Annotated in this window: 96 protein-coding genes, 1 tRNA gene and 2 pseudogenes (2 of these 99 only partly in view); 52 read left to right on the top strand and 47 right to left on the bottom strand. The window is 72.9% G+C overall.

Annotated features, from left to right (window positions below; all coding sequences use genetic code 11):
• Both QF032_RS14875 and QF032_RS14870 read right to left on the bottom strand, forming a co-directional pair.
• On the bottom strand, positions 1-702 hold the beginning of the coding sequence (locus QF032_RS14875; RefSeq protein ID WP_307056199.1) for an acetyl/propionyl/methylcrotonyl-CoA carboxylase subunit alpha. The gene continues 1,251 nt to the left of window position 1, outside the view; the window shows 702 of its 1,953 coding nt (coding positions 1-702); its start codon is at positions 700-702; the stop codon falls past the left edge of the window.
• Positions 703-714: 12 nt separating this feature from the next.
• Positions 715-2,331 (bottom strand): carboxyl transferase domain-containing protein, encoded by a 1,617-nt coding sequence (locus tag QF032_RS14870; protein ID WP_307043162.1) that lies wholly within the window; start codon positions 2,329-2,331, stop codon positions 715-717.
• Between the two features lie 97 nt (positions 2,332-2,428).
• On the opposite strand from QF032_RS14870, the gene QF032_RS14865 reads away from it, so the two are divergent.
• The 3 genes from QF032_RS14865 (at position 2,429) to tesB (ending at position 5,314) form a co-directional block, all read left to right on the top strand.
• Positions 2,429-3,046, top strand: a complete 618-nt coding sequence (locus tag QF032_RS14865) for an SACE_7040 family transcriptional regulator (protein WP_307043158.1) — start codon at positions 2,429-2,431, stop codon at positions 3,044-3,046.
• Positions 3,047-3,224: 178 nt separating this feature from the next.
• Positions 3,225-4,382, top strand: a complete 1,158-nt coding sequence (locus QF032_RS14860; protein ID WP_307056198.1) for an acyl-CoA dehydrogenase family protein — start codon at positions 3,225-3,227, stop codon at positions 4,380-4,382.
• A 59-nt stretch (positions 4,383-4,441) separates the two neighbouring features.
• Positions 4,442-5,314 (top strand): acyl-CoA thioesterase II, encoded by an 873-nt coding sequence (gene tesB / locus QF032_RS14855; protein ID WP_307043156.1) that lies wholly within the window; start codon positions 4,442-4,444, stop codon positions 5,312-5,314.
• Between the two features lie 40 nt (positions 5,315-5,354).
• Here the strand turns inward: tesB and QF032_RS14850 are convergent, their stop codons facing one another.
• Positions 5,355-6,140 (bottom strand): phosphatase, encoded by a 786-nt coding sequence (locus QF032_RS14850; protein ID WP_057574841.1) that lies wholly within the window; start codon positions 6,138-6,140, stop codon positions 5,355-5,357.
• A 116-nt stretch (positions 6,141-6,256) separates the two neighbouring features.
• Positions 6,257-7,819: a PucR family transcriptional regulator gene (locus QF032_RS14845; RefSeq protein ID WP_307056197.1), complete on the bottom strand. Its 1,563-nt coding sequence runs from the start codon at positions 7,817-7,819 to the stop codon at positions 6,257-6,259.
• A gap of 162 nt (positions 7,820-7,981) precedes the next feature.
• On the opposite strand from QF032_RS14845, the gene speB reads away from it, so the two are divergent.
• The 3 genes from speB to QF032_RS14830 are packed head-to-tail and all read left to right on the top strand — an operon-like array spanning position 7,982 to position 11,382.
• Positions 7,982-8,962 (top strand): agmatinase, encoded by a 981-nt coding sequence (speB, locus tag QF032_RS14840; protein WP_307043152.1) that lies wholly within the window; start codon positions 7,982-7,984, stop codon positions 8,960-8,962.
• On the top strand, positions 8,959-10,659 hold the full coding sequence (locus QF032_RS14835) for a thiamine pyrophosphate-binding protein (protein ID WP_307043150.1): 1,701 nt from the start codon (positions 8,959-8,961) through the stop codon (positions 10,657-10,659). Before speB ends, QF032_RS14835 begins: the two co-directional genes overlap by 4 nt.
• Positions 10,660-10,671: 12 nt before the next feature.
• The gene (locus QF032_RS14830; RefSeq protein WP_307056196.1) at positions 10,672-11,382 is read left to right on the top strand and encodes a DinB family protein; all 711 of its coding nucleotides are present in this window, start codon (positions 10,672-10,674) and stop codon (positions 11,380-11,382) included.
• A 54-nt stretch (positions 11,383-11,436) separates the two neighbouring features.
• Here the strand turns inward: QF032_RS14830 and QF032_RS14825 are convergent, their stop codons facing one another.
• A complete protein-coding gene (locus QF032_RS14825; RefSeq protein ID WP_306952173.1) occupies positions 11,437-12,243 on the bottom strand; it encodes an endonuclease I family protein in 807 nt (268 codons plus the stop codon).
• Between the two features lie 195 nt (positions 12,244-12,438).
• Positions 12,439-14,766, bottom strand: coding sequence for a glycosyltransferase family 39 protein (locus QF032_RS14820; protein WP_307056195.1), 2,328 nt, complete (start codon positions 14,764-14,766; stop codon positions 12,439-12,441).
• Between the two features lie 212 nt (positions 14,767-14,978).
• Between QF032_RS14820 and QF032_RS14815 the strand changes: the two genes are divergently transcribed.
• The 4 genes from QF032_RS14815 to QF032_RS14800 all read left to right on the top strand — a co-directional run bounded on the left by QF032_RS14815 (position 14,979) and on the right by QF032_RS14800 (position 21,936).
• Positions 14,979-15,833, top strand: coding sequence for a serine hydrolase (locus QF032_RS14815; RefSeq protein ID WP_307056194.1), 855 nt, complete (start codon positions 14,979-14,981; stop codon positions 15,831-15,833).
• Positions 15,834-16,066: 233 nt separating this feature from the next.
• On the top strand, positions 16,067-19,786 hold the full coding sequence (locus QF032_RS14810) for an ABC transporter ATP-binding protein (protein ID WP_307056193.1): 3,720 nt from the start codon (positions 16,067-16,069) through the stop codon (positions 19,784-19,786).
• A gap of 115 nt (positions 19,787-19,901) precedes the next feature.
• Positions 19,902-20,360, top strand: a complete 459-nt coding sequence (locus QF032_RS14805) for a hypothetical protein (protein WP_373430341.1) — start codon at positions 19,902-19,904, stop codon at positions 20,358-20,360.
• Between the two features lie 160 nt (positions 20,361-20,520).
• On the top strand, positions 20,521-21,936 hold the full coding sequence (locus QF032_RS14800) for a S28 family serine protease (protein WP_307043142.1): 1,416 nt from the start codon (positions 20,521-20,523) through the stop codon (positions 21,934-21,936).
• Positions 21,937-22,044: 108 nt separating this feature from the next.
• Here the strand turns inward: QF032_RS14800 and QF032_RS14795 are convergent, their stop codons facing one another.
• Positions 22,045-23,829, bottom strand: a complete 1,785-nt coding sequence (locus QF032_RS14795; protein WP_307056192.1) for a glycoside hydrolase family 3 protein — start codon at positions 23,827-23,829, stop codon at positions 22,045-22,047.
• Between the two features lie 271 nt (positions 23,830-24,100).
• Here QF032_RS14795 and aroA point away from each other — a divergent pair, with 271 nt between their 5' ends.
• Complete coding sequence (gene aroA / locus QF032_RS14790) at positions 24,101-25,372, top strand: 3-phosphoshikimate 1-carboxyvinyltransferase (RefSeq protein WP_307056191.1); 1,272 nt, start codon at positions 24,101-24,103, stop codon at positions 25,370-25,372.
• Positions 25,369-26,001 (top strand): GNAT family N-acetyltransferase, encoded by a 633-nt coding sequence (locus tag QF032_RS14785; RefSeq protein WP_307043136.1) that lies wholly within the window; start codon positions 25,369-25,371, stop codon positions 25,999-26,001. The genes aroA and QF032_RS14785 overlap by 4 nt, the downstream gene beginning before the upstream one ends.
• Before the next feature lie 120 nt (positions 26,002-26,121).
• Here QF032_RS14785 and QF032_RS14780 read toward each other — a convergent pair whose 3' ends face one another.
• Both QF032_RS14780 and QF032_RS14775 read right to left on the bottom strand, forming a co-directional pair.
• Entirely contained in the window at positions 26,122-26,922 is an 801-nt protein-coding gene (locus tag QF032_RS14780) for a sugar phosphate isomerase/epimerase family protein (RefSeq protein ID WP_306952182.1), read from the bottom strand.
• A gap of 297 nt (positions 26,923-27,219) precedes the next feature.
• Positions 27,220-28,260: pseudogene (locus tag QF032_RS14775) on the bottom strand (LacI family DNA-binding transcriptional regulator); the annotation flags it as partial.
• Between the two features lie 300 nt (positions 28,261-28,560).
• On the opposite strand from QF032_RS14775, the gene QF032_RS14770 reads away from it, so the two are divergent.
• From QF032_RS14770 to QF032_RS14755, 4 genes are all read left to right on the top strand, one after another.
• Positions 28,561-29,718, top strand: a complete 1,158-nt coding sequence (locus QF032_RS14770) for a Gfo/Idh/MocA family protein (RefSeq protein ID WP_306952183.1) — start codon at positions 28,561-28,563, stop codon at positions 29,716-29,718.
• Positions 29,715-30,869 (top strand): dihydrodipicolinate synthase family protein, encoded by a 1,155-nt coding sequence (locus tag QF032_RS14765; RefSeq protein WP_307043134.1) that lies wholly within the window; start codon positions 29,715-29,717, stop codon positions 30,867-30,869. The genes QF032_RS14770 and QF032_RS14765 overlap by 4 nt, the downstream gene beginning before the upstream one ends.
• On the top strand, positions 30,866-31,705 hold the full coding sequence (locus QF032_RS14760) for a sugar phosphate isomerase/epimerase family protein (RefSeq protein ID WP_307043132.1): 840 nt from the start codon (positions 30,866-30,868) through the stop codon (positions 31,703-31,705). Before QF032_RS14765 ends, QF032_RS14760 begins: the two co-directional genes overlap by 4 nt.
• A gap of 391 nt (positions 31,706-32,096) precedes the next feature.
• Complete coding sequence (locus QF032_RS14755) at positions 32,097-32,396, top strand: hypothetical protein (RefSeq protein ID WP_307043130.1); 300 nt, start codon at positions 32,097-32,099, stop codon at positions 32,394-32,396.
• A 43-nt stretch (positions 32,397-32,439) separates the two neighbouring features.
• On the opposite strand, the gene QF032_RS14750 is transcribed toward QF032_RS14755, so the two are convergent.
• Positions 32,440-32,706 carry a hypothetical protein gene (locus QF032_RS14750; RefSeq protein ID WP_307056190.1) on the bottom strand — a complete coding sequence of 89 codons (267 nt, stop codon included), beginning with the start codon at positions 32,704-32,706 and terminating at the stop codon, positions 32,440-32,442.
• Positions 32,703-32,864: a hypothetical protein gene (locus tag QF032_RS14745; RefSeq protein ID WP_307043126.1), complete on the bottom strand. Its 162-nt coding sequence runs from the start codon at positions 32,862-32,864 to the stop codon at positions 32,703-32,705. Before QF032_RS14745 ends, QF032_RS14750 begins: the two co-directional genes overlap by 4 nt.
• A 297-nt stretch (positions 32,865-33,161) precedes the next feature.
• On the opposite strand from QF032_RS14745, the gene QF032_RS14740 reads away from it, so the two are divergent.
• Complete coding sequence (locus tag QF032_RS14740; RefSeq protein ID WP_307056189.1) at positions 33,162-33,443, top strand: GntR family transcriptional regulator; 282 nt, start codon at positions 33,162-33,164, stop codon at positions 33,441-33,443.
• A 425-nt stretch (positions 33,444-33,868) separates the two neighbouring features.
• Here the strand turns inward: QF032_RS14740 and rbsD are convergent, their stop codons facing one another.
• The 5 genes from rbsD to QF032_RS14715 form a co-directional block, all read right to left on the bottom strand.
• Complete coding sequence (gene rbsD / locus QF032_RS14735; RefSeq protein WP_307056188.1) at positions 33,869-34,258, bottom strand: D-ribose pyranase; 390 nt, start codon at positions 34,256-34,258, stop codon at positions 33,869-33,871.
• Positions 34,255-35,181 carry a ribokinase gene (locus QF032_RS14730; protein WP_307056187.1) on the bottom strand — a complete coding sequence of 309 codons (927 nt, stop codon included), beginning with the start codon at positions 35,179-35,181 and terminating at the stop codon, positions 34,255-34,257. Before QF032_RS14730 ends, rbsD begins: the two co-directional genes overlap by 4 nt.
• A 74-nt stretch (positions 35,182-35,255) precedes the next feature.
• The gene (locus QF032_RS14725) at positions 35,256-37,211 is read right to left on the bottom strand and encodes an ABC transporter permease/substrate-binding protein (RefSeq protein WP_307056186.1); all 1,956 of its coding nucleotides are present in this window, start codon (positions 37,209-37,211) and stop codon (positions 35,256-35,258) included.
• On the bottom strand, positions 37,201-38,796 hold the full coding sequence (locus QF032_RS14720) for a sugar ABC transporter ATP-binding protein (RefSeq protein WP_307056185.1): 1,596 nt from the start codon (positions 38,794-38,796) through the stop codon (positions 37,201-37,203). Before QF032_RS14720 ends, QF032_RS14725 begins: the two co-directional genes overlap by 11 nt.
• The gene (locus tag QF032_RS14715) at positions 38,793-39,899 is read right to left on the bottom strand and encodes a LacI family DNA-binding transcriptional regulator (protein WP_307056184.1); all 1,107 of its coding nucleotides are present in this window, start codon (positions 39,897-39,899) and stop codon (positions 38,793-38,795) included. The genes QF032_RS14720 and QF032_RS14715 overlap by 4 nt, the downstream gene beginning before the upstream one ends.
• A 298-nt stretch (positions 39,900-40,197) precedes the next feature.
• Between QF032_RS14715 and QF032_RS14710 the strand changes: the two genes are divergently transcribed.
• The 3 genes and pseudogenes from QF032_RS14710 (at position 40,198) to QF032_RS14700 (ending at position 44,424) form a co-directional block, all read left to right on the top strand.
• A complete protein-coding gene (locus QF032_RS14710; protein ID WP_306952197.1) occupies positions 40,198-40,524 on the top strand; it encodes a hypothetical protein in 327 nt (108 codons plus the stop codon).
• Positions 40,525-40,622: 98 nt separating this feature from the next.
• Positions 40,623-42,885: pseudogene (gene recD2, locus QF032_RS14705) on the top strand (SF1B family DNA helicase RecD2).
• Between the two features lie 240 nt (positions 42,886-43,125).
• Positions 43,126-44,424, top strand: a complete 1,299-nt coding sequence (locus tag QF032_RS14700; RefSeq protein WP_307043109.1) for a citrate synthase — start codon at positions 43,126-43,128, stop codon at positions 44,422-44,424.
• 994 nt (positions 44,425-45,418) lie between these two features.
• Here the strand turns inward: QF032_RS14700 and QF032_RS14695 are convergent.
• Together QF032_RS14695 and QF032_RS14690 are read right to left on the bottom strand one after the other, a co-directional pair.
• The gene (locus tag QF032_RS14695) at positions 45,419-47,668 is read right to left on the bottom strand and encodes a heavy metal translocating P-type ATPase (protein ID WP_307056183.1); all 2,250 of its coding nucleotides are present in this window, start codon (positions 47,666-47,668) and stop codon (positions 45,419-45,421) included.
• Positions 47,669-47,780: 112 nt separating this feature from the next.
• Positions 47,781-48,020 carry a heavy-metal-associated domain-containing protein gene (locus QF032_RS14690; RefSeq protein ID WP_306952200.1) on the bottom strand — a complete coding sequence of 80 codons (240 nt, stop codon included), beginning with the start codon at positions 48,018-48,020 and terminating at the stop codon, positions 47,781-47,783.
• Positions 48,021-48,255: 235 nt separating this feature from the next.
• Here QF032_RS14690 and QF032_RS14685 point away from each other — a divergent pair, with 235 nt between their 5' ends.
• The gene (locus tag QF032_RS14685) at positions 48,256-49,299 is read left to right on the top strand and encodes a zinc-dependent alcohol dehydrogenase family protein (RefSeq protein WP_306952201.1); all 1,044 of its coding nucleotides are present in this window, start codon (positions 48,256-48,258) and stop codon (positions 49,297-49,299) included.
• Between the two features lie 141 nt (positions 49,300-49,440).
• Here the strand turns inward: QF032_RS14685 and QF032_RS14680 are convergent, their stop codons facing one another.
• From QF032_RS14680 to QF032_RS14670, 3 genes are all read right to left on the bottom strand, one after another.
• Positions 49,441-49,641 carry a helix-turn-helix transcriptional regulator gene (locus QF032_RS14680; protein WP_307056182.1) on the bottom strand — a complete coding sequence of 67 codons (201 nt, stop codon included), beginning with the start codon at positions 49,639-49,641 and terminating at the stop codon, positions 49,441-49,443.
• Between the two features lie 581 nt (positions 49,642-50,222).
• A complete protein-coding gene (locus tag QF032_RS14675) occupies positions 50,223-51,056 on the bottom strand; it encodes a helix-turn-helix domain-containing protein (RefSeq protein ID WP_307060256.1) in 834 nt (277 codons plus the stop codon).
• 274 nt (positions 51,057-51,330) lie between these two features.
• Positions 51,331-52,248 carry a sugar phosphate isomerase/epimerase family protein gene (locus QF032_RS14670; RefSeq protein WP_307043105.1) on the bottom strand — a complete coding sequence of 306 codons (918 nt, stop codon included), beginning with the start codon at positions 52,246-52,248 and terminating at the stop codon, positions 51,331-51,333.
• Positions 52,249-52,422: 174 nt separating this feature from the next.
• On the opposite strand from QF032_RS14670, the gene iolC reads away from it, so the two are divergent.
• The 5 genes from iolC to mmsA are packed head-to-tail and all read left to right on the top strand — an operon-like array spanning position 52,423 to position 58,504.
• Positions 52,423-53,373, top strand: a complete 951-nt coding sequence (iolC, locus tag QF032_RS14665) for a 5-dehydro-2-deoxygluconokinase (RefSeq protein WP_306952204.1) — start codon at positions 52,423-52,425, stop codon at positions 53,371-53,373.
• Positions 53,370-54,254 (top strand): Cgl0159 family (beta/alpha)8-fold protein, encoded by an 885-nt coding sequence (locus QF032_RS14660; protein ID WP_306952205.1) that lies wholly within the window; start codon positions 53,370-53,372, stop codon positions 54,252-54,254. The genes iolC and QF032_RS14660 overlap by 4 nt, the downstream gene beginning before the upstream one ends.
• A gap of 7 nt (positions 54,255-54,261) precedes the next feature.
• Positions 54,262-55,083 carry a 5-deoxy-glucuronate isomerase gene (gene iolB, locus QF032_RS14655; protein WP_306952206.1) on the top strand — a complete coding sequence of 274 codons (822 nt, stop codon included), beginning with the start codon at positions 54,262-54,264 and terminating at the stop codon, positions 55,081-55,083.
• Complete coding sequence (gene iolD / locus QF032_RS14650; RefSeq protein ID WP_307043103.1) at positions 55,080-56,987, top strand: 3D-(3,5/4)-trihydroxycyclohexane-1,2-dione acylhydrolase (decyclizing); 1,908 nt, start codon at positions 55,080-55,082, stop codon at positions 56,985-56,987. Before iolB ends, iolD begins: the two co-directional genes overlap by 4 nt.
• Before the next feature lie 14 nt (positions 56,988-57,001).
• Positions 57,002-58,504 (top strand): CoA-acylating methylmalonate-semialdehyde dehydrogenase, encoded by a 1,503-nt coding sequence (mmsA, locus tag QF032_RS14645; RefSeq protein ID WP_306952208.1) that lies wholly within the window; start codon positions 57,002-57,004, stop codon positions 58,502-58,504.
• 146 nt (positions 58,505-58,650) lie between these two features.
• Here the strand turns inward: mmsA and QF032_RS14640 are convergent, their stop codons facing one another.
• Positions 58,651-59,505, bottom strand: coding sequence for a hypothetical protein (locus QF032_RS14640; protein WP_307056181.1), 855 nt, complete (start codon positions 59,503-59,505; stop codon positions 58,651-58,653).
• Positions 59,506-59,836: 331 nt separating this feature from the next.
• Here QF032_RS14640 and QF032_RS14635 point away from each other — a divergent pair, with 331 nt between their 5' ends.
• The 3 genes from QF032_RS14635 (at position 59,837) to QF032_RS14625 (ending at position 64,998) form a co-directional block, all read left to right on the top strand.
• Positions 59,837-62,479 carry an alpha/beta fold hydrolase gene (locus tag QF032_RS14635; protein WP_307056180.1) on the top strand — a complete coding sequence of 881 codons (2,643 nt, stop codon included), beginning with the start codon at positions 59,837-59,839 and terminating at the stop codon, positions 62,477-62,479.
• Complete coding sequence (locus QF032_RS14630) at positions 62,476-63,330, top strand: ABC transporter permease (RefSeq protein ID WP_306952211.1); 855 nt, start codon at positions 62,476-62,478, stop codon at positions 63,328-63,330. Before QF032_RS14635 ends, QF032_RS14630 begins: the two co-directional genes overlap by 4 nt.
• 150 nt (positions 63,331-63,480) lie before the next feature.
• Positions 63,481-64,998: a vWA domain-containing protein gene (locus tag QF032_RS14625; RefSeq protein WP_307056179.1), complete on the top strand. Its 1,518-nt coding sequence runs from the start codon at positions 63,481-63,483 to the stop codon at positions 64,996-64,998.
• 108 nt (positions 64,999-65,106) lie between these two features.
• Here the strand turns inward: QF032_RS14625 and QF032_RS14620 are convergent, their stop codons facing one another.
• From QF032_RS14620 to QF032_RS14610, 3 genes are all read right to left on the bottom strand, one after another.
• Positions 65,107-65,514 carry a rodlin gene (locus QF032_RS14620; RefSeq protein WP_307043095.1) on the bottom strand — a complete coding sequence of 136 codons (408 nt, stop codon included), beginning with the start codon at positions 65,512-65,514 and terminating at the stop codon, positions 65,107-65,109.
• A gap of 140 nt (positions 65,515-65,654) precedes the next feature.
• A complete protein-coding gene (locus tag QF032_RS14615; RefSeq protein ID WP_307043093.1) occupies positions 65,655-66,683 on the bottom strand; it encodes an LCP family protein in 1,029 nt (342 codons plus the stop codon).
• 105 nt (positions 66,684-66,788) lie between these two features.
• On the bottom strand, positions 66,789-67,196 hold the full coding sequence (locus QF032_RS14610; protein ID WP_307043091.1) for a rodlin: 408 nt from the start codon (positions 67,194-67,196) through the stop codon (positions 66,789-66,791).
• A 514-nt stretch (positions 67,197-67,710) separates the two neighbouring features.
• Here QF032_RS14610 and QF032_RS14605 point away from each other — a divergent pair.
• Both QF032_RS14605 and QF032_RS14600 read left to right on the top strand, forming a co-directional pair.
• Positions 67,711-67,938, top strand: coding sequence for a chaplin (locus QF032_RS14605; protein ID WP_054240076.1), 228 nt, complete (start codon positions 67,711-67,713; stop codon positions 67,936-67,938).
• 131 nt (positions 67,939-68,069) lie between these two features.
• Positions 68,070-69,314 (top strand): chaplin family protein, encoded by a 1,245-nt coding sequence (locus QF032_RS14600; protein ID WP_307060254.1) that lies wholly within the window; start codon positions 68,070-68,072, stop codon positions 69,312-69,314.
• Between the two features lie 113 nt (positions 69,315-69,427).
• Here QF032_RS14600 and QF032_RS14595 read toward each other — a convergent pair whose 3' ends face one another.
• Together QF032_RS14595 and QF032_RS14590 are read right to left on the bottom strand one after the other, a co-directional pair.
• A complete protein-coding gene (locus QF032_RS14595; RefSeq protein WP_307043086.1) occupies positions 69,428-70,672 on the bottom strand; it encodes an FAD-dependent oxidoreductase in 1,245 nt (414 codons plus the stop codon).
• Positions 70,672-72,021 (bottom strand): carboxylate--amine ligase, encoded by a 1,350-nt coding sequence (locus QF032_RS14590; protein WP_307043084.1) that lies wholly within the window; start codon positions 72,019-72,021, stop codon positions 70,672-70,674. The genes QF032_RS14595 and QF032_RS14590 overlap by 1 nt, the downstream gene beginning before the upstream one ends.
• A 161-nt stretch (positions 72,022-72,182) precedes the next feature.
• On the opposite strand from QF032_RS14590, the gene QF032_RS14585 reads away from it, so the two are divergent.
• Positions 72,183-73,655 carry a glycoside hydrolase family 26 protein gene (locus tag QF032_RS14585; protein ID WP_307056178.1) on the top strand — a complete coding sequence of 491 codons (1,473 nt, stop codon included), beginning with the start codon at positions 72,183-72,185 and terminating at the stop codon, positions 73,653-73,655.
• A gap of 28 nt (positions 73,656-73,683) precedes the next feature.
• On the opposite strand, the gene QF032_RS14580 is transcribed toward QF032_RS14585, so the two are convergent.
• Genes QF032_RS14580 through QF032_RS14540 form a run of 9 tightly spaced genes read right to left on the bottom strand, consistent with a single transcriptional unit; the run spans position 73,684 to position 84,081 of the window.
• The gene (locus QF032_RS14580; RefSeq protein ID WP_307056177.1) at positions 73,684-74,799 is read right to left on the bottom strand and encodes a GNAT family N-acetyltransferase; all 1,116 of its coding nucleotides are present in this window, start codon (positions 74,797-74,799) and stop codon (positions 73,684-73,686) included.
• Positions 74,796-75,440, bottom strand: a complete 645-nt coding sequence (locus QF032_RS14575) for a lipopolysaccharide biosynthesis protein (protein ID WP_307056176.1) — start codon at positions 75,438-75,440, stop codon at positions 74,796-74,798. The genes QF032_RS14580 and QF032_RS14575 overlap by 4 nt, the downstream gene beginning before the upstream one ends.
• Positions 75,437-76,603, bottom strand: a complete 1,167-nt coding sequence (locus QF032_RS14570; RefSeq protein ID WP_307043076.1) for a glycosyltransferase — start codon at positions 76,601-76,603, stop codon at positions 75,437-75,439. Before QF032_RS14570 ends, QF032_RS14575 begins: the two co-directional genes overlap by 4 nt.
• A complete protein-coding gene (locus tag QF032_RS14565; RefSeq protein WP_307043074.1) occupies positions 76,600-77,340 on the bottom strand; it encodes a polysaccharide deacetylase family protein in 741 nt (246 codons plus the stop codon). Before QF032_RS14565 ends, QF032_RS14570 begins: the two co-directional genes overlap by 4 nt.
• A complete protein-coding gene (murJ, locus tag QF032_RS14560; RefSeq protein WP_307056175.1) occupies positions 77,327-79,012 on the bottom strand; it encodes a murein biosynthesis integral membrane protein MurJ in 1,686 nt (561 codons plus the stop codon). The genes QF032_RS14565 and murJ overlap by 14 nt, the downstream gene beginning before the upstream one ends.
• Positions 79,009-80,331: an O-antigen ligase family protein gene (locus tag QF032_RS14555; RefSeq protein WP_307056174.1), complete on the bottom strand. Its 1,323-nt coding sequence runs from the start codon at positions 80,329-80,331 to the stop codon at positions 79,009-79,011. Before QF032_RS14555 ends, murJ begins: the two co-directional genes overlap by 4 nt.
• A 7-nt stretch (positions 80,332-80,338) precedes the next feature.
• On the bottom strand, positions 80,339-81,754 hold the full coding sequence (locus QF032_RS14550) for an exopolysaccharide biosynthesis polyprenyl glycosylphosphotransferase (protein ID WP_307043067.1): 1,416 nt from the start codon (positions 81,752-81,754) through the stop codon (positions 80,339-80,341).
• Positions 81,751-82,926 (bottom strand): glycosyltransferase, encoded by a 1,176-nt coding sequence (locus tag QF032_RS14545; protein ID WP_307056173.1) that lies wholly within the window; start codon positions 82,924-82,926, stop codon positions 81,751-81,753. Before QF032_RS14545 ends, QF032_RS14550 begins: the two co-directional genes overlap by 4 nt.
• Positions 82,927-82,977: 51 nt before the next feature.
• Entirely contained in the window at positions 82,978-84,081 is a 1,104-nt protein-coding gene (locus QF032_RS14540; protein ID WP_307056172.1) for a DUF3344 domain-containing protein, read from the bottom strand.
• Between the two features lie 240 nt (positions 84,082-84,321).
• On the opposite strand from QF032_RS14540, the gene QF032_RS14535 reads away from it, so the two are divergent.
• The 8 genes from QF032_RS14535 (at position 84,322) to QF032_RS14500 (ending at position 89,661) form a co-directional block, all read left to right on the top strand.
• Positions 84,322-84,561, top strand: a complete 240-nt coding sequence (locus tag QF032_RS14535) for a chaplin (protein WP_307056171.1) — start codon at positions 84,322-84,324, stop codon at positions 84,559-84,561.
• Positions 84,562-84,828: 267 nt separating this feature from the next.
• Entirely contained in the window at positions 84,829-85,683 is an 855-nt protein-coding gene (locus QF032_RS14530; RefSeq protein WP_307056170.1) for a hypothetical protein, read from the top strand.
• Positions 85,684-85,876: 193 nt separating this feature from the next.
• Positions 85,877-86,164 carry a hypothetical protein gene (locus QF032_RS14525; RefSeq protein ID WP_307043057.1) on the top strand — a complete coding sequence of 96 codons (288 nt, stop codon included), beginning with the start codon at positions 85,877-85,879 and terminating at the stop codon, positions 86,162-86,164.
• 170 nt (positions 86,165-86,334) lie between these two features.
• Complete coding sequence (locus tag QF032_RS14520) at positions 86,335-86,835, top strand: DUF5949 family protein (protein WP_307043055.1); 501 nt, start codon at positions 86,335-86,337, stop codon at positions 86,833-86,835.
• Positions 86,835-87,431: a vitamin K epoxide reductase family protein gene (locus QF032_RS14515; RefSeq protein ID WP_307056169.1), complete on the top strand. Its 597-nt coding sequence runs from the start codon at positions 86,835-86,837 to the stop codon at positions 87,429-87,431. Before QF032_RS14520 ends, QF032_RS14515 begins: the two co-directional genes overlap by 1 nt.
• Positions 87,432-87,554: 123 nt before the next feature.
• Positions 87,555-88,076: a hypothetical protein gene (locus QF032_RS14510; protein ID WP_307043050.1), complete on the top strand. Its 522-nt coding sequence runs from the start codon at positions 87,555-87,557 to the stop codon at positions 88,074-88,076.
• 246 nt (positions 88,077-88,322) lie between these two features.
• Positions 88,323-88,811 carry a tyrosinase family oxidase copper chaperone gene (locus QF032_RS14505; protein ID WP_307043048.1) on the top strand — a complete coding sequence of 163 codons (489 nt, stop codon included), beginning with the start codon at positions 88,323-88,325 and terminating at the stop codon, positions 88,809-88,811.
• A complete protein-coding gene (locus QF032_RS14500) occupies positions 88,795-89,661 on the top strand; it encodes a tyrosinase family protein (RefSeq protein ID WP_307056168.1) in 867 nt (288 codons plus the stop codon). The genes QF032_RS14505 and QF032_RS14500 overlap by 17 nt, the downstream gene beginning before the upstream one ends.
• Positions 89,662-89,815: 154 nt before the next feature.
• Here the strand turns inward: QF032_RS14500 and QF032_RS14495 are convergent, their stop codons facing one another.
• The 4 genes from QF032_RS14495 to QF032_RS14480 all read right to left on the bottom strand — a co-directional run bounded on the left by QF032_RS14495 (position 89,816) and on the right by QF032_RS14480 (position 93,491).
• Complete coding sequence (locus tag QF032_RS14495; protein WP_307043045.1) at positions 89,816-90,139, bottom strand: chaplin; 324 nt, start codon at positions 90,137-90,139, stop codon at positions 89,816-89,818.
• Positions 90,140-90,286: 147 nt separating this feature from the next.
• The gene (locus QF032_RS14490; protein WP_307056167.1) at positions 90,287-90,562 is read right to left on the bottom strand and encodes an acyl carrier protein; all 276 of its coding nucleotides are present in this window, start codon (positions 90,560-90,562) and stop codon (positions 90,287-90,289) included.
• Positions 90,559-91,653 (bottom strand): HAD-IIIC family phosphatase, encoded by a 1,095-nt coding sequence (locus QF032_RS14485; protein ID WP_307056166.1) that lies wholly within the window; start codon positions 91,651-91,653, stop codon positions 90,559-90,561. The genes QF032_RS14490 and QF032_RS14485 overlap by 4 nt, the downstream gene beginning before the upstream one ends.
• Positions 91,650-93,491: a GNAT family N-acetyltransferase gene (locus QF032_RS14480; RefSeq protein WP_307056165.1), complete on the bottom strand. Its 1,842-nt coding sequence runs from the start codon at positions 93,489-93,491 to the stop codon at positions 91,650-91,652. The genes QF032_RS14485 and QF032_RS14480 overlap by 4 nt, the downstream gene beginning before the upstream one ends.
• A gap of 463 nt (positions 93,492-93,954) precedes the next feature.
• Here QF032_RS14480 and QF032_RS14475 point away from each other — a divergent pair, with 463 nt between their 5' ends.
• Together QF032_RS14475 and QF032_RS14470 are read left to right on the top strand one after the other, a co-directional pair.
• Entirely contained in the window at positions 93,955-94,335 is a 381-nt protein-coding gene (locus tag QF032_RS14475) for an S-adenosylmethionine decarboxylase family protein (RefSeq protein WP_079662176.1), read from the top strand.
• 29 nt (positions 94,336-94,364) lie between these two features.
• Positions 94,365-95,144, top strand: a complete 780-nt coding sequence (locus tag QF032_RS14470) for a 4'-phosphopantetheinyl transferase family protein (protein WP_307056164.1) — start codon at positions 94,365-94,367, stop codon at positions 95,142-95,144.
• Positions 95,145-95,400: 256 nt separating this feature from the next.
• Here the strand turns inward: QF032_RS14470 and QF032_RS14465 are convergent.
• A tRNA-Arg gene (locus tag QF032_RS14465) sits at positions 95,401-95,473 on the bottom strand.
• Positions 95,474-95,793: 320 nt separating this feature from the next.
• On the opposite strand from QF032_RS14465, the gene QF032_RS14460 reads away from it, so the two are divergent.
• The 4 genes from QF032_RS14460 (at position 95,794) to QF032_RS14445 (ending at position 102,297) form a co-directional block, all read left to right on the top strand.
• Entirely contained in the window at positions 95,794-97,401 is a 1,608-nt protein-coding gene (locus tag QF032_RS14460) for a dynamin family protein (RefSeq protein WP_307043034.1), read from the top strand.
• Positions 97,402-97,593: 192 nt separating this feature from the next.
• A complete protein-coding gene (locus QF032_RS14455) occupies positions 97,594-99,684 on the top strand; it encodes a YfjP family GTPase (protein ID WP_307056163.1) in 2,091 nt (696 codons plus the stop codon).
• A gap of 426 nt (positions 99,685-100,110) precedes the next feature.
• The gene (locus QF032_RS14450) at positions 100,111-100,593 is read left to right on the top strand and encodes a single-stranded DNA-binding protein (RefSeq protein WP_307043029.1); all 483 of its coding nucleotides are present in this window, start codon (positions 100,111-100,113) and stop codon (positions 100,591-100,593) included.
• 285 nt (positions 100,594-100,878) lie between these two features.
• Positions 100,879-102,297 carry a thioester domain-containing protein gene (locus tag QF032_RS14445; RefSeq protein WP_307043026.1) on the top strand — a complete coding sequence of 473 codons (1,419 nt, stop codon included), beginning with the start codon at positions 100,879-100,881 and terminating at the stop codon, positions 102,295-102,297.
• Here QF032_RS14445 and QF032_RS14440 read toward each other — a convergent pair.
• On the bottom strand, positions 102,239-102,967 hold the full coding sequence (locus QF032_RS14440) for a class I SAM-dependent methyltransferase (RefSeq protein WP_307056162.1): 729 nt from the start codon (positions 102,965-102,967) through the stop codon (positions 102,239-102,241). The two genes, QF032_RS14445 and QF032_RS14440, sit on opposite strands and share 59 nt — an antisense overlap.
• A 203-nt stretch (positions 102,968-103,170) precedes the next feature.
• Between QF032_RS14440 and QF032_RS14435 the strand changes: the two genes are divergently transcribed.
• From QF032_RS14435 to QF032_RS14420, 4 genes are all read left to right on the top strand, one after another.
• Complete coding sequence (locus QF032_RS14435; protein WP_057574844.1) at positions 103,171-103,392, top strand: hypothetical protein; 222 nt, start codon at positions 103,171-103,173, stop codon at positions 103,390-103,392.
• 247 nt (positions 103,393-103,639) lie between these two features.
• Positions 103,640-105,304: an energy-dependent translational throttle protein EttA gene (ettA, locus tag QF032_RS14430; protein WP_307043023.1), complete on the top strand. Its 1,665-nt coding sequence runs from the start codon at positions 103,640-103,642 to the stop codon at positions 105,302-105,304.
• Between the two features lie 6 nt (positions 105,305-105,310).
• Positions 105,311-105,724 carry an acyl-CoA thioesterase gene (locus QF032_RS14425; protein ID WP_266717795.1) on the top strand — a complete coding sequence of 138 codons (414 nt, stop codon included), beginning with the start codon at positions 105,311-105,313 and terminating at the stop codon, positions 105,722-105,724.
• Positions 105,721-106,404: a hypothetical protein gene (locus QF032_RS14420; protein ID WP_307043020.1), complete on the top strand. Its 684-nt coding sequence runs from the start codon at positions 105,721-105,723 to the stop codon at positions 106,402-106,404. The genes QF032_RS14425 and QF032_RS14420 overlap by 4 nt, the downstream gene beginning before the upstream one ends.
• A 108-nt stretch (positions 106,405-106,512) precedes the next feature.
• Here the strand turns inward: QF032_RS14420 and QF032_RS14415 are convergent, their stop codons facing one another.
• Positions 106,513-106,926, bottom strand: coding sequence for a globin (locus QF032_RS14415; RefSeq protein WP_307043018.1), 414 nt, complete (start codon positions 106,924-106,926; stop codon positions 106,513-106,515).
• Positions 106,927-107,013: 87 nt separating this feature from the next.
• Here QF032_RS14415 and QF032_RS14410 point away from each other — a divergent pair, with 87 nt between their 5' ends.
• Positions 107,014-108,048 carry a methyltransferase domain-containing protein gene (locus QF032_RS14410; protein WP_307056161.1) on the top strand — a complete coding sequence of 345 codons (1,035 nt, stop codon included), beginning with the start codon at positions 107,014-107,016 and terminating at the stop codon, positions 108,046-108,048.
• Positions 108,049-108,066: 18 nt separating this feature from the next.
• Here the strand turns inward: QF032_RS14410 and QF032_RS14405 are convergent, their stop codons facing one another.
• The 4 genes from QF032_RS14405 to QF032_RS14390 form a co-directional block, all read right to left on the bottom strand.
• Positions 108,067-109,833, bottom strand: coding sequence for an FHA domain-containing protein (locus tag QF032_RS14405; RefSeq protein WP_307056160.1), 1,767 nt, complete (start codon positions 109,831-109,833; stop codon positions 108,067-108,069).
• 66 nt (positions 109,834-109,899) lie between these two features.
• On the bottom strand, positions 109,900-111,246 hold the full coding sequence (locus QF032_RS14400; RefSeq protein ID WP_307056159.1) for a vWA domain-containing protein: 1,347 nt from the start codon (positions 111,244-111,246) through the stop codon (positions 109,900-109,902).
• Between the two features lie 180 nt (positions 111,247-111,426).
• On the bottom strand, positions 111,427-112,764 hold the full coding sequence (locus QF032_RS14395; RefSeq protein WP_373430340.1) for a PP2C family serine/threonine-protein phosphatase: 1,338 nt from the start codon (positions 112,762-112,764) through the stop codon (positions 111,427-111,429).
• On the bottom strand, positions 112,765-115,074 hold the full coding sequence (locus tag QF032_RS14390; protein ID WP_444875849.1) for a tetratricopeptide repeat protein: 2,310 nt from the start codon (positions 115,072-115,074) through the stop codon (positions 112,765-112,767).
• A 10-nt stretch (positions 115,075-115,084) separates the two neighbouring features.
• On the opposite strand from QF032_RS14390, the gene QF032_RS40890 reads away from it, so the two are divergent.
• On the top strand, positions 115,085-115,343 hold the 5' portion of the coding sequence (locus tag QF032_RS40890; RefSeq protein WP_444875848.1) for a hypothetical protein. Its footprint extends 101 nt past the window's final position; the window shows 259 of its 360 coding nt (coding positions 1-259); its start codon is at positions 115,085-115,087; the stop codon falls past the right edge of the window.

Genomic DNA, 115,343 nt, shown 5'->3' with positions numbered 1-115,343 from the left:
CCGGCGCTGGAGCGAGCACTCGCGCTCGCCGAGGTGCACCACGTTGCCGTGGCCGTCGGCCAGGACCTGGATCTCGATGTGCCGGGGGCGGTCGATCCACCGCTCGACGAGGAGCGTGTCGTCGCCGAAGGAGGCACGGGCCTCGCGGCGGGCGGCCGCGATCTCCTCGGCCAGCGCCGCGGTGTCGCGCACCAGCCGCATGCCCTTGCCGCCGCCGCCCGCGCTCGGCTTCAGCAGCACGGGCACGCCGATCTCGTGGGCGGCGGCGACGAGCTGGTCGTCCGTCAGACCGCTGCCGCTCGATCCCGGCACCACCGGGACCCCGGCCTCCCGCACGGTGGCCTTGGCCCGGATCTTGTCGCCCATCAGGGCGATGGCCTCGGCGGGCGGCCCGATGAAGACCAGCCCGGCGTCGGCGCAGGCACGCGCGAAGCCCGCGTTCTCGGCCAGGAAGCCGTATCCCGGGTGGACGGCCTGGGCGCCGGTCCGGGCGGCCGCCTCCAGCAGCCGCTCGACCGACAGATAGCTGATCGCGGCGGGCGGCGGGCCGATCCGTACCGCCGTGTCCGCCTCCCGGACGTGCCGGGCGTCCGCGTCGGCGTCGGAGAAGACCGCCACCGAGCGCACGCCCATGGCGCGCAGCGTGCGGATGACGCGGACGGCGATCTCGCCCCGGTTGGCCACGAGCACTGTGTCAAACATGAAGTCCCCTCCTCACATCCGGAAGACGCCGAACCGGGGCTCGCCCAGCGGCGCGTTGGCGCAGGCCGTCAGGGCCAGGCCCAGCACCTGCCGGGTCTCCTGCGGTTCGATGACCCCGTCGTCCCACAGCCGGGCGGTCGCGTAGTAGGCGTTGCCCTGCCGCTCGTACTGCGCGCGGATGGGGTCCTTGAACGCCTCTTCGTCCTCGGCGGGCCACTCCTGGCCGCCGGCCTCCAGCTGGTCGCGCTTGACGGTCGCGAGGACGGAGGCGGCCTGCTCGCCGCCCATGACGGAGATCTTGGCGTTGGGCCACATCCACAGGAAGCGGGGCGAGTAGGCCCGGCCGCACATGGAGTAGTTGCCCGCGCCGTACGACCCGCCGACGACGACCGTCAGCTTCGGCACACGCGTGCACGCCACCGCCGTCACCATCTTCGCGCCGTGCTTGGCGATGCCCCCGGCCTCGTAGTCCTTGCCGACCATGAAGCCGGAGATGTTCTGCAGGAACACCAGCGGGATCCCGCGCTGGTCGCACAGCTCGATGAAGTGGGCGCCCTTCTGGGCGGACTCCGAGAACAGGATGCCGTTGTTGGCGACGATCCCGACCGGGTGGCCGTGGATCCGGGCGAAGCCGGTGACCAGGGTCTGCCCGAACTCGGACTTGAACTCCGCGAAGCGCGAGCCGTCGACCACGCGCGCGATGACCTCGCGTACGTCGTAGGGGGTGCGGGAGTCGACCGGCACGGCGCCGGTCAGCCCGTAGGGGTCGACCTTTGGTTCCACGGCCGGCCGCACCTGCCAGGGCAGCGGGCCGCGCGCGGGGAGCGTGGCGACGATGTTCCGCACGATCCGCAGCGCGTGCGCGTCGTCCTCGGCGAGATGGTCGGTCACACCGGAGACCCGGGAGTGCACCTCGCCGCCGCCCAGTTCCTCCGCGGTGACGACCTCGCCGGTGGCGGCCTTCACCAGCGGCGGCCCGCCCAGGAAGATCGTGCCCTGGCCGCGGACGATGACCGCCTCGTCGCTCATGGCGGGCACGTACGCACCGCCGGCCGTGCACGACCCGAGGACCGCCGCGATCTGCGGGATGCCGGCCCCCGACATCCGGGCCTGGTTGTAGAAGATCCGCCCGAAGTGCTCGCGGTCGGGGAACACCTCGTCCTGCATCGGCAGGAACGCCCCGCCGGAGTCGACCAGGTACAGGCAGGGCAGGCGGTTCTCCAGCGCCACCTCCTGGGCGCGCAGGTGCTTCTTCACCGTCATCGGGTAGTAGGTGCCGCCCTTGACGGTGGCGTCGTTGGCCACGATCACGCACTCGCGCCCGCTCACCCGCCCGATCCCCGCGATGACGCCGGCGGCCGGCGCCTGCCCGTCGTACATGCCGTCGGCGGCGAGGGGGGCGAGCTCGAGGAAGGGCGACCCCGGGTCCAGGAGGGTGTCGACCCGGTCCCGGGGCAGCAGCTTGCCGCGCGCGGTGTGCCGTGCCCGCGCCTTCTCACCGCCCCCCAGCCGGGCCGCGGCCAGCTTGCCGCGCAGCTCCTCGGCGAGTGCGCGGTGCGCCTCCTCGTTGGCCCGCCAGGCCTCCGACGCGGGGTCGCCCGCGCTCGTCAGCTCCGGTGCCTCTTCCATTCTCGCGGTCCCCTCACGCCAGTGATCGACTGTTAATGAGCGTTAACCATTTCCTCCAGGTTAACGACCGCTAACCTCCCTGTCTAGAATTGCTCCCATGGCCACCAGAACCGACGCCCCCACCCGGCGCGAGCAGATCCTCAGGGAGGCCGCGCGGCTGTTCGCCGAGCGCGGCTTCCACGGCGTCGGGGTCGACGAGATAGGCGCCGCGGTCGGCATCAGCGGCCCCGGCCTGTACCGGCACTTCCCCGGCAAGGACGCGATGCTCGCGGAACTGCTCGTGGGCATCAGCGGGCAACTGCTGACCGGCGCCAGACGCCGCCTGGCCGAGGCCGACACCGACCGGGCGGGGATGGACGACGATCGGGCGGAGGCTGTCCTCGACTCGCTCATCGAGGGGCACATCGACTTCGCGATCGACGACCGCCCCCTGATCACCCTGCACGACCGGGAGCTGGACCGCCTGCGCGACAGCGACCGCAAGCTGGTCCGCCAGCTCCAGCGGCAGTACGTCGAGCTGTGGGTGGAGGCGCTGCGCGCGCTGTACCCGGACCTCGCCGAGCCCGCGGCCCGCGCCGCCGTCCACTCGGTCTTCGGCCTGCTGAACTCCACCCCGCACCTCGGCCGCCCGGCCTCCCTCCCCGGCCGCGCGGCCACGGCCGAGCTGCTGCACCGCATGGCCCGCGGCGCGTTCGCGGCGGCGGCGGCGGAGTGACGAGCGTTACGGGCGTCGGGCCTCGAAGGGTCTGGACGCCTCTCTCTACCCGCCGGTACGGTTGGTCCTGAGCGAGCGCTTAGCCACAAGGGGCCGCAACCATCGCTTGAGGAACCCCCACGGCGAGCAACCACATCCGCGAGAGCGGCGCCGGCTTAGGCGCAGAGAGGGGCCGGCGGTGCGCCGTACGGTGTTCAACGAGGACCACGAGGCGTTCCGGGAGACCCTCCGGGCCTTCATCGAGGCCGAGGTCGTCCCGGTCTACGACGAGTGGTTCGCGGCCGGCCAGGCGCCGCGCGACTTCTACTACAAGCTCGCCGAGCTGGGCGTCTTCGGCATCCGCGTGGACGAGGAGTACGGCGGCGCCGGCATCGACTCGTACAAGTTCGAGGCCGTCCTGTACGAGGAGACGGCCCGCGCGGGCATCACGTTCGGCGGCTCCGGTGTGCACGTGCTGCTCGGTCTGCCGTACATCAAGCTGCTCGCCACCGACGAGCAGAAGAAGCGGTACCTGCCGAAGTTCGTCTCCGGCGAGGAGATGTGGGCGATCGCGATGACCGAGCCGGGCACCGGCTCCGACCTCGCGGGCATGAAGACCACCGCCAAGCTGAGCGAGGACGGCACGCACTACGTCCTCAACGGCTCCAAGACCTTCATCACCGGCGGCGTCCACGCCGACCAGATGATCGTCTGCGCCCGGACCGACGCGCCCCGCGCCGACGACCGCCGGCACGGCATATCCCTCCTCGTGGTGGACACCAAGTCCGAGGGCTACTCGGTCGGCCGCAAGCTGGACAAGCTGGGCCTGAAGACCTCCGACACCGCCGAGCTGGCGTTCGTCGACGTCAAGGTGCCCGTCGAGAACCTCCTCGGCGAGGAGAACAAGGGCTTCTCCTACCTCGGCCACAACCTGGCCTCCGAGCGCTGGGGCATCGCCTACGGCGCGTACGCGCAGGCCAAGGCCGCCGTCCGGTTCGCCAAGCAGTACGTGCAGGAGCGCACCGTCTTCGGCAAGCCGGTCGCGCACTTCCAGAACACCAAGTTCGAGCTGGCCGCCTGCCAGGCCGAGGTGGACGCGGCCGAGGCCGTCGCCGACCGCGCCACGGAGGCGCTGGACGCCGGCGAGCTGACGCCGGCCGAGGCCGCCAGCGCCAAGCTGTTCTGCACCGAGGTCGCCCACCGGGTGATCGACCGCTGCCTCCAGCTGCACGGCGGCTACGGCTTCATGAACGAGTACCCGATCGCCCGCCTGTACGCGGACAACCGCGTCAACCGCATCTACGGCGGCACCAGCGAGATCATGAAGTCGATCATCGCCAAGGACATGGGCCAGTAAGGTCCCGGTCCCTCCCCGCCACCGGTCCGGCACCTACTGCCCGGTACACACTGGACGCCATGAGCCACGCACTGCAGGATCTCCTCGATCTGCTCGACCTGGAGCAGATCGAGGAGAACATCTTCCGCGGCCGGTCCCGGTCCGCCGTCGTCCCGCGCGTGTTCGGCGGACAGGTGGCGGCCCAGGCGCTGGTCGCCGCCGGGCGGACGGTCCCGCGGGACCGTCCCGCGCACTCCCTCCACGCGTACTTCCTGCGTGCGGGGGACCCCGGCGCGCCCATCGTCTACGACGTCGAGCGCATCCGTGACGGCCGTTCCTTCACCACCCGCCGGGTCGTCGCCGTCCAGCACGGCCGGCCGATCTTCTCCTTGTCGGCGTCCTTCCAGGCGTACGAGGAGGGCCTCGACCACCAGGCGCCGATGCCGGCCTCGCCGGACCCGGTGACGCTGCCCACCTCCGAGGAGCGGCTGCGCGGGTACGACCACCTCGACCCGGCGGTCGTCGAGCGGTTCCTGGAGGCCCGCGAGGCGATCGACCTGCGCTATGTCGACGAGCCGCCGTACGGGAAGTTCGGCGAGCCCCGCGAACCGCACTCCCAGGTGTGGTTCCGCACCAACGGCAAGCTGGCCGACGACCCTCTGCTGCACGTCGTCCTCGCCACCTACGTCTCCGACATGACCCTGCTCGACTCGGTGCTGCTCGCGCACGGGCGCGGCGGCTGGGCCGTGGGAGACGTGGTGGGGGCGTCTCTGGACCACGCGATGTGGTTCCACCGCCCGTTCCGCGCCGACGAGTGGCTCCTGTACGACCAGGAGTCGCCCTCGGCGCAAGGTGGTCGCGGCCTCGGCCAGGCCCGCATCTACACGCAGGACGGCCGGCTCGCGGTGTCGGTGATCCAGGAGGGCGTGGTCCGCGTCCCCCGGGCGGACTGAGCTTCCTGTCCTGGACCCCCGTCCGTAACCTCCGTCCGTCCTACAGGCCCGCCTCCGCGAGCAGGTAGGCGACCATCGGGTCGTAGTGGCGCGGGCTGACGACGTGGTCGTCCAGGGGGACGGCCACCTGGACGACGCCCTCGGCCTCGCCGATGAACAGCGCCGGGTCGTTGCAGTCGGCGTAGCCGACGGAGTCCACGCCGTGCCGGCCGGCGTAGCCCGCCCAGCCGTGGTCGGCGACGACCAGGTCGGGCAGCGGGCGCCCCGCGCGCTCCAGCGCCGTCAGGACGGCCTTCATCGGCTCGCCCGAATGGGTGTGCCACAGGGTCGCCCCGTGCTCGAGCACCGCCACGTCGGCCACCTGCCAGACGTACCCCTCGTCGGTCTGCAGCCCCGGGGGGATGACCACGATCTCGCAGCCCGCCGCGCGCAGGGCGGCGGCGGTCGCGCGGTGCACGTCCAGCAGGCCGCCCGGGTGGCCGGTGGCGAACAGCACCCGCTGCCGGCCCTCGGCCGCCTTGCGCAGCCGGGCCGCCATCCGGTTCAGGCCGTCGACCGTCAGCTCGGGGTCGATGGTGTCCTGGCCGTAGCGGTACTCGGGATCGTCGTTGACGCCCACCCGCTCCGCCATCACCGCCAGCACGTCCTGCTCGTCGGTCCAGCGGTCGCCGAGTTCCAGGCCCAGCCAGAAGTTGCGCACGCCGTTGGCGAGTTGGCGGTAGTGCGAGAGGTTGTTCTCGCGCGGGGTGGCGACGTCCCCGGCGATACGGGTTCTGACGAGGTGGTCGACGAGTTCGACGCGGCTGGGCGTCGCGGATATCGGCATGGCTCCATTGTGGGGCAGCGGGCTGTGGGCGTCCTGGCTGTTCCGGGCGCTGGGACACGCGTCACGCCCCCGGTGCGGGCCTCTGGTCGGCCCTGGTCGCTCCTGGTCGCTCCTGGTCAGTCCTGTTTCAGCGCGAACCACAGCTCCATCCGGACGTCGGGATCGTCCAGGTCGGCGTCGAGCAGTGCCGCGCAGCGGGCGATCCGCTGCCGCACGGTGTTGCGGTGCACGGCCAGCGCGACGGCCGTCCGGTCCCAACTGCCGTGCAGGGAGAGCCAGGCGCGCAGCGTCTCGACGAGGGCGGCTCTCCCGGCGACCGGGGCGAGGAGCGTGCGCGCGTGGTCCCGGGCCTCGTCCGCGGGTACCAGGTCCAGCAGGCCGGCCCCCGGGCCGTGGCGCACCAGGGCCGTGCGGGTGGCCAGGGCGCGGGCCAGCGCGCGGGCCGCCTGCGCGTCGGCGGCCGGCCAGCCGGCCGGGTCGGCGTCCGCGCTGACGCCGAGGACCCAGCCCGGCTGCGGCCGCGGCGGCCGGCCGGCCGGTACGAGGACCCGTACGACGTCCGCGCCGAGATCGACCAGCGGGGAGCCGAGTCCGGCGCCGAGCGCGGAGGCCGCCACCGGGTCGGGCGTCCGTTCGCCGTGCGGCCGCCCGTGCACCACGAGCCACCGCTCCCCGCCCAGCAGGGGCGCCACCTCCTCGGGCGCCCCGCCCAGCAGCAGCCGCACGAGTGCCGACGAGCGCGCCGCGCCCGACCCGCTCTGCTGCTCGCCGGTGAGCAGGGAGAGCAGCACGGCGGCGACGGAGGCGATGGTGTGGTCGCCGGGGCTGCGCCGGGCAGCGGCCACGCCCAGCACGAAGCCCCGTCCGGCGCCGAGCGCGTACGCGGAGAGGTGGACTCCGGCCGCGGTGGTGTCGCCGGCGGTGGCGGGAGGGGTCGCCGAGGACGCGGCAGGGGCCGCGGTGGCGGCGGCGCGGGAGAGGAGCAGGCGGGCGAGTGCGGCGAGCGGGCCGTCCGCCTCGGACGGACTGCCCGCCCCGGCGATCTCCGCGCCCTCCGGGCCGTACAGCACCGCGCGGCCGCCGATCCGCCGGGCGAGCTGCCGCAGCACGGACGGGACCGGGTCCGGGCGGGACGCGGCGGCCGCGAGGCTCTGCTGGGCCTCGGTCACCCGGCGCAGTTCGGCCGTGCGGGCGCGTTCGATCAGCTGCCAGACGGCACGGGCGACGGCCGCGAAGGTCGTCTGCGGGGGCACCTCCAGGAGCGGCAGCCCGTGCGCCTCGCACGCGGCGACCAGTGCCGGCGGCACCGTGTCGTGCACCGGCGCGACGCCGAAGCCCAGGGCCGCGCCGCCCGCCGCCACGACCCGCGAGACGTAGTCGTCGACGTGCGTCCCCACCGCGGCCGCCTCCCGGCTCGCCGTCCCCGGGTCTGCCGTTTCAGATCCTGGTGTCGGCGGCCCGGCCGTCCCCGGGATGTGCACCCCGGCCGTCAGCAACAGGTCGCCGCCCAGCAGGTACGGGTACGGGTCGGCCATCTCCGAGGAGTGCGCCCCGTGCAGGACCGTGCCGGCGTCGGCCGGCCCGGCGATCTGCCGCAGGCCGAGATCCTCGCGGGCCAGCAGGGCGGCGAGGGGCACGGGCGGTGTGGGCGGTACGGCCGGCGGACCCGATGACATCATGTGCGTTTCCTCCACTCCAGGGCCCGTCGATGGAGGAAACGTACACTTCGCAGCCGCCGTCCGGCTGCCTAGGGTCGACGGGAGACCCCCGGTCCGACCCCCGTAGGGTCGGACGAGAAGCAGTGCATACGCGGCGAAGCGTGAGAAAGAAGGCATACGACCATGGACGGCAACGAGACGCCCCGCGGCCCCGTCGACTCCTCCCGCATCCCGCGCTACGCCGGGCCCGCGACCTTCGCCCGGCTGCCCCGCCTCGACGAGGTCGGCCGCGCCGACGTCGCCGTCGTGGGCGTGCCGTTCGACTCGGGCGTCTCCTACCGGCCCGGCGCCCGCTTCGGCGGCAACGCGATCCGTGAGGCGTCCCGGCTGCTGCGGCCGTACAACCCGGCGCAGGACGCCTCCCCGTTCGCCCTCGCCCAGGTCGCGGACGGCGGCGACATCGCGGTGAACCCGTTCGACATCCACGAGGCCGTGGAGACGATCGAGGCGGCCGCCGACGACCTGCTGGGCACCGGCGCCCGCCTGATGACCCTGGGCGGCGACCACACCATCGCGCTCCCGCTGCTGCGCTCGGTCGCGAAGAAGCACGGTCCCGTGGCCCTGCTCCACTTCGACGCCCACCTCGACACCTGGGACACCTACTTCGGCGCGGAGTACACGCACGGCACGCCGTTCCGCCGGGCCGTGGAGGAGGGCGTCCTCGACACCGAGGCGCTGTCCCACGTCGGCACCCGCGGCCCCCTGTACGGCAAGCAGGACCTCACCGACGACGAGAAGATGGGCTTCGGCATCGTCACGTCGGCGGACGTCTACCGGCGCGGCGCCGACGAGATCGCCGACCAGCTGCGGCAGCGCATCGGCGACCGCCCGCTCTACATCTCCATCGACATCGACTGCCTCGACCCGGCGCACGCGCCCGGCACCGGCACCCCGGAGGCGGGCGGCATGACCTCCCGCGAGCTCCTGGAGATCCTGCGCGGCCTGGCCTCCTGCCACCTGGTCTCGGCGGACGTCGTCGAGGTGGCCCCCGCGTACGATCACGCGGAGATCACGTCGGTGGCCGCGTCCCACACGGCGTACGAACTGACCACGATCATGTCCCGCCAGATCGCCGAGGCCCGCAAGGAGAACGAGGGCAAGTGACCCACGACCACGACCTGGTGCTCCGCCCGACCGCCGCGCAGACGGAGGCCGCACTGAACCCTCCCCCCGGCCGCACCGGCGGAGACCTGGTCGTGGAGACCCTGGCCGGGCTCGGCGCGACGACGGTGTTCGGCCTGCCCGGCCAGCACGCGCTCGCCGTCTTCGACGCCCTGCGCCGCTCCTCGCTGCGTTACGTCGGGCTGCGGATGGAGAACAACGCGGGGTTCGCGGCGGACGCGTACGGCCGGATCACCGGGGAGGCGGCCCCGCTGCTGCTGTCGACGGGCCCGGGCGCGCTCACCTCCCTCGCCGCGCTCCACGAGGCCGCGGCGGCCTCCGCCCCGGTCCTGGCGATCAGCAGCCAGGTCCCGACGGCCGGACTGGGCGGCGGCCGGCGCGGCTATCTGCACGAACTCCCGGACCAGGCGGCCTCGTTCAGGGGCGTCGTGAAGTCCGTCCACCAGGCCCGCACGGCGTCGCAGATCCCGTCGGCGATCGAGGCGGCCTGGAAGTCCGCGCTGACGGTCCCGCACGGCCCGGTGTGGGTGGAGATCCCGCAGGACGTGCTGCTGGCACCGACGTCGATCCCGGTCGTGACGGGCGGCGACGCGTTCCCCGACGAACTGCCGCCACGCCCCGAACTGACCGCCCTGGCCGCCGACCTGCTGTCGCGTGCCGAGCGCCCGGCGATCATCGCCGGCGGCGGAGTGGTGCGGGCGGACGCGTCGGGCAAACTCCGACAGCTCGCGGAGCGGCTCGACGCGCCGGTCGTCACCACCCCGGGCGGCAAGGGCGCCTTCCCCTGGACCCACCCCCTCTCCCTCCAGTCATGGCTGGAGGACCGCCACACCACGGACTTCCTGGAGGACGCGGACGTCCTGCTGGTGGTCGGCTCTGGTCTCGGCGAACTGTCGTCGAACTACCACACGTTCAAGCCCCGGGGCCGCGTCGTCCAGATCGAGGCCGACCTCGGCAAACTGGAGTCCAACCACCCGGCGCTGGGCATCCACGCGGACGCCCGCCTCGCGTTGCAGGCGCTCCTGGAGACGGTGCAGACCCGGCAGGACGAGACCGCGCCCGACCGGGTACGGGACCTGCTCGCGAAGGTCGCCGACCGCATCGCCGCCCAGGACCTCACCCTGGAGCAGGAGGTGCTGGCGTCGGTGCGCAGGGCGCTGCCGTCCGACTCCCCGTCCTTCTGGGACATGACGATCCTCGCCTACTGGGCCTGGTCGGCGTTCGACGCCAAGGGCCCCAACCGCCTGCACTCCGCGCAGGGCGCCGGCGGTCTCGGCTATGCCTTCCCCGCGGCGCTGGGCGCGGCGGTGGCCGACCCGACCCGGCCGGTGCTCGCGGTGTCGGGTGACGGCGGCGCCCTGTACTCGGCCGCCGAGCTGGCCACGGCCCGCCAGCACGACCTGAACGTCACCTGGCTGATCGTCGACGACGGCGGCTACGGCATCCTGCGCGAGTACATGACGGACTCCTTCGGCGCGGCTGCCGGCACCGAGCTGACCCGCCCGGACTACGTGGCACTGGCAAAGTCCTTCGGCGTCCCAGGCGTGCGGACGTCCCCGGACACCCTGGCGGCCGACCTGGCGAAGGCCCTGTCCGACCCCGGCCCGTCGGTGGTCGTGCTCCCGACGGTGCTGCGCATGTTCGCGCCGACGCACACTGGGACCGGCGACGGCCGTTGATACCGTCCCGGCATGTCTGAAACACCCGGATCACCCGGTCCCGGCATCCGCCCCGGTCCCGGCATCCGCCCCGGCGCCCAGCCCGGCCCTGTCACCGCTGACGACGTGCGGGACGCGGTCCGCGCGGCGGCGGCCGTGCTGCGCGGGGCGCGGGAGGCCGACTGGGACGTCAGGGCCGGTTCCCTGGAGTGGAGTTGCTGGGAGACCGTCGAGCACCTCGCCGACGATCTCTTCGCCTATGCCGCCCAACTGGGGCCCGAGCAGCCGCCGTCGGACCGGGACGTGCCCTTCGTCTGGAGCCCGCAAAGGCCCGGCGGACCGGCCAACGTCGTCTTCGCCGACCGCGCCGCCGGAGCCGCCGGACTAGTGCAGGTGCTGGAGGCGAGCGGCGCTCTGCTGACGGCCATGGTGCGCACCGCCGCGCCGGACGTCAGGTCGCACCATGTCTTCGGCGCCTCCGACCCCGAGGGCTTCGCCGCCATGGGCGTCGTCGAGACGCTGGTGCACCTGCACGACGTCGCCGAGGGGCTCGGGGTGCGGTGGGAGCCGGACGCCGGGCTGTGCGAACGGGTGCTGGCGCGGCTCTTCCCGGACGCCCCGACCGACACCGGCCCGTGGCCCACCCTGCTGTGGGCGACCGGCCGGGGTGAGGTACCCGGGCGCGCGCGTCTCACCCGGTGGCGCTGGCACGGGGAGCCCCGCGAGGACGCCGAAAGGGACTGAACCTCCCTGGTCGTCAAGGGAGGTTCAGCCCCTCCGCGCGTTCGTCCCGCGGTCCTACCAGATCGCCTCGACCCACTCCGGGTGGTCGATGAACGGGTTGCGGTTGTGCTGGTAGGTGTCGTAGATGGTCTGGTTGCGCTTCTCCTCGAAGGCGCTCGGCGGGTCCTCGTCGTTCCACTGCTTGAGCACGGAGAGCTTGCCGATGTACGGGTTGCTGCCGTTGTTGACCTTCTCGTTGGGCTCCAGGTCGGCGAAGCCGTCGCCGCCGTCGTAGCGGACCGCCATGTAGAGGATCATGCGGGCCACATCGCCCTTGTCGGCGTCACGCGGCTCGAAGGAGTCGGAGTCGGTGAGGCTGCCTCCGCCGCCCGAGACGGTGCTGCCGCCGTTGTCGAAGTCCTTGTTGCCGCGGATGCTGTTGACCGTCACGTCCGCCGGACGCAGGTGGTGCAGGTCCGTGCCGGGACCGGTCACCTCGCCGAAGTCGCCGTGCGACTTGGCCCAGACGTGCTCGCGGTTCCAGTCCCCGACGTCGCCCCCGTTGAGGGACTTGCTGCGTGAGACGCCGCTGTACAGCAGGATCACGTTGCTGCTGTTGTTCGGGTCCTGGTCGGTGACCTTCAGGGCGTTCCAGACCGCGGAGTACGAGATCTTCGAGACGTTGGCGCTGATGATCGTGTGCAGGGAGGATTTCAGGCTCGTGCCCGTCTTGCCGACCGCGTTCTTGTAGTACGTCGAGTCGTAGGCCGTCGTGGTCGCCGCGGCGGGGGACGCGGTGAGCGTGGGGGCGGTGATGCCGACCAGGACGGCAGTGGTGGCAAGCGCCACCGACTTCCATCGGCGTATGCGTGTCGCCAGCATGTGGGGTGTCCGATCTACGCGGGTTGATTGAAGGCGGCAATCGGGAGAGTGACATGCACATGCGGCCATGGCAATGAATCTGACATGTCTTTCAGATGACGAGAACCGGCAAACTGCCCTTTGTCTACGCGAGTTGACGTGCGCAAACGGCCTCCGACGGGAGAGTCGGAGGCCGTTGGGGATGTGCCCGTCAGCTCAGCCCACGTCGGAGGCGTCCAGCCGGTAGACGGTGGAGGTGGTGGACGTGGTGGACGTGGTGGAGGTGCCGGCCTCGGAACCGGCCTCGGAGGGCGACGTCGCGCCGTACTCGCTCGCCTGCACCGCCGTGCCGTTCTTCTGCACCCACGCGGTGATCTCGGCCAGCAGGCTGTTGTTGCCGCCGCCGGGGCCGCCACCGCCGCCGAGCTGGATGTAGTGCAGCTCGCCCTTCTTCACCAGTTCCTTGAGCCGGGGCAGGGTCATCGCGTTGTCGGAGCCGGTGAAGCCGAACATCGAGATGACGGGCTTGCCGGTGCGCAGGATCAGTTGACCCGCGCTCTGCGAGTTGGACACCGCGATCAGCCAGGTGGCGCCGTCCCGGTGCTTCTCCAGGTACGAGACCAGCCCGCTGTCGGCGCCGCCCGTGCCACCTCCTCCGCCCATGCCTGCGCCCATGCCGCCGGGCGCACCGCCCGCCGTGCCGCCCGGTGCCGTGCCGTTCGCGCCGCCCTGTGAGCCGCCGGGGGACTCCCCTTCGGTGCCGCCCTGTCGGCCGTCCTGCCGGCCCGGTGCGCCGCTCGCGTCGCCGCCCTGCGGGAGTTCGCCGGTGCCGCCGCCCGGCGTCATCTGGCCGTTGCCGCCGCCGGGTGCCTCGCCGCCGGCCTGGCCGCCCTGCTGTGTGCCGCCCGGCAGTTGGCCGCCCGGCCCCCCGCCGTCGCCGCCGCCGAAGCCGCCCCGGCCGCCGCCGGGACCGCCCATGCCGCCGCCGGTGGAGGGGCCCGCGGTCGGGTTGGTGCCGCCCATCATGCCGCCGGAGGCGCCGAAGGCGGGCGAGGCGGCGTACGCCGTCGGACCCGCGAGGGCCGCCACGAGCGCCGCCACGACGGACACCCCCAGCAGCCGGAGCCTCGTGCCCGAGTTCGCGGACCGCAGGACGAACAGGCCCACGAGCGCGAGGACCATGACCACGCCCACCGCCGGCCAGAGCCAGGTGTTCCAGCCGGTGGCCCGCCGCAGCAGCACGATCGCCCAGACGCCGGTGATCGCGAGCCCCGAGGGCAGCACCCACGACCAGCGCGCGTCGCCGCCGCGGAAGGCGCGCCACAGCAGGACGCCGCCGCCCCCGCACAGCGCCGCGATGCCCGGGGCCAGCGCGGTCGTGTAGTACGGGTGCATGGTGCCCTCGGCCATGGCGAAGGTCAGGTAGTGCAGCACGAGCCAGCCGCCCCACATCACCAGCGCGGCACGGGTCGCGTCGGTGCGCGGGGCCCGGCCGCACCGCACCAGGCCGCCGACGAGCGCGACGCCCGCGAAGGGGATCAGCCAGGAGATCTGGCCGCCGAGGACGTCGTTGAACATCCGGCCGATGCCCGCGGTCCCGGCGAAGGTGCCGCCCCCGCCCCCGCCGCCCCCGCCGTTGCCCTCGCCGCCGAGGACCCGGCCGAGGCCGTTGTAGCCCATGATCAGGTCCCAGGCGCTGCCGTCGGTCGAACCGCCGATGTACGGGCGGTCGTCGGCCGGCACGAGCGAGACGGCCGTCGCCCACCAGAAGCTCGAGACGGCCAGTGCCACGGCGGCCAGCGTCAGGTTGACGGCCTTCCTGCGCCATCCGAGCCTCGACGCGTACAGGTACACGGCGAAGACGGCGGGCAGGGCGATGTAGCCCTGGAGCATCTTGGTGTTGAAGGCGAGGCCGAAGCAGACCGCGGAGCCGATGAGCGGCAGCAGCCTGTCGTCGCGCACGGCGCGCAGGGCGAGCGCGGCGCCCGCCACCATCAGCAGGACGAGGATCGTGTCGGGGTTGTTGTCGCGGTTGATGGCGACGGTGATGGGCGTCAGCGCGAGCACCAGCGCCGCGACGGCCGCCGCGACATGCCCGAACGCCCGCTTCACCGAGGAGTGCAGGATCCAGATCGTGCCCAGCGCCGCCGCGATCTCCGGGGCCGTCATCTGCCAGGTGCCGAAGCCGAGGACCCGGCAGGACAGGCCCATGACCATGAGGGCGAACGGCGGTTTGTCGACGGTGAGGAAGTTCCCGGCGTCGAGCGAGCCGAAGAACCACGCCTTCCAGCTCTGCGTGCCGCTGTAGACGGCGGCGCTGTAGAAGCTGTTGAGGCTGTCGCCGGACAGGTTCCAGCCGTAGAGCACCCCCGCCAGGACCAGGATCGCGATCAGCGCGGGCAGCGACCAGCGGGGCGCCTTCTCCGGCGGGGGCGCCGGCGGAACCGTTCCGGAGGCGGCCGGCGGCGACCGGTCCGGGGACGCGGCGGGGGACCCGGCGGGAGTCACGGTCGGGTGGGGCAGGGGATCGGTGGCAGATGTCACCACTGCACGATGCGCACGGCCGATGAGCGAGGGCTGTGCTCCACCTGGGGACCAGCTGTGGCCGGCTGAGAAACCGGTGAGAGCGCCTCCGCCGCGGCGCGAACTTCCCCGCGTGGTGCGCGCTGTGTGTCCGTCCTGCGACGGACGTGTCACGAACTCCCGCGCGTCGAACGGGAGTACAACTATCGGTCAGATGTGTGAGTCAACGTGTCATGACTCACCGGACCGCAAGAAGCAGACGGGGACTGGTCGCAACGGCGCTCGGCGCCGCCGTCCTCGTCACCGGCGTGGCCACCGCCGCGCCCGCCTCCGCCGCCACGCCCACCGTCACCTGCACGTCGAGCAAGGCCGCTCTCGCCGCCAAGCTGAAGAAGGACATCACCGCCGCGCTGGTGGGCCGCAAGGGCACGATCGCCGTGGGTCTCTACGACCGCACCACGAACACCACCTGCACCCTGCGCGCCTCCACCGCCTACGACTCGGCCAGCGTGGTCAAGGTGACCGTCCTGGCGGCGTTGCTGTGGGACGCCCAGCGGAGCGGCCGTACGCTGACCAGCCGGGAGAAGTCGCTCGCCACCGCCATGATCACCAAGTCGGACAACGCCTCCACCTCCACCCTGTGGAAGCAGCTCGGCGTGACGAAGATCAAGAAGTTCCTGACGGCCGCGAAGATGACCCAGACCAAGCCCGGCGCGAACAACTACTGGGGTCTGACCCAGATCACCGTCACCGACGAGCAGAAGCTGCTCAAGCTGATCCACGCCCGCAACACGGTGCTGACCGACGCCTCGCGCTCCTACGTCACCACCCTGATGGGCAAGGTCGTCTCCGCGCAGCGCTGGGGCACCCCGTACGGCCGGCCCGCGAACGTCTCCTGGCACGTCAAGAACGGCTGGCTGTCGCGTGCCACGCAGGGCTGGCGGGTGCACAGCGTCGGCACGTTCAAGGGCGGCGGCCACGACTACGTGATGACCGTCCTCACGCACGGCAACAGCACCATGAACTACGGCATCGCGACCATCCAGGGCGTCGCCAAGGTCGTCCACAAGGACCTGGCCGCCTCCTGAGCGGGAGCGGGCCCGCGCGCGTGATTTCGTCCGTCGGGCACTCGGCCCGTCACCGCGGCAATGCCCCGGTGACGGGCCGGTGACCGTTCGTGGTCTCCGCAGGCGCGCCCCGTGCGCCGAGGAGAGGATGGACGCGCAGACACGCGGAGGGATGAAATCCGCACCTCCGGACGTTGGTGCCTTCCGGCGGATCAGATGCGATCAGGTCAGTTCGAGGAAGCGGAGGCACCGGCGTGAGCGAGCAACGGGGATGGGCACGACGGCTGACGGGATACGCCCGGCGCCACCCTGCGGACCTCGCCCTGGCCCTCGGCTCCTCGCTGCTCGGCATGGCCGTCATGGCGCTGGTCCCGCTCGTCACCAAGGTGATCATCGACGACGTCATCGGCGACCACTCGCGTGACATGGCCCCCTGGGCGGGCGCCCTCCTCGGCGCCGCCGTCCTCGTCTACGTCTCCACCTACGTCCGCCGCTACTACGGCGGACGTCTCGCCCTGGACGTCCAGCACGACCTGCGGACCGACATGTTCGAGACGATCACCCGGCTCGACGGCCGCCGCCAGGACGAGCTGTCCACCGGCCAGGTCGTCGGCCGCGCGACCAGCGACCTCCAGCTGATCCAGGGCCTGCTGTTCATGCTCCCCATGACCATCGGGAACCTGCTGCTCTTCCTGATCTCCCTGGTGATCATGGCGTGGCTGTCGCTCCCGCTCACCCTGGTCGCCCTCGCCGTCGCGCCCGCCCTCGCGTACATCGCCAAGCGCAGCCGGACCAAGCTCCACCCCGCCACCTGGTACGCCCAGGCCCAGGCGGCGGCCGTGGCCGGCGTGGTCGACGGCGCCGTCAGCGGCGTACGCGTGGTGAAGGGCTTCGGGCAGGAGGAGCAGGAGACCGGGAAGCTCCGCGAGGTGGGCCGCCGGCTCTTCGCCGGGCGGCTGCGCACGATCCGCCTGAACGCCGCCTACACCCCCGCCCTCCAGGCCGTGCCCGCCCTCGGCCAGGTCGCGATGCTGGCGCTCGGCGGCTGGCTGGCCGTGCGCGGCCACATCACACTCGGCACCTTCGTCGCCTTCTCCACCTACCTCGCCCAGCTCGTCGGCCCGGTCCGGATGCTGGCCGTGGTCCTCACCGTCGGCCAGCAGGCCCGGGCCGGCACCGAGCGCGTCCTGGAACTCATCGACACCGAGCCGTCGATGAAGGACGGCGCCAAGGCGCTCCCCGCGGACGCCCCGGCGACCGTCGAGTTCGACGACGTCTCCTTCGGCTACGACCCCGACCGTCCCGTCCTCGACGGCCTCAGCTTCGAGATCCGCCCCGGCGAGACCCTCGCCGTCGTCGGCTCGTCCGGCTCCGGCAAGTCCACGGTCTCGCTGCTGCTGCCCCGCTTCTACGACGTCACCCGGGGCGCGGTCCTCATCGGCGGCCACGACGTGCGCGAGCTCACCCTCGACTCGCTGCGGGCCGCGATCGGCCTGGTCCCCGAGGACTCCTTCCTCTTCTCCGACACCATCCGCGCCAACATCGCCTACGGCCGCCCCGACGCCACCCAGGAGCAGATCGAGGAGGCCGCCCGCGCCGCCCAGGCCGACCGGTTCGTCGCCGAGCTCCCGGCCGGCTACGACACGAAGGTCGGCGAGCACGGCCTCACCCTCTCCGGCGGCCAGCGCCAGCGCGTCGCGCTCGCCCGCGCGATCCTCTCGGACCCGCGCCTGCTGGTCCTCGACGACGCCACCTCCGCCGTGGACGCGGCCGTCGAGCACGAGATCCACGAGGCGCTGGGGCAGGTCATGCGGGGCCGCACCACGCTGCTGATCGCCCACCGCCGCTCCACCCTGGGCCTCGCCGACCGCATCGCCGTCCTCGACGCGGGCCGGCTCGCCGACCTCGGCACCCACGAGGAGCTCCAGGAGCGCTCCGCGCTCTACCGCCGGCTGCTCACCGACCCCGACGAGCTCGGCGGCGTCTCGCCCGGCCACGCCCAGACGGCCGCCCCCGGCGAGGACACCTCCGTCCGCGACGAGCTGGACGCCGAGTTCGACGCCGAACGCGGGGTCACCCCCCGGCTGTGGACCGGCGACCGTGAACCGAAGGACACGGCGCTGTCCGGAACGCCCGCCACCCCCGAGCTCCTCGCCCAGGTCGAGGCGCTGCCCCCGGCCGCCGACACCCCCGGCGTCGACGAACGGCAGGCGGTCCGGCCGGAGGCGTCGTACGGCCTGCGCAGGCTGCTGCACGGCTTCGGCGCGCCGCTCCTGGTCAGCCTCGCACTGGTCGCCACCGACGCCGGGATGGGCCTGCTGCTGCCGGTGATGATCCGGCACGGCATCGACCAGGGCGTGTCCCAGGCGGCACTGGGCGCCGTCTGGGCGGCCTCCCTGCTCGCCCTGCTGGCCGTGGCGGCGCAGTGGGCCGCGCAGACCGGCGAGATCCGGATGACCGGACGCACCGGCGAACGCGTCCTCTACACGCTCCGGCTGAAGATCTTCGCCCAGCTCCAGCGGCTCGGCCTCGACTACTACGAGCGGGAGCTGACCGGCCGGATCATGACGAGGATGACGACGGACGTCGACGCCCTGTCCACGTTCCTGCAGACCGGACTGGTCACCGCCTTCGTCTCGGTCGTCACCTTCTTCGGCATCATGGTCGCCCTGCTGGTGATCGACGTGCAGCTGGCGCTGGTCGTCTTCGCGACGCTGCCGCCGCTGATCATCGCCACCTACTTCTTCCGCAAGGCCAGCGTGAAGGCGTACGAGCTGGCCCGCGAGCGGGTGTCGACGGTCAACGCCGACCTCCAGGAGTCGGTGTCCGGGCTGCGGATCGTGCAGGCCTTCCGGCGCGAGCGGGACGGCGCGGCACGGTTCGCGGAGCGCTCCGACAGCTACCGCCGGGCGCGCATCCGGGGCCAGTGGCTGATTTCGATCTACTTCCCGTTCGTGCAGCTGCTCTCCTCGGTCGCGGCGGCGGCCGTGCTGATCGCGGGCGCGGGACGGATCGACGCGGCGACCCTCACCACCGGAGCGCTGGTGGCCTACCTGCTCTACATCGACCTGTTCTTCGCCCCCGTGCAGCAGCTCTCGCAGGTCTTCGACGGCTACCAGCAGGCGACCGTCTCGCTGGGCCGCATCCAGGAACTGCTCCGGGAGCCGACCTCCACGCGGTCCGCCGACCGGCCGCACGAGGTGCGCTCGCTGAGCGGCGAGATCGCCTTCGAGGACGTCCGCTTCCGCTACGGCACGGAGGAGGAGGCCCTCACCGGGATCGACCTGCGCATCCCGGCCGGCCAGACCGTCGCGTTCGTCGGCGAGACCGGTGCCGGCAAGTCGACCCTGGTCAAGCTGGTGGCCCGGTTCTACGACCCGACGGGCGGCCGGGTCACCGTGGACGGCCGGGACCTGCGCTCCCTCGACCTGACCTCGTACCGCCACCGGCTGGGCGTCGTCCCGCAGGAGGCGTACCTGTTCCCCGGCACCGTCCGCGACGCGATCGCCTACGGCCGCCCGGACGCCTCCGACGCCGAGGTGGAGGCGGCGGCGCGGGCGGTCGGCGCGCACGAGATGATCGCCACGCTCGACGGCGGCTACCTCCACGAGGTCGCCGAGCGCGGCCGCAACCTCTCCGCCGGACAGCGCCAGCTGATCGCGCTGGCCCGCGCCGAACTCGTCGACCCGGACGTCCTGCTCCTCGACGAGGCCACGGCCGCCCTCGACCTGGCGACGGAGGCCCAGGTCAACCAGGCCACCGACCGTCTGACGGGCCGCCGCACCACGCTCGTCGTCGCCCACCGGCTGACCACCGCGGCCCGCGCGGACCGGGTGGTGGTCATGGACCACGGCCGGGTCGTCGAGGACGGCACCCACGACGAGCTCCTCGCCCTGGACGGACGCTACGCGCGCCTGTGGCGCACCTTCGTCGGCGCGGCCGAGCCCGAGGAGCCGGTCAGCGCGTCCCGGTGACGGTCGTGCAACCATCGGCACACCTCGGGCGTCCGTACATCAGTACGGACATCGCGCGCACAGTCGGGGCACAGCCGGCCGTCGCGTACGGGGGACGCGGGAGGGGGCCGGGACCGTGGGCACAGGTGCGGAACGCGCACGGAGAACGGCGAGTACGCCTGGCACGGCGAGCGCGGCGAGGACGGCGAGCGCGGCGGTCCGGAGACTGACCGCGGCACTGGCCGTGCTGATCGCGGCCGCGGTGCTCGCCGTCGCCGTCCCGGGCAGCGCTCAGGCGGCCACCGCGGGCTCGTCCTGCACCGGCCGCAAGGTGCGCACCCTGTCCTTCTCGACCGGCTCCGTGCTGCTCTACCGGGACGGCGGCGTGGTCTGCGCCGTCACCGTCCAGAAGTGGCCCGGCGTCAACCGGCTGGTCTCGGTGAGCGTCCAGGCGCGCGGACTGGTCGCCGTGCACAAGTCACGCAAGGACACCCGCAGTTCGCCGGTCGCGAAGACGTACGCCGGCCACCGGCGCGTGCGGGTGACGGCAGCGGTGGGCAGCGGCTCGTACCGGTCGGGCTGGTTCCTGTGCTGACCCGCGCGGCGGCCGGCCGGACCTCGCTCTTCTCGCCGCCCCGCTGACCCGCGCGGCGGCCCCGCCGCACCCGTGACGCGCCAACCCCCTCTGGTGTGACCCGTGTTGCTCCGATAGCTTCCGGCGACGCACATCTGTCTCACAAGGAGGGTGCACGCGCATGCGCAAGGCGCTCAGATGGCTGCTCGCGCTCACGGTGCTCATAGGCACGCTGAGCACGGCGGGAGCGGCGACCGCCGCCCCCACGCCGGAGGCCACCGACATCAAGGACCGGCTGCTCGCGGTCCCGGGCATCAGCCTGATCGAGGAGAAGCCGTACCCCGGGTACCGCTTCTTCGTCCTGAACTACACCCAGCCGGTGGACCACCGGCACCCCTCCAAGGGCACCTTCCAGCAGCGCATCACGGTGCTGCACAAGGACGTCAGCCGCCCGACGGTCTTCTACACCGGCGGCTACAACGTCTCCACCAACCCCGGCCGCCGCGAGCCCACCCAGATCGTGGACGGCAACCAGGTCTCCCTGGAATACCGTTACTTCACCCCGTCCCGTCCCGCCCCTGCCGACTGGTCCAAGCTGGACATCTGGCAGGCCGCCGGCGACCAGCACCGCGTCTTCGCCGCGCTGAAGAAGATCTACCCGAAGAACTGGCTCTCCACGGGCGGCTCCAAGGGCGGCATGACGGCGACGTACTACGAGCGCTTCTACCCCCGGGACATGGACGGCGTGGTCGCCTACGTCGCCCCCAACGACGTCGTCAACGACGAGGACTCGGCCTACGACCGCTTCTTCGCCTCCGTCGGCACCAAGGAGTGCCGCGACCGGCTGAACGCCGTCCAGCGCGAGGCGCTGGTGCGCCGGGAGCCCCTGGAGCGCAGGTACGCGGCGGACGCGGCGGAGAACGGCTACACCTTCACCACCGTCGGCAGCCTGGACCGCGCCTACGAGGCCGTCGTCCTCGACTACGTCTGGGGCTTCTGGCAGTACAGCCTGCTCTCCGACTGCGCGTCGATCCCGGCCGACGCGGCCACGGCGACCGACGACGAGATCTGGAAGTCGGTCGACGCCATCTCCGGTTTCTCCGCCTACGCCGACCAGGGCCTCGCCACGTACACGCCGTACTACTACCAGGCGGGCACCCAGCTCGGCGCCCCCACGATCCACTTCCCGGCCATCGAGAAGAAGTACATCCGCTACGGCTACCAGCCGCCGCGCAACTTCGTGCCCCGCGACATCCCGATGCGGTTCCAGCCGGGGGCGATGCGGGACGTCGACACGTGGGTGCGGCACAACGCCCGCCACATGCTCTTCGTCTACGGCCAGAACGACCCGTGGGGTTCGGAGCGGTTCCGGCTCGGCAAGGGCGCGAAGGACAGCTACGTCTTCACCGCCCCCGGCCTGAACCACGGCGCGAACGTGGCCGGACTGGTCGCGGACCAGAAGGCGCTGGCCACGGCCCGCATCCTGGCCTGGGCGGGCGTCCCGGCGCCGGCGGTGTCCCAGGCCAGGCCGCTCGCGAAGTTCGACGCGAAGCTGGACGTTCGCGACGTGGAACGGGAGCCCGCGCTGCGCCCGTGAGCGTGCCCCGGTCACCGAGCCGGGACTGAGAAATGCCGAGCAGTGCCGTGGACGCCGACAGCGGGCGTCCACGGCCTTCGTCGTCCCCGGGTGACCCCGGGCCCGGGCTCAGTACGTCAGGCCGTGCCCGATCGGGTACAGGACGCGCGCCGGGTCGTCCGCCCGCTGCACGGGCACCGGCAGCTTGCCCTGCGGCCGGACCGCGCCGGCGATCACGCGTGCGGCGGCCCGCAGTTCGACGTCGGTCCAGCCGTACGTCGCCAGGCACGCCGTGACGGACGGCAGGTGTGCCACGTCGTAGGGGTTGCGGACCGCCACCGCGATCACCGGCCGGCCGGTCGCCGACAACCGCTCGACCAGCGTCTTCTGCGCGCTGTCCGCCGTGACGTTGTAGGTCGCGACCACCACCGCGGCCACGCCGTCCGCCGCCGCGACCGCCTGCGCGGTCGTCTCGGCGGAGGGGGCCGTGCCGGTGGGCAGCGTCGTCGTGCGGAAGCCCTGTGCGGTGAGGGCGGCGGCCAGGACGCCGGTGGGCGGGCCCGTGGTGCCGGTGGGGGAGGCGGGATCGGCGCCGACGACCAGCAGCCCGGGGTGGGAGCGCGGCGACAGGGGGAGTGCCCCGCCCTCGTTGACGAGGAGCGTCGTCGTGCGCTCGGCGAGCAGGTCGGCCGCCGCGAGGTGCTCCGGGGCGCCGACGGTCCGGGCGACCCCGGCCGGGCCGGCGTACGGATCGTCGAACAGCCCCAGCCGTTCCTTCAGCCGCAGGATGCGCAACACCGCCTCGTCGAGCCGCCGCACGGTGAGCTCCCCGTCCCGGACGGCCTTCACGACGGCGTTCCAGGCGACGTCCAGCCGGGGCGGGTTGAGCAGCTGGTCGACGCCGGCCTTGAGGGCGAGCACCGGCACCCGGTCGTCGCCGTACTTCGTGCGCACGCCCGCCATGTCCAGGGCGTCGGTGACTACGACGCCCTCGTAGCCCAGCTCCTCGCGCAGGAGCCCGGTGACGACGGGCCGGGAAAGGGTGGCCGGGTCGCCGGAGGCGTCCAGCGAGGGCACCACGATGTGCGCGGTCATCACGGAGTCGACGCCGGCCGCGATCGCCGCCCGGAACGGCGCCGCGTCCAGCGCCTCCCACTCCTGCCGGGTGTGGGTGATGACCGGGAAGCCGGTGTGGCTGTCCACGGCGGTGTCCCCGTGTCCGGGGAAGTGCTTGGCGGTCGCCGCCACCCCGGCCGCGCGGTACCCCTCGACCTCCGCGGCGACCAGGGCCGCCACCGCGTCCGGGTCGGCGCCGAACGAGCGGACCCCGATCACCGGGTTGGCCGGGTTCACGTTGACGTCGGCGAGGGGGGAGTAGTTCTGCCGGATGCCCATCGCCCGCAGCTCGGTTCCCGCGATCCGGGCCAGGGTGCGGGCGTCGTCACGGGAACCGCCCGCGCCGATCGCCATCGCGCCGGGGAACAGGGTGGCAGGCCGGCCCACCCGGCAGACCGCGCCGTGCTCCTGGTCGGTGGAGATCAGCACCGGCAGACCGCGCGGCTGCCCGAGCGAGGCCCGCTGGAGCCCGTCGGAGAGGTCCGCGATCTGCTGCGGGGCGCGGGTGTTGTGCGCCCACGCGAAGTAGATGACACCACCGAGCCGGTAACGGGCGAGCAGCTCCGCGCCGGTGCGGACGCCGAAGTCGGCGAGGTTGGCGTCGGCGTCGGCCGGGTCGGGAGCGGTCGCCGAGTGGCCGTGCACCCGCGAGACGAAGACCTGGCCGACCTTCTCCTCCACCGTCATACGGGAGAGGAGCTCACGCGGCCGGCGATCGTCCGCGTGCGCGGGACCGCCGACGGCGAGTGCGGCGGTGACGCCGGCGGCGGCGGTGAGGACGGTGCGTCTGGAGGGCATCGGCGCTCCTTCCGGTGGGGGAGTGACGGGTGGGGGACCGGTGGCGCACGCTACCCGCGCGGGCCCCGCCATCGGTGCATTGACGAGGACGCGCCGACGCCGCCGCCCCGGCTGTTCACCCGCGGGACACCCCGGCCGTTCACCCGCAGGACACCCGGGCCGTTCACCCGCAGGACACCCGGGCCGTTCACCCGCGGGGCACCGTCTCGACACTCGTCCATCCCGTGGACGTACCGGCACCGCGGCCGCGCGGCGCGGGATCATGAGGGGCATGGTCCTCGTCGACATCCCCGGTTCCAAGTCCATCACCGCCCGCGCCCTGTTCCTGGCGGCGGCCGCCGACGGCGTCACCACGCTCCAGCGCCCGCTCCGCTCCGACGACACCGAGGGGTTCGCCGAGGGCCTGACGCGGCTCGGCTACCGCGTCGGCCGGACGCCGGACGCCTGGCAGATCGACGGCCGGCCGCAGGGACCGGCGCTCGCCGAGGCCGACGTCTTCTGCCGGGACGGCGCGACCACCGCCCGCTTCCTGCCCGCCCTCGCCGCCGCCGGCCACGGCGTCTACCGCTTCGACGCCTCCCCGCAGATGCGCCGCCGCCCCCTCCTCCCGCTCACCCGCGCCCTGCGCGACCTGGGCGTGGACCTGCGGCACGAGGAGGCGGAGGGCCACCACCCGCTGACCGTGCGGGCGGCCGGCGTCGAGGGCGGCGAGGTGGTGCTGGACGCCGGCCAGTCCTCCCAGTACCTGACCGCCCTCCTCCTGCTCGGCCCGCTGACCCGCACCGGCCTGCGGATCACCGTCACCGACCTGGTCTCGGTCCCGTACGTGGAGATCACCCTCGCGATGATGCGGGCGTTCGGGGTGGAGGTCGGACGGGAGGGGAACACGTACGTCGTCCCGCCCGGCGGCTACCGCGCCACGACCTACGCGATCGAGCCGGACGCCTCCACCGCGAGCTACTTCTTCGCGGCCGCCGCGCTGACCGGCGGCGAGGTGACCGTGCCGGGCCTCGGCGAGGGCGCGCTCCAGGGCGACCTCGGCTTCGTGGAGGTGCTGCGGCGGATGGGCGCCCGGGTCGACGTCGGCGCGGACCGCACCACCGTGGCCGGGACCGGCGAACTGCACGGCGTCACCGTCAACATGCGGGACATCTCCGACACCATGCCGACCCTCGCCGCACTCGCCCCCTTCGCCACCGGCGCGGTGCGCATCGAGGACGTGGCGAACACGCGCGTGAAGGAGTGCGACCGGCTGGAGGCCTGCGCGGAGAACCTGCGGCGGCTCGGCGTCGAGGTGGCCACCGGCCCCGACTGGATCGAGATCCGGCCCGACGTGGACGGATCCCGCGGGGGCGGCGCTCCCACGGGAGCCGACATCAAGACCTACGGCGACCACCGCATCGTCATGTCCTTCGCGGTGACGGGACTGCGCGTCCCCGGAATCTCGTTCGACGACCCGGGCTGCGTCCGCAAGACTTTCCCCGGTTTCCACGAGGCGTTCGGGGAGCTGGCGAAGGCACTGCGGAAGGACGTCGAGGGGTGACTTTCACACTGGAGGGACCGGTGCTCGAGGGCGCGCTGGTGCGCCTGGAGCCGCTGCAGCACCGGCACGCGGCCGGACTGGCTGCGGCGGCCGAGGAGAACCGGAAGACGTACGCCTTCACCTGGGTCCCGCGCGCGGACGAGATGGGTGACTACGTCGACGCCCAGCTCGCCCGCGCGGCCACCGGCCTGCTCGCGCCCTACGCACAGGTATCCCTCGCCACCGGCCAGGCGGTCGGCGCGACCGCGTACCTGGAGCCGCGTTCCTGGCGGACCGACGAACGACTCGACGCCGTGGAAGTCGGTTACACCTGGCTGGCCGGCTCCGCCCAGGGCACGGGCGTCAACGCCGAGTCCAAACTGCTCCTCTTCCGGCACGCCTTCGAACAGTGGGGCGTCTCCCGGGTGGACCTGAAGACGGACGCCCGCAACAGCCGCTCCCGCGCCGCCATCGCGAGCGTAGGCGCCCGCTTCGAGGGCGTCCTGCGCAACTGGTCCCGCTCCTGGGCGCCGGGCGAGGACGGCCTCCTGCGTGACTCCGCGATGTTCGCCGTCACGGCCGACGAATGGCAGGACTGCGAGCGGCGGCTGGCGCAGCGGGTGGCGCGGTTCCTGCCGGCGGCACGGTGAGCACCCGTCACGGAGGCGGCACGGTGAGCACCGTCACGGAGGACGCGGAACGCTGAGCACCGCGAGGGACGCGGCACGGCGCTCCGACCGGCCCGGGGAGGTCCTGTCCCCGGCCAGGCCTCACGCCGAGTCGTTCAGCAGCCGTCCCAGGTGCGCGCGTCCGGCGTCGAGGAGCCCCTCCAGCGGCTCGGCGGCCTCGTACCAGCGCTTCTCGTACTCCCAGCACAGCCACCCGTCCCACTCGTGGCGTGTCAGCACCTCCACGCACTCGGCGAGCGGCAGCACTCCCGCGCCGAGCGCCAGCGGGGTGGTGTCGTCGGCCGACGCGATGTCCTTGACCTGCACATAGCCGAGGTACGGGGCGAGCGCCGCGTACGTCTCCTGCGGCTGCTCGCCGCCCAGCCAGGTGTGCATCACGTCCCACAGCGCGCCGACCTGCCGGTGCCCGACGAGACCGAGCACCCGGGTGGCGTCCGCGCCGGTGCGATGGGAGTCGTGGGTCTCCAGCAGGACGCGCACGCCGAGGTCGGCGGCGAACTCGGCGGCGACGGCGAGCCGTCGGGCGGCGACGGCGTCGGCCTCGTCGGGGGACTGACCGTCCGCGCCGCCGGGGAAGACGCGGACGAAGGGCGCCCCGAGATCGCGGGCGAGACCGGCGAGGGCGCGGATCTCCTCGATGACGGCCTCGTCGCTCCCCGGCGCGGCGACCCGCGCGTACCCGGCGAGCCCCAGCACCTCGACGCCGGCCGCCTTGAACGCGGCCGCCGTTTCCGTCCGCTCGTCGGGGCTCAGCCCCGGATGGACCGGCTCCTCGGGATGGGCGCGCAACTCCACGCCGTGATAGCCGTGCGCGACCGCGAGCCGCAACACCTGGGAAAGGGGCAGACCGGGAACACCGAGAGTGGAGAAGGCGAACTTCATGCCCCCACTCTCACCCGGACCCGCCGCGGGGTCCAGTAACCCGCGACCTACGACCGTCGATGGCGTCGCCCCGGCACCGCACACCGCACGACCCCGCACCCCACCGCATCACCCTGCAACTCGGCTGAGGGCTCAGCTCAGGTCGGCTCGGATCAGGTCAGGTCAGGGCTCGGATCAGGTCAGGTCAGCCGAGGACGCCTGCGCCTCGCCCACGGCCGCAGCCTTAGCCGCGCCCGCGCCCGCGCCCGAAGCCCCCCGCCGCCCCGCCCCCGCCGTCCGTGTCTCGTCCGACGCCGCTCGCGGTACGCCCGTGGAGCCGCGCACCATCAACTCGCCCCGTACCGTCGCGATCCCGCCCGGCGGCGGCTCCTCGCGGCCCATGGCGATGCGGCCCGCCCGGGCTCCCGCCTCGGCCAGCGGCAGCCGCACGGTCGTCAGGGAGGGCACCGCGTCGATGCTGAAGGGCAGGTCGTCGAAGCCGGCCACCGAGACGTCGTCCGGGATGCGCAGGCCCGAGTCGCGCAGGGCCGCGCAGGCGCCCAGGGCGACGGAGTCGTTGGCGGCCACCACCGCCGTAAGGGACGGGTCCCGGCGCAGCAGTTCCAGCGTCGCCTCGTAGCCCGCCCGCCGGTCGTAGGGCCCGTGCACGGTCCAGCGCGGGTCCTCCTCGACGCCGGCCGCGGCCAGTGCCGCCCGGTGTCCCTCCAGCCGGTGCCGGGTGGTCGTGCGCTCCTCGGGCCCGGCGATGTAGCCGAGCCGCCGGTGTCCGAGGCCGAGGAGGTGCTCGGTCAGCTCACGCCCGCCTCCGCGGTTGTCGAAGGTCAGCGCGATCGCCGCGGTCTCCGGCGCCGGCGGACGCCCGCACAGCACCACGCGGGTGCCCGCCTCGCCCAGCTTGCGCAGCTTGGCCGCGACGGCGGCCGCGTGCGGCTCGTTCTCCATGGCCCCGCCGGTCAGCACGACGGCCGCGGCCCGCTGCCGCTGGAGCAGCGTCAGATAGGTCAGCTCCCGTTCCGGCGAGCCCCCGGTGTTGCAGACCACCGCGAGCCGTTCGCCTCCGGCCCGGCCGCCCGGCCCCCCGATCTCCGACTGGATCGCGCTCGCCATGATCCCGAAGAAGGGGTCCGCGATGTCGTTCACCAGGATGCCCACGAGGTCGGAGGTCGCCGCCGCCAGCGCGCTCGCCGGCCCGTTCAGCACGTAGTCGAGCTCGTCGACCGCGCGCAGCACCCGTTCCCGGGTGGAAGCGGCGACGGGATAGTTTCCGTTCAGCACGCGCGACACCGTCGCGGGCGAGACCTGCGCGCGGGCCGCCACGTCCGCCAGGGTCACCGTCATCTCGTCAGTCCTCCGGTCACGCATCTCGTCGTAAGTCGTCATCCGCCCTGGTGGACCGCGGCTCGGTGAGCGCGGTTCGGGCGTGTCGAGCAGACCTTACGGCCCGGGACCCCTGTTGTTCGCCCCCTCGAACAACTCGGGATGGACACGGTCTTGTCCGGACCACCGGTCAGAGGCTAGCTTCTTCCTGTATAGAAAGCGCTTGCTGTAACGCTGATCAGGAATGAGGCGTACGCGGCGCGCACAACCGCGTGCGGAACGCGCAGGCACCCTGCGCACGACGCCTACGAAGGGATCGACGTGACACGCAAGACGGTGCGTATCGCCATGAACGGCGTGACCGGGCGCATGGGTTACCGCCAGCACCTGGTCCGCTCCATCCTCGCCCTCCGCGAACAGGGCGGCCTCGACCTCGGCGACGGCACCGTGCTGTGGCCGGAACCGGTCCTTCTCGGTCGTCGGGAGCATGCCCTGAAGGCGCTCGCCGAGCAGCACGGACTGGACCCGCGGAACGTCTCCACCGACCTCGACGCGGTCCTCGCCGACCCGACCGTCGAGATCTATTTCGACGCCCAGGTCACCTCCGCCCGCGAGGAGGCGATCCGCAAGGCCGTAGCCGCCGGCAAGCACATCTACACCGAGAAGCCCACCGCCACCGGCCTCGACGGCGCTCTGGAGCTGGCCCGGCTGGCCACCGCCGCGGGCGTCAAGCACGGCGTGGTCCAGGACAAGCTGTTCCTGCCGGGCCTGCTCAAGCTCAAGCGCCTCATCGACGGCGGCTTCTTCGGCCGGATCCTCTCCGTCCGCGGCGAGTTCGGCTACTGGGTCTTCGAGGGCGACTGGCAGGCCGCGCAGCGCCCGTCGTGGAACTACCGCGCGGAGGACGGCGGCGGCATCGTCGTCGACATGTTCCCGCACTGGGAGTACGTCCTGCACGAGCTGTTCGGCCGGGTGAAGTCCGTCCAGGCGCTCACCGCCACCCATATCCCGCAGCGCTGGGACGAGCAGGACAAGCCCTACGACGCCACCGCCGACGACGCCGCCTACGGCGTCTTCGAGCTCGAGGGCGGCGCCATCGCGCAGATCAACTCCTCCTGGACCGTCCGCGTCAACCGCGACGAGCTCGTCGAGTTCCAGGTCGACGGCACCGAGGGCTCGGCCGTCGCCGGACTGCGCAACTGCCGCGTCCAGCACCGCTCCGCGACCCCCAAGCCGGTCTGGAACCCCGACATCCCCGCCACCGAGGTCTTCCGCGACCAGTGGCAGGAGGTCCCCGACAACGGCGAGTTCGACAACGGCTTCAAGGCTCAGTGGGAGCTGTTCCTCAAGCACGTCTACGCCGACGCCCCCTACCACTGGGACCTGCTGGCCGGCGCCCGCGGCGTCCAGCTCGCCGAGCTCGGCCTGAAGTCCTCCGCCGAGGGCCGCCGCCTCGAGGTCCCGGAGGTCACGCTGTGACGATCCAGCTGCCCGACGCGAGCGGCGCCCTGCGGACCTACGAACCCCGCACCGAGCCGCTCGCCCTCACCACCGGCGCGCCCTTCACCTCCCGCACGGTCTACTCGGCGGCGCACGTCGTCGCCGACCCGTTCGCGGACGTGTCGCCCGACTCGCCCGCCGCCGTCGACTGGGACGCCACCCTCGCCTTCCGCCGCCACCTGTGGTCCCACGGGCTCGGCGTCGCCGAGGCGATGGACACCGCCCAGCGCGGCATGGGCCTGGACTGGGCGGGCGCGGCCGAACTGATCCGCCGCTCCGCCGCCGAGGCCAAGGCCGTCGGCGGCCGCATCGCCTGCGGCGTCGGCACCGACCAGCTCACCGCCGGCGGCACGCTCGCCGAGGTCCGCGCGGCCTACGAGGAGCAGCTCGCCCTCGTCGAGGCCTCCGGCGCGCGCTCCATCCTGATGGCGTCGCGCGCCCTGGCCGCGGCGGCGACCGGCCCCGAGGACTACCTGGACGTCTACGGCCATCTCCTGCGCCAGTCCGCCGAGCCGGTGATCCTGCACTGGCTGGGCCCGATGTTCGACCCGGCGCTGGACGGCTACTGGGGCTCCTCCGACCTGGACGCGGCCACGGAGACCTTCCTCGAGGTCATCGCCGCCCACCCCGACAAGGTGGAGGGCATCAAGGTCTCGCTGCTGGACGCCGGGCGCGAGATCGACATCCGGCGCAGGCTGCCGCAGGGCGTGCGCTGCTACACCGGCGACGACTTCAACTACCCGGAGCTGATCGCGGGCGACGAGAAGGGTTTCAGCCACGCCCTCCTCGGCATCTTCGACCCGCTGGGCCCGCTGGCGGCGGAGGCGGTCCGCGTCCTCGACACGGGGAACGTAACGGGTTTCCGCTCGTTGCTGGACCCGACGGTCGAACTCTCCCGCCACCTCTTCCAGACCCCCACCCGCTTCTACAAGACGGGCGTGGTGTTCCTGGCCTGGCTGGCAGGCCACCAGTCGCACTTCACGATGGTCGGCGGCCTGCAGTCGGCCCGCTCCCTCCCGCACTTCGCCCGCGCCTACGAACTCGCCGACGGCCTCGGCCTGTTCCCGGACCCGAAGCTGGCCGAGGAGCGGATGAAGAACCTGCTCGCCCTGTACGGAGTGACCCGGTGAGCGACCTGGACCTGACCCGCTTCTCCATCAACCAGATGACGGTGAAGCAGCTGTCGCTGCCCGACCTGGTCGTCGCCTGCGGTGACCTGGGCGTGACGAACGTCGGCCTGTGGCGCGAGCCCGTGCAGACGTACGGCGTGGAGGCGACGGCCAAACTGGTCCGCGACGCGGGCCTGACGGTGACGACCCTGTGCCGCGGCGGCTTCCTCACGGCGACCGACCCGGACGAGCGGGCGGCGGCCCTCGCCGACAACCGCCGGGCGGTCGACGAGGCGGCGGCCCTCGGCACCGAGGTGCTCGTCCTGGTCTCCGGCGGCCTGCCCGCCGGCTCCAAGGACCTGCACGGCGCCCGCGAACGCATCGCCGACGCCCTCGCAGTCCTCGGCCCCTACGCCGAGGAGCACGGGGTGAAACTGGCCATCGAGCCGCTGCACCCCATGTACGCCGCCGACCGCTGCGTGGTCTCGACCCTCGCCCAGGCCCTCGACCTGGCCGAACGCTTCCCGGCCCATCAGGTCGGCGTCACCGTCGACACGTACCACATCTGGTGGGACGACCAGGCTCCCGCCCAGATCGCCCGCGCGGGCGCGGGCGGCCGCATCCACACCTTCCAGCTCGCCGACTGGACGACCCCGCTCCCCGAGGGCGTGCTGACCGGCCGCGGCCAGATCGGCGACGGCGCGATCGACATGCGCGAGTGGCAGGGCTACGTGGAGGCGGCCGGCTACACGGGCGCGATCGAGGTCGAGCTGTTCAACGACGGCCTGTGGGCGCGGGACGGCCGGGAGGTCCTCGCCGAGACCGCGCAACGCTTCGTGTCCCACACGGCAGCCTGACAGCAGCCTGAGAGTCCGGTGGCCTGCCCGCTTCTGATACGAACGGGCAGGCCACGGTCGTAGGATCGGGCGCGACACCCCGACGAACGGACGCCGCCGTCCATGTGCGTCAGCCGGATCCGTCGAGATCACCCGGGACGCTAAGCACGACCGGTTCTCGCAGGGCCGCCCGCCAGCAGGTTCCTTCTGGGCCGGCCTGCGCTGGACGACGCCCCGCGACGGCTCAGCCGGCAGGGTTGCGGGCCGCCGGGGCGTTCTGCCCAGCCTCGACGAGATCAGGTACACAAAAGGGCAGACCAGCGTCGCCCGCCGTGGCCCGTGGGCGGACGATCCGGCGGGATCGCTCGGAACGTACCGGGGCCTGACCGGCCGGGGGGAGGCCTGTATCGAGGTGTTCGGCCTGAACGCCAGAGCGGTCCTGGTCGAGGGACGCAGGGACGCCTACGCGACGGCCAGGCACTCCGTCGAGCTGTGGCGCATAGCCATGGACAACGGCCAGCGTGACAAGGCGACGGAGATCGTCCGGGTCACCTGGAACCGTCCCCTCATCGATGTCCTGGTCGCCATGTTCCACCAGTCCGGCCATCCGGCGGCCGACGCCCTGTTCGCGGGGGAGGAGGAGATCCTCGATCTCCTCCTCGACGCCGAACTGCGGTCCGCAGTCCTGCATTTCAGGGGCCTCGGCTACTGACGGCCCAGCGGCCCCGGGCGGGCGCGGGTGCGCGGCCGCCCGGCTATGCCGAGCGCTCCCTGTCCGCCGCCATGATGCCGACACATTCCTCGAGCGCGGCGTGCAGCGACGGCACGAAGGCGGCGAGTTCGGCGTCGGACGACCTGCCGGCCTCCAGTACGGCCCCGACGACCGTCACCAGGACGGCGGAGGCCTTCAGCGCGTGCGCGTCGGCCAGTTCCTCCAGCACGCCGCCGGAACGCGCGACCACGAACGCCTCCTTGCCCGTGGCGGGGTCGACGCCGAGGCTGCGGAACCGTCGCGCGCTCACGCGGCGGCCTCCGCCGGGACGTAGTCCTGTCCAAGGGTGGCGAGGACCGCCGCGCGCCGCCGTTCCCGCTGGAGGCGCCCGCGGTCCAGGGCGTCGCGTTCACGTTCCCAGACGGCGAGGTACGGCCTGACCAGGGGCAGGCCGTCGGCGAGGATCACGTCCGCGGGGCACGACCGCGCCCGGCGCGGGGGAACGCACGGAGGGGCGGTCCGGAACTCCGGGCCCCCGGGGGCCCGGTGCGCTCCGCGCGGCGGCAGGAAAAGGCTCAGGATCGCGGAAAGTAGGCTGCGCACAGGTCGACTCCTCTGTAGTCGGCTCAGCCCCGGCACGGAAGCTCTCACCCTTCCCGCCGGGGCGCTTTCGTTGGGCGGATCCCATCGTATCGCCTTGTATCGCTTCGTAGCGATACGTATCCCAAAGTGTGAGTAGCACTCCCATTGCCTAGCGTCGTCTCCATGAACCCCGACGCTGAGATCGACCACGGAGCGCCACTGACCCCGTACCGGCAGCTGGCCGAGATTCTGCGGGCGCAGATCCAACGCGGCGACTGGCAGCCCGGGCGGATGCTGCCGAGCGAGGCTCAGCTTGTGCAGAAGTACGGCATCGCGCGGACCACCGTGCGGCGAGGACTCGGCCTGCTGGCGGACGAAAGCTGGGTGTACGCCGTTCCGCAGCGTGGCTGGTTCGTCTCCGACCCCCTGCCGCCCGCCCCCGGGGCGCCCGCGCCGTCTGTCTAGTGCTGGTGGCTCCGGGAGCGGCGAAGGGGCCGCCCCGCCGGTGTGGGCGATGGGCGGCCCCGGTGGTGCCAGGGTGTGACGCCGCAGGTCAGCGGGGTAGGCGGTCCAGCAGCCAGGTGCACGGCATGACAAGTGATGCAATGAGCCCGGGAGGTGTTTGATGCATCCGGCATGTGCCTTTGGCCCGTTCTGCTCGCTCCGCTGTTCGCACCGCTGCGGGGCGTCGGAAGGGCTGCCAGAAATTTCCGGAAGCCGTGCAACCCTTCCGCAACTCCGCGTGTCATACGTGGCGTCAGGGCTTCTGGAGGGGGATCCGGGGGGATCGCGGGGGTTCTGGTACGGAGGGGAAAAGCCGAGGGGGCCTGGTCCACGGACCAGGCCCCCTCGAAGCTTCACGCCGGGCCGGCAGGTCCCGTCGGCGGGTCTCAGAAGAAGACCCCACACCTGAGCAGCACGTTCGCGTACGGCCGTGCCTCGCCCGTGCGGACGACCAGTCGGGCTCCCGCCGACAGCTCCTTCAGCTCCTCGTGCGAGACGTACGACAGTGCCGGGAAGCGGTCCGCCAGCAGCCCGGCCGCCGCCGGGTTCGCCTCCCGGACCTCCTCCGCCGCCGTCGCCCCCTCCACGACCAGTTCGTCGAGCAGCCCGTCGACCACCTCCGCGAACGAGGGAATCCCCGCCCGGAAGGCGAGGTCGACGACCCGGGGCCCGTCCGGTATCGGCATGCCGGCGTCGCACACCAGCACCCCGTCGCCGTGCCCCAACTCGGCCAGCGACCCGGCGAGATGACGGTTGAGGATCCCGGCCTTCTTCACCGGACCTCACCGTCCCCGGAAGCGAGCGCCTCGACCTCGTCCGCCGTCGGGAACGACTCCTGCGCGCCACGCCGGGTCACGGCGACCGCCCCGACCCGCGCGGCGTACGCCGCGGCCTCGGCCAGGGACGAGCCCGTGCCCAGCTTCCACGCCAACGCCGCCGTGAAGGAGTCGCCCGCACCCGTCGTGTCCACGGCGTCCACCATCACGGACGCGATCCGGGCGACGCCCTCCGCGGTCGCCACCAGCGCGCCTTCCGAACCCAGCGTCACGACCACGGACTTCGGCCCCCTGGCGAGCAGGGTCCGCGCCCAGTCCTCGGGGGCACCGCCGGGGCACTCCTCGCCGAGGATCACCTTCGCCTCGTGCTCATTGACGATCAGGGTGTCGCAGGCCGCGAGCAGCACGGCGGGCAGCGGACGCGGCGGGGAGGGGTTCAGCACGAAGAGGCTGCCCGGCTCCAGGCTCGCCGCGACCGCCACGACCGTCTCCAGCGGGATCTCCAGCTGTGCCGACACCACCCGGGAGGACCGCAGGAGGCGGTCGGCGTTCTGGACGTCCGCCGGCGTCAGCCGGCCGTTCGCGCCCGGTGAGACGACGATGCTGTTGTCGCCCGACGGGTCCACCGTGATCAGTGCGACGCCGGTCGGCGCCCCGCCCACCAGGACGCCCGCCGTGTCGACCCCGGCCGCCCGCTGCGAGTCGAGCAGCAGCCGGCCGTGCGCGTCGTCGCCGACCCGGGCCAGCAGGGCCGTACGCGCGCCGAGACGGGCCGCCGCGACGGCCTGGTTGGCACCCTTGCCACCGGGGTGGACCGCCAGGTCGCCGCCGAGCACCGTCTCTCCGGCGCCCGGACGCCGCTCGACGTCGATCACCAGGTCGGCGTTGGCCGACCCCACGACCAGAAGGTCGTAGTCGTACATGAAGTGACTCCCCTGAAACGTGACGTGAGGCGGGCGGTCCCGAGAAGGGTGACCGCCCGCCTTCGTGTTCGATGTCAGCCGCTGAACCCGGCCACGTTCGCCTTCGTGACCACCTTCACCGGCACCTTCACCGTCTCCTCGACCTTCTTGCCCTGCAGCGCCTTCACCGCGTTGTCCACGGCGATCTTCCCGAGCTGTGACGGCTGCTGCGCCACGGACGCGTACAGCGTGCCCTGTTCAACGGCCTTCAGCCCGTCCGGAGTTCCGTCGAAGCCGACGACCTGGACCGACGTGCCGGCCTTCGCGCCGAGCGCCTTGATAGCGCCGAGCGCCATCTCGTCGTTGGCGGCGATGACGCCCTGCACGTCCGGGTGGGCCTGGAGCAGGTTCGACATCACGTCGAGTCCCTTGGTGCGGTCGAAGTCGGCCGGCTGCTGGGCGAGCACCCGGATGCCCGGGTAGGCCTTCAGCCCCTTGGCGAAGCCCTCCGCCCGCTCCCGGGCCGCCGACGTGCCGGCCTGGCCCTGGAGGATCACGATCTTGCCGGTGCCGCCCAGCTTCTCGGCGACCGTCTTCGCGGCCAGCTCGCCGCCCGCCACGTTGTCGGAGGCGACCAGCGCGTCCACCGTGGCCTTGTTGACGCCCCGATCGACCGCGATGACCGGGATCTTCGCCTTGTCGGCGGCCTTCACCGAGTTGCCCGCCGCGTCCGAGTCCACCGGGTTGACGATGATCGAGTCGAGGCCCGAACTGGTGAAGTTCTGCAGCTGGTTGGCCTGCTGCGAGGCGTCGTTCTGCGCGTCGGTGACCGTCAGGTCCACGCCCAGCTTCTTCGCCTCGGTCTTCGCGCCCGCCTGGATCTGCACGAAGAACGGGTTGTTCAGCGTGGACAGCGCCAGACCGATCCGCGGGTTCGCGGTCGACGAACCGCCGCCGTGCAGGAACGAGGTCGCGCCCACGATCGCCACGGTGACGACCGCCGCGAGTCCGTACGTCGCCGTCTGCCGGCCCTTGCTCCCGCCCGAGCCGGTCCCGGCCGCCACCGGGGTCGCCCCCGCCTTGCGGCGCACGGTGTCGAGCAGCACCGCCAGCGCGATGACCACACCGATGACGACCTGCTGCCAGAAGGCCGAGACCGACAGCAGGTTCAGGCCGTTGCGCAGCACCGCGAGGATCAGCGCGCCGATCAGGGTGCCGGAGGCCTTGCCCGTGCCACCCGCGAGGGAGGCGCCGCCGATGACGACCGCGGCGATCGCGTCGAGCTCGTAGCCGTCGGCGGCCTGCGGCTGCGCCGAGGACAGCCGGGCGGCGAGCACGACGCCCGCCACCGCCGCGAACACCCCGGACAGCGCGTAGATGGCGAGCTTCTGCTTCTTCACCCGCAGACCCGACAGCCGGGCCGCCTCCTCGTTGCCGCCGATCGCGTACATCGAACGGCCGATGTACGTGCGGCCCAGCACGAACGCGGCGAGCAGACCCATGACGATCATGACGAGCACCGGCGCCGGCAGCCAGCCGCCGAGCGTGTCGCCGAGGTGCGAGACCGAGTCGGGGAAGGCGATCGGGGAGCCCTCGGAGATCACCAGTGACAGACCGCGCGCCACGGACAGCATCGCGAGCGTCGCGATGAACGGCGGCAGCTTGCCGTACGCGATGAGGAAACCGTTCACCAGACCGGCCGCGATGCCGGTGGCGACGGCCAGCACCACGGCCAGTGCCACCGGCACGCCGTGCTGGGTCGCGCTCCAGGCGAGCACGGTGGCCGACAGCGCCGCCACCGAGCCGACCGACAGGTCGATGCCCGCCGCGACGATCACGAAGGTCACGCCGAAGGCGAGGATGGCGGTCACGGCCGCCTGGACGCCCACGTTGAGCAGGTTGTCCGTGGTCAGGAAGTCGCCCGACAGCGCCGACATGGCGATGACGAGGACGATCAGCGCGGTGAGCGCGCCGTTGTCGAGGAGCAGACGGCGGACCGCCGCGGCACCGCCACCGGCGCCCGTCGAGCTCAGATGCGTGTCAGCGGCCACGGCCGGCCTCCACTTCAGTTGTCGGAGGGTTGTCAGGGGTACTGGGGGTACTGGAGGTATGAGGGGTGTCAGGGGTACCGGGGGTGCCAGAGGCACCGGGGGTGCTCACGGCCAGGGCCATCACGGTGTCCTGGCTCGCGTCCTGCGCCGACAGCTCGCCCGCGATCCGGCCCTGGGCCATCACCAGCACCCGGTCGCTCATGCCGAGCACCTCGGGCAGATCGCTGGAGATCATCAGGACGGCGGCCCCGGCGGCCGTCAGCTCGTTGATCAGCTGGTAGATCTCGACCTTCGCGCCGACGTCGATGCCGCGCGTCGGCTCGTCGAGGATCAGCACCCTGGTGTCGGCCAGCAGCCACTTGCCGATGACGACCTTCTGCTGGTTGCCCCCGGACAGGGTGCGCACCTGCTGGCCGAGCCCGGCCATCCGCACGCCGAGCTGCCCGGCGATCCGCGCCGCCGCCTCGTGCTGACCCTTGAGGTCCACCAGCCCGCCACGGGTCGCGGCCCGCATGGTCACGAGCCCGAGGTTCTCCTCGACCGACTGGTCGAGCACCAGCCCCTGGCCCTTGCGGTCCTCGGGCACGAGCCCGATCCCGGCGGCCATCGCGGCCGTCACGTCGTACCCGGGCAGCCGGGCGCCCCCGACCCGCACGGCGCCACGGTCGTACGGGTCCGCCCCGAAGACGGCCCGTACCACTTCGGTACGACCCGCGCCGACCAGCCCCGCGATGCCGACGACCTCTCCGGCGTGCACCTCGAAGCTGACGTCGTGGAAGACGCCGTCCCGGGTCAGCCCCTCGACGGACAGCAGAGCGGCCCCCGTCTCGGCGCGCTGCCTCGGGTACTGCTGCTCGATGGAACGGCCCACCATGAGCCGGACGAGCTCGTCCTCGGGCGTCGTGGCGGGCACCTGGCCGACCGACTTCCCGTCCCGGATGACCGTGACCCGGTCGCCGAGGGCGGCGATCTCCTCCAGGTGATGCGTGATGAAGACGATGCCGACGCCGTCCTCGCGCAGCCTGCGCACGATGGCGAAGAGCTTGTCGACCTCCTCGGAGGTCAGCACGGCGGTCGGCTCGTCCATGATCAGCACGCGGGCGTCCAGGCTGAGCGCCTTGGCGATCTCGACCATCTGCAGCCGGGCGATGCCGAGCTCCCGCACGCACGCGCGCGGCGACACGTTCACCCCGACCCGCTCCAGCAGGACGGCGGCGTCCGCCTCCATCTTCTTCCGGTCGATCATCCCGAACCGGCGGGGCTGCCGTCCCAGGAAGATGTTCTCGGCGACCGTCAGATCGGGGACGAGGTTGAACTCCTGGTAGATGGTGGCGATACCGAGGCGTGCGGCGGCCTGCGCGTCGTGGATGCGCACCTCCTCGCCGCCGGCCAGGATCCGCCCGGCGTCGGGCGTGTAGGCGCCGGAGAGCATCTTGATGAGGGTGCTCTTGCCCGCGCCGTTCTCGCCGAGCAGCACATGCACCTCGCCCCGCCGCAGGTCGAAGTCGACGCTGTCGAGCGCGACCACGCCGGGGAAGGTCTTGCGTATGCCCTCGATGCGCAGCAACTCGTCCGGGTCGCTCACGTCTGGCTCCTGTTCGTTACGGGGGACGTCTCCTGGGAGGCGGGGAACTCCTCGGGAGCGGGCGGCTCCTGGGAGGCGGGGAACTCCCGCGGAGCGGGCGGCCCTTGAGAGGCGGGCTCGCCGCACGAGCGGCGCACGACGAGACGGGCGGCGAAGGTGACGGACCGGGGCGGCCGCCCCTCGATGCGGTCGACGAGCGCCCGCACGGCGGCCCGGCCGAGCTCGCCGGTCGGCTGGGCGATCGCCGTGACCGGCGGGTCGGTGTGCACGAACCACGGGATGTCGTCGAACGCGGCGAGCGCCAGGTCGTCCGGCACGCGCAGCCCGCGCGCGCGTACGGCGTCCAGCGCGCCCAGTGCCATCAGGTTGTCGGCGGCGAACACGACCTCGGGCGGCTCGGGCAGGTCGAGGAAACCCTCGGTGACCCGCCGCCCGCTCTCCGCCTGGAAGTCGCCCTGCCCGATGTAGGCGTCGGGGAGGGGAAGGCCGTACTCGGCGAGGGCGGCCCGGAACGCGTCGACGCGCTCGCTGCCGGTGGTGGTGGCCGCCGGGCCCGCGATGATGGCGAGCCGCCGGTGTCCGAGCCCGTGCAGATGCGCCACGAGGTCGCGCACGGCGGCCGCTCCGTCCGCCCGCACCACGGGCACGTCGACGCCCGGGATCCACCGGTCGACGAACACCATCGGGGTGCCCCCGCGCGCGGCGTCCAGCATCAGCGGCGAGCCGCCGTCGGTGGGGGAGACGAGGAGCCCGTCGATGCGGCGGTCCAGCAGGGTGCGCACATGGTGGTCCTGCAGGTCGGGCCGCTCGTCGGCGTTGCCGATGATGACGCTGTAACCGAGCGCGCGGGCCGCCTCCTCGACGGAGCGGGCCAGTTCGGTGAAGTAGGGGTTCATCACGTCGCTGATGACGAGGCCGAGGGTGTGGGTCTGGTCGGTGCGCAGCGACCGGGCCACGGCGTTCGGGCGGTAGCCCAGCGTCTGCACGGCGGCCAGCACGCGCGTGCGTGCGTCCGCGCTGACCGACGGATGGTCGTTCAGGACGCGGGACACCGTGGCGACGGAGACCCCCGCCTCGGCAGCGACGTCCTTGATGCTCGCCATCGCCGTGCCACCTCCTTGTGGACTCGGGTCGTGTGTACGGGGGACGCGTCGGGGAATCGCCGCATGGAGCCATGCGTGGAGCAGTGCGTGGATCCATGCGTGGAATCGATTACATCGACGTGCACGGAGGAATGGAATCGATTACACGAGCCGGAATCAACCCCTCCGCCCCATCCCGCAACCGGATCGTGATGTGCGGCCCCCTGGGGGACGCCTGGCGCGTCCGGGGGCCTGTCCTAGGCTGCCCCTGTCCGTCGCGGGTGACATGCCCGCGCCAGCCGACAGGGGAGTAGTGGACATGCGCGCAGGCCGGATACTCGCAGCGACGATCGGGGCCGCCGCCCTGGGACTCGGGACCACCATCGTCGTCGCGACCCCCGCGTCCGCGGCGAGCTGCACCGCCAAGGCCCTCGAGACCGTCGTCATCCGGGCCACGAAGAGCACCGGCGGCACGGGCCTCGCCCAGCTCAACAAGGGCCAGAGCGCGCCGGCGGACTGCACGATGTACTACGGGACCTCCTCTTACGAGAAGTGCGGCATCGTCAGCAAGCGCTGGGTGAAGGTCACGAGGAGCGGTGTCACCGGTTACGTGGTCGGTACCTGCGTGATCGTCGACAGGGACTGACCCCGGCTGCCCGCCGGACCGGGCTGTCGTCGCCCGCCGGGCCGTGCAGTCGGTTCCGGGCGGACCGGGTTGTCGGTGCCGGGCGGTACGGTCGGTTCATGTCCCAACAGACGGGGGCCGCCCAGGCGGCGGGCGAGCGGCGGACGGCCACGCTGGAAGGCGTGCTCGAGCGCATCACGTACGCCAACGAGGAGAACGGCTACACGGTCGCCCGCGTCGACACCGGCCGGGGCGCCGGCGACCTCCTCACGGTCGTGGGCGCGCTCCTCGGCGCCCAGGTCGGCGAGTCCCTGCGCATGGAGGGCCGTTGGGGCTCCCACCCGCAGTACGGCAAGCAGTTCACCGTCGAGAACTACACGACCGTGCTGCCCGCCACCGTCCAGGGCATCCGCCGCTACCTGGGATCGGGCCTGGTCAAGGGCATCGGTCCGGTCTTCGCCGACCGCATCACCCGGCACTTCGGCGTGGACACCCTGAAGATCATCGAGGAGGAGCCCAAGCGGCTCGTCGAGGTCCCCGGCCTCGGCCCCAAGCGCACCAAGAAGATCGCCGACGCCTGGGAGGAACAGAAGGCGATCAAGGAGGTCATGCTCTTCCTGCAGACCGTCGAGGTCTCCACCTCCATCGCGGTGCGCATCTACAAGAAGTACGGCGACGCCTCCATCTCCGTGGTGAAGAACCAGCCCTACCGGCTCGCCGCCGACGTCTGGGGCATCGGCTTCCTCACCGCCGACAAGATCGCCCAGTCCGTCGGCATCCCGCACGACAGCCCCGAGCGGGTCAAGGCGGGCCTCCAGTACGCGCTGTCCCAGGCCACCGACCAGGGCCACTGCTACCTCCCCGAGGAGCGGCTGATCGCCGACGCCGTCAAGCTGCTCCAGGTCGACACCGGCCTGGTCATCGAGTGCCTCGCCGCCCCTCGCCGAGCCCTCGGAGGCGGGCGAGGACCCGGGAGTCGTCCGGGAGAAGGTCCCGGGCCCGGACGGCGCGGCGGAACCCGTCACGGCGGTCTACCTGGTCCCCTTCCACCGGGCCGAACTCTCCCTCTCCGCCCAGCTGTTGCGGCTGCTGCGCACCGACGAGGACCGGATGCCGGCCTTCCGTGACGTGTCCTGGGACAAGGCCCTGGCGTGGCTGAAGTCCCGTACGCGCGTGGAGCTCGCGCCCGAGCAGGAGGCGGCCGTCAAGCTGGCGTTGACCGAGAAGGTGGCCGTGCTGACCGGCGGCCCCGGCTGCGGCAAGTCGTTCACCGTCCGCTCGATCGTGGAGCTGGCCCGCGCGAGGAAGGCGAAGGTCGTGCTGGCGGCGCCCACCGGCCGGGCCGCCAAGCGGCTCGCCGAGCTGACCGGCGCGGAGGCGTCCACCGTCCACCGCCTGCTGGAGCTCAAGCCCGGCGGTGACGCGGCCTACGACCGCGACCGCCCATTGGACGCCGACCTGGTGGTGGTCGACGAGGCGTCGATGCTGGATCTGCTCCTCGCCAACAAGCTGGTCAAGGCCGTGCCGCCGGGCGCGCACCTGCTCTTCGTCGGGGACGTCGACCAGCTGCCCAGCGTCGGCGCGGGCGAGGTGCTGCGCGATCTGCTGGCCGACGGCGGTCCGATCCCGGCGGTGCGGCTCACGCGCGTGTTCCGCCAGGCGCAGCAGTCGGGCGTGGTGACCAACGCGCACCGCATCAACGCCGGACAGCACCCGGTCACCGACGGCATGAAGGACTTCTTCCTCTTCGTCGAGGACGACACCGAGGAGACCGGCCGCCTCACGGTGGACGTGGCCGCCCGGCGCATCCCGGCCAAGTTCGGCCTGGACCCGCGCCGGGACGTGCAGGTGCTGGCGCCCATGCATCGCGGCCCGGCCGGCGCCGGCGCCCTCAACGGCCTTCTCCAGCAGGCCGTCACGCCCGGCCGCCCCGACGTGCCCGAGAAGCGATTCGGCGGCCGGGTCTTCCGCGTCGGCGACAAGGTCACCCAGATCCGCAACAACTACGACAAGGGGGAGAACGGGGTCTTCAACGGCACCGTGGGCGTGGTGACCTCGCTCGATCCCGTCGACCAGCGGCTCACGGTGCTGACCGACGAGGACGAGGAGGTCCCCTACGAGTTCGACGAGCTGGACGAGCTGGCCCATGCGTACGCGGTGACCATCCACCGGTCCCAGGGAAGTGAATATCCCGCGGTGGTGATCCCCGTCACCACCGGAGCGTGGATGATGCTGCAGCGGAATCTTCTGTACACGGCCGTCACCCGCGCGAAAAAGCTGGTCGTCCTCGTCGGCTCCCGCAAGGCGATCGGCCAGGCGGTGCGCACGGTGTCGGCGGGCCGCCGCTGCACGGCCCTGGACTTCCGGCTCGCGGGCCGGTGACCTGAGCGGTCCGTGGGGCGGCGCGGGGCGGCGAAAAAATGATCGATCAAATGAGTCACGAAGGTCACAGAGCACTTCCCAGGCCGTGACCAAGGCGGCAGGATGAGCTAGTTGGCGGCACTGAGTGCCGTCGATAAGCCCAATGGTCGACCCCGAGTGCACTCTCGTGCGCCAAATGGGGGATGGTAGAGACAGTCAGGGCAACCTCGAAGAAGAGGCACAACGTCGGTGAGGGATGACGTGAGCGAGCACACCAACAATGCTGTAGTACTGCGGTACGGCGACGGCGAGTACACCTACCCGGTGATCGACAGCACCGTCGGCGACAAGGGCTTCGACATCGGGAAGCTCCGCGCCCAGACCGGTCTGGTGACCCTGGACAGCGGCTACGGCAACACCGCCGCCTATAAATCCGCCATCACCTACCTTGACGGCGAGCAGGGCATCCTCCGGTACCGCGGCTACCCGATCGAGCAGCTGGCCGAGCGGTCGACCTTCCTCGAGGTCGCCTACCTCCTGATCAACGGCGAGCTGCCGACCGTCGACGAGCTCACCGTCTTCCAGAGCGACATCACGCAGCACACCCTGCTGCACGAGGACGTCAAGAACTTCTACCGCGGTTTCCCGCGCGACGCGCACCCGATGGCCATGCTGTCGTCGGTGGTCTCCGCGCTGTCCACGTTCTACCAGGACAGCCACAACCCGTTCGACGAGAAGCAGCGCAACCTCTCCACCATCCGGCTGCTCGCCAAGCTTCCGACGATCGCCGCGTACGCCTACAAGAAGTCGATCGGCCACCCGTTCGTCTATCCGCGCAACGACCTCGGCTACGTCGAGAACTTCCTGCGCATGACGTTCTCCGTGCCGGCCCAGGAGTACGACCTCGACCCGGTCGTCGTCTCCGCGCTCGACAAGCTGCTGATCCTGCACGCGGACCACGAGCAGAACTGCTCCACGTCCACGGTCCGCCTGGTCGGTTCGTCCCAGGCCAACATGTTCGCGTCGATCTCGGCCGGCATCTCCGCCCTGTGGGGCCCGCTGCACGGCGGCGCCAACCAGTCCGTGCTGGAGATGCTCGAGGGCATCCAGGCCAACGGCGGCGACGTCGACTCCTTCATCCGCAAGGTGAAGAACAAGGAGGACGGCGTCCGCCTGATGGGCTTCGGCCACCGGGTGTACAAGTCCTTCGACCCGCGCGCCAAGATCATCAAGGCGGCCGCGCACGACGTCCTCTCCGCCCTCGGCAAGTCCGACGAACTGCTGGACATCGCCCTGAAGCTGGAGGAGCACGCGCTCTCCGACGACTACTTCGTCTCGCGCAACCTCTACCCCAACGTCGACTTCTACACCGGCCTCATCTACCGGGCCATGGGCTTCCCGACCGAGATGTTCACGGTCCTCTTCGCCCTCGGCCGCCTCCCGGGCTGGATCGCCCAGTGGCACGAGATGATCAAGGAGCCGGGTTCCCGCATCGGCCGCCCGCGCCAGATCTACACCGGCGTGGTCGAGCGGGACTTCGTTCCCGTCGAGCAGCGCTAGCGCCTCCGGCGGGGGGCCGGGTCTCTACCGGGTGCCCCTCGCTTGTGATGTCCTGATGTTCGACTGCCCGGGCCTTTGTCCCGGGCAGTCGTGTGTCCGGGGCCAGGGCGGGGGGCCGGGGCCGGGCGTCAGGGGGCCTTGGGGTGCGTCGCCGAGTGCGGGTGGGTGGGGGCTGGTCGCGCAGTTCCCCGCGCCCCTTGGGTGGGGACGGTCGGCCGTGTTCGGGGGGTGCCCGCGCGTTCGTGGGGTGGGGACGTCGGCCGTGTTCGGGGGGTGCCCGCGCCCCTTGGGTGGGGACGTCGGCCGTGTTCGGGGGGTGGCCGCGCCCCTTGGGTGGGGACGGTCGGCCGCGCTCGAGAGGTGCCCGCGGGTGTTGGTGAGGAGCGGACGGGCGGTCTCGTTCGAAGGGTGTCCGCGTGCGGCTGCGTGCGGGCATACGGAAGGCGCCCCGGCGCCAGTCCCCCCACGGGCCGACGACCAGGGCGCCTTCCCATGTCCCGGTGCGGATTCCCCCCACGGGATCCGGCCGGGCGTTGTGAGGACAGCGCCTGAATTCGCTGTTTTCGTTACGATCTGCGGTTGTTGTGCCTGCGGTTGAGCAGAACGAGCAAAACTGCTCGTACTACCGCAGTGTGCGATCTGCCGGGACAGCGCACGCTGGGAGGGCCGCTCAAAGCTTCCCGGTGTGCGTGCCCCGGCAACGCATCTCTGAGGAAGTCCCCCAAGACATCCCCAGACGTCGGGGCACGCCCCCCAAGACGTTTCCCGACATCGTCAACTTAGACCTTCGAAGCCCTTCGATGGTTTCGTTCGCATCACTGTGATCTGTGTCTCTTGCATATGTCCGTTAGATGCGCAAGAGAACGGATACGGCGATAGGGGCCCAGGCGTAAGGATGATGCGCGAGCCTTGTGAAGAGCTTATGTGAGGTACGGGCAGGACTCCAGGGGTCTGGTCGAAAGGCCTGGGCGTACTCGGCGGTACGGTCCGGTCCTCACCTGAAGGCGCGCAGCCGCAGGCTGTTGGTGACGACGAACACCGACGAGAACGCCATCGCCGCCCCCGCGATCATCGGGTTCAGCAGGCCCGCCGCGGCCAGCGGCAGCGCCGCCACGTTGTACCCGAAGGCCCACACCAGGTTCCCCTTGATCGTGGCGAGCGTCCGCCGCGACAGCCGGATCGCGTCCGCGGCCACCCGCAGGTCCCCGCGCACCAGCGTCAGGTCGCTCGCCTCGATGGCCGCGTCGGTGCCCGTCCCCATGGCCAGTCCCAGGTCGGCGGTGGCGAGCGCGGCCGCGTCGTTGACCCCGTCCCCGACCATGGCGACGACCCGCCCCTCGTCCCGCAGCCGCCGCACGACGTCGACCTTGTCCTCCGGCAGCACCTCGGCGACGACCCGGTCGATCCCGACGGCCGCCGCGACCGCCTCCGCGACCGTCCGGTTGTCCCCGGTGAGCAGCACGGGCGTGAGCCCCAGCGCCCGCAGCTCCCGCACCGCCTCGGCGCTGGTCTCCTTGATCGCGTCGGCGACCGCGAGCACCCCGCGCGCCACGCCGTCCCACCCGGCGACGACGGCCGTCATGCCGTCCCGCTCGGCCGCGTCCCTGGCGCGCGCCAACTCCTCGGGCAGGGAGGCGAACAGGCGCCCCACGGCCACCTCGCGGCCCTCCACCAGCCCGCGCACACCCCGACCGGGCACGTTCTCGAACCGTTCCGCCGCCGGCAGCTCGCCGACCCGCTCCTCGGCGCCCGCGGCCACGGCCCGGGCGACCGGGTGCTCCGAGGCGTGCTCGAGGGCGCCCGCGAGCCGCAGCAGCAGCCGCTCGTCCACGCCATCGGCGACATACACGTCCTGGAGGGTCATCCGGCCGGTGGTGACGGTGCCGGTCTTGTCGAGCACGACGGTGTCGACGCGGCGCGTGGACTCCAGGACCTCCGGGCCCTTGATGAGGATGCCGAGCTGCGCGCCGCGCCCGGTGCCCACCATGAGCGCGGTGGGCGTGGCGAGCCCCAGCGCGCACGGGCAGGCGATGATCAGCACGGCGACGGCCGCCGTGAACGCGGCCACCGTGTCGCCCGTCGCCACGAGCCAGCCCCCGAAGCAGGCCAGCGCGAGCAGCAGCACCGCCGGCACGAAGACGCCGGAGATCCGGTCGGCCAGCCGCTGCACCTCGGCCTTGCCGGACTGCGCCTCCTCCACCAGCTGCGCCATGCGGGCGAGCCGGGTGTCCGCGCCGATCCGGGTCGCCTCGACGACCAGCCGGCCGCCGACGTTCACGGTGGCCCCGGTGACGGCGTCGCCCGGCGCGACGTCCACCGGCACGGACTCGCCGGTCAGCATGGAGGCGTCCACGGCGGACGTGCCCTGTACGACGGTCCCGTCGGTGGCGATCTTCTCGCCGGGCCGCACGACGAACCGGTCCCCGACCGCCAGCCGGTCGACGGGGATCCGCACCTCGCGCCCGTCCCGCAGCACGGCGACCTCCTTCGCGCCCAGCTCCATCAGCGCCCGCAGGGCCGCTCCCGCGCGCCGCTTCGAGCGGGCCTCGAGATAGCGGCCGAGCAGGATGAAGGCGGTCACGCCGGCGGCGACCTCGAGATAGATCGTCGAGGTGCCCTCCGTGCGGGAGACGGTCAGCTCGAAGGGGTGCCGCATGCCGGGCATCCCCGCGTCGCCGAAGAACAGCGCCCACAGCGACCAGCCGAGCGCGGCCAGCGTGCCGACGGAGACCAGGGTGTCCATGGTGGCCGCGCCGTGCCGCAGGTTCGTCCAGGCCGCCTTGTGCAGCGGCGCCCCGCCCCAGACCACCGCCGGGGCGGCGAGCGTCAGCGAGAGCCACTGCCAGTTGTCGAACTGGAAGGACGGGACCATCGCGAGCAGCACGACGGGCGCGGCGAGCAGGGCGGTGACGAGGAGTCGGTGCCGCAGGTCCGTCAGCTCGGGGTCCCGCGGCGCGTCGCCGGCGTCCCGCGGGGCCGGCTCGGGCGCGGGTTCCTCGGCCGTGTACCCGGTCTTCACCACGGTCGCGATCAGGTCGGCGACCTCGACGCCGGCCGGATAGCTGATCCGCGCCTTCTCGGTCGCGTAGTTGACCGTGGCGGCGACGCCGTCCATGCGGTTGAGCTTCTTCTCCACGCGTGCCGCGCAGGACGCGCAGGTCATCCCGCCGATCAGCAGCTCGACCTCGGAAGGGGGAGCGGCTGTCGCGGACTCGGCGGAGCTGGCGGTGGCGGTGCTGGTCATGTCCGTACTCCAGAAAACGGACCGGGCCGTACGGAACCAGTATCAGCTGGTCGGCACGGCCCGGTGGATGCCTCGGGATGGGAAAGCTGCTGCTCGGACCCGGCAGGCCTGCTCAGGCTCGGCCGGCCAGCTCGAAGCCGGCCTCGTCGACCGCGGCGCGCACGGCCTCCTCGTCGAGCGGGGCGGCGGAGACGACCGTGACCTCGCCGGTCGAGGCGACGGCCTTCACCGAGGTGACGCCGGCGAGCTCCGAGAGCTCGCCGGAGACGGCGCCCTCGCAGTGGCCGCAGCTCATGCCGCTCACCTGATAGACGGTGGTGACGGAGCCCGGGGTGTCGGTTGCAGCGGTCATGTCGTTCTCCTCGTAGCGGCGGATGGGGCGGGCCGGTCGTCGGTGCCGTGACCGGCTCGGTGGGCCTGCTGTTGTCGAGAGTATACCCCTAGGGGGTATGAACCCAAGGAGGGTGGCCGGTGCCGACGCCCGCCGCACCCGCACCCGCGTTCTCCTCGCGCCGGCCGCCCGGCGACGATGTACCCGCCGACGAGACGGCGGCGAGAACGGCACGAGAACGGCGACGGGAGCACGGATGCGAGCGGTGGTCTTCGAGCGGTACGGCGAACCGGCCGAGGTGCGTGAGGTGCCCGACCCCCGGCCCGCCCCCCATGGAGTGGTCGTGCGGGTGGAGGCCACCGGCCTGTGCCGCAGCGACTGGCACGGCTGGATGGGCCACGACCCGGACATCGCCCTGCCGCACGTGCCGGGTCACGAACTCGCCGGCGTCGTCGAGGAGGTCGGCGCGCTGGTCACCCTCCGACGGCCCGGCGACCGGGTCACCGTCCCCTTCGTGTGCGGCTGCGGCAGCTGCCCGTCCTGTGCGGCCGGCCACCACCAGGTGTGCGAACGCCAGACGCAGCCCGGCTTCACGCACTGGGGCTCCTACGCCCAGTACGTGGCCCTTGACCACGCCGACGTGAACCTGGTCGTGCTCCCCGACGACCTGTCGTACGCGACGGCCGCCTCCCTCGGCTGCCGGTTCGCCACCGCGTTCCGGGCGGTCGTGCGGCAGGGCCGGGTCGCGGCCGGGGAGTGGGTGGCGGTGCACGGCTGCGGAGGCGTGGGTCTGTCGGCCGTGATGATCGCGGCGGCGAGCGGGGCGCGGGTGGTGGCGGTGGACGTCTCTCCACAGGCCCTTGAGCTGGCGCGGACGTTCGGCGCGGCGGAGTGCGTGGACGCGGCCCGGGTGCCGGACACGGCCGAGGCGGTCCGTGAACTGACCGGGGGCGGCGCGCACCTCTCCCTGGACGCCCTCGGCTCCCCGGCCGTCTGCGCCGCCTCGGTGGGCGGCCTGCGCCGCCGCGGCCGTCATGTCCAGGTCGGCCTGCTGCCCTCCGCGGACGGCATGACGTCCGTGCCGCTGGCCCGTGCCGTCGCCCTGGAGCTGGAGATCCTGGGCAGCCACGGGATGGCGGCGCACGCCTACCCGGAGCTGCTGGAGCTGGTCCGGTCGGGTGTGCTGCGCCCCGACCTGCTGGTGACGTCCACGATCACGCTCGACGCCGCTCCGGCGGCGCTGGCGGCGTTGGGGGCGAGCCCGGGCGCGGGCATGACCGTCGTCGAGCCGTGGACCTGAGCGGACCAGCGGCTTGCGGACGTCCGCCCCCGGCAGATTCTCCGCCGGACTCTCCGGCGGCCTTTCCGGCGGCGTCCGGACAGTACGGTGCCCCACGTCAGGGGTGGGGCACAGAGCGGCGACCTCGGTCCCCTCGGGGGATCAGTTCGGCCCGCGGCCGCGGTTGCCCGGGCGGGAGGCGACCCAGGCTTTGACGGTGTCGGCGTACCAGTAGGGCTTGCCGCCCTCGACGTGGTCGGGCGGGGGCAGCAGTCCGTGCTTGCGGTAGGACCGTACGGTGTCCGGCTGCACCTTGATGTGCGCCGCGATCTCCTTGTAGGACCAGAGCCTTCGGTCGGTCATGAGCCGCACCTTCCCTGCGTGCGCGGGGCGGCGGCCGGGAGGCCGCCCGGGGGAGCCCGGCGCTGCGCTGGCGATCAACGAGCCTGTGCCCCGTGAACGAGGCGTGGTGACCAGACGGAGTCGACTGTTGACCGCGTGTGACACAAGGCCCGCGTACACGCGACATGTGTGACAGGAAGGGGGTGTTTGTGACACGAGTGACGCAATGGTCGGGCGGGGGATCCGCGCGGGGGCGCCCGCCGGTCTCCGGGTCCGGTCTCCGGGTCTGACCGCCTGGTCGGTCGTCGGGCCGGTCGCGGGGGCCGTCGCCGGGACCGTCCGCGCGGGAGGTCAGGAGACGGGCCGGGACCGTCCGCGCGGGAGGTCAGGAGACGGGCCGGGACCGTCCGCGCGGGAGATCAGGAGACGGGCCGGGCCCGCTGCGACAGGCCCGGCCCGACCCCGTTCCCCGCCATCCCCCCGGCACGTCCCCGTCGGCCGGACCGGCCGGATGCACCGCATGGGCCGGAGCAACCGCATGGGTCTGATCGGCCGGTTCGACCGGAACGACCGGATTCAACTGGCAGGACCCCAGCCTGTATTCAGCCAATGGGTCCGGTCTTGGAGAAATACGCACCCGGTCCGGACCAGCCACCGGCCGGTGTCGGCAGCAACAGGCTGGTCGCCTCGCCGCTCAGTCGGTCGGCCACCGGGGACACCGGTTCCGGCAGCCGCCTGGCCTGCGCGAACTGCCTCGGCGTGCATCCCGTCATCGCCTTGAACTCGCCGCTGAGATGGGCCTGGTCGTAGAAGCCGCACAGGGCCGCCGTCTCCGCCGCGCTCCGCCCCTCGGTGAGCAGCCGCCTGGCCCGCTGCAACCGCAGTACACGGGCCGCAGCCTTCGGGCCCAGCCCGATCTGCTCGCGGAAGCGGCTCTCCAGCTGCCGTACGCTCCAGCCGACCTCCTCGGCCAGCCGGGGGACCGGCAGCGCGCCGTCCGTGCGCACCAGCAGCGACCACGCCCGTGCCACCCGCTCCGAACCCGGCGCGGTCGCCCGCCGCCAGCGGTCGAACGTGTCGTCGAGCAGCGCGAACCGCCGCTCCCAGCACGGCAACGCGGCGAGAGCGGCGGTCAGTTCGCCGAGGGGCGAGCCGAGGGTGTGCGGCAGCTCGTCCGGATCCACCGTGCGGTCGACGAGCTCGTGCTGCGGGGTGCCGAACAGGGCGAACGCGGCCCACGGGGTCAGCAGCACCTCGATGCCCGAGAACCGTCCGCAGTGCTCCCCGACGGCGGGCGTGGTGGTGGGCCCGCAGTACACGCGGACGCGGGTCTCCGGCGCCTGCTCCGCCCGCCAGATCCGCACCGGCTCGTCGAACCCCAGCAGCAGGGTGGAGGCGCCGATGGGCGCCTCGAGCCGCCGCCGGGGGCGGGGCATCGCGAGCCGGATCCCGCGGTAGCTCATCACCCCCGGCCGCAGCCGTGGATGAGGAAACGCGGTGACGAACTCCCAGGATCCGCCCGGCCCTTGCCCGGACCGGGCGCGTACCACCCGTACAGCCATGGGCGCTTATGTTGCTCCAGCGCGCGCGGCACCGCCAGGGGTCCCACAGGACCGCCCCGATCCGCCCCGATCCGCCCCGACCTGGCGGGGGCCGGGGGCCGGGGTCGGAGCCGGGTCGGAGCCGGAGTCAGGGCCGGGCAGGTCCGCGTCAGGCCCCGCAGCTCCGCAGGAACGCCCGCGTGCGCTGCGCGATCGGCAGCGGGGTGTCCGGGGCGCACGGGTACATGTCCTGCTCGACGATCGCGAACAGGTCCACGTCCAGCTTCTGCGCCGCCTCCAGCACGGGCCCCAGCGCCGGCACGCCCGCGGGCGGCTCGCACATGACGCCCTGCGCCACGGCCGGCCCGAAGGGGGTCCCCTTGGCGCGCACGTCGGCCAGGATCTCGGGGTCGACCTGCTTGAGGTGCAGGTAGCCGATGCGCTCCCCGTACGTCTCGATCAGCTTGACGCTGTCGCCGCCGCAATAGGCGTAGTGGCCGGTGTCCAGGCACAGCGACACCAGGTCGGAGTCGGTGCCGTCCAGGAACCGGGCGACGTTCTCCTCGCTGTCGACGTGGGTGTCGGCGTGCGGGTGGACGACGATCCGCAGGCCGTACCGCTCCCGCACCTCCTTGCCCAGCCGCTCGGTCAGCGAGGTCAGGTTGCGCCACTGCTCGGGCGTGAGCGTGTCGGACTCCAGCACCTCGCCGGTCTTGTCGTCCCGCCAGAAGGACGGGATGACGACCAGGTGCCTCGCACCCATCGCCTGCGCGAGCACCGCGTTGTCGGCGACGTGCGCCCAGGTCTTCTCCCACACGGCCTCGCCGTGGTGCAGGCCGGTGAAGACCGTGCCCGCCGAGACCTTCAGGCCGCGCTTCGCCGTCTCCTCGGTGAGGACTGCGGGGTCGGTCGGCAGGTACCCGTAGGGGCCGAGCTCGATCCACTCGTAGCCGGACTGCGCCACCTCGTCGAGGAAGCGCTGCCACGGGACCTGGGCGGGATCGTCCGGGAACCAGACGCCCCAGCTGTCGGGGGCCGATCCGATCCGGATGCGGGAAAGTGAGGACTGAGGTGACAACGACGTCATGGCCGCCAGAGTGCGGTCTCACCGAAGGGGTGTCAAGGCCTGGTCCGAATGTCTGGACAAAACATTGACAGGGCCCGCCGTGCGGGGCTACAAAGCCTGAGAGCCGATACGGGACGTGTGCCGAGGGCATGCCGCGAGCGGCGTCACGGGGACGACCGACACGAAGGGAAGTCGATGGCGTACGACCTGATCACCATGGGGCGGATAGGGGTGGACCTCTATCCGCTGCAGACGGGCGTCCCGCTCCCGCAGGTCACGTCCTTCGGGAAGTTCCTGGGCGGATCGGCGACCAACGTGGCGGTCGCCGCGGCCCGTCTCGGCCGGTCCACGGCGGTGATCTCGCGCACCGGCGACGACCCCTTCGGCACCTATCTGCACGAGGCCCTGCGCGGCTTCGGCGTCGACGACCGCTGGGTGACGCCGGTGCCCGGCCTGCCGACGCCCGTCACCTTCTGCGAGGTCTTCCCGCCGGACGACTTTCCGCTGTACTTCTACCGGCAGCCCAAGGCGCCGGACCTGGAGATCGACGCCCACGAGCTCGACCTCGACGCCGTCCGCGAGGCCCGCGTCTTCTGGGTCACCGGCACCGGCCTGAGCGAGGAACCCAGCCGCACCGCGACCCTCGCCGCCCTCGCCCACCGCGACAAGGCCGGCGCCACGGTGTTCGACCTCGACTGGCGCCCGATGTTCTGGAGCGACCCCGACGCCGCCCGCCCGTTCTACGCCGAGGCCCTGAAGCACGCCACCGTCGCCGTCGGCAACCTCGACGAGGTGGAGGTGGCGACCGGCGTGCGCGAGCCCCGGGCGGCCGCGCAGGCGCTGCTGGACGCCGGCGTCGAGCTCGCCGTCGTCAAGCAGGGCCCCAAGGGCGTCCTCGCCGTCGACCGCACGGGTGCGTCCGCCGAGGTGCCGCCGCTGCCGGTGAACGTCCTGAACGGCCTCGGGGCCGGCGACGCCTTCGGCGGCTCCCTCTGCCACGGCCTGCTCGCGGGCTGGGACCTGGAGAAGACCATGCGGCACGCCAACGCCGCCGGCGCCATCGTCGCCTCCCGGCTGGAGTGCTCCTCGGCGATGCCGACGCCGGACGAAGTGGCCGCGGCGATCGAGGCGGGAGCCGTCCTGTGACCACCGTCGACGTCCTGGAACTCGTCCGCCTGCGCAGCCACCGCCCCGAGGCGATCGCCGAGGCCGCCGCCCGCCGCACCCGCAGGCCGCTGCTGGGCGACTCCGGCCGGCTGATGATCGTCGCCGCCGACCACCCGGCCCGCGGCGCGCTCGGCGTCGGCGGGCGCAAGCTGGCCATGGCCAACCGTGCCGACCTGCTGGAACGCCTCTGCCTCGCCCTGTCGCGCCCCGGCGTGGACGGCGTCCTCGCGACCGCCGACATCCTGGACGACCTGCTGCTGCTCGGCGCCCTCGACGGCAAGGTCGTCATGGGCTCCATGAACCGCGGCGGCCTTCAGGGCGCCGCCTTCGAACTCGACGACCGCTTCACCGGTCACCGCGCCGAGGACATCGAGCGGCTCAACTTCGACGCCGGCAAGCTGCTGCTGCGCCTCGACTACGACGACCCGGGCTCCCTCACCACGCTCGAGACCACCGCCCGTGCCGTCGACGACATGGCCGCCCGCGGACTCCCGCTCTTCGTCGAGCCGTTCATCAGCCGGCGCGGCCCCGACGGCAGGCTCGGCAACGACCTCTCCGCGGAGGCCGTCACCCGGTCGATCGCCATCGCCTCCGGGCTGGGCGGCACGTCGGCCTACACCTGGCTGAAGGTGCCCGTCACCGACAACCCCGACGACATGGCCGAGGTCATGCAGACGTCCACGCTCCCGGCCGTCCTGCTGGGCGGCGAGGTGGGCGACGACCAGGACGGCGCGTACGAGAAGTGGCGCGGGGCGCTGCAACTGCCCACCGTTCAGGGCCTGGTGGTCGGACGTTCGCTGCTGTACCCGGCGGACGGGGACGTCGCCGCCGCCGTGGACACCGCCGTAGGACTGCTGTGAGGACCGCATGAGCCAGGACCTGTACCTCGCGCGCGGGACCACCGCGCACGCCGGCTACGCACTCGACATCGATCCCGCACGAGCGGGCTGGGACCACTGCAGCCTGCGGGTCGTCGAGCTGGAGCCGGGCGGCGGACACGTCTTCGACACGGGTGACAGCGAATGGATCGTGCTGCCCCTCGAAGGCGCATGTACCGTGCGCACAGATCAAGAAGAGTTCCAACTCCTGGGCCGGGAAACGGTGTTCGCGTCGGTCTCCGACTTCGCGTACGTTCCCCGGGACGCCCGGGTCCAGATCGCCTCCGGCGCGGGAGGCCGCTTCGCCCTGGCAGGAGCGAAGTGCGAGCGACGACTCCCCGCCCGCTACGGCCCCGCGCCGGAGGTCCCCGTCGAAGAGCGCGGCAGCGGCAACTGCGCCCGCCTGGTGCGCAACTTCGCCTCCGCCGACGCCTTCGACTGCGACAAGCTGATCGCCGTCGAGGTGATCACCCCCGGCGGCAACTGGTCCTCGTACCCGCCGCACAAGCACGACGAGCACCGGCCGGGCGAGGAGGCCGAGCTCGAGGAGATCTACTACTTCGAGATCGACGGCCCGAACGGCTTCGGCTACCAGCGGGTGTCCCCCTCGCGCGAGGGCGGCGCCGACGTCCTCGCCGAGGTGCGCTCCGGCGACGCCGTGCTCGTCCCCGACGGCTGGCACGGACCGGCGATCGCCCAGCCCGGGCACGCCATGTACTACCTGAACGTCATGGCGGGACCGGGGCAGACCCGGGAGTGGCGGATCTGCTTCCACCCGGACCACGTAGAGAGCACAGGGGGTTACCGATGACGGCGCAGACCTCGGCGGCGCAGACCTCGACGACGCGGCTGACGGTGGCCCAGGCGCTGGTGCGCTTCCTCGCCGCCCAGTACACCGAGCGCGACGGCGTACGGCAGCGGCTGATCGGCGCGACCTGGGGCATCTTCGGCCACGGCAACGTCGCGGGCCTCGGCCAGGCGCTGGTCGAGTACGCCGACGAGATGCCGTTCCACCAGGGCCGCAACGAGCAGTCGATGGTCCACGCGGCCGTCGGCTACGCCCGCCAGTCGAACCGGCTGTCCACCCACGCGGTGACGACGTCGATCGGCCCCGGCGCGACCAACCTGGTCACCGGCGCCGCCCTCGCCACCGTCAACCGGCTGCCGGTCCTGCTGCTGCCCGGCGACGTCTTCGCCACCCGGGTCGCCGACCCGGTGCTCCAGCAGCTCGAAGTCCCCTACGCGGGCGACGTGTCGGTCAACGACTGCCTGCGCCCGGTGTCGAAGTACTTCGACCGGATCACCCGCCCGGAGGCGCTGATCCCGGCGGCGCTGCAGGCGATGCGCGTCCTCACCGACCCGGTGGAGACCGGCGCGGTCACCCTCGCCCTGCCGCAGGACGTCCAGGCCGAGGCCTACGACTGGCCCGAGGAGTTCTTCGCCGAGCGCGTCTGGGCGGTCCGCCGTCCGGGCGCCGACCCCGTCGAACTCGCCGAGGCCGTACGGGCGATCAGGTCGGCCGAACGCCCTCTCGTCATCGCGGGCGGCGGCGTCCACCACAGCCGCGCCGAGGAGGCCCTCGCCGAGTTCGCCGAGGCCACCGGCATCCCGGTCGCCTCCACCCAGGCCGGCAAGGGCTCGCTGCGCCACGACCACCCGCAGGACGTGGGCGGCGTCGGCCACACGGGCACCGCGACCGCCGACGAACTGGCCCGCACGGCGGACCTGATCATCGGCGTGGGCACCCGCTACACCGACTTCACCACCGCCTCCAACACCCTGTTCGCGGGCGACGGCGTCCGCTTCCTCAACCTCAACATCGCCTCCTTCGACGGCCACAAGCTCGCCGGCCTGCCCCTCGTGGCGGACGCCCGCAGCGGCCTCGGCGAGCTGACCGCGGCCCTGCGCACGCACGGGCACCGGGTCGCGGACGCCTACGTCACCGCGTACACCGAGGACAAGGAGCGCTGGGAGCAGCGCGTCGACGCCTGCTACGAGGCCGACGAGCCCGACGTCCGCCCGACGCAGCCGCAGGTGCTCGGCGCGCTGGACGCCCTCGTCGACGAGTCCGACGTGATCATCAACGCGGCCGGTTCGCTCCCCGGCGACCTGCACAAACTGTGGCGGACGCGGTCCCGCGACCAGTACCACCTGGAGTACGGCTACTCCTGCATGGGGTACGAGATCCCCGCCGCGATCGGCGTGAAACTGGCCGCCCCGCAGCGCAACGTCTGGGCGCTGGTCGGCGACGGCACGTATCTGATGATGCCGACGGAGATCGTGACGGCCGTGCAGGAGGGGATCGCGATCAAGATCCTGCTCGTGCAGAACCACGGCTACGCCTCGATCGGCGGCCTCTCGGAGTCGGTGGGCGGCGAGCGCTTCGGCACCGCCTACCGCTACACCGCGGACGACGGCACCTTCACCGGCGCCCCGCTCCCCGTCGACCTGGCCGCCAACGTGGCCAGCCTCGGCATGCGGGTGCTGCGCGCGAAGACCGTCCGCGAACTGCGCGAAGCCCTCGCCGAGGCGCGGCGCGCCGACACTCCCACATGTGTCTACGTCGAGACCGAAACGGCCGACACTGTGTCGGGGCCGCCGCCCGCGCAGGCCTGGTGGGATGTACCTGTGGCCGAGACCGCGACCCGAGCGTCCGCGGTGAAGGCACGTGAGCTGTACGAACGGCACGTCTCTACCCGACGCCGCCATCTGTGAAGGAGCACTCGGTCATGACGAAGATCGTCAACCACTGGATCGGCGGCAAGACCGTCGAAGGCGCCTCGGGTTCGTACGGGCCGGTCACCGACCCCGCGACCGGCGCCGTCACCACGAAGGTCGCGTTCGCCTCGGTGGACGAGGTCGACTCCGCGGTCGCGGCCGCGAAGGACGCCTACGCCACCTGGGGCACCTCCTCGCTGGCCAAGCGGAGCACGATCCTGTTCGCGTTCCGGGCGCTGCTCGACGCGAACCGGGACGCGATCGCCGAGCTGATCACCGCTGAGCACGGCAAGGTGCACAGCGACGCGCTCGGCGAGGTCGCGCGCGGCCTGGAGATCGTGGACCTGGCCTGCGGGATCACCGTGCAGCTGAAGGGCGAGCTGTCGACCGAGGTGGCCAGCCGGGTGGACGTCGCGTCGATCCGCCAGCCCCTCGGCGTCGTCGCGGGCATCACGCCGTTCAACTTCCCGGCGATGGTCCCGATGTGGATGTTCCCGATCGCGATTGCCTGCGGCAACACGTTCGTGCTGAAGCCGTCCGAGAAGGACCCGTCGGCCTCGCTGAAGATCGCCGAGCTGCTGTCCGAGGCCGGTCTCCCGGACGGCGTGTTCAACGTCGTGCAGGGCGACAAGGTGGCCGTGGACCGTCTCCTGGAGCACCCGGACGTCAAGGCCGTGTCCTTCGTCGGCTCGACGCCGATCGCCCGCTACATCCACACCACCGCCTCCGCGAACGGCAAGCGCGTCCAGGCGCTGGGCGGCGCGAAGAACCACATGCTGGTCCTGCCCGACGCGGACCTGGACGCGGCCGCGGACGCCGCCGTCTCCGCCGCGTACGGCTCGGCGGGCGAGCGCTGCATGGCCATCTCCGCGGTCGTCGCCGTCGGCGCGATCGGCGACGAGCTCGTGGAGAAGATCCGCGAGCGCGCCGAGAAGATCAAGATCGGTCCCGGCAACGACCCGACGAGCGAGATGGGCCCGCTCATCACGGCCGTCCACCGCGACAAGGTGGCGTCCTACGTGACGGGCGCGGCGGCCGAGGGCGCCGAGGTGATCCTGGACGGCACCGGCTACACCGTCGACGGCTTCGAGGACGGCCACTGGATCGGCATCTCCCTCCTCGACAAGGTGCCGACCACCGCGAAGGCCTACCAGGACGAGATCTTCGGCCCGGTGCTGACCGTGCTGCGCGTCGACACCTACGACGAGGGCATCGCCCTCATCAACGCCTCGCCGTTCGGCAACGGCACCGCGATCTTCACCCGGGACGGCGGCGCGGCCCGTCGCTTCCAGCTGGAGGTCGAGGCCGGCATGGTCGGCGTGAACGTCCCGATCCCGGTCCCCGTCGGCTACCACAGCTTCGGCGGCTGGAAGGACTCGCTCTTCGGCGACCACCACATCTACGGCAACGACGGCACGCACTTCTACACCCGCGGCAAGGTCGTCACCACCCGCTGGCCCGATCCGGCCGACGCCCCGGCGGGCGTGGACCTGGGCTTCCCCCGCAACCACTGACCCACGCCCGACCCCTCACGCACGGCGACGCCCTGCCCCGTCCGGGGGGCAGGGCGTCGCGGTCGCGCCGGCCGATGGGGCCGGCGCGTCAGCCGGGCGGGCGTAGGCGCCGGCCGACGGCGTGGACGTCAGCCGTGGCGTGGACGTCAGCCGGTGGTGGAGCCGGCGCCGGCGCCGCCGCCGGCCTCCTTGATCGCCTCGGTGAGGTCGCCGGTCTGCGCGGCGGGCGGCGCCTTGACCGGGGCCGTCCGGCCGAACTTCTCGAAGTCCGTGGTGACCTTCATGGTGCCGATCTCCTGGATCATGCGGACCGGCAGGTCCTTGGGGCCGACCCACACCTCCATGGTGATCGAGGCGGCGCCGCCGGTCATCGAGCCGAAGAGGCTGTCCTTGTCGCCGTAGGCCTTCTTCAACTTGCCCATCCCGGCCTGGTCGATGACGGCCCGGTAGTGCGTGGTGGCCTTGCCGTTGATCTTCTCCGAGCCGAGGTTCTCGACGTCGTCCGCGTACTTCAGGCCCTTCATGGACGCCGACGGGCTGCCGTTGCTGCCGCTGAGCGCCTGCGCGCCCTGCTTGCCGAAGACGGCCGAGCTGTCGATCTTCATCCACTCCTTGCCCTTGAGAGGGCCGGAGGCCTGCGGATCGACGTCGTAGTAGTACGCGCCGTCCACGAAGAGCATGCGCATCTTCGGGGCGTCCTGCAGCTGCTGCATCTGCGCGGCCGTGGTGTCCATCAGGACGTCGAACGCGTATCCGTCGCCCCAGGAGTAGGTGCCCTCCATCGTGACCGGAGCGCCCGAGCCCATGGAGGTGGTCATCTTCACCTCCGCCGAACCGAGCTGCTCGGTGCGGTCGGTCGCCCGGCCGAGCGCCGCCATGATCGCGTCCGTGCCGTCCACGGCCTTGGCCGCGTCCTTGACGCCCTCGCCGCCGCACCCGGCCGTCGTGATCAGGGCCGCCACCGTGACCGCCGTCCAAGCCCCCGCGTACTTCGCCTTCATGAGTCCCCACCCCTGTGCTTCGTCTGTGACCCCCGACTCTAACGGGCAACACTGACACGCCCTCATGCCGGTCGTCGCCCCACTTTTTGGCCGGGAGCCCCGCGGTTGCGGTAACCGCCGGGCGACCGGAGCGGCCCGACGGGAACCGGCGTGTCCGTGCCCCGCAGGGATGGCGCCCGCCGGCCGGCGGCCGTCCCGGAGGACGGGCAGGACCGGCCCGCGTGTACCGCGTCCGCGGTATGCGGCCACGGCCGTGTACGCCCCGGGGAGGTCGCCGAGTTCGGTCTGCGGTCGACAACTCCACGACAGGTTGACCCCGTACGGTTGAAGCATGGATCTTCGACTGCCCGGTCTGCGAGGACCACGGCGGCCGCGACGGCTCCTCGCCGCCGTGGCCGCCGTGGTCGTACTCGCCGGTGCCGGTACCTGGACGGCCGTCGCCGCCGACGACGACGCGCCCGCGGTGCACCAGACCGACCGGGTCATGGCGGTGGACGGCGTACGCCTGGACACCTCGTACTTCACCTCCGGCGCCACCGGCCGCCGCCCCGCCGTCCTCCTCGCGCACGGCTTCGGCGGCAGCAAGGACGACGTCCGGCAGCAGGCCGAGCAGCTCGCCCGCGACGGATACGCCGTCCTGACCTGGTCCGCGCGCGGCTTCGGCGAGTCCACCGGCCGGATCGGGCTCAACGACCCGAAGGGCGAGGTCGCCGACGTCTCCCGGCTGATCGACTGGCTCGCGAAGCGGCCCGAGGTCCGGCTCGACAAGCCCGGCGACCCGCGCGTGGGCGTGGCCGGCGCCTCCTACGGCGGCGCGGTCTCCCTGCTCGCCGCCGGTTACGACGACCGCGTCGACGCCATCGCCCCCGCGATCACCTACTGGAACCTCGCGGACGCCCTGTTCCCCGACGGCGTGTTCAAGAAGCTGTGGGCCGGCGTCTTCTTCAACACCGGCGGCGGCTCCGCACGCTTCGAACCCGCGCTGGCCGCGATGTACGAACGCGTCGCCGAGTCCGGCGTCCCGGACGCCGCCGCGCGCGCCCTGCTCGAAGAGCGCTCGCCGTCGGCTGTCGCCGCCCGCATCAAGGTCCCCACCCTCCTCCTCCAGGGCCAGACCGACTCCCTGTTCACCCTCGCCCAGTCCGACGCCGCCGAGAAGGCGATCCGCGCCAACGGCGCGCCCGTCGACGTCGACTGGATCGCCGGCGGCCACGACGGCGGCGACATGGAGGCCCCGCGCGTCCAGGCCCGCGTCGCCTCCTGGTTCGACCGCTACCTCAAGGACGACCGGTCCGCCGACACCGGCCCGGCCTTCCGCGTCACCCGCACCGGAGGCGTCGACTCCACCGACGGCGCCGCCCGGCTGCGGGGTGCGAGCGCTGCCGCCTACCCGGGCCTGACCGGCGACGACCGCTCGTTCCCGCTGACCGGCCGCCGCGCCGAGCAGTCCTTCGCCAACCCGCCCGGCGCCACCCCGCCCGCCGTCTCCGCCCTGCCCGGCCTCGGCGGCGGCCTCTCCCAGCTCTCCGCCCTCGGCGTCGGCGTCTCCCTCGACTTCCCCGGCCAGTACGCCGCCTTCGACTCCGCGCCGCTCACCGACGACCTGCGGGTCACCGGCACGCCCACGGTCACCGTCCACGTGAGGTCGACGACCGACACCGCCGTCCTCTTCGCCAAGGTCTACGACGTCGGCGGCAGCGGCAGCCAGGTGCTGCCCTCCCAGCTGGTCGCCCCGGTCCGCGTCGACGGCGCCAAGGCCGGCAAGGACGTCACGATCACCCTCCCGGCGATCGACCACAAGGTCGAGGAGGGGCACCGGCTGCGCCTGGTCCTCGCCTCCACCGACCTCGGCTACGCCTCCCCGATGACCCCGGCGACGTACACCGTGTCGATGAAGGGCGACCTCAAGGTCCCCACCGCCCCGGCCGTGACGACCGCCGCCGCACCGCTCCCGTCCTGGGTCTGGTGGCTTCCCCTCGCCGGCGCGGCGCTCGCCCTAGCCCTGCTGCTGACGGCCCGCCGCCGCACCGCCACACCCGCACCCGACCCGGCGCTCGCCGACGTCCCGCTGCGGATCACCGACCTGAGCAAGAAGTACGCGAACGGCGACCGCTACAGCGTCCGCGAGCTGTCCTTCCAGGTGGAGAAGGGCCAGGTCCTCGGCCTGCTCGGCCCCAACGGCGCCGGCAAGACGACGACCCTGCGCATGCTGATGGGCCTGATCACGCCCGACGGCGGCGAGATCCGCGTCTTCGGCCACGCCGTCCGCCCGGGCGCCCCCGTGCTCTCCCGCGTCGGCTCCTTCGTCGAGGGCGCCGGCTTCCTGCCGCACCTGACCGGCCGGGAGAACCTCGAGCTGTACTGGCGGGCCACCGGCCGCCCGGCCGAGGACGCCCACCTCGACGAGGCCCTGGAGATCGCCGGCCTCGGCGACGCGCTCGCCCGCGCCGTGCGCACCTACTCCCAGGGCATGCGCCAGCGCCTGGCCATCGCCCAGGCCATGCTCGGCCTTCCGGATCTGCTCATCCTCGACGAGCCGACCAACGGCCTCGACCCGCCCCAGATCCGCGAGATGCGCGAGGTGATGATCCGCTACGCGGCGGCCGGCCGCACGGTGATCGTCTCCAGCCACCTCCTGGCGGAGGTCGAGCAGTCCTGCACCCACCTCGTGGTCATGGACCGCGGCCGGCTCGTCCAGGCCGGTCCGGTCGCCGAGATCATCGGTTCCGGCGACACCCTCCTGGTCGGCACCGCCGTCCCCGTGGAGGAGCCGGTCGTCGAGAAGATCGCCGCGCTGCCAGGCGTGGCCTCCGCGCTCCCCGCCGACGACGGCCTGCTGATCCGCCTGGACGCCGACGGCACCGCCCGGCGCCTGATCGCCGAACTCGTCCGGCTCGACGTGCCGGTGACCTCGGTCGGCCCGCACCGCCGCCTGGAGGACGCCTTCCTCACCCTGATCGGAGGTTCCGCATGAGCACGCTCACCGAGGTCGCCTCCGGCTACCGGCCCGGCCGCACCCTGCCGCTGCGCGTCGAGCTGGTCCGCCAGCTCAAGCGCCGCCGCACGCTGGTCATGGGCGGCATCCTCGCCGCCCTGCCGTTCGTCCTGCTCATCGCCTTCGCCATCGGCGGTGAGCCCGGCGGCCGCAACAACCAGGTGACCCTGATGGACACGGCGACCGCCTCGGGCGCCAACTTCGCGGCGGTCAACCTGTTCGTGTCGGCGGGTTTCCTGCTCGTCATCCCGGTCGCCCTGTTCTGCGGGGACACCGTCGCCTCGGAGGCCGGCTGGTCCTCCCTGCGCTACCTTCTCGCCGCACCCGTGCCCCGCGCCCGCCTGCTGTGGTCCAAGCTCGTCGTCGGTCTCGGCCTCAGCCTGGCCGCGATGGTCCTGCTGCCGGTCGTCGCCCTCGCCGTCGGCAGCGCGGCCTACGGCTGGGGGTCGCTGGAGCTGCCCACCGGCGGCGCGCTCGACCCGGGCACGGCCGCCCAGCGGCTGGTGGTCGTGGTCGGGTACGTCTTCGTCTCCCAACTGGTCACCGCGGGGCTGGCGTTCTGGCTCTCCACGAAGACCGACGCCCCCCTCGGCGCGGTCGGCGGCGCGGTCGGCCTGACCATCGTCGGCAACGTCCTGGACGCCGTCACCGCCCTCGGCGACTGGCGCGACTTCCTGCCCGCGCACTGGCAGTTCGCCTGGGCCGACGCCGTCCAGCCCACCCCCGAGTGGTCCGGCATGATCCAGGGCGCCGCCGTCTCCGTGACCTACGCCCTGGTGCTGTTCGCCCTGGCCTTCCGCGGTTTCGCCCGCAAGGACGTCGTCTCCTGACAACCGCCGGGTCACCGCAGGGTCACCCGCCGGTCTCGAAGGCCGCCCGTCGTGCCCGGTTCGAGACGTATCCGCAACTCCCCGTGTCGCACGTTCCGGCCCCCTGGCCCGTCACAGTCACAGATGTCGACGGACACAGGGGGCACCGACATGAACAACCACCGTGCACCGGCACTGCTCGCCTTCACGGCCGCAGCGGCACTGCTGCTGACCGGCTGCGGCGCGGGCGAGGACTCCGCCGGCAGCAAGGCCGCGGACGGAGCGGCCCGCAACAGCGACGCCTTCCCCGCGCCGAGCGCACCACGCGGCGGAGGGCAAGACGACGAGAAAGGCGACGAGAAAGGCGACGAGGGACGCTCCGACCGTCTCTCCACCTTCGCCCTCGACGTGGACACCGCGTCCTACGGCTACGCCCGCCGCACCCTCGCCGAGGGCCGCCGCCCCGACCCCGCCACCGTCCGCCCCGAGGAGTTCGTCAACAGCTTCCGCCAGGACTACGAACGCCCGGACGGCAACGGCTTCTCGGTCACCGTGGACGGCACCCGCACCGGCGACGACGACTGGTCCCTGGTCCGCGTGGGCCTCGCCACCCGCACGGCCGCGCAAGCGGGCGAACGTCCGCCCGCCGCCCTCACCTTCGTCATCGACGTCTCCGGCTCGATGGGCGAACCGGGCCGCCTGGACCTCGCCAAGTCCTCCCTCGACACGATGACCGACCGCCTGCGCGACGACGACTCCGTCGCCCTCGTCACCTTCAGCGGCGAGGCCGAGACCGTCCTGCCGATGACCCGGCTCGGCGGCCACCGCGGCCGTGTCCACGACGCCGTCGACGGCCTGGAACCCACCGACTCCACCAACCTCGGCGCCGGCGTCGAGACCGGATACGCCACCGCCGTCGAGGGCCTGCGCAAGGGCGCCACCAACCGGGTCGTCCTGGTCTCGGACGCCCTCGCCAACACCGGCGACACCGACGCCGACGCGATCCTGGAACGCATCGACACCGCCCGCCGCGAGCACGGCATCACCCTCTTCGGCGTCGGCGTCGGCAGCGACTACGGCGACGCCCTGATGGAACGCCTCGCCGACAAGGGCGACGGCCACACCGTCTACGTGTCGGACGAGACCGACGCCCGCAAGGTCTTCTGCGACGACCTCCCGCGCAACGTCGACCTGACCGCCCGCGACGCCAAGGCCCAGGTCGCCTTCGACCCCGACGTCGTCGCCGAGTTCCGCCTGATCGGCTACGACGACCGCGAGGTCGCCGACGACGACTTCCGCGACGACCGCGTCGACGGCGGCGAGGTCGGCCCCGGCCACACCGTCACCGCCCTCTACGCCGTGCGCGTCGAGCACGGCGCCGACGGACGACTCGCCACCGCCACCGTCCGCTGGCTCGACCCCGAGACCCGCACCCCGCACGAGACCTCCGGCCGGCTGGAGACCGGCGCCCTGCACGACGACCTCGCCGACGCCTCCGCCCGCTTCCGGGTCACGGCGACGGCCGCCTACTTCGCCGACGCCCTGCGCCGCCCGCAGACCCGGCTCCCGGACGCCCCCGACCTGACCGAACTGGAGGAAACGGCCCGCACGCTGGCGAAGAAGACGGAGGACGCGGACGTCACCGCCCTCGCCGAGGCGATCGCCGACGCCAACCGCCTGGACCTCTGACCCCGGCCAGGCCTCCCACTCCGCCGCCCGCACACCGCGGGCGGCGCACGAAATCGGCGGGCCACCGGAGAACCGGTGGCCCGCCGTGGCGGTACGTAGGGCTGCGGCTCAGCCGTTGGCCGCACCGTTGCCGGCGAGCACGGAGATGTCGTCCAGGATGTGCGACAGCGGCTCGTCGCCCTTGGCCTGGGTGCTGTTCTCCACGCACTGCTGGTTCTGCGGGGCCGACAGGATCGGGATGTCCTGCAGCGCGACACCGGCGATGGCGCCGATCCCGCCCGCGTTGAGCTTGGCAGGCAGACCGATGCACGGCTTGTTCAGCGAACCCTGGACCAGCGAGAGCTGCGGGCTCATGTCGCCGAAGGTGGCCGAGTTGCCGAACTCCGACGAGGCGCCGTTGCCGCTGGCGGAAGTGGTGCCGCTGTCGTCACCGATGGCCAGGGCCTGCGGGGCGCTCACGGCGGCGAGACCGGCGACCGAGGCGGCGAGGGCCGCGGATGCCCACAGCTTCTTCATGTTCGTTCCCTTCGAAAGGCGCGGACACCGGGGGAGGAGCCGCGTGATCAACAACGCCCCGCCCCCGACCGGGGATGCGTGGCGTGCCCCGATCGGCCCAGCGCACCGACCGCACCGACCGCGCCGGCCGTGCGCCCCCCTCACCTGCACGCGTACGCGCTCCCGCGCACCGCCACCGTGCTGCCGAGCACGGTCGGTGGATCCTTCGGCCTGGGGTTCTTGCCCTTGGCGACCAGCGGCTGGTCCTCGCGCACCTTCGTGAAGAGCGCGTCCGCCTTCCGGTCGTCCCAGGCCAGTGCCGAACCGATGCCCAGCGAGGCCGGGGCGAACCCGCCGATCGGCGCGGTCGTGAACTCCGTCGCCGCGTCCGGCAGCCTGCGCAGCGCGGCCGCCTCCTGGGCGAGCTCGTGCAGCGAGAAGCCCTGCCGACCTCCCCCGAGCAGGGTGCCCACCAGATGCAGGGTGCGCCGCGGGTCGTCGAGCAGTTTGCGCGCCTGCACCTCGAGCAGCGACTGGAAGAGGAAGCGCTGCTGACGCTGGATGCGGCCGAGGTCGGCGCTGGTGTCGACGTGCCGCGAGCGCACGTACTGCAGTGACTGCCCGCCGCCGAGCCGGTGCTTGCCAGGCTTGAGGTCCATGCCGGTCGCGAAGTCCTTCAGCGGCCGCGGCGTGCACACCTCGACGCCGCCGACCTCGTCAACGGAGTCCATGAACCGCCGGAAGTCCACCTGGAAGAACCGGTCGACGCTCAGCCCGGTCATGGACTCGACGGTCTTGACGGTGAGCTCCGCGCCGCCCTCCTGGTACGCCGCGTTGAGCTTCGCCGGATGCGCCTTGCGCTGCTTGCCGTCCGGACCGCGGTACTGCGGGATGTGCGCCCAGGAGTCACGGGGCAGGCCGATCACGCTGACGCGGTCCCGCCGAGCCGAGAGATGAACGAGCATCAGGACGTCCGTGCAGCCGCAGGCCTGGCCGCCGGCGTGGAACTCGTGCTTCTCGTCGGCGGAGATGGTGTCCCGTTCGTCGGTGCCCATCAGCAGGATGTTCATCGCGCGCGGGGCGTGCTCCCGGGCGGGGAGCGCGGAACTGCCGAGCAGCGCGCCGGTGGCGGCCAGGACGATTGAGGGAATCGCCAGCCGACGTGGCAGAGGGTTTCTCTTCGTCGTCACCCGGCGCACGCTAGAACAGCGGGCCACCCATGATCCGGCGGCCCGCTGCCAGGGCGGAGAAACCACCCGGAGGCTCAGGAAAAGAACCCGTTCACCACGTCGGACTCAGTGGTTGGCCGCACCGTTGCCGGCGAGCACGGAGATGTCGTCCAGGATGTGCGACAGCGGCTCGTCGCCCTTGGCCTGGGTGCTGTTCTCCACGCACTGCTGGTTCTGCGGGGCCGACAGGATCGGGATGTCCTGCAGCGCGGCGCCGAGGGCACCCACCCCGCCCAGGTTGAGCTTGGCGGGCAGACCGATGCAGGGCTTGTTCAAGGAGCCTTGGACAAGGGCCATCTGGGGGCTCATGTTGCCGAACGTGGCCGAGTTGCCGAACGACTGGCTGGCACCGTTGCCGCTGGCCGAGGTGGTGCCACTGTCGTTGCCGATGGCGAGCGCCGGAGCCGCGACGGCGGTGGCCGCGCCGATGACGGAAGCTGCGACCGCGGCGGTGGCCATTACCCTCTTGATCACTTTTTAGTCCCTTCTGAGAAACCCCGGCCATCGGAGCGCCCTGGACAACGCCCCCCGTCCTGCTTGGTTGCCCGGCTTCACTCCGATGGCCTATAGGCGGGAAATCCGGTCGTCGGGTGGGACAAACAGATGGGGGTGCACGGCCGCGGCCGTCCCCCGTGGATCCGGTAGCTTCGGGGTCAGGCGTACGGTCCCGGCCCGGGTCGGGACCGGCGCCGCTCGCCGACGGTCCATGCTTCTTTCGGCGGACCGTCCGGCTGCGGAATTCAGTCGGAATTTTCCTGACGTTCTGTCAATTTTTGTTGCACTGCCGAGGCGAATCGATTCTTCCGGTTGGTCCCGGCGGGTCAATTGTATGAAGGCGTTCGAGTGAATAACCGGACGGCGCGCGTTTCTTAGTTTCTTCGGTCGGCCATCTGTCGTTTGCAGCCTGCGAGTCATGGTGCGAGCCGTTCCAGTTGCGCTCGCTCGGTTTCGACCGTCATCTAGGCATGACCGCAGAGAAGGGAAACCCATGAAGAAGAGCGCTGCTGTTGTCGCGGGTCTGATCCTGGCCCTGGGCGGGGCCGCACCCGCCTTCGCCGACGCCGGTGCCAACGGCGCTGCCATCGGCTCCCCGGGCGTCCTGTCCGGCAATGTCGTCCAGATTCCGATCCACATCCCGATCAACGTGTGCGGCAACTCCATCAACGTCATCGCCGCGTTGAACCCGACCGGCGGCAACGTCTGCATCAACGACTGACGACACGTCATTCCCGGCCGTCGGGCCGGACCCGGGCCGGCCTTGGACGACTTCCGTGTGGTCCTGGGCCGGCCTTTCCCACTTCTCCGAGCAGGAAGACCACGAGATTGCGACAGACCCTGAGCAGGGGAATGGTCGCGGCCGCCGCCGCGACGAGCATTCTGTCCCTGTGCGGGGGCGGCTACGCCCTCGCCGACGCGAACGCCGAGGGGGCGGCCAACGGTTCACCAGGAGCCCTCTCGGGCAACCACGTAGAGGCTCCGCTGCACGTCCCGCTGAACGTCTGCGGGAACTCGGCCGACGTCGTCGCCGCCCTCAGCCCCGCGTTCGGCAACGCCTGCGCCGAGCACGCCGGCGCCCGCGGCAACCGCGGGCACGGGACACCGAACGGCCACGACGACCCGCACGCCGGGGACTCCGGTTACGGCGAGTCCGACGACGAGGAGCCCGGTTACGGGGACTCCGGTTACGGTGAGTCCGACGACGAGGAGCCCGGTTACGGGGACTCCGGCTACGGCGAGTCCGACGACGAGGAGCCCGGTTACGGGGACTCCGGCTACGGGGATTCCGGTCACGGGGATTCCGGTCACGGGGACTCCGGTCACGGGGATTCCGGTTACGGCGACTCCGGTCAGGGCGGCCACGGGCACGGAGACGACTGCGGCGGCTACGGCGACACGTGCGGCGGAGGCCACACGCCCCCGGGCGGCGGTCACGGCCACGGCACCCCGCCCGGTGGAGGGCACAGCACGCCTCCCGGTGGCGGCCACTCGATGCCCCCCGGTGGAGGTCACAGTTCTCCTCCCGGTGGAGGGCACAGCACGCCTCCCGGTGGCGGTCACTGGACTCCGCCCGGTGGAGGTCACAGTTCTCCTCCCGGTGGAGGGCACAGCACGCCTCCCGGTGGCGGTCACTGGACTCCGCCCGGAGGGGGTCACAGTTCTCCTCCCGGTGGAGGGCACAGCACGCCTCCCGGTGGCGGTCACTCGACTCCGCCCGGAGGGGGTCACAGTTCTCCTCCCGGTGGAGGGCACAGCACGCCTCCCGGCGGCGGTCACTCGACTCCGCCCGGAGGGGGTCACTCGACGCCTCCGGGTGGCGGTCACAGCACCCCGCCTCCGCACGGCGGCCACTCGACACCGCCTCCGCACGGGGGTCACAGCACGCCTCCGCCCGGAGGCGGGCACAGCACGCCGCCCGGTGGCGAGCACACCGCGCCCCCGCACAACGGCGGTGGGGGCGGGCACACCCGGCCCGAGCTGCCGCACACCGGCAGCGACAACGCGGCGTTGCTGGCCGCCTCCGGCGTCAGCGCGGCGCTGATCGCGGGCGGCGCCGTTCTGTACCGGCGAGGCAGGGCCGCCTCCCGGCGGTGAAGGCACCCGGCGCCGGCCGCCCGCGCGGCCGGCGCCGACGCCACACCCGGGGCCTGTCGTCGGATCACGCCGCACTGTCTGCGAGCTGGTCCGGACGGCAGGCCCCGGTGCACTCAGCGCCGTACGGCCTCCGTCGCCCCGTGCCGGCCGGGCGCCGGGATCGCCCCGCCCGGCAGCCCCGTGTGCAGCCGGCGCCGGACGCCCTTGACGAGGGTCCTCGCCGTGAAGGTCGCGCCGTGCACGAAGCGCATCGCCGGCCCGAACCCGGCCGCCGTCACCAGGCCGGCCATGAACAGTCCGGGGCAGGACGACTCGAAGTCCCGGCCCACCTCGGGGGAGCCGTCGGCCACCGTGGCCAGTGTGTCGCGCAGCGGGCCGGCGAGGAGTCCGAGCCGCTCGCGGGTCGCCCGGAAGCCGGTGGCCGCGATCACGTGCTCGGTCTCGAAGGGGTCCGCCCCCGTCACGTCCAGCCGCACTCCGCCGTCCGCCGCGCGGGCCGCCGTCACCTCGTGGTCGAGGCACACCTCCACGGCGCCCTCCACCCGGTCGCGCACCCACCAGGCGCCGGCCGGTCCGAGCGCCGTCGCCGCGATCCGCGCCCGGGTCGGCTCCGGGAGCCGCCGGTAGAGGTCGGGGCGTTCGGCGTAGAACCAGTTGCGCCAGCCGCAGCCGAGGCCGCTGTGCGGGGAGCGGGCCGACCGCCACCACGGGCGCTCCCAGGGCGGCGGGACGTCGTTCCAGCGCAGCCGGTCGGAGCGGGCCAGCACGCGGACCCGGGTGCCCTGTTCGGCGAGCAGGGCGGCCGTCTCGAGGGCGGCCTGCCCGCCGCCGATCACGGTGACGTCCCGGTCGCGGAAGCGGTCGAGGTCGCCGTGGTGGCTGCTGTGCGAGACGAGCGAGGACGGCAGGCCGCGCAGCGCCGCGGGGATCTCCACGAACGGCATCACGCCGACCGCGAGGGCGACCGTGCGGGCCTGCACGGTCTCGCCGTCCTCGGTGACCGCCTCGAAGCCGCCGGGCAGGGACGCGATGCGGACCACCGTGCGCTCGTCCACCTCGGGGACGGCGTTGCGGGCGAACCACAGGCCGTACTCGGCGAACGTCTCCACGGGGATCGGCTGTCCGTGCCGGGCCGCCACGCCCCGGGTCGCGCAGTACGCGTCGAGCCGCCAGCGGGCGGCCGGGTCGGACAGGTTGGACGCCCACGGCTCGGACTTGAGGAACATTCCGCCCGGCATGTTGTCGCGCCAGGAAGCCATCGGGCGGCCGAAGACGCGCAGGCTCAGCCCGGCGTCCGCGGCGTGCGACGCGATGGACAGGCCGTACGGGCCCGCTCCCACCACCAGCAGGTCGTACATCAGCAGCTGCTCGCTTTCTCGTCGTCGGTCGGTCCGGCCACGGCCGGTGCGGTGCGTCCGCTCTGTCCGGCGGATCCGGTCTGGGTGCGCAGGCGGGTCAGGGAGGACGGGGGCGGCGGTGACTGGCGGACCACGCGGGGCTCGGCCTCCGCGGTGGCCGCCGCGCCCAGCTTGCGCAGCCGGTGGAGCAGCCGGCGGGCGACGTGCGCGGCCCACAGGCCCCACATCGCCCGGCCGGGTGCGGTGTCGTCGCCCGCGTGCCAGGCCAGTTCGCGGCCGCGGCGCGTCGGTCGCAGCGAGGCCAGCGGCGCGTAGTTCTCCACGACGAACGTCCGTCCGGGCCGCGGCTCCCCGGCGGGCAGCGGACGGTGCGTCAGGTCCAGGTGCTGTGCGCGGACGACGTCCACTCCGGCGGAGTCGGTGAAGAGCCGGAACTGGGCGCCGGGGCGCGGGTTGAAGTCGAGCAGGTGGTACTCGCCGGTCGCGCCGCAGCGGCGGAAGTCGAGGTCGAGGATGCCCCGGTAGCCGAGGGTGTCGACGAGCCGCTCGGCGTGCGCGCACACCGCGGGGTTCTCCGTCCATTCGCCGACCGCGGTGAGCCCGGCCCCGCGCGGCCAGGCGCACAGTTTGCGGCCTGGGCCGCCGGCGCGGAGCGAGCCGGAGCGGTCGGTGTACCCGTGGAAGAACCAGTCGCGGTCCTGACCCGGCGGCAGGAAGGCCTGGAGCAGCAGCCGGCTGCCCGCTTCGTCGGTGCGCAGATACAGTTCGTGCGCTTCCTGGGGGGAGCGCACCAGAGCCGTGCTGCGCAGCCCCGAGCCTGCGGGCACCAGCCAGGGCCGGCTCCACTTCGCCACCACCGGCAGGCCGAGCCGCCATGCGTCGGAGGCGGCCTGCGCCGCGCTGTCCGGAATCACCGTGAGCGGGTGCGGTACGTCCGCCGCCGCGCAGAGGGCGACCAGTTCCGCCTTGTCGGCGACCCGTTCGGGCACCGCGCCGGGCTGCTGCGGCAGCAGATAGACCGGCGCCAGCTCGTCGCGCAGCCGGCTCACCGCGATCGCGCCGGCGTCGTCCATCGGGATGAGCACAGCGGGCCGTTCGACACGGGCGGCCACCCGCAGCAGGGTGGCGGCGATGTCGGCGTGGGTGGCGCCGGGCGGCGGCGGGGGGTGCAACTCGCGTACGAAACGGGAGGTGCGTACGGGACTTCCCGTCGAGTCGGCGACCACGTGCACGTCGACTCCGGTCCGGCCGAGCGAGCGCACGGCACCGAGGGTGCCGTGGTGAAAGGGATTCCGGTCGATCCGCAGGAGAACGGCGGGGACGCGGGTGTCGAGGAGCGACGGGGGCATTTTCAGCGGATCCTTCGGCTCGGTTCACCGATATGGGCGATCAAGGCACTCGAAAGCCGTATCGGCGGTGGCACGCTTCCTTTTTGTGTGACTTTCATATGACTGAGTGTCAGTAATGCGCGGGCAGTGCGCGTTACGCGCGAGTGGAGAAAGGAGCAGGCATGGCTCCACGACAGCGACGCGCACGGTCGCGGCGGCTTGCCGTCGTCGCGGCAGCCGTCGCGGCCTCGGCCGCCCTGGCGTCCGGACCTGGATTCGCCGCGGGCGCGGGGGTGGTGCGGGTCGCCGATCCTCCCGCGCCCACCCCGACCGTCCCGGTGCCCGCCGCACCCGTCCCGGTGCCCGCCGCACCCGTCCCGGTGCCCGCCGCACCCGAGCCGGCGCCCGTCCCGACCGTCCCCGCGCCCGTCCCGACCGTCCCCGCGCCTGCCGCGCCCGAACCCGCGCCCGCGGCGGTCGCACCGGCCGTCCCCGCCCCGGCCACGACCCCTGCGGCACCGGCGAGCCCGGCGCAGACCCCGGGCGAGTCCCCGGCGCCCGCTCCGGGCGAGTCGCCTGCACAGACCCCCGCGCCCTCGGCCCCGCCGACGCAGGCCGCCGCCCCCGCCTTCGGCGCCTACCTCGACTACGGAGCCCGCGGCGTGGCCCGCATCGCCGAGCTCAGCGCCTGGCTGGGCGGCTCCGACCTGCGCGTCGGCCACACCTACCTGCCGGGCGACCGGTGGGACAACATCGAGGGCCCGGCCGGCTTCCTCGACGTGTGGGCGGACTGGCGCCGGGAGAAGGACGACCGGATGCTCGTCCTCAACGTGCCCATGATGGAGCGCAACGAGGAGGGCGTCTCCGACTCCGAGGTGCGCCGGCTGCTGCGGCAGGGCGCGGACGGGGAGTTCGATCACCACTTCACGGCTCTCGCCGAGCGGCTGGTCGCGCTGAAGGTGCCGGACACGGTGATCGTGCTCGGCTGGGAGATGAACGGCATCACGTACACCCATCGCTGCGGGCCCGACCCGGAGGCCTGGAAGAAGTACTGGAAAAGGATCGTCACCGCCATGCGCGCGGTGCCGGGCCAGGAATTCAGGTTCGATTTCACGCCGACGCGCGGCAAGGACGCCGTTCCGTGGACCGAGTGTTACCCGGGGGACGACACGGTCGACATCATCGGAATGGACTCGTACGACCAGCCGACCGGTCTGTCCTTCGACGAGCAGGTGAGTGAACCCTACGGGCTGCAGGCGCACGTGGACTTCGCCAAATCGCACGGCAAGCCCATCTCCTATCCCGAATGGGGACTCTTCCGCAACGGCGACAACTCCGAGTACATGCGCCGCATGATCGCCTGGATGGACGAGCACCGGCCGCTGTACAACACGCTGACCGACTACTGCCCGCACGGCGTGTGGCAGTGCGGGCAGAACCCGCGGTCGTCCGAGGTCTACCGTTCGCTGCTGTCCGGCCGCACCGACGAGCCGGTCACCGAGCCCACGACACCGCCCAACACCGACCCGCCCGCCACCGACCCCACCGGCGAACCCCCGGTGAACTGCACGCCGATGGACCTCGGCGACTGGGTCGAGTACTGGCTCGGCGGCAAGCTGTGCATCCGCCTGGACTGGTGGTCGCGCAACGGGTGAACCGATGTGCGGTGGCGGCAGGTCCGCGTCAGGGCCCGCCGCCACCGGCCCGCTCCCTCCGCTGTTCCAGCCGGAGCAGCAGCTCCTTGCCCCGCCGCCGCGCGGCCACGTCGCACGCGACCGCCGACAGCAGCGGGGCGGTACGCCGACGGGCCAGCAGCAGCCGCTGGTTGACGACCGGTTCGGGCCGCCAGTGATGCTTGTACGGCTCGTCGCCGCGCAGCAGGCTCAGCGCGGCGCGCCCACCGTCTCGGGTGTGCTCGGCGCACGCCTCCAGCAGCATCACCGCCACATCCGCCTTGCGCTCCCGCAGACGCGGATGGGCGCCGTAGAGGTAGCCGCCGGCCAGCCGCCGCGACAGCAGCGTCAGATCCACGGCCACCACGTCGTCGTCGAGCCGGAACTCGGTGACCACCGCGGCCCCGGAACGCACCATCGGACCGACCGAACGCACCAGGTGCTCGCAGAACCGGTCGCGCAGGTGCTCGCCCGTCACCTTGCGCCCCTGCCACTGCAGCCGGTGCAGTTCCAGCAGCCGTCGCAGCGCCGCGTCCACCTCCTCCGGGCCCACCGCCTGGCGCTGCACGCCGAGCGCGGTCAGCTTGCGCAGCTTGGCGCGCACCCGCTGGGCCTTCGCCGACGGCAGCCGGGCCACCAGCTCGTCCATCGGCACTGCGGGCAGTTCCAGGCACACCGAGTCGCCGACCCGCTGCCGCGGCCCGCGCCAGTGCTCGTAGACGCGCTCCACCGCACCGCCCGGCCGCACCTCGCGGAAGTCGATCAGCGCGGTGCGTGCGGCGGCCGCGAGGGCCTCGGTGAGCGCGCCGACGGCCGCCTCGCCCCGTCCGTCGTCGACCAGGACGTCCCCGTAGTCGGAGATCGCCCCACCGAGCGGCACGAGCGCGGGCACCGGTCGGCGCACGGCGGTCAGCGGGGCGACAGCCACGAGTTCGGCGCCGTCCCGGACCAGTTGCAGGCGCAGCCGGCCGCGGCGGCCGTACGACAGCCACCACGAGTGCAGCCAGGCGTGACTCTGGAACGGAGTGGCCGTCGCGCACCGCTGGTACAGCCGGTCCCAGGCCGGGGCGAGAGCGGCGAAGGCCTGCTCGTCGGTGACGACCTCGGTGGTGAACGTCGGCTTCACAGCGCCCCGTGGGCGTCGGCGGCGAGGGCCGGCCCGGGAACGGCGGCGGGGCGCGCGCCCTCCTCCTCCCGGCCCCGCTTCGGCCGCACCAGCAGCAGGAGTCCGCCGAGCAGCCCGCCCGCGCTCGCCCCGACCGCACCGGTCAGCACGGGGGACGGCGAGGAGGGACCGGTCGGCTTCACCGCGCGGGCGAACTGCTGGAGTTCGACGTTGGTGGTCGCCTGGGAGTTCTTCGCGTGCTGGGTCAGCGAGCGGGAGACCGCGTTGGCCATGTCGGCGGCCAGGTCGGCGCGCTGCGAGGTCGCCGTGATCGAGACCATCGGGGCGTCCGGCGAGGTCGCCGTCTGCACGCTCTGCTGGAGCGTCCGCACCGGCACTCCGGCCCACACCTGAGCGTCCCCGAGCACCGCGAGCTGGGTGGCGACCCGGCCGTAGGCCTGCGCGAAGCCGAGCGCCGAGGCCGGGTCGGACTTCGCCGTGGGGACGGCGACGACATACGCGGTGGCCGTGTACACGGGCGGCTTGACGGCCCCGTAGGCGCCGCCGAGCATGCCGCCGGCGACGGCGCCGGCCGCGAGCAGGGCCCAGGGCGGGAGCGCCTTGGCGCGGCGCAGGGCGGCGGGACGAGGGTTCTCGGTCATGAGGAACTGACTCCCTGGGGTGTCGGGGAAGCGGAGGACGACAGGGGTGGTCCGGAAACGGTGGTCGCGTACACGTCCATGAGCTGGGCGGCGCTGCGGGCGATGTCGTAGTGGAGCGCCGCCTCGGGGGCGGTGCGCGGTCCGGGCGGCCGCGCGCGGGACTGCGACAGCGCCCGGACGAACGCGCCGGCGCCGCCGGTCACCCGGCGCGCGCCCGGCGCCGCCCGCGCGGGCAGTTGCTCGATCGCGGGACAGGAGGCGTAGAGCACGGGCAGCCCCGACGCCAGCGCCTCCACGACGGCCAGCCCGAAGGTCTCCTCGGCGGACGGCGAGACGAACACGTCCATGGCGCAGACGAGGGAGGGCAGGTCGGGGCCGGCAGAGCCGTCCGCGGCGTAGGGGCGCTCGCCGGCGAACAGGACCCGGTCGGCCACCCCGGCCTCCTGCGCGACGCGCCGCAGCACGTTCTCCTCCGGTCCGCCGCCGACCAGCAGCAGCCAGTGGTCCGGCGGGAGTTGGGCGAGGGCGCGGATGACGACGTCGAAGCGCTTGCCGGCCGTCAGGCGTCCGACGCCGCCCACGACGCGGGCGTCGTCGGGCAGTCCGAGGCGCCTGCGGGTGCGCAGCCGGGCCGCCGGATCGAAGCGGAAGCGGGCCAGGTCGATGCCGTTGGGGACGACCTCGATCCGCGGTTCCGGCACGCCCCAGCCGCGCAGCCGGTCGGCGACCGTGGGGGAGACGGCGACCGTGGTGCGGCCCAGCCGCTCGCTGGCGAGGTACAGCGCGCGCACCCCGGAGGTCAGCGGCCGTCCCTCCATCTGCGAGTCGCCCAGGGAGTGTTCGGTGGCCACGACCGCGCGGACCCCGGCGAGCCGCGCGGCCAGCCGGCCGTAGACGCAGGCCCGGTACAGATGCGTGTGCACGAGGTCGTAGCCCCCGGAGCGGACCACCCGGACGAGCCGCGGCAGCGCGCCCAGGTCGCGGTTGCCGGCCATGCCCAGATGGACGACCTTGACGCCGTCCTCGGCGAGCCCGTCGGCCACCGACCCCGGGTTGGTGAGCGTCACCACCTCGCAGTCGACCGGCAGGTGCCGCAGCAGCAGCCGCAACTGCTGCTCGGCGCCGCCCACGCCCAGCCCCGTGATGATGTGCAGCGCCTTCACCGCAACCCCTCGACGGGACGCCGGCGCAACCGGTGCAGCCGGTATTTCAGGAACAGCCGGACGGTGTGGTCGTCCTGCCCGACATGGACCCGCGGGAGGGCGTGCGGGCCGTTCAGCGGGCCGGGGTCGATCGCGCAGGCGTAGGAGTAGCCGGCCTCGCCCACGGCGTCCACGGCGCGCCGGTCGACCGTGCCGTACGGGTAGCAGAAGCCGTCGACCTCGGTCCCGAGGAGCTCGGCGAGGGCGGCGCGGCTCTCGACCGTCTCCGCCTTAAGGGTGCTGTCCTCGGCACGGGTCAGGTCGACGTGGGTGAGGCCGTGCGAGCCGATCTCGACGCCCTCACCGGCCGCCCGGCGGATGCCGTCGGCGGTCAGCAGGGGTTTGCGCGGGCCCAGCGGGTCCCAGGCGTTGTCGCCGCCGAGCCGGCCGGGCAGCACGAACAGAGTGGCGTTGCAGCCCTGCCGGCGCAGCACCGGCAGCGCCCCGGTGAGGAAGTCGGCGTACCCGTCGTCGAAGGTGAGGCCCACCAGGTCGCGGCCCTCGCCCCGGGCGCGGGCGGCCAGCAGCTCGGCCATGGAGACGCCGCGCAGTCCGCGCCGGCGCAGCCACGTCAGCTGTTTCTCCAACCGCTCGGGGGTCACCGTGATGCGGTAGGGGTCGTCGGAGCAGTCGCTCACGGAGTGGTACATCGCCACCCACGGGACGGGAGCGCGGCGCTTGAGGTCAGGAGCGGCCATGGGAGAGCCTTCGGGTCGCGGAACGTACGGTACGGAATGCGGAGACGATGCCCTGGGCGCCCAGGGCCCGGCCCACCAGCAGGAAGACGACGGTCACGGTGAGGCCGCCGACGCCGAGCCCCTGCACCGGGTCGGCGAACCGGGCGGCGGCGAGGGCCCCGGCGAGGGTCGCGGCCAGCGCCGCCCACACCGGCCGGCTCAGCTCGCCCAGCACGCCCCGGACGCCGATCGGGACGCTGCGCGGACCCATGCCGGCCAGCAGCACCAGGGCGGTGACGGTGATGCCGGTCGCGTTGGCGACGGCGATGCCGTACACGCCCCAGGGGGCGATGCCCCACGCGCCGATCCAGGACGTCACGACGATCCCGCCGGCCATCGCGCCGACCGGGTACCAGGAGCCGCGGCCCCCCGAGAAGTACGAGCGGACCAGCACGCCCACCAGGGTCTGGCCGAGCAGCCCGAGCGCGTACACCCGCATGACGCCAGCCGTCGCCGCCGTGTCCCGGGCGGTGAACGCGCCGCGCTGGAAGAGCAGTTCGATGATCTGCGGGGCGCACGCCACGATCGCGGCGGTGCCCAGCAGCACGATGCACGACGCCAGCGCCAGATCCCGCTCCACCCGGCTGCGGGCCCGTTCGGCGTCCCCCTCGGCCAGTGCCCGCGCGACGACCGGGAAGGTCACCGTGCACACCATCACCGACAGGATCATCGGCATCTGCGCGACCTTCTGCGCGTAGTTGAGGTGCGAGATCGCCCCCGCCGGGAGCTGTGAGGCGAGGAAACGCTCGATGAGCGTCTGGGACTGCCGGCACAGCGCGAAGAGCAGGACGGTCGCCAGCAGCGCGGTGTCCAGCGGCCGGGGCTCCTCCTGCCCGACGGACGCCTCCCCGGCCGTCCGCCCCTTGCGGAGCTGACCGATCAGCGAGGGCAGCTGCACGAGGACCATCAGCAGCCCGCCCACGGCCACCCCGCCTGCCGCCGACCGCACGCCCCAGCGCCCGCCCAGCACGTACATCCCGGTGACGATGCCCACGTTGTAGGCCACGTAGATCGCCGCGGGCGCCACATACCGCCGGTGGGCGCGCAGGGCCGCGCTGCAGTACCCGGCGAGACCGAAGCTCACCGCGCAGGTCGCGGTCAGCCGGGTGCAGTCGACGGCGAGCGCCGGGTCGGGCAGACCGGGCGCGAGGACGTCGACGACCTGCGGGGCGGCGCCGACGAGCAGCGCGCCGACCGCGACGAACGCCAGCGACAGCCGGGGCAGCGTGCCGGCGACCAGCGCCCGCACCGGGTCGCCGGGGGCGCCCTGCGAGCGGCGGGCCAGCGCCATGCTGAACGCCGGGATGAGGGCGAACGCCAGCCCGTCCTCGATCAGCAGGGTGGCCGCGAACTCGGGCACGGTCCACGCGACGAGGAAGGCGTCGGTGTCGCTGCCCGCCCCGAAGAGCCGGGCCAGCGCCTGGTCCCGGACCAGCCCGAGCAGGGCCCCGGCCACGGACAGGGCGGCGGTGACGAGCGCGGCCTTGGCGAGGAAACCGCTGGACGCGGCGGGGAGTTCGCCGGCCTCCCCGGCAGCCTCGGGGGCCGTCTCCCCGGACCGGGCGGCGGACCGCGCGGGCGGCACGGACACGGGCCCGTCCGTGCGGGGTGTCCGAGGAGGCGTCACGGTCATCGGGCCTGCGCCTCCTCGACGCCGCCGGCGCCGACCAGCGCCCACCAGGCGACGATCCCGAAGACGACGGCCGTCAGCACCGTCGACGGTCCGCCGATGTCGGCGTACACGAAGTCGATCAGCTGCCAGACCAGCAGGCCGCAGGCGCACAGCGCGCAGTCGAGGCCGCGGCCGGAGTGCCGGGCGCGCAGCCACCCCCGCAGCCCGCACGCCAGCATCGCCAGCCAAGCGCCCGCGAGGGCGAGCAGCCCGATCAGGCCCTGTTCGGCGAGGACCAGCAGATACATGTTGTGCGGGGACAGCAGCGGCTGCCGGACGAAGCCGGAGCCCGCGCCGTCGGTGTCGCTGCCGGAGGACAGCGCGAGGGAGGCGTGCGCGTCCCGGTGTTCGGGGAAGCCCTTCAACCCGACGCCGGTGAGCGGCTGTTCGGCCCACATGCCGACCGCCGACGCCCACAGGGTGTACCGGTCGGTGACCGACTGGTCGGGGGCGTCCGCGACCTGCGTGATGCTGCTGACGCGTTCCTGGAGCATCGCCGAGCCGACGCCGAAGCCGCCCACCAGGACCACCCCGGCGGCGACCGCCGCCGCGCCGACCTTGAGCGCCCGGCGCAGTCCGGCGAGGGCCAGCTGGACCGTGCAGGTCAGCGCGGTCGCGATCCACGCGCCCCGGCTGAAGGAGAGCGCGAGCGGCGCCAGCAGGGCGAGCGCGGCGGCGGCGGCGACCGCCCGCTGCCGCACCCGGGAGCCGCCGAGCGCCAGACCGACCGCGCAGACCAGCCCGAAGGACACGACGGTCGCCATGCCCATCACGTCCTGCGGTCCGAAGGTGCCGACCGCCCGGATTGTCTCGCCCTGGTAGGAGGCACCGGTCCCGGTGACGAACTGGTGGACGCCGACGGCCCCCTGCCAGCCCGCGAGCCCGACGAACGACCAGGCGAGCACCCGCAGGTCGGCCCGGTCCCGGACCAGCAGCACGACGGCCGCGGGGACCAGCACGAAGATCTGCAGATAGCGGCCGAGGCCGGTGAGACCCGCGCCCGGGGAGGACGCGCCCATCGCCGCGAGCGCGAGCCCCGCGACCGGCAACGCGAGGACCACGGCCGCCGTACGGGACAGCGGGCGTCGCCGCTGCCGCAGCAGCCGCACCGCGCAGAACAGCACGACCAGCGCGGACAGCGCGTCGGCCGGCCCGGCGCCGCCCTCACCGCCGGGGGAGAGGGGAAGTCCGAGCAGGGCGATCACGGCGACCACCGGCAGGACCGGCGACAGCGTCCGGGCGCGGGGCAGCGTCAGCGCAAGGGGCGGGGCGAGGGTCATCGGCGGTTCAGCTCCCGGTCGGTCGCACGAGGGCGGCCGCGGTGCGCAGCAGGATGCACACGTCCTGCCACAGCGACCAGTTGTCGATGTACGCGTTGTCGAAGCGGGCCCGGTCCTCGATCGAGGTGTCGCCGCGCAGCCCCTGTACCTGGGCGAGGCCGGTGATGCCGGTCCGCATCCGGTGACGTGCCGCGTAACCCGGGTAGGTCTCACTGAACTGGCCGACGAAGAAGGGACGTTCCGGGCGCGGCCCGACGAGGCTCATGTCGCCGCACAGCACGTTCCACAACTGGAGCAGCTCGTCCAGCGAGGTCTGGCGCAGGAAGCGGCAGAAGCGGCTCATCTCGCGTTCGCCGGCCACGCTCCAGCGGGTCGCCGACTCGTGCTCGTCGACCGGGCGGTGGGTGCGGAACTTCAGCAGGGTGAAGGGCCGGCCGTCCTTGCCGATGCGCTCCTGCCGGAAGACCACCCCGGGTCCGTCGGTCACCCGCAGCACGGCCGCGCACAGCAGCAGCAGCGGGCTCACCAGCAGCAGCAGCGCCCCGGAGACCACGACGTCCAGCAGCCGCTTGCCGAGGCTGCCGCGCCGCCGGGCGCCCATGTCGAGGCGCCGGCAGGAGAACCCGGCCAGCTGCTCGCGGCTCGCGTACGACGGGGTGTCGGCGTCGACCTCCCACACCGTGCAGCCCGACTCGGCGAGCGCCCGCAGCAGCGGGCCCTGCACACTGCGCACGGCGGGGTGGACGCACAGCACGTCCCGCACGCCGTTCTGGATGAGGGCCCGCTGCACCTCCTGACCGGTGGTCAGCACCGGCAGTCCCTCGCCGCCGCCGGGGCCCTCGGCCACGATCCCCACCGGCTGGACCCCGCACCGCGGATGCCGCAGCACCGCGGCGGCCACCCGCTGCGCGGTCGTGGCGGGACCGATGACGAGTGCGGCGCGCGGCCGGCGCAGCAGCGCCCGGCGCCGGCGCAGGTGCACGACCGCGCGGGTCGTGCAGCCGACCGCGGTCTGTGCCGCGCAGCCGAGGACCAGGGTGCGCGCCGAGAGCGCGTGCGCCGGGTTCCACGCCGCGGCGAGCGCGCCGAGCGCGAGCCAGGCCACCGCGATCCGGCCGCACACGGCGGGCAGTTCGTCCAGCACCCCCGCCTCCGGACGCGGGCGCTGCGGGCGCAGCAGTATGGTCGCCGCCACCAGCAGGGCCACCAGTAACGGGCGGCGCTGCGCCCCGGTCAGGGAGAGTGCGCCCGCGAACGCGGCGAGGCCGTCGGCGAGCAGCAGCGGCAGCGGCGACGCGGGCCGTGCCGGGGGCCGGCGGGCGGGGAACCGGAATCCCGCCGCGCTTCCTCGCCGCGGGATGACCGAGACGGGCGAGTATCCGGCCTGCGCGCCGGGAGAGGGGACGGTGCTTTCCGCAGTCACGAGTGGATGGACTCCCTGCACTCGGTGGGCGCGACCCGCGCCCCTTTGGTGGTCGTGAGCAGCTCGCGGTACACGCCCTCGACCGCCTCGGCCGTGCGCCGCACGTCGTGCGTGGCCAGGACGTGGCGGCGCCCCTGGTGGCCGAGCGACTCGCGCAGCAGCGGGTCGGGCAGCAGTGCGCAGACCGTCTCGGCGAGCGCCGCGGGGTTCTCGGCGGGGGCGAGGCAGTGCTCCGCGAGTGGGGCGGGCAGGCTCTCCCGGGCGCCGTTCACGTCGGTCACCACCACGGGTCTTCCGCAGGCCATCGCCTCCAGCGGGGCCAGCGCCATGCCCTCCCAGCGTGAGGGCAGCACCACCAGATCGGCCGCCTGGTACCAGGGGGCGGCGTCGGCGACGGCCCCCGCGAACAGCACCGACTCCGGTGCGCCGGACCGCAGGCGCGCCGCGTCGGGACCGTCGCCGACCAGTACCAGCCGGGCGGCGGGCGTCCTGGCCGCGATCGTGTCCCAGGCCCGCAGCAGCACGTCCTGCCCCTTCTGCCGGCACAGCCGTCCCACGCACACCACCAGCGGGGCGGCCGGGTCGAGGCCGGGCAGGAGCGAGGCCCGCACGGTGTCGACGGGGGCGGGGTGGAAACGCCCGGAGTCGATGCCGTTGGGGACGACGCTCCATCGTGCGGAGATCCCCGCCCGCAGGCCCGCGGCGCGTTCCGCCTCGCTCACGCACATCAGCCGGTCCGCCCAGCGCGCCCCGAAGCGTTCCCAGGTGAGGGCGAGCGCCGCGGTGGTGCCTCCGACAGCCTCGAAGGACCAGGCGTGCGGCTGGAACACGGTCGGGATCCGGCCGCGCACCGCGAGCCGGCCGGCCAGCCCCGCCTTCGCGCTGTGCGCGTGCACGAGGTCGGGGCGTACCTCGGCGATCAGGCGTGCGAGCCGCCGCACCTCGCCGGGGAGGGAGGGCCCCGGCGACCGTGTCGCCGCCCAGTGCCGGGTCCGCGCGCCCAGGGACCGCAGTTCCCCGGCGAGCCCGCCGGCCGGGCAGGCGACGGTGACGTGCAGACCCGCCGCGAGCTGGGCCCGCGCCAGGTCGGTCACGACCCGGGCGACCCCGCCGTTCACGGGTTGGGTGAGGTGCAGGACCCGGGGCCCGGCGTCGGGTTCTGGCTGGTGCATTGCGCGGATTCCTCGCTCACGGTGGCGCTCGGGACTGCGGGAACGCGCTGATTACTTCTTCCGTGTGTCGACGGCTACGAAGAGCGCCCCGGCCCACGCCGCGTCCCGGTGGGAAACGAGCCGAACGGCCAGCTGGTCACCGCCGTGCCGCAAACCCCTGCGGAGATCGAACACATCGGAGTCGTAGCCGAGTGTGTTGACGTACGCCGGTACACGCGCCGCCGGAGCCTCCCCCGGCTCGCTGATCGTGGAGTTCAACACATCGTCAGATGGATTGACCGGGTCGGTGAGCGCGACGGCCCGCCCGCCACCGGTCGACAACATGAGCGAATCACCCGAACGGCCGCGGTCGCCGTCGTAGGCCACGAGCCCCGCCCGGCCGCCCGCGCCGGGCGCGATGTCCAGCCCGCGCAGCCGGATCTCCTTGCCGGCGGCGGAGCCGAGGGTGTCGAAGCCGTCCCACACCGAGAGGTCGCGCAGCGGCTCCTTCGGGTCGCGGTACGCCACCACCAGCGTCCAGCCGCCCCACGCCCCGGTCGTCGAGCGGCCCATGGCCACGTTCACCTGGGCGACGGTGTAGAGGCCCCGGCCGCTCTGCCGCACCAGCCGGGTGACGTCCGCGGAGGCCTGGAAGGCGTCGGCGCCCTGGGCCACCCGGTGGCCGACGACCGTGTCCGCGAGCACCGCCTTGTACGCCCCGCCGGGCTCGGCGACGAGCACCCTCCCGTTGTCCTTGGGCGGCTTCTGCTCGCCCACGCGCAGGTTGCCGCCCCAGTACAGGCGCGCGTACGTCACCTGTGCGCCCTTCGGCAGACGGACCTCGGCCCGGGAGGAGTTGTAGGTGTTCGGGTCGTCGTCGACGTCGACGTAGAACATGTCGAAGCCGTTGTTGACGCCCGCTCCGCCCTCGCGGACGGCGGGGCAGGACGGCGCCGCGCGGACCGCCGGAGCGGTCCGGCAGCTGATGGCCGCGTTGGCCGCGCGGACGATCCCGCCGTGCTGTGTGGCGTGGTAGCGCTGCTGGAAGGCGAGGCTCTTCGCCTCCGTGGCGGGCGGCGCGCCGGCCGCACGGGCGCCGGACGGCGCCCAGAGTGAGGCGAGGGCGAGGACGCCGACCGTCGCGCGGCGCAACCGCGGACCCAGGGAATTGCGCATGACCGGCAGTGGCCTTTCGTGCGATTTGCTTGCTATAGGCGTGCGGCAGGTGGGGCGCAACTCTAACTTCTGTCCGGATTAATCCGTAGAAACAGGACAAGTGTGTCGGAATGGTGAAGCGAACCCTCCGCCGACATCACTCTTTCGGCGGCACAACCCCCGGCGGTTCCCGCGCGTTGACCTCAGCGCCGGGCATCCCCGCCCAGGTGTTTGTGTCAAAACCCCAAGGAGCACCTCTCCATGTCGCGTATCGCGAAGGGCCTGGCCCTGACCTCCGTTGCCGCCGCGGCCGTCGTCGGCGCCTCCGGCATCGCCGCCGCCGACAGTGGCGCGAACGCCGTCGCCGCGCACTCCCCGGGTGTGCTGTCGGGCAACGTCGTCCAGGTTCCCATCCACATCCCGGTCAACATCTGCGGCAACACGATCAACGTGGTCGGCCTGCTGAACCCGGCGTTCGGCAACACCTGCGTCAACGACTGACGTCACCTCGCCCAGAGGTCACGATGCGTCACCCGTCGAACGGCCGCCCTCCCGCCAGGAGGGCGGCCGTTCGCGTTTGCGAAAAGCGTTACCCCGAACGGGCGGAGTGGCCGCGACACGCTCGGTCGCGCCTTGACAGGCCCCCCACCTGCGGCGGAGTGGGCGGAACAGGGCGTGGGCGGTCACCTCACGCATTCGATCTGTTGCGGAGTGCGACAACTGTTCGCACGGTGGGCATGAGACCCGACGCAATCGAAAGGATTTCCCATGCGTGGCCTGCCCGTACGGCGTATCGCTTCCACCGCTCTGTGCACCTCCCTCGTCCTCGGCATCGCCGCCCCCGCCGCCATGGCGGCCGACCGCGCCGCGGCCCGTGAGCGCGTCGCCGCGGCGTCGGACGCGCCCGTCCCCGGCGCCGCCGCGCTGCTCCCCCAGGTCGAGGGCCTCGGCCGTCTCGGCGCCGTGATCACCCCCGTCACCGACCTGCTCGGAACCGTCCTCAAGGCCGAGGACGGTCAACTCACCGCCGATCAGGCGACCCAGCTCGCCGACGCCGTCAAGGCGGCCGTCGCGAAGATCACCGCCCCGGCGGGGACGACCACGCCGGCCCTGCCCGCCGACCCGGCGGCCGCGCTCCCGGCGACCCCGGCCGCTCCCGCGCTCCCGGCGACCCCGGCCGCTCAGGCGGCCCCCGCGCTCCCGGACGCTCCGGGGCCGGCGGTCTCCGCGCCGAAGCAGACCGTCGCCGCCGACCCGAAGGCGGCTGCCGCCCCGAAGGCTGCCGCCGACCCGGTGTCCGACGCCCTCGCCGCAGTGCAGAAGGCCGTCGACGACCTGCTCGCGGCGGCGACGTCGCTCGACGGCGGCAAGATCGCGTCGGCGGTCACCGGTGTGGTGGACGGCCTGCTCGACCTGCTGGCCGGGACGTTGGCCGGGCTTGGCCTGACCCCGCCGAGCCTGCCCGCCCTCCCGGCGGAGACCCCCGCACTCCCGGCGGAGGAGCCCGCCGCGGCCGTCCCGCCCGCGGCCCCGGCGCTGCCGCCCGCTCCGGCGCTGCCGGCCGCGCCGGCCCTGTCCGTGGGGCCCGCGGCTCCCGCGGTGCCGGTGCTTCCGGCCGGCTGACGGCACCCGCACGGCGGTTCTCCGTATGGCGGTTCCCGGCACATTCCGCACCCCGGCTCCGAAAGGACGCCGGGGTGCGGAATTTCGTGGGGACACGGTTTCCGCATCGGACGGGGCTCGTTAGGCACGGCGTCAGAATTTCCCCTGGTGACTTGCTGTGCCGAGTCGCAGAGTCGCCGATGAAAGGAATCCGATGAAGTCCCTGAAGGCCGCCGTCGTCGTCGCCGGATCCGTGATTCTCGCCGGCGTCGCCGCCCCCGCGTTCGCCACTCCCGCCGACCTCACGCCGACCAGCCTCAACGGCGCGGTGGACACCCTGGCCAGGGGGCCGGTCAACGTGGAGGACGCGCTGCCGTTGCAGCACCAGTCGGACGCGCTCGACACCGAGAACGAGGACTCCGTCCTCCACACCGTGAACGGCGTCGCCGAGGCCCTCAACACCCACAACCCGCTCCTCGGCGGGCTGCCGCTGCAGGGCTGAGAAGCCCGCCGCCGCAGGGCCGGCTCCCGTCACCGACGGGACCGGCCCTGCGCGCTGTTCGAGACCGGTCGAGCGGCCCGTCCCTCGTTCGTGTGGAGCAGCGCACCGCCGTCCCCCGGGCGGGTGAGAACGCGTCCGGAGGTCCTCCGGCACGCCGATAAGGTCGCGCGGTGACCTCAACCCCCAGCGCAACCAGGCCCTTCCGCGTGACCGACCTGGGCACCCTCGTCGTGATGCCGTGGAGCGGCGAGGCTCCCGACGGCGGCGACATGCCCTACCTCCTCGCGTACTCCCTCGGCGACACCCCGGAGGGTCCCGAGGGGACGGCCGTCGCCGTCGCGCGACTGCTCGGCGACAACGGCATGCCCGTCGGCGGCGGAGTCGTCGACGGCACCGAGCGGCCCAGCCTGCCGTTCAGCCTGCTGGTCGAGTCCGGCGCGGCCGTCCTGAACATGCCGGGCCTCCACGCCCAGTGCCTGCCGCCGCGCGAGTGGCTCGCGGCCGTCGAGCAGCGCGGCTATGCCTACCTCGTCCTCACCTGCCGCGCCTGGCCGGAGGCCACCCCCGGACAGGCCGTCACGCCCGAGGCGCTGGCCGCGTTCGCGGGCGCCGAGGAGACCCTGACGGCGGCGGCGCACATCGTCCTGCCCGCCCGCCGCCTGCGCGGCTGATGAGGCCGCCGCAGTCGGCGGCCGTGGGCGGCGGCCGCGCGTTCGCCCTGCTGCTGGTCCTGACCGGCGCGGCCGGGCTGCTGGCTTCCTGGGTCATCACCCTCGACGAGTTCAAGCTGCTGGAGGATCCCGGATTCACTCCGGGGTGCAGCCTGAACCCCGTGGTCTCCTGCGGCAGCGTCATGCGGAGCGACCAGGCCTCGGTGTTCGGGTTCCCCAACCCGATGCTCGGCCTGGTGGCCTACGGCGTGGTCGTGTGCGTCGGCATGAGCCTGCTCGCCCGGGCCGCCTTCCCGCGCTGGTACTGGCTGACCTTCACCGCCGGCTGTCTGTTCGGCGTGGGGTTCGTCTCCTGGCTGCAGTTCGAGTCGCTGTACCGGATCAACGCGCTGTGCCTGTGGTGCTGTCTGGCGTGGGTCGCCACGATCCTCGCCTTCTGGTACGCCGTCTCGTTCGACGTACGGCACGGATTCCTGCCCGCCCCGGCCGGCGTGCGGACGTTCTTCGCCGAATTCACCTGGGCGCCGCCGCTGCTGCACATCGGGGCGATCGGGATGCTGGTTCTGACCCGGTGGTGGAGTTTCTGGACCGGCTGACCGGGCGGCGGTAGCACTATTACGGCAGTCGGGGGATTTGTGAACTGATGCCGTTTTCCGGCTCGTTACCCGGTACGGACGCAACGCCTTCCCGCTCTCCTGTCGAAAGGGACCGTACCCGAGATGAAGTCGACCACCCGAGGAACCCTCGCCGCAGTGATCACCTGCGTGGCCGCCGCCGCGAGTGCCGCCGTCTCCGTGACCCCGGCCGCCGCGATCGGCACGGTCCCCGTCCCGGTACCGCTGGACGGCGTCGAGAACTCCCTCGGCGTGGAACTGCCCACGGTCGGCGGCGAGATCCCCCTGCCGACGCCGGGCGCGCCCGAGGGGCCGCGCTTCGTCGAGGGCCGGTTCATCCCGGACCGGGTCGTTCCGCAGTTGCCCGTCGCCGCCGGACTGCCGGGCCTCGGCCTGCGCGCGCCCCTGCCGGAGGTTCTCGGAGCCGACTTCGACCACGTCGGTCTCGACGCCCCCGCCTCCGACCTCCGTACGCAGGGCCCGGGTCTGGCGCTGGACGCCCCGTTCACCGCGCCCAACCCCGACCGCTTCGGTCTGCCGGACCTCCAGACGCCCCAGGTCGGTGTGATCGCCCCGGTGCTGCAGGCGGTGCCCGGCGCGGACCTCGGTCTGGGCGAGGGACTCTAGACGACCGTTCCCGGGAACCGCCCCACGAATCCCTCCACTCCTCCATGAACCCCTCCATGAGCCGCTGACGAACCGCCACGACCACGGGCCCGGACACCTCGTCCAGGGCCCGTCGCCGTGCCCGGCGCCACGCGGCGGCAGGTCGATCGAGGGCCGGGCGGTGACCAGTCGGCCCATCGGACGGTTACCCCCACGAAGGAATCCACCGGACCACGGGGACGAGCGGACCCGGACGAGGAGCACACCATGGCCGTCAGCGCCGACGCAGTACCCCTGACCGCGCCGTCGGCGGCCCCGGCAAGACCCGCCACGGCGCGCGGCACACGACGACGCGACCTGCTGCGCGCTCTGCTCGGCGCGTCCGCGGCCCTCGCGATCGTCCCCGTCGTCACCGCCACCCGGCCGCGCCGCCGGGCGGACGGCGGCCTCGCGGACACCTCCTTCGACGAGACCTACCGGGGGCGGCGCATCCGGGGGCTCCGCACCACGGCGGGGACCGCGGGCGCGGGCCGTGCCCGGTGGACGGTCACGGTCGACGGCCGTCCGCTGCACCTGATGCGCCGCGCCGACGGCACCTGGCTGAGCATGGTCGACCACTACCGCTCGTTCGCGACCCCGCTGGAGGCGGCCCGGGCCGCCGTCGACGAACTCGGCCCCGGACAGCGGCTGCGCGAGGCGGGCCCGGCACACCACCACGACACGCACATGGGGGGACACCATGGCCTACATCCGTAAGGACGTCAGCACGCTCACCGCCGCCGAACGGCGGCGCTTCGTGAACGCGCTCCTGGAGATCAAACGCAAGGGGGAGTACGACGAGTTCGTGCGCATGCACATCGACCACTACGTCTCGGACGGCGAAGGCGGCCTGCGCAGCGCCCACATGGCGCCCTCCTTCCTGCCCTGGCACCGCAGGTTCCTGCTCGACCTGGAGGAGGCGCTGCGCCGGGTCGACTCCTCGGTGACGGTGCCCTACTGGGACTGGACGCGCCGGCGCACCGCGACCGCCTCGCCCTGGACGGCGGATCTGCTGGGCGGCAACGGGCGGCGTTCCGACCACCGGGTGACCACCGGGCCGTTCGCCTACGCCACGGGCGACTGGACCCTCAAGGAGAACGTCACCGACGGGAAGTTCCTCACCCGGGACCTCGGCCGGGCCGCCGCCCCGATCGACCTGCCCACCGCCGCCGACGTGGAGTGGGCGCTGAAGGACCCGGTGTACGACGTCTCGCCCTACGACTCGACCCTCACCCGGGGCTTCCGCAACAAGCTGGAGGGATGGGGGACCGGCTCCGGCAGCGCCGCCTGGCGCAATCACAACCGGGTGCACCGGTGGGTCGGCGGGGTGATGCTGGGCGGCGCCTCCGTCAACGACCCCGTCTTCTGGCTGCACCACGCCTTCGTCGACCTGCTGTGGACCCGCTGGCAGAGCCGCCACCGCGACCACCGCTATCTGCCGGCCGAACCGCCGGGGCCGACCAGCAGCCAGTACCGACGGGTCGTCGCCCGCCGGGAGATGCTGCCGCCGTGGGACGTGACGCCGGATCAGCTGGAGGACATGTCCCGGACCTACCGGTACGCCTGACGCCCCCGGCCCGGGCCCTCGGTTACCGGGGCACGGCAGGGGGACAGGGGGAGAGCCCCGGCGCTCGAGGTGCCGGGGCTCTCCTGGTGGTGCATACGGTGCGTACGACCGGGATGTACGACCCGGTGTACGCGGGAGGCGTACGGACGACTGCTCAGCCGCCGTAACCGCTGCCGCCGTGGCCGTGCTTGTCGCCGCCCTTGTCGTGGTGGTCGCCACCCTTGTCGTGGTGGTCGCCGCCGACGTTGGCGCAGGTGTTGCCGAAGGCCGGGTTCAGCAGGCCGATGACGCTGATGGTGTTGCCGCAGACGTTGACCGGGATGTTGATCGGAACCTGGACGACGTTGCCCGACACGACACCCGGCGAGCCCACGGCCGCGCCCTGCGCACCCGCGTCCGCCATGGCCAGGCCGGCTCCGCTGACCACCACGGCGCTGGTGCCGAGGGCAACAGCGGCGACCTTCGCGATGCGAGACATCACGTTCTCCTTAAGTGATTCGGTACGTGCGGCGGCAGGGGGCGCAGCCGCACGCCCCGTTCAACGCCGCCGCCCCCGACCGGTCACGGGGCGTCCGTACGGATCACCCTTTTTGAACAGGGAGTAGTACAGACGGGTGGCTAGCCACTACGACCGCAGGCACGCCGCGACGAAGTCGGCCAGGGTCGCTATGGACTGCAGACTGTCCAGGCTCAGGTCCAGCGCGGCCACGTCGACGCCGTAACGCCGGTCGACCGCGCCCAGAAGGGCGACGCCGGCCAACGAGGTGAGGCCGATGCGCGGACCGAACAGGTCGGCGTCGGGGGGGAGTTCCGCGACGAAGGTCTCGTCCAGTCGGGCGGCCTCGGCGATCATCGAACGGATCTCCCGTTCCACCGCGGCCCGGTCCGGGGTGTCGCTCACGCCTCGGTGTCCTCTCGGTCGGATACGTGCAGCCATGCGGGGGGCTCGGGCAGGTCGCCGTGCAGGGACCTGCCGAGGACCGCGCCCGCGGCGGTGTCGGCGGTGTCGGCGGTGTCGGCGGTGTCGTCCGTGCGGCGCAGGCCCGCCTGGCGGAGCAGCATGCGCATCTCGAGGTTGGCGTCCGTCGGGCGCAGCGTCACCCGGAACTCCTCGGCGCCGGCCGCGCGGGAGCGCTCCATCAGCCGGAACAGGAAGGCGGCCGCCGCACCCCGCCCGGCCACCCGGCAGGAGAGGGCCAGCAGCGGCACGGACCGGACGGCGGGAGCGGTGCCGTCGACGAGGGCGGCGCCGATGACGCCGTAGTCGCCGAAACGGTCCGTCATGGCGGCCGTGAACAGCTCGTGTCCGGCCGAGCCGGCCAGCTCGCGCAGCCGGTCGGGGGTGAGGCCGGAGGAGTTCAGCCGGTGTGTGCGGGCGGCGAGCTCCAGCGCGCGCGGGATCTCCTCGGGCATGGCGGCGCCGACGGTGAGGCGCATGCCGCACCGGCGCAGGAACTCCTCGCGGGTGCCCCGGAAGCGTTCGGCTTCGGCCCGGCGGGTCTCCTCGGTGCGGTAGCGGTGCACGCGCGCGCGGGACTCGGGGGTCTCCTCGCGGCCCTCGAAGGCGGCCAGCAGCGCGGGCACCTCCGCGGGGTCGAGGGTGCGCACGCCGGGCAGCAGGGCCTCGACCTCGGCGCGCTCGTAGGGCGAGTCGTCGACCAGGAGCAGGGCCTCCACCGCGATGCCGAGGTCCTTCGCGATCGCGCGCAGCGACTCGCTCTTGTCCTGCCAGGAGACCTGCGGGGCGAGGAAGCGCGCCCGCAGGCCGGGCACGTCGTCCAGCCGGCCCAGAACCGAGGGCGCGCTGCGGCTGGCGATGCTGCTCAGCACGCCGCGGTCCGCCAGCGCGTCGATCGCGGCGAGCATCCGGGGGCGGGGCACGGGCAGCGCGTCCGTGGCCGACTCGACGGCGATCTCGTCCCACAGCGTGCCGTCGAGGTCCCAGACGACGCACTTGACCCGGTCGGGGTCGAAGCCCTCCGTGCCGCTCATCGGACGCCGTCCTTCTCCGGCAGGAACAGCTTCATCGCCAGGCTGGTGGGGTCGAAGCCGAACTTGCGGTAGACCGTGCGCATCGGGACGTTGCCCACGTGCACCCGGCCGACGACCTCGGTGATGCCGTTCGCCAGGCAGAACTCCAGGCCCGCCGTGAGCAGGAGTTCCGCGACGTCGCTGCGGTTGTCGACGGGGGACACCGCGAGGGAGCGGAAGTTGGCGTAGCGGTCGCCGGTCATCGCGTTCTGGTTGATGCTCACCCAGCACCAGCCGACGGGCTCCTCGCCCGGCCCATGGGCGACGATCATGCCCTCCTTCGACTTCTCCATGGCACGGCCGAGCCGGGCCGCCCAGCGCTCGGGGTCGTCGATGGCGTCCTCGCCGAAGGAGACCCGGGCGATCTCCGCCTCGAACCGTCCGATGGCCGGCAGATCGCGCTCGTCGGCCTGACGGGTGACGTAGGGCTGCGCCCGGTCGGCGAGGGCGGCCCGGTCGTCGTCGTTCGGCGGGCGCCAGCCGTGGACGCGTCCGGAGGGGGAGGCGGGGGCGGGGGTGGGCGCCGGAGCCGGGGCGGCGACGACGGGTGCGGGCTCCGGTGCCGCGACGGACTCCGGTGCCGCGACGGGCGTCGGGGCGGGGGCCGCGTCCTGCGGGGCGGACGCGGGCGCCGGTTCCTCGGCCGGGACCAGGCGGCCGGGGCGGAAGGGCCCCTTGCCGCAGTTCGGGCAGCCGTCGGCGCGCAGGGCGGCCACCGACGTCCAGCGGGCGCCGGGGCCGACGCGGATCCGGGCGTCGCACGCCGCGCAGGTGTACTCGCGCTGCCGGGTCCGCTTGTCGCCCGTGTAGAGGGGGCCGCTGAACTCGCCCAGGTGCGAGGGGGCCGTCGAGGTGGTCGTCAGCAGGTGCTGGAAGAAGCCGACGCCGCCGAGGATGCCGCTGCCCTCGTACTCGTTGAAGTTGCGGATGTAGCCGTTGGTGACCAGGCCGAGCGCCATGATCTCCCGCTGCACCTCGAGCATCTCGTCCGGGCTCTTGCCGCCGAAGGAGAAGAAGACGCTGTGCGCCGGACCGGGCCGCAGGCCCTCCACTGCGCGGGAGAGGAAGAGCCGGGCGCCCTCCGGGGTGTACGGCGGGTCGGTCATGGCCACGTCGTGCTGCCCGTGCAGCGCGGCGGGCAGCGGAAGCCGCAGGTCGTGCCGGACCGTCTCCACGCGCGTGCCGAGACCGGCCGCCGTCTTCCGGATGTGGTCGAGGATCTCCTCGGAGATGTCCACGACGGTGACCTGCGCCACGATCGGGCCGCCGAGCACGTCGCCCACCACCGCGACGGCGAGCGAGATCAGGTCGTCGTCCCCGACCAGCAGGAGCGAGCCGCCCGGCAGCGCGCCGGCCGTGAGCAGCGCGAGCACCCGGCGGACCTTGGTCTCGGCCGTGCAGTGCGACTGGTCGATCGCCATGTCGGCGGCGGGACCCGACTCCATCAGCGCGCGCAGCCGCCGTACGGCCTCGTCCAGCACATCGGGGATGACCAGTTCGCGTCCGTCGCAGGCACGGCAGGTGGCGTCGAGGACGAGGTCCATGCCGAGCCGGGCGACGAGCTCCTGACCGGCCTCGGTCAGCCGCGACGGGCGCTGCGTGGTGACGATGCCGCGCCGGCGCAGCTCGTTCCCCAGTGCGGCGACGATCGGGACGGGCAGTCCGGTGGCCCGGCTGAGGTCCTTGGTGGAGGCGGGGGCCAGCCGGCGCAGGGCGCGCAGGACGGACCGCACTCCCGGCGGACCCTCCTGGAGGCGGACGGCGTCCGCGACTTCCGTGAGCACGGACTCGGCGGGCACGGATTCGGCGGTGCTGCTCCCAGGGTGCCGACGCGCGTTGGTCACAATGCTGCTCCAGGCAAGCTGACGGTGGATTGCGGGAACATCCAGTATACGGGCCGGTAGGCGACCGGCCGGACCCACTCCCGCCCTGTGGAAACAGCGGGGCAACGCGGCACGGAGGGGTTACTGGAGAAATGTTTCCCGAGGTGTTTCGTCAGCGGTGTCGCAGGCTTTTCGAAGAGTTGCCGGACGGGTCGGGTGAATAAATCCGTAACGGCTTCCGAAATTGTCTCCGCAATGGCTTCCGCAATGGCTTGCGCAACGGCCCGGGTGAATTGATGCCGGAATGCCCCGAGTGGCCCCGGACCCCCTTGACAGAGGGCGTGCGGGAGCCGTAGGGCATCCCGGATGCTACGCTGGGGGCCACCGAGCGCCTATGTGAAAGGAGACGGGGGAAGCAGTTCGCCACCCCCGGTTCCCCATGACCAACTCCGCCAACCTCGCCACCGAGGGTATAAACGTCGACGATCTGTGCTCTTATGCGGTCGACGTATGGGTGAGCGATCACAGCATCCTGACCGACGAGGAGCGCCTCCTCCAGGTGCTGCGCACGGCCGCCGAAAAGGGGAACGCAACGGTTCTCGGTGAGGCGTCGCACGTTTTCCCGAACGGTGCCGTCACCGCTATTCTGCTGCTTTCCGCATCGCATCTGAGCATTCACACCTGGCCCGAATTCAGCCTGGCCAACGTGGATCTCCTCGCCTACGGCCGGCTGAACGGCGAGCGGATGATGCAGAGCGTGGAACTCGGCCTCTCCCCGACGCGGATCAACGTCACGCGCATGCTGCGCGCCGTGCACTGACCCGTTCCCATCCCTCCGGTACCGGGCCCGTGATCTCCGTGCAGGTCGCGTGGGCGCGCCTCGGCGACGCCCGCGCGGATCTGCTGACGCTCCTCGATCCCGTGGAGCGCGGCCGTCACGACGAGACCGCCGCCCCGGCCGACCGGGCCCGCTTCCTCGTCGGCTGCGCCCTGAGCCGTGTGCTCCTGGGCGAACTGCTCGGCCTCCCCCCGGCGGACGTGCCGTTGCGGCGTGTCTGTCCCCGCTGCGGTGGACCGCACGGAAAGGTCCGGCTCGACATGCCGGGCGCCCCTGCGCCGTACGACTTCTCGGTGACCCACAGCGGCGCGCTCATCGGCGTGGCGGTGTCCTCGGACGGAGCCGTGGGCCTGGACGTCGAGGACGGCGAGGCGCCTCTCGACGTCGAGGGCGCCGCACGGACCGCACTGTCCGGGACCGAGCTCGCCGCCCTCCACGCCCTGCCCCCCGCCCAGCGCCGCCCGGCCTTCCTGCGCGTCTGGACCAGGAAGGAAGCCGTGCTGAAGGCCCTCGGCATGGGCCTGCGCATGCCGCTGCGCGGCCTGGAGGTCTCGCCGCCCGAAGCGCCCCCGGCCGTGCTCGCCTGGCCGCCCCCGCCGACCGTCCCTCCCGAACGCCACCCGGCCGACCTGCGGATGGCGGACCTGCTCGTCGACGGCGTTCACCCGTCGACGGTGGCGGTGGTAGCACCTGCGACGGGGCCCGGGCCGGGTGGCGCGGTGAGCGGGCCGGGAGACGTACGGGTCGTCCCCCGCGACGGCTCGGCGACGCTCGCCGCCCACGGCTGCTGAACGCCGGTGGAGCGGCCGTCCTACGGGCAGGTCCACGGTCCGCATACGCGCCCGTGGGCGAGCGTGAGGCTCTTCGCCGAGAGCTTCGCCGAGAACTTCGACACGTATTCGGCTGGGCCACCCGCGAGAACCCGGTGACAGCCGGACGGCCCCGGACTCTCCCCGTGATCGTCGGGGAGAGTCCGGGGCTTCGTCGTTCGAGTGAAACATGCTCTGGCCAGCAAAAACGCCCTCCCACGGGGAGGGCGGAGACTTGCGCCCCCGGCAGGACTCGAACCTGCGGCCAAGCGCTTAGAAGGCGCCTGCTCTATCCACTGAGCTACGGGGGCCGGTGTGGTGGCCTCGTACGTGCTGCCCGGGTGTGGGCTGATCCGTGACGTTGCCGGGGACAAGGATAGGGCTCCCGGTTCCTTGTCCCGGTTGCTTCGCCTCCGTGGCTCAATGTGGAGGTTCGGTGAAGCGGTCCCGATAATCGCAGGCAGGTGCGAATCGTGCACCGCTTTTGGCGTCCCCGGCCACGGGTGTTGTGCACTCGTTATGCCTGCGCTGTGCCTCTGTCCCTCTCGCGCCTTCCGTCCCTTGTGTCCTATCGGCGCGCAGACATGCCTATATGCTTCATAAATCCCCTAAAATTGGGCATTCTTCGCGTGTGGTGACCTTGGACGTAAGGCCTCAGCTGCTCGACGCACTCTCCGCCCTGCGCGACCGTGTCGCCGCCGCACGCTTCCCGCTACCCCTGACAGGGGCCCCGCGCGCACGTGCCAACCGCGACGAACTGCTAGCCCAGCTCGACGACTACCTGGTGCCGCGGCTCCGACAACCCGACGCGCCCTTGCTGGCGGTGGTGGGCGGCTCCACCGGCGCCGGCAAGTCGACGCTCGTCAACTCCCTGGTGGGGCGGCGCGTCAGCGAGGCGGGCGTGTTGCGGCCGACGACACGGACCCCGGTGCTCGTATGCCATCCGGAGGACCATCACTGGTTCAGCGGCATGCGGGTGCTGCCCGGCCTCGCCCGCGCGTGGGCCCCTCGCCGGGACTCGGCGGACGACCTGCTGCTCACCGGCGAGGACGGCAGACCCGTGCTGCGGATCGAGACCGCCGACACGCTCCCGCCCGGTCTCGCCCTTCTCGACGCGCCCGACATCGACTCGCTCGTCGCCGACAACCGCGTGCTCGCCGCCGAACTGATCTGCGCCGCCGACATCTGGGTGATGGTCACGACGGCCTCCCGCTACGCCGACGCCGTGCCCTGGCACCTGCTGCGCACCGCCAAGGAGTACGACGTCATGCTCGTGACCGTCCTCGACCGGGTGCCCCACCAGGTCGTCTCCGAGGTGTCCCGGCAGTACGGCGCCCTGCTCACCAAGGCCGGGCTGGGCGAGGTGCCGCGCTTCACGGTGCCCGAACTGCCCGAGTCCGCCTGGGGCGGTGGGCTTCTTCCGGCCACCGCCGTGGCGCAGCTGCGCGCCTGGCTCGTCCACCACGCCCAGGACCCGGCCGCCCGCAACCACGCCCTCGCCCGCACGGCCCACGGCGTTCTCGACTCCCTCAAGGCGCGGATGCCCGAACTGGCCGGCGCCGCCGCCGCGCAGTACGCCGCCGCGCTGCGGCTCACCTCGGCTGTCGAGGGGGCGTACGACAGCGAGTACACGCGCGTGCGGGGTCGTCTGCAGAGCGGCGAGGTCCTCGCCGGCGACGCGCTCAAGCGCTGGCGGGCCTTCCCGCTGGACTGCACCGCCGGTGAACTCCTCGACGCCCTGGTGGAGAGCCTCGCCGCACTGCTGCTGTGCGCGGTCACCGCCGCCGACGAACGCGTCGACGAGGCCTGGCGCCGCGAACCGGCGTCACAGGCCGCGGTGCTGACGGACCGTGACGCCTCCCCGGAGAGCGCCGAGCACCGCATCGGCCTCGCCGTCCGACGCTGGCGGCGCGAGCTGGAGGAGTACGCCGAGGACGAGGTACGCGGCCTGGAGCGGGGTGCCGCGCCCGACCCGGAGTCGGTCGCCGCTCTCGTCGCCACGGCGCTGCTGGGCGGCCGCAGGGCGCGCTCAGCCGGTGAGGGGCTGGCCGAGCGGATCGGCGCGCACGGGGCGCTGCGGTTGCGCGACCGGGGAGGGCGGCTGCTCGCCGAACACCTCGACCGGGTCATGCACGCCGAACGCGAACGCCGACTCGCCCCCCTCGACGGACTCGAGGTCCACCCCGAACCCCAGGCCGAACTCATCGCCGCGCTGTCCGTACTGCAGAAGGAGAGGTGACCGGTGACCGCCGTCACTGACCAGGACCACACGGACCACACGGACCACACGGATCGGACGGATCAGAGGGATCAGAGGGATCAGAGGGATCAGACGGGCCGCGCGGACCAGAGAGGCCACGTGGACCGGGAGGAGAAGGAAGACCCGGGGCACGAGAGCCATCAGGATCCCAGGAGTCGCCAGGAGCATCAGGTGCACCAGAACCCCGTGAGTCCCCAGGCGCGCCGGGAGGACCTGGAACACCAGGAGCACCAAGAACACGAGGAGCAGGAGCACCAGGAACACCAGGAGCGCGAGGGCCGGCGGCGACACCAGGACGACCGCGAAGTCCAGGAGCGCACCGAGAGCGCGGGGCCCAAGGGGGAGAAGCCGGAAGGCGAGGGAGGCCTGTCCGACGACGCGGACGTTTCGACGCAGGAGCCGACCAGCCACGGCGTCGGCCACGCGCACGTAGCCGACGCCGCCGAGGACGCTCTGCCGCGCCCGAACGCCGGCCCGGCCCCGGACCCGTCCCCCCGGGCCCCGTTCGCGCGCACGTCCCGTGCGGACGCCGACGCCGACGAGGAATCGGCCGACGCCTGGGACGACGGTCTCATCGCCCGCCGCGTCAACGAGGCCGAAGCCGAGCAGGCGGCGGCCGACAAGGCGGCCCGGACCGGCGGAGGCGGCGGCGCCCTGCCCTCGACCCCGCTCGTCTACGACGCGCCGCTGCGCTCACGGCTTGAGGCGCTGCGCGAACTCGTCGGGCTCTCCCGCACGCGCCTCGACAGCAGGACACTCGCCCAGGCCGGCCGGGTCCTGGACGAGGCGGCGGCCCGGCGCCGGCACTCCGGGCAGCACACCGTGGTCGCCCTCGCCGGCGCCACCGGCAGCGGCAAGTCACAGCTGTTCAACGCCCTCGCCGGCGTCACGATCTCGGAGACGGGCGTGCGCCGGCCGACCACGTCGTCGCCCATCGTGTGCAGCTGGAGCGACGGCGCGTCGTCCCTCATCGACCGGCTCGGCATCCCGGGCCGGCTGCGCAGACGGCCGGTGCAGAGCGCGGAGGCGGAGGCGCAGCTGCGCGGGCTCGTCCTGATCGACCTGCCCGACCACGACTCGGCGGCCGTGCAGCACCGTGCGCAGGTCGACCGGGTGCTGGCGCTCGTGGACGCCGTCATCTGGGTCGTCGACCCCGAGAAGTACGCCGACGCCGTCCTGCACGAACGGTATCTGCGGCCCATGGCCGGGCACGCGGAGGTCATGTTCGTCGTCCTCAACCAGGTCGACCGGCTGCCGGGCGAGGCCGCCGAGCTGGTCCTCGACGACCTGAGGCGGCTGCTCGACGAGGACGGTGTCGCCCTCGGCGAGTACGGCGAACCGGGCGCCACCGTGCTCGCGCTGTCCGCGCTGACCGGGGACGGCGTCGGTGAACTGCGCGAGGTGCTGGGCCAGTTCGTCGCGGAGCGCGGCGCCGCCGCCCGGCGCATCGCGGCCGACGTGGACGCGGCGGCCTGGCGACTGCGGTCCGTCTACGCCACCGGACGACGCGTCGGGCTGAGCGAGCAGGCGCGGGACGAGTTCGCCGACCGGCTGGCGGACGCGGTGGGCGCCACCGCGGCGGGCGAGGCCGCCGAGCGCGCCTGGCTGCGCAACGCCAACCGCGCGTGCGGGACGCCCTGGCTGCGGCTGTGGCGGTGGCACCAGGACCGGCGCGACCCTCCCACCGGGCGGTTGCCGGTCCGCGCCCAGGCCGACGAGGAGGCCACGGCACGGCAGCGCGTCGAGCAGGCGGTGCGCACCGTGTCCGAACGGGCCTCGGTGGGGCTGCCGACGCCCTGGGCGCAGGCCGTCCGGGAGGCGGCGGTTCGCGGCGCGCAGGGACTGCCCGAGGCGTTGGACGACCTGGCGGCGCGGGCCGGGCTGCCGCCGGGACGACCGCCCCGGCCGGGCTGGTGGCCGGTCGCCGTCCTGGCGCAGGCGTGCATGACGCTCCTGCAGGTCGTCGGCGGACTGTGGCTGGTCGGCCAGATCGTCGGCGTCATGGCCCCCAACCTCGGGGTTCCGGTGCTGTTGATGGTGTCCGGCATCATCGGCGGCCCGCTGGTCGAGTGGAGCTGCCGCATGGCCGCCCGGGGACCGGCGCGGCGGTACGGGCACGACGCGGAACGCCGGCTGCGGGAGGCGGCGGCCGGCTGCGGACGGGCCCGGGTGCTGGACCCCGTGGCCGCGGAGCTGCTGCGCTACCGGGAGGTGCGGGAACAGTACGCACGGGTCACGGGGGCGGTGGCCGGCGCACGGTGAGGTGGCGGGCGGTGGCCGGAGCGCGGTGAAGCGGCGGGCGGTGGCCGGAGCGGGAGAAGCGGCGGACGGTGCGGGCTGTCGTGCGACCAGGACCGCGACGACGCGGTGGTGATCCACAGGGGGTGGGGCCCCGACGCCCGCAGGGCGGAGCGGATCCGCCGGGGGTGATCACGGGGCGCACGGGTGCTGATCACTCGTCCGGGTGGTGGGGTTTTCCACCGGCGAGGGGTCGTCCACAGCGCTCGGCGGGCCCGGTCCGACGGAGGCAGTCTGGCTCCGCGGCGGTCGCGACGGACGCGGTCGCCGCGAACGGCGCTGACGGCACACGGTGAACACCACCGCGGCCGTCGCGGCGGACGCAGCCGTACGGGACGGGCCCGTACGTGTGACCGGGCGGCGCGGCCGTCCGGGCGAGGGAGGGTTCGCATGAACGAGACGATGGTCTGCGCAGTGGGCAACGTGGCGACGCAGCCGGTCTACCGGGACCTGGCGGTGGGCGCGTCGGCGAGGTTCCGGCTGGCGGTGACCTCGCGCTACTGGGACCGGGAGAAGAGCGCCTGGACCGACGGCCACACCAACTTCTTCACCGTCTGGGCCAACCGGCAGCTGGCACAGAACGCGATGGCCTCGCTGAACGTCGGGGACCCGGTGATCGTCCAGGGCAGGCTGAAGGTGCGCACGGAGTCGCGCGAGGGGCAGCAGGGCCGGACCTCGGCGGACCTCGACGCCATGGCGATCGGTCACGACCTCGCACGGGGCACGTCGGCCTTCCGGCGGCAGGGCCGTGCCGAGCCCGCGACGGCGGGCCCGCCGCCACAGCCCGAGCCCGACTGGGAGACGCCGGTCGCCGGTGCGGCGGACGCGAAGCCCGACGAAGCAGGGCGTCGCGAGCCGGCGGCGGTGACCTGAGCGGGCCCCATGATCCGCAGCGAAGTGCGATGGTGACGGTCGGTCAACAGAGAGCTGCGGCATATCGACGCATCTGCACGGCGTAGCGAAGGGGACAAGTCGACATGCCGCGCTCGTGGCCGATCTTGGGGATAACGATTCCGAGTCGGATCGGTGATCCGACGAGATGACCGGTAAGCGCGGTGCGCGGCGTCTCTAGGATGCCGGACGTAGCTCACTGGGGCTTCTGATTCTGCTGGTGGGACCCGCCCCCACATCAACGGGTCCTGCTCGAAGGGGAATTGTGTGATTTCTTCGATCTCCGCGTTGTTCGCGCGCGGGCGGGGCCCGGTCCGTCTCGCGGCGGCGGCCGTGGCGTCCGGCGTCGTCGCCGTCGGCCTGCTCGCCACCGCGGGCACTGCCGCCGCGGCAGAGGTGACGCAGAGTCAGGGCGGGGCCACCGCGACGATCGGCGGTCTCAAGACGTACGGCGCCGCCGTGGTCCACGCCGAGGGCGGGGACCAGGAGGTGTCGGCCGGCCTGTTCGAGATGTCCGTCGAGGGCGGCGGCACCCTGCAGACGTACTGCGTCGACCTCTACAACCCCACGCAGAGGGACGCCAAGTACCACGAGACGCCGTGGAGCGGCACGCTGCTGGCCGCCAACCGGAACGCGGGCCGCATCCGTTGGATCCTGCAGAACTCCTACCCCCAGGTGAACGATCTCGCCTCGCTCGCCGACAAGGCCGGCATCGGCGCGGGCCTCACCGAGCAGGACGCGGCCGCCGGCACCCAGGTGGCCATCTGGCGCTACTCGGACGGCGCGGCGGTGGACGCCGTCGATCCGCAGGCCGAGCGGCTCGCGGACTACCTGCAGAAGGCCGCCCGGGTCGTCGCGGAGCCCACGGCGTCCCTCACCCTCGACGCGCCCGCCGTGTCCGGCCGCCCGGGCGAGCTGCTCGGCCCGGTGACGGTCCACACCGACGCGACGAGCGCGACGGTGACGCCGCCGGTTGACGCCGCGACCAGCGGAGTGCGCATCGTCGGCAAGGACGGCAAGCCGCTCACGGCCGTGTCGGAGGGCAGCCAGCTGTTCTTCGACGTGCCCGCCGACACGGCCGCAGGCTCGGCCGAGCTGACCGTGCAGGCCTCCACCACCGTCCCGGTCGGCCGCGCCTTCACCTCCGACAGCCGCAGCCAGACCCAGATCCTGGCCGGCTCCAGCGAGTCCACGGTGTCGGCGACGGCGAGCGCGACCTGGGCCCTGAAGGGCGCCATACCGGCACTGTCCGCGGCGAAGAACTGCGCGAAGTCCGGCGTCGACATCGCCGCCGCCAACCGGGGCGACGAGGCCTTCACCTTCGAGCTGATGGGGGTGCAGCACACCGTCCCCGCCGGCGGGTCCGGGACGGTGACGATCCCGCTGCAGGAGGACCAGGCCTACGACTTCTCGATCGTCGGGCCCCGGGGTGACCAGAACAGGTTCACCGGCGTCCTGGACTGCCGGACCCAGGCCGACGAGATCGCCGGCCTGACCACCCAGACCCTGAGCGAACCGAGCCCGGCCACGGTGGGCGGTGTCTCCACCGCGGACGACACCGACCTCGCCGCGACGGGCGGCAGCAGTGCCACTCCGCTCATCGCGGGCACGGCCATCGGCCTGGTGGTCATCGGCGGAGCGGCGCTCCTGCTCGTGGGGCGCAAGGAGAACGGCTCGCAGCGCTGACGACTCCGACAGGGCCGACCGCGCTGACGAAGCCGACGGAGCTGACGGAGCCGACGCCGGGCCTCATCGACCCTGCCAACTCGACCGACCCGACCGGCCGATCCGACAGGGTCGGCCGAGCCGGTCGACCGGGTCGGCGGTCTCGGGCTCGGGTCGCCGAGCGCAGCCTGTCGTACCCGAGGAAGGTGAGGACGCGTTCGCCCGGCCGCAACGGCCGGGACCGCCCGCGGACGCGGTGCACGCCCACGGACCGGAACTGCTGCTCGTCGGTGACCCACTCGCGTTCGAAGCCTCGCTCCTCGAACCACCGGCAGATCAGCGGCACCCGGTCCGGGGACTTGCGATTCCTGGTCCAGATCACCCGGCCTCCGGTCGCGCACAGCTGTGTGCACGCGTCGACGGTCCGTTCGATGTCCGGATCCGTGATGTTTCCGAACACTCCGCAGAGCAGCACGATGTCGGCGGGCGCCATCCCGGCGTAGTGATCGAGGAGCGAGGCGTCTGCGGCGACGACCTCGACCTGCGCGAGACCGGCCGACCGGACGGCCTCGCGGGCCGCGTCGACGTTGTGCGGATCAAGCTCCACCAGCCGTGCCCGCACGTCCTCCCGGCGCGGATGACCTGGCAGAACGTCGAGCAGATCGCGTTCCTGCCCCGCGCAGAGGCTCACCACTCCGAGCGGGCCGGGGGGGGAGAATCGTCCAGCGCCAGCCGCACTCGTTCCCGCACCGTCGCCAGCCGCCGGGCAAGCGGCGAATCCGGGGCGTCGTACCGGTCGTGCCACCTGTTCCGGTCCACCCGCGAGACCCTGGAAGACCCCCGACCGAGGACTCCAGCCGATTTCCACCCCGATCCAGGCGCATACTGAAGGCAATGACAAAACCTTCTGCACCGAAGCGTCACTTGCCCACCAGCCCCTTCAAGGCGCCGGCCACCCTCGTGCCCAAGCACTTTGCCGTGGGTGACCAGGTGACACACGACATGTACGGCCTCGGCCGAGTTATCGGCATCGAGGACGGGATCGCCGCGCTCGTGGATTTCGGCTCGGCACAAGAGCGGATCCTGAGCCCCTACGCCAAGATGACCAAGCTCTAGCACCACATGGCACCACACGGCACCACGGGCGGCGTGCCGCGACAGAACACTGCCGCGGCCGCCCGCCGACCACTGGCACCCGCTTGCCGATCAACGGCACCGCCGGCGCCCCGCCTCCGGGACCTCCCCCGGCGAAAACCCCAGATCAAAGCCCCCTGCCCGGACGGGTTTCCCCCGAGGGGTAGCCGTCCGGCAAGATGGGGTGTATCTGCCCACTGCCAGATTTCAAGCTGCCGGACGGTTTCTCTTGGCTGAGTACATCTACACCATGCGCAAGACGCGCAAGGCACACGGCGACAAGGTCATCCTTGACGACGTAACGCTGAGCTTCCTGCCCGGCGCGAAGATCGGTGTGGTCGGGCCGAACGGCGCCGGTAAGTCCACCGTTCTGAAGATCATGGCGGGACTGGAGCAGCCCTCCAACGGTGACGCGTTCCTGTCGCCCGGCTACAGCGTCGGGATGCTGCTGCAGGAGCCGCCGCTCGACGAGTCCAAGACCGTTCTGGAGAACGTGCAGGACGGCGCGGCCGAGATCATGGGCAAGCTCAAGCGCTTCAACGAGGTCGCCGAGCTGATGGCGACGGACTACTCCGACGCGCTGCTGGACGAGATGGGCAAGCTGCAGGAGGACCTCGACCACGCAGGCGCGTGGGACCTGGACACCCAGCTCGAGCAGGCCATGGACGCCCTGGGCTGCCCGCCCGGCGACTGGCCCGTCACCAACCTCTCCGGCGGTGAGCGCCGCCGCGTCGCGCTGTGCAAGCTGCTGCTCGAGGCCCCCGACCTGCTGCTTCTCGACGAGCCCACCAACCACCTGGACGCCGAGTCCGTGCAGTGGCTGGAGCAGCACCTCGCGAAGTACCCCGGCACCGTCGTCGCCGTCACCCACGACCGGTACTTCCTCGACAACGTCGCGGGCTGGATCCTGGAGCTCGACCGCGGCCGGGCCATCGGTTACGAGGGCAACTACTCCACGTACCTGGAGACGAAGCAGAGCCGTCTCAAGGTCGAGGGGCAGAAGGACGCCAAGCGCGCCAAGCGCCTCAAGGAAGAGCTCGAGTGGGTGCGGTCCAACGCCAAGGGGCGTCAGGCCAAGTCCAAGGCGCGTCTCGCCCGGTACGAGGAGATGGCCGCCGAGGCCGACAAGATGCGGAAGCTGGACTTCGAGGAGATCCAGATCCCGCCGGGCCCGCGCCTGGGTTCCATCGTCGTCGAGGTCAACAACCTCTCCAAGGCCTTCGGTGACAAGGTCCTCATCGACGACCTGAGCTTCACGCTCCCGCGCAACGGCATCGTCGGCGTCATCGGCCCGAACGGCGCCGGCAAGACGACCCTCTTCAAGATGATCCAGGGGTTCGAGGAGCCCGACTCCGGATCCATCAAGGTCGGCGACACCGTCAAGATCTCGTACGTCGACCAGAGCCGCGAGAACATCGACCCGAAGAAGTCGCTGTGGGCCGTGGTCTCCGACGAGCTCGACTACATCAACGTCGGGCAGGTGGAGATGCCGTCCCGCGCGTACGTCTCTGCGTTCGGCTTCAAGGGGCCCGACCAGCAGAAGCCGGCCGGTGTGCTCTCCGGCGGTGAGCGCAACCGTCTGAACCTCGCGCTCACCCTCAAGCAGGGCGGCAATCTGCTCCTCCTCGACGAGCCGACCAACGACCTCGACGTGGAGACGCTGTCCTCCCTGGAGAACGCGCTGCTGGAGTTCCCGGGCGCGGCCGTGGTCGTCTCCCACGACCGGTGGTTCCTGGACCGGGTCGCCACCCACATCCTCGCCTACGAGGGTGACTCCAGGTGGTTCTGGTTCGAGGGCAACTTCGAGTCGTACGAGAAGAACAAGATCGAGCGGCTGGGAGCGGACGCCGCGCGTCCGCACCGTGCCACCTACAAGAAGCTGACCCGGGACTGATCGATCTTGCGGCACATCTACCGCTGCCCGCTGCGCTGGGCGGACATGGACGCGTACGGCCACGTCAACAACGTGGTCTTCCTCCGCTACCTGGAGGAAGCCCGTATCGACTTCCTGTTCCGTCCGGAGAAGGACTTCCAGCAGGGGTCCGTGGTGGCGCGCCACGAGATCGACTACAAGCGGCAGCTCGTCCACCGGCACACGCCCGTGGACATCGAGCTGTGGGTCACGAACATCAGGGCGGCGTCCTTCACCATCTCCTACGAGGTGAAGGACGACGACGTCGTCTACGTGCGGGCCTCCACCGTCATCGTGCCGTTCGACTTCGCGACGCAACGGCCGCGCCGGATCACCGCCGAGGAACGCCTCTTCCTCGAGGAGTACCAGGACGACGACGCCGAGAAGGCCGTCGCCGCATGACCGTGCTCCACCTCGCCGACGAGGGGGAGGCCGCGGACCTCGCGGCCTTCCTCTCCCGGCTGCTCCACTACGACCGCGGAGCCGCGGTGCGGCTGCAGGCGGCCGGCACCGCGCTCGCCGTCTTCGGACGGCCGCCGTCCTTCGAGGTGCTCGCGATCCGCGCGGTCCGGCTCGCCAAGCCGTACGAGGACGGCCTCGACGTCACCCTGGACGTGACGGTGTCGGCGGGCGAGCTGCTGGAGTCCGTGGCCGAGAGCGCCGCCACCGCCGGCGTCCCCGCCGCGGTCACCGGGCCGCCGTGGGCCGGCGTGCTGCCGCCGCGCGGCGGGTGGCGCCCCGAGGAGGCGGGCCTGCCCACGCCGGACGCACTGCGGGCGGCGGTCGGTGCGGCCGTCGCCGAATTCCGGTCCCGCACCGAGGGGCTGGCGGCCGAACTGCGGAGCCGGGCCGAACTCGACCGGATCGGACGGGAGATCTGGTCCCGGACGATCGGGGACACCGGGCTTCCCGTGCGGGCCGTGCACGCCGCCCAGTCGCTCGGCTTCCTCCGGCCCGCGGCCGGACCGGGGGACCTGGCGCTGCTCTCGCTCGGCGCGTGGCTGCGGCTGCGCACCCCGTACGGGTCCGTAGCGGTACGGCGCGCGGGACGGCTGGGAATGCTGGACGTCAGCGTGCGCTGACGCCGTGCGACACCGTGGTGCGTGACGTCTCCCACGCCGTCGTGCGCTGATGTGGTCCGACGCCGCCGTGCCTGGCCCCGACGTCCCGTGCGGCGGCACGTCGGGTGTCTAGTCCGGGGTGTTCACCATCGACGCCGCCGCGTACGTCAGGTACTTCCACAGCGTGTGCTCGTGCTCCTCCGACAGGCCGAGCTCGTCCACCGCGTCGCGCATGTGCTTCAGCCACGCGTCGTGCGCCGCCCGGTCCACGGCGAAGGGGGCGTGCCGCATGCGCAGCCGCGGGTGACCGCGCTGCTCGCTGTACGTCGTGGGGCCGCCCCAGTACTGCATGAGGAACAGCGTGAAACGCTCCTCGGCCGGGCCGAGGTCCTCCTCCGGGTACATGGGCCGCAGCAGTGGGTCCTCGGCGACCCCCTGGTAGAAACGGTGGACCAGCCGGCGGAAGGTTTCCTCCCCGCCGACCTGCTCGTAGAAGGTCTGCTCCTGAAGCGTGCCGCGCCGAATCTCTGTCACGCCTCCCATGGTCTCAGACGGCGCGACGGAGGACTCGAGGCTTAGGACCCGTCCCCGATGCTCGCTTCCGGGGGCCGCGCACCGCACAGTGGAGTCATGGGCGCCCACGATCCCGACCCCGCCGGTGCGGCCGGCCTCGCCGCCTCCGCGCGGGCCCTGCTGGTGCGGGAGATCGAGGCGAGCGGAGCGTTCGCCGCCGACCCTCGGTGGCGGGAGGCCTTCGCGACGGTGCCGCGCCATCTCTTCGTGCCGTACTACTACGTCGCCGGGGCCGGCGGCTACGAGCGGCGCTGGGGCGAGAGTCCCGACCGGCGCGTCAGGGAGCGCTGGATGCTTGGCGCGTACGAGGACACCCCGCTGGCCACCCGGCTGCGCGACGGCGTGCTGCTCACGTCGAGCAGCCAGCCCTCGCTGATGGCGCTGATGCTGGCCGAACTGCGGGTCGAGGACGGCGACCGGGTCCTGGAGATCGGCGCGGGCACGGGGTACAACGCGGCGCTGCTGTCGTACCGGCTCGGCGAGGAGAACGTCACCACCGTCGACCTGGACCCGGAGATCACCGAGTCCGCCCGCCGGCATCTCGCGGACGCCGGGTACCGGCCCACCGTCGTCACCGGGGACGGGGCGCGAGGGGTCCCCGAACGCGCCCCCTTCGACCGGATCATCGCGACCTGCACGCTGGCGTCGGTCCCGCGCGCCTGGCTCACCCAGTGCGCCCCCGGGACCCTGATCCTCGCGCCGCTCGCCACCGGGCTGATCGCGCTGACGGTCCGGGACGCCGGACACGCGGAGGGACGCTTCCTGCACACCCCGGCGTACTTCGTGCCGCTGCGTGGGTCGGACCGCCCCGACCCGGAGCCGGTGACCCTCTCGGGGGTGCCCGGCCGGGCCAGGGAGAGCGACCGTTTCCGCTTCCTGCTGACCCTGACCCGGGAGGCCCTCGACCCCCAGGAGGCGTGCTCCCTGTGGGAGCGCGAGGGCATGCCGGGACGGGAGCGCTACGGGGTCACGGTCGGCGACGGCCACGTGTGGGCGTGGCTCGACGATCCGGAGGGACCGTACGCGTGGCCCCTGCCGGGTTCGGCGGGGCCCGACCCGGTCGAGCGCGGCGCCACCCGGCCCGACCTCTAGAACCGCGGTCAGCCGCTGTCAGCCGCGGCGGACGGTGATCGTCGTCCAGGCGCCCACGTGGACCTGGTCGCCGTCCTGCAGGGGCACCGGGACGAACGGCTGGATCGGCTCCTCGGAGCCGTTCACCGTCGTACCGTTCGTCGAGTTCTGGTCGACGACGGCCCAGCTGCCGTCGGGCTGCTGGACCAGCACCGCGTGCTGGTGCGAGACGCCCGGGTCCTCCGGCGGCACCGACAGGTCTATGTCGGGGGTCTCGCCGGTGGAATGGCGGCGGCGGCCGATGGTGATCTGGTTGCCGGTGAGCGTGCGCTGCTGCTCGGGCGAGTACGCGGGCAGGTTCAGGCCCGCGGCCTCGGGACCGGAGCGGTGCATCATCGCCATGAAGTACGAGCGGTCCGGGCCGATGGTCGCCGTCCAGGTCGCCGGCTGCTGCGGGAACGCGGGGTTGGGCGGGGGCGGGGCCTGGGTGGCGCCGGTCTGCGGGTAGCCGTAGCCGCCGCCCTGGGGCGCGCCCTGACTCCTGGGGTCCCCCTGGCCGGGGCTCGTGTGCGACGGCGGGGAGATCACCCAGTCGTCGTCACCGCCGCCGAAGGGCCGGCCGCCGGGCTGCTGCTGCCGGCCGGTCTCCTGCGGGTAGCCGGGCGGGGACGGCGGGCCGGACGGCTGGTAGGCCTGCGGAATTCCAGGGCCTCCGGGGCCCCCGGGACCGCCCTGGCCGCCGTGACCTCCGGGGCCGCCCTGGCCCGGGAAGCCGGGACCTGCCGTGGGCGTGGGGCCGGGAGGGCCCGGCCGTGAGGGCTCGCCGCCGAAGCCTGAGGGACCGCCCTCACCGGGGCGGGCCGGGCCGGGCGGACGGCCGCCGGGGCCGGAGGGCTCACGGCTGAACGGGTCGCCGGACGGGCCGGACGGCTCACGCCCGAAGGGATCGGCGGACTGCCCGCCCCGCTCACGCCGGTAGGGGTCCGAGGGCGGGCCCGAAGGCTGCCCGAAGGGATCGCCCGCCGGGCCGGACGGACGGCCGCCGGGGCCGGAGGGCTCACGGCCGAAGGGGTCGCCGCCCGGAGCGGTCGGGGGACCTCCGAAGGCGCCCGCCGGGGGGCCGCCGGCCGGACCGGAGGCGCCACCGGGTCTGCCCGGAGCACCGGGGCCGCCCTGGCCGCCGGAACCACCGGGTCCACCCGGCTCGCGTCCGAAGGGGCCGCCGGCCTGTCCCGCGGGACCGCCCACGCCGCCGGGACCGCCCTGCCGTCCCGACGGGTCGCCGCCGAAGGGCGGGCCCGGCGGAATCGGTTCCGCGGGACGGTTCACCTGCGACGGACGGGAACCCTGGTACTCGAAGGAATCACCGCCCCCGTAGGACGGCGGCGGCGACTGGAACCGCCCGTCCGGACCCGGTCCACCCGGGCCCGGCCCGCCGGGACCCATGTGACCGGGGCCGCCGGGACCGCCCGGGCCGGGGGCCGGCGTGCGCGGGGCGGCCGGGGTGTACGAGGTCGCCGTGTTGGTGAGGAAGTTCCACCGGCACTCCTCGCAGAACGGCGCGCCGCCCTCCCGGGGCGTGCGGCACTGCGGGCAGAGCTCGGGTTCGTGGCCGGGCCCCGAGGAATGGGGGCGCCCGCCGGGCCGGCCGCCGCCCTGACCGGGCGGGGGCGGCGGGAAGCCGTAGCCGCCGCCCGCGGTGGGCGGTGGGGGCGGGGGCGGAGGTACGGCACCGGCCATGCGGTGACCGCAGACCTCGCACCAGTCGTCGGAACCCGACTGGTGTCCGTTCGGGCAGGTCGGCATGTCGGCGCGTCCCCCTCTCTCCTTCGGTGTCCCAGAAGCCTTCGGTGTCCCAGAAGCTCGTTCAGGTCACTTCTTTACACGAACAGTCTTTGTGGACCGGGTCTCGAGCGTCATCTCGTCGGCGTCCGCGACCTTGGCCTTCAGTCGCACAGTACCCGTCGTGGCATCGACCACGTCCACCACCTTCGCAAGCAGTTTCGCAGTATCCGCGTTCCCCGAGACGCTGGCGAGCTGGACCGCGCGGCCCAGTTTGGCCGTCGCGCCGTCCATATCCCCTGATTTGCGAAGGTCGAGCCCCTGCTGGATGACCTGTGCCAGTTCGGCCTGGCCGGTGTAGTGGGCGACCTGAGGGTTGATCGACGTGGAGGCGGCCATGTCGTCGGTCCAGACGGCCCTCACGAGCCCCTGCGCGCCCAGGTTCCGGACGCTGCCCCCGGCCTCCGGGATGACCAGCGAGACCCGTGCGGCGAGCATCTCCTGGCCGACGTTCGCCGCCGGGACCTCCACGCACACGTGGTAGTCACGGGACTCGTCGCCCCAGGAACCGGTGGGGTAGTCGCCCGCGCGCGGGCCCGCCTCTGTACGGCGTCCGGTCAGCTCCTCGACCGTCGGGGCGACCTGTTTGACGAACCTGACGACGGTGCCGACCGGGGTCCACAGCCGCAGCGCGACGTCCGCGACCTCCTTGCCCATCGCCGTCTCCATCATCTGCGTGAAGTCGGCGGCGAGGCCGGCCGGGTCGGCGACGATGTCGGCGGTGCCGAGCAGGGCGGACGCGATCCCTGTGACTTCTTTCACTTCCCAGTCGGTGCCCACGCCGCGTGCGTCACAGGTGAAACGTCCGGCGCAGTCGTCGAGGGCGGCTCTGAGGTCCTGCGGCGACTCGTGCTCGTTGCGGCCGTCGGTGAGCAGGATGCCGTGCCGGATGGCGACGTCCGCCGTGGACAGCAGCCGGTCGGCCAGTCGCAGCCAGGTGCCGATCGCGGTGCCGCCGCCCGCGCTCAGCCGGCGCAGCGCCTGCTTGGCCTGCTCGCGGGTGGTCGCGTCGGCGGCGGCGAGCCGGCCGCCGCCGGGGTAGACCTCCTTGGCGACGTGCGTGCCGCCGATCACCGAGAAGTGCACCCCGTCGCGCAGGGTGTCGACGGCGGCGGCGGTGGCGTCGCGGGCGTTGCGCATCTTGGTCGGCGGGTAGTCCATCGAGCCGGAGCAGTCCACCATGATCGCCACCGCGGCGGACGGGCCCTGGCTCGGCGAGTAGAGGTGCGGTGCGGCTGCCGCGCTGCCCACCGTGCCGCCGCCGGTGGCGGTGACGGTGACGATGGCGTTGACCTCGCGGCCGCCCTCCGGCAGGTACTCGTTCTGGTAGACGTCCACCGAGAACTGCGGCACGTTCGACTTCGAGAAATTGGCCATGCCTACTCAAATCCCCCTCGGAAACCCCACGTCGGTAGGGCGATGTCTGGACACGGACCGGTCCCCTCCGGTCCGCACGCGTGCTTCCCCGTCACTGCGATGACTGCCGTGCTCACCGTGAATCCCGGGGTTCGCGTGATGCCCGTGATTCCCGGGTTTCCCGTAGTTCGTTCTGCGGCCTCAGGCCGATCCTGCCCCCTGCGCGGGGGCGGGGAACGGCACGACGGCCACTGTTACGTTGTCGTGGCCCCCGCCGTCCAGGGCGTGGCCGACCAGGACGCGTGCGCTGTGCAGCGGCCGGGCCGAGGCGTCCGGCGGGACGACGCCCGCCATCTCCTCCGCCGCCTCCGCGTAGTTCCACAGGCCGTCGGTGCACACCACCACCACGCCGGGGCGGTCCGGCTTGAAGGAAGCGGTGTGCGGCTCCAGTTCGTAGGCGTCGGCGCCGAGCCAGCCGGTGATCGCGTGGGCGCGCTCGTCGGCGTAGGCCTCCGCCTCGTTCATCAGGCCCGCGGCGACCATCTGCGCGGCCCACGAGTCGTCCTCGGTGAGGCGGGCCGGCGGTGAACTGCGGTCCGCCGGGACCCAGTAGGCGCGGCTGTCGCCGACCCACCCGACGACCAGCAGCCCGGCGGTGACCACCGAGCCCACCAGGGTGCAGGCGGGGGCGTTCTGGTGCGGGGCGTGCTCGCGGGCCGTGGCGGGCTCCTCGGCCAGCGCGTTGACCGCGTGGGAGGCGGCGACGATCGCCTCGTGCATGGCCTGTTGGGGGTGCGTGCCCTGCGGCAGAGCGGCCAGCAGCGTCTCGCTCGCCGCCTTCGACGCGGCGAGGGAGGCGTCGTCCGGGCGGGTCGCGGAGGACACGCCGTCGCAGACGATCGCCACGAGCGCCGGCGAGCCGTCGGGCAGGGCGGTGCAGCCGAGGCCGAAGGCGTCCTCGTTGCGGTGGTGGCGCAGACCGCGGTCGCTGACGGCGGCGATCGGGCCCGACTCCAGTTCCATGTGGTCGCGTTCGCGCGGCTGGGCGTGGCCGCAGTTCTCGCAGTACCCGTCGTCGTCGACCCGGCCCGCGCGGCAGGCCACGCACACCTTCGCGCTCTCCGCCACGACGGCGGCCTCGGCCGCGACCCGCGGGTCCGGCGCCTGCAGGGCGTACTCGTCCGGCTCGGCGAGCCGGTCGAACCGGACACCGGAGACGTCGGACACCCCGGATCCGGCAGCAACACCGGAAACACCAGCCGCACCCGGGCCGCCGGAAACACCGGGGGCCGTGGGCGCCCCGGGAGGCGCCTCCCGGGCTCGTCGGTCGTCCCGGACGTCCCGGACCGCGCCACCGGTCTCGGCAGGAGCCGGCAGGGCCGAGCCGTTCATCGTCAGGGTCGGGTGGTCGTCCGGGCTCGGCGGTACGACGGACAGGTCGTATCCGCACGCACCGCAGAAACGGTCACCCGCGTCGAGCGGCTCCGCGCAGCTCGGACACGTCGGCAGGGCGGCCTGCCGGGGCATCTGCGACATCAACTACACCCACGTCCGGGGGCGGTAACGATTGGCACGTTCCACCAGGTCGACTCTCTCCTCACCGCCGGTCGCCAGCCGGGCCAGCGTGCGGTACGAGCGCTCCAGCCCGAAGCGCAGCCCCCGTTCGTCCAGTTGGCTGCCGAGCAGCACCCGGGCGGCCGGTCCCGCGCCCTGGCCACCGGAGAGTATCCAGTCGAGGGCGCAGCCGAGGACTTCGGCGGACAGCTGCTCGCGCCGCTTCGGGTCCAGACCGTAGGCGTCCAGCGCCTCGACCTGGGCCGCGGCGGCGGTGAGATCCTCCAGGAAGGGTACGTCGGAGGCGGCGGCGGTCCGCTGCCGGAGCCTCGCGCGCACGGCGGCGACCCGGGCCGCGGTGTAGTGGATGGAGGACTCGGGCACCGACTCCAGCGTCCGTACGGCGCCGCCGCGGTCGCCGGCCGCGAGCTGCACGCGGGCCAGGCCGAAGGCGGAGCTCACATAGCTCGGGTCGGTCGACCACACCAGCCGGTAGTACTCGGCGGCGTTGTCCAGCTGCCCCAGCACCTCCGCGCACAGGCCGAGGGCCAGCTTCGGCGTGGTCTCGCCGGGGAAGGCGTCGTAGATCGCGTCGAAGGCCAGCGCGGCGCCCTCGTGGTCGCCGGTGACCAGCGAGGCCATGCCCCGGTACCAGACCACCCGCCAGTCGTCGGACCGTTCGCCCTCCAGTTTCGACAGCGACATGAGGGCCGCCTGGTGGTCGCCGTTCTCCAGCCAGGCGCGGATCTGCCGCAGCCGGGTCTCGACCGACGGCGCCGGCGCGGCCGCGAGGGCCGTGATCAGTTCGGCCGGCGCGGACGCCAGCAGACCTGCGAGGAAACCCGCGTTGGGGTCGCTGGGGTCGACATGGGGAGCGGGCAGCGCGAGGGCCGCGGCGGGCGCGGGAACGGCCCGGACGAGACCGGGGGCGACCGGCGCGGCGGGAACGCCGGGCGCGGTCGCACCGCCGGCGCCCGGCCGTGCACCGCCGACCGCGACGGGGGACGTCGGGCCCGCGGCAGCCGGAGCGAGAGCGGGAGCGGCGCCGCCCGGCAGTGCGGACGGCGGACCTGCCGGCGTGCCGGGAGCGGCGGCGAGGGCGGCCGTGCGACCGGCGCCGCCGGCCGACGCCGTCGCGGACCGTGCGCCCCCGAACAGTTGCCGGGACGTGACGGCGACGCGCGCGCCCAGCCGCGACACCTCCCCGTCCAGTTTCGGGAACAGCTCGGTGTCCGTGACCTTGACCTCCGGGCCGAACAGCGTCGACAGCGCGGGCCGTGCCCGGCCGCTCTGCAGGGAGACGACCTCGCGCAGCACGCCCGTCAGCTGCTCCGCCATCTCCTGGGCGGAGGCGAACCTGCGGTCCGGGTCGGGGTCGGTGGCGCGGACCAGGAACCGGTAGAAGGACTCGTACTGCCGGAAGACCTCGATGTTGTCGGGGTCGGGCAGCGAATCCACGAAGACGGTCGTGTAGCCCTGGAAGTCGAAGGTCAGGACGGCGAGCGTGCGGCCCACCGTGTACAGGTCGGAGGCGACCGACGGGCCGACCTCGGCGACCTCGGGCGCCTGGTAGCCGATGGTGCCGTAGATGGCCGACTCGTCGTCGTCCATGCGTCTGACCGCGCCCATGTCGATCAGCTTGAGTTCGTCCTGGCTCTGGATCGCGTTGTCGACCTTGAAGTCGCAGTACAGCAGGTTGCGGCTGTGCAGATGACCGAGCGCCTCGAGCGCCTCGATGCCGTACGCGCAGGCCTGCTCGACGGGGAGCGGGTCCCGCTTGCCCTGCGGGGTGCGGCGGTCGTTGGCGATCTCCTTGAGGGACTTGCCGCCGATGTACTCCATGACGATGTAGCCGTCGAGGGAGCCGGTGCGCTGGTCGAGGTGTTCGACGAAGCTGTAGATCCGCACGATGCTGGCGTGCTCGATCTCGGCGAGGAAGCGCCGCTCGGAGATGGCCGCGGCCATCGCGTCCTGGTCGCCGGTGTCCAGGAGGCCCTTCAGGACGACCCACCGGTCGCCCACCGGGCGGTCGATGGCCAGGTAGATCCAGCCGAGCCCGCCGTGCGCGAGGCAGCCCACGACCTCGTACTGGCCGTGCACGACGTCGCCGGCCTTCAGCTTCGGCGCGAAGGAGTACGGGTGGCCGCACTTGGTGCAGAAACCCTCCGTGCGACCCTCCCGCTCGCCGCGCGAACGGCCCACCGGGGCACCGCAGTCGGAGCGCGAGCAGAACCGCTTGCGCTCGGGCACCTCGGGGTTGTCCAGCACCATCGAGCGCGGGTCCGGCTTCGGCACCTGCGGCACCATGACCAGTCCGGCGCCCAGCCGGGCCCGCCCGGAGGAGCTCGACGTCGAGCCGGAGCTGCGCACCGACACCGACCGGCCCGTCGACGTGCCCGAGAGCGAGCGCGACAGCCGCCCGGACACCGAGCGGCGGGACTTCGCCGACTGCGACGTCGTACGCGCGCTGCGCGCACTGCTACGTGAACTGGCGCTGCCCGACGAGCCCTTGCCGCCGCCGGTCACCCCGGTCGGCGGCGAGCCCACCAGGCCTTCGCCGGAGG

Origin of the sequence: Streptomyces achromogenes (genome assembly GCF_030816715.1) — a bacterium.
Classification (GTDB): Bacteria; Actinomycetota; Actinomycetes; order Streptomycetales; family Streptomycetaceae; genus Streptomyces; species Streptomyces achromogenes_A.
The sequence above is the reverse complement of the archived record's forward strand: the minus strand, read 5'-3'. Positions and strand labels throughout refer to the sequence as shown.

What these genes read in the sequence shown, in the direction of transcription:
- QF032_RS14870 (WP_307043162.1), bottom strand. Translation starts at nt 2,331, where the DNA reads ATGGAAGAGGCACCGGAGCTGACGAGCGCGGGCGACCCCGCGTCGGAG.
- QF032_RS14865 (WP_307043158.1), top strand. Translation starts at nt 2,429, where the DNA reads ATGGCCACCAGAACCGACGCCCCCACCCGGCGCGAGCAGATCCTCAGG.
- tesB (WP_307043156.1), top strand. Translation starts at nt 4,442, where the DNA reads ATGAGCCACGCACTGCAGGATCTCCTCGATCTGCTCGACCTGGAGCAG.
- QF032_RS14850 (WP_057574841.1), bottom strand. Translation starts at nt 6,140, where the DNA reads ATGCCGATATCCGCGACGCCCAGCCGCGTCGAACTCGTCGACCACCTC.
- QF032_RS14845 (WP_307056197.1), bottom strand. Translation starts at nt 7,819, where the DNA reads ATGATGTCATCGGGTCCGCCGGCCGTACCGCCCACACCGCCCGTGCCC.
- speB (WP_307043152.1), top strand. Translation starts at nt 7,982, where the DNA reads ATGGACGGCAACGAGACGCCCCGCGGCCCCGTCGACTCCTCCCGCATC.
- QF032_RS14830 (WP_307056196.1), top strand. Translation starts at nt 10,672, where the DNA reads ATGTCTGAAACACCCGGATCACCCGGTCCCGGCATCCGCCCCGGTCCC.
- QF032_RS14825 (WP_306952173.1), bottom strand. Translation starts at nt 12,243, where the DNA reads ATGCTGGCGACACGCATACGCCGATGGAAGTCGGTGGCGCTTGCCACC.
- QF032_RS14815 (WP_307056194.1), top strand. Translation starts at nt 14,979, where the DNA reads ATGACTCACCGGACCGCAAGAAGCAGACGGGGACTGGTCGCAACGGCG.
- QF032_RS14800 (WP_307043142.1), top strand. Translation starts at nt 20,521, where the DNA reads ATGCGCAAGGCGCTCAGATGGCTGCTCGCGCTCACGGTGCTCATAGGC.
- QF032_RS14795 (WP_307056192.1), bottom strand. Translation starts at nt 23,829, where the DNA reads ATGCCCTCCAGACGCACCGTCCTCACCGCCGCCGCCGGCGTCACCGCC.
- aroA (WP_307056191.1), top strand. Translation starts at nt 24,101, where the DNA reads ATGGTCCTCGTCGACATCCCCGGTTCCAAGTCCATCACCGCCCGCGCC.
- QF032_RS14780 (WP_306952182.1), bottom strand. Translation starts at nt 26,922, where the DNA reads ATGAAGTTCGCCTTCTCCACTCTCGGTGTTCCCGGTCTGCCCCTTTCC.
- QF032_RS14740 (WP_307056189.1), top strand. Translation starts at nt 33,162, where the DNA reads ATGAACCCCGACGCTGAGATCGACCACGGAGCGCCACTGACCCCGTAC.
- QF032_RS14730 (WP_307056187.1), bottom strand. Translation starts at nt 35,181, where the DNA reads ATGTACGACTACGACCTTCTGGTCGTGGGGTCGGCCAACGCCGACCTG.
- QF032_RS14715 (WP_307056184.1), bottom strand. Translation starts at nt 39,899, where the DNA reads ATGGCGAGCATCAAGGACGTCGCTGCCGAGGCGGGGGTCTCCGTCGCC.
- QF032_RS14710 (WP_306952197.1), top strand. Translation starts at nt 40,198, where the DNA reads ATGCGCGCAGGCCGGATACTCGCAGCGACGATCGGGGCCGCCGCCCTG.
- QF032_RS14695 (WP_307056183.1), bottom strand. Translation starts at nt 47,668, where the DNA reads ATGACCAGCACCGCCACCGCCAGCTCCGCCGAGTCCGCGACAGCCGCT.
- QF032_RS14690 (WP_306952200.1), bottom strand. Translation starts at nt 48,020, where the DNA reads ATGACCGCTGCAACCGACACCCCGGGCTCCGTCACCACCGTCTATCAG.
- QF032_RS14685 (WP_306952201.1), top strand. Translation starts at nt 48,256, where the DNA reads ATGCGAGCGGTGGTCTTCGAGCGGTACGGCGAACCGGCCGAGGTGCGT.
- QF032_RS14680 (WP_307056182.1), bottom strand. Translation starts at nt 49,641, where the DNA reads ATGACCGACCGAAGGCTCTGGTCCTACAAGGAGATCGCGGCGCACATC.
- QF032_RS14675 (WP_307060256.1), bottom strand. Translation starts at nt 51,056, where the DNA reads ATGCCCCGCCCCCGGCGGCGGCTCGAGGCGCCCATCGGCGCCTCCACC.
- QF032_RS14670 (WP_307043105.1), bottom strand. Translation starts at nt 52,248, where the DNA reads ATGACGTCGTTGTCACCTCAGTCCTCACTTTCCCGCATCCGGATCGGA.
- iolC (WP_306952204.1), top strand. Translation starts at nt 52,423, where the DNA reads ATGGCGTACGACCTGATCACCATGGGGCGGATAGGGGTGGACCTCTAT.
- iolB (WP_306952206.1), top strand. Translation starts at nt 54,262, where the DNA reads ATGAGCCAGGACCTGTACCTCGCGCGCGGGACCACCGCGCACGCCGGC.
- iolD (WP_307043103.1), top strand. Translation starts at nt 55,080, where the DNA reads ATGACGGCGCAGACCTCGGCGGCGCAGACCTCGACGACGCGGCTGACG.
- mmsA (WP_306952208.1), top strand. Translation starts at nt 57,002, where the DNA reads ATGACGAAGATCGTCAACCACTGGATCGGCGGCAAGACCGTCGAAGGC.
- QF032_RS14640 (WP_307056181.1), bottom strand. Translation starts at nt 59,505, where the DNA reads ATGAAGGCGAAGTACGCGGGGGCTTGGACGGCGGTCACGGTGGCGGCC.
- QF032_RS14635 (WP_307056180.1), top strand. Translation starts at nt 59,837, where the DNA reads ATGGATCTTCGACTGCCCGGTCTGCGAGGACCACGGCGGCCGCGACGG.
- QF032_RS14630 (WP_306952211.1), top strand. Translation starts at nt 62,476, where the DNA reads ATGAGCACGCTCACCGAGGTCGCCTCCGGCTACCGGCCCGGCCGCACC.
- QF032_RS14625 (WP_307056179.1), top strand. Translation starts at nt 63,481, where the DNA reads ATGAACAACCACCGTGCACCGGCACTGCTCGCCTTCACGGCCGCAGCG.
- QF032_RS14620 (WP_307043095.1), bottom strand. Translation starts at nt 65,514, where the DNA reads ATGAAGAAGCTGTGGGCATCCGCGGCCCTCGCCGCCTCGGTCGCCGGT.
- QF032_RS14605 (WP_054240076.1), top strand. Translation starts at nt 67,711, where the DNA reads ATGAAGAAGAGCGCTGCTGTTGTCGCGGGTCTGATCCTGGCCCTGGGC.
- QF032_RS14600 (WP_307060254.1), top strand. Translation starts at nt 68,070, where the DNA reads ATGGTCGCGGCCGCCGCCGCGACGAGCATTCTGTCCCTGTGCGGGGGC.
- QF032_RS14595 (WP_307043086.1), bottom strand. Translation starts at nt 70,672, where the DNA reads ATGTACGACCTGCTGGTGGTGGGAGCGGGCCCGTACGGCCTGTCCATC.
- QF032_RS14590 (WP_307043084.1), bottom strand. Translation starts at nt 72,021, where the DNA reads ATGCCCCCGTCGCTCCTCGACACCCGCGTCCCCGCCGTTCTCCTGCGG.
- QF032_RS14585 (WP_307056178.1), top strand. Translation starts at nt 72,183, where the DNA reads ATGGCTCCACGACAGCGACGCGCACGGTCGCGGCGGCTTGCCGTCGTC.
- QF032_RS14575 (WP_307056176.1), bottom strand. Translation starts at nt 75,440, where the DNA reads ATGACCGAGAACCCTCGTCCCGCCGCCCTGCGCCGCGCCAAGGCGCTC.
- QF032_RS14565 (WP_307043074.1), bottom strand. Translation starts at nt 77,340, where the DNA reads ATGGCCGCTCCTGACCTCAAGCGCCGCGCTCCCGTCCCGTGGGTGGCG.
- murJ (WP_307056175.1), bottom strand. Translation starts at nt 79,012, where the DNA reads ATGACCGTGACGCCTCCTCGGACACCCCGCACGGACGGGCCCGTGTCC.
- QF032_RS14555 (WP_307056174.1), bottom strand. Translation starts at nt 80,331, where the DNA reads ATGACCCTCGCCCCGCCCCTTGCGCTGACGCTGCCCCGCGCCCGGACG.
- QF032_RS14545 (WP_307056173.1), bottom strand. Translation starts at nt 82,926, where the DNA reads ATGCACCAGCCAGAACCCGACGCCGGGCCCCGGGTCCTGCACCTCACC.
- QF032_RS14540 (WP_307056172.1), bottom strand. Translation starts at nt 84,081, where the DNA reads ATGCGCAATTCCCTGGGTCCGCGGTTGCGCCGCGCGACGGTCGGCGTC.
- QF032_RS14535 (WP_307056171.1), top strand. Translation starts at nt 84,322, where the DNA reads ATGTCGCGTATCGCGAAGGGCCTGGCCCTGACCTCCGTTGCCGCCGCG.
- QF032_RS14530 (WP_307056170.1), top strand. Translation starts at nt 84,829, where the DNA reads ATGCGTGGCCTGCCCGTACGGCGTATCGCTTCCACCGCTCTGTGCACC.
- QF032_RS14525 (WP_307043057.1), top strand. Translation starts at nt 85,877, where the DNA reads ATGAAGTCCCTGAAGGCCGCCGTCGTCGTCGCCGGATCCGTGATTCTC.
- QF032_RS14515 (WP_307056169.1), top strand. Translation starts at nt 86,835, where the DNA reads ATGAGGCCGCCGCAGTCGGCGGCCGTGGGCGGCGGCCGCGCGTTCGCC.
- QF032_RS14510 (WP_307043050.1), top strand. Translation starts at nt 87,555, where the DNA reads ATGAAGTCGACCACCCGAGGAACCCTCGCCGCAGTGATCACCTGCGTG.
- QF032_RS14505 (WP_307043048.1), top strand. Translation starts at nt 88,323, where the DNA reads ATGGCCGTCAGCGCCGACGCAGTACCCCTGACCGCGCCGTCGGCGGCC.
- QF032_RS14500 (WP_307056168.1), top strand. Translation starts at nt 88,795, where the DNA reads ATGGCCTACATCCGTAAGGACGTCAGCACGCTCACCGCCGCCGAACGG.
- QF032_RS14495 (WP_307043045.1), bottom strand. Translation starts at nt 90,139, where the DNA reads ATGTCTCGCATCGCGAAGGTCGCCGCTGTTGCCCTCGGCACCAGCGCC.
- QF032_RS14485 (WP_307056166.1), bottom strand. Translation starts at nt 91,653, where the DNA reads ATGAGCGGCACGGAGGGCTTCGACCCCGACCGGGTCAAGTGCGTCGTC.
- QF032_RS14475 (WP_079662176.1), top strand. Translation starts at nt 93,955, where the DNA reads ATGACCAACTCCGCCAACCTCGCCACCGAGGGTATAAACGTCGACGAT.
- QF032_RS14450 (WP_307043029.1), top strand. Translation starts at nt 100,111, where the DNA reads ATGAACGAGACGATGGTCTGCGCAGTGGGCAACGTGGCGACGCAGCCG.
- QF032_RS14435 (WP_057574844.1), top strand. Translation starts at nt 103,171, where the DNA reads ATGACAAAACCTTCTGCACCGAAGCGTCACTTGCCCACCAGCCCCTTC.
- QF032_RS14420 (WP_307043020.1), top strand. Translation starts at nt 105,721, where the DNA reads ATGACCGTGCTCCACCTCGCCGACGAGGGGGAGGCCGCGGACCTCGCG.
- QF032_RS14415 (WP_307043018.1), bottom strand. Translation starts at nt 106,926, where the DNA reads ATGGGAGGCGTGACAGAGATTCGGCGCGGCACGCTTCAGGAGCAGACC.
- QF032_RS14410 (WP_307056161.1), top strand. Translation starts at nt 107,014, where the DNA reads ATGGGCGCCCACGATCCCGACCCCGCCGGTGCGGCCGGCCTCGCCGCC.
- QF032_RS14405 (WP_307056160.1), bottom strand. Translation starts at nt 109,833, where the DNA reads ATGCCGACCTGCCCGAACGGACACCAGTCGGGTTCCGACGACTGGTGC.
- QF032_RS14400 (WP_307056159.1), bottom strand. Translation starts at nt 111,246, where the DNA reads ATGGCCAATTTCTCGAAGTCGAACGTGCCGCAGTTCTCGGTGGACGTC.